The sequence below is a fragment of the Pseudomonas corrugata genome, assembly GCF_001269905.1.
Taxonomy (GTDB): domain Bacteria; phylum Pseudomonadota; class Gammaproteobacteria; order Pseudomonadales; family Pseudomonadaceae; genus Aquipseudomonas; species Aquipseudomonas corrugata.
The window spans coordinates 684,965-798,024 of the sequence record NZ_LHVK01000003.1 but is presented as its reverse complement, the minus strand read 5'-3'; the positions used below and the strand labels follow the sequence as shown (position 1 = coordinate 798,024).

Sequence of the window (113,060 nt, the reverse complement as noted above, 5' to 3'; positions counted from 1 at the left end):
CGAATTGGCCGGCAGCCGCGATCTGCAAACCGCAAGCAAGCTGATGCACTACGGTTCACCGCGCTCACGGTCATAGGTTCATGGTTGCTGATCGGGGTGATCTTCAGCGTTCATTACGCACGGTTGTATTACACCTGGGACGGCAAGGAGCCGGCCCTGCGGTTTGCCGAAGGGCTGACCACGCCCAATTACTGGGACTTCCTGTATTTCTCGTTCACCATCGGCGTGGCCGTCCAGACGTCGGACGTGGGCGTTGCCACCCGGCAGTTACGCAAGATCGTGCTGGCGCAGTCGTTGATCGGGTTTGTGTTCAACACGGCGATTCTCGGATTCTCGATCAATATTGCGGCGGGGTTGTTTGGGTGATGAAGGGGGGGCCGCTTTGCGGCCCAGCGGGGCGGTGCGACGTTTCGCTAAATCCCCTCGCCACAGATAAACCTCCTCGCCACAGGAAACTGCAGGTTATGGCTGGGGCGTTGGCAGCCACAACCTGAAGCGTGCACCGCCCAGCGGTGAGACGTCAGCCGTCAAGGTGCCCCCCTGGGCTTCCAGGGCGCGGCGACTGATGGCCAGGCCCAGGCCGAAACCGCCCGTGGCGCGGTCGCGGCTGCGGTCCAGGCGGTAGAACGGCTCGAACACCCGCTCGCGCTCGCCGTCGGGAATGCCGATACCGTCGTCGTCGACCCAGATCTCGCAGCCCTCAGCGCCCACCCGCACACCGACCTGGATCCGCCTCTCGCAATAACGCATGGCATTGCGCAACAGGTTCTGCAGTGCCCGGGCCGTCAGCCGCGGGTCCAGCACAAAACGCTCCAACGTCCCATGCAAGAGCACGTCGATCACCACGTCCGGCGCCGCCAGGTCCTCATCGACGCTGCCCAGGATGCTGTCGATGAACTCGTCCAGCGGCACTTCGACCTGCTCTGGCAGGCGCTCGGGATTCTGCAACCGACTGTAGGAGAGCAATTCCAGCACCAGCTCGTCCAGTTCGCGGATGTGCGCCACCAACCCCTGCAGACGCTCGCGACTGGCCGGCGGCAAGTCATCGGACAGCGCCAGGGCCAGGCCGAAGTCGAGCCGAGTAAGTGGGGTGCGCAGTTCATGAGAGACCGCGTTGAGCAAGTCCCGCTGCTGGTTGAGCAGGTTCTCGATGTCGCTGGCCATGGTGTCGAATACATGGGCCAGGCTACCAATGTTCGAACTGGAAGCAATGTGCGTGCGCTCGCTCAAGTGCCCCTTGCCGAAGCGCTCGGCGGTGCTCCTGAGGCGTTCAAGATCACGCCAGTGCGGCCGTAGCCACAGCAACAGGCACGCCAGCATCGTCGCGCCGATCAACACGTTGATGCTCCAGTACAACCAATTGACGTCGGTCGGGTCAGGGGGAACGATCATCTTGACCACCGTGCGCTCGTCCAGCGGCGCCACCGCCAGGGTGCGCCAGGCCCAGTCACCGAGGCGCACCACGTTCTCGCCACGCTTGAGACGCGCCTGCTCATCCGCGCTGAAATCCGCGTCATCAATGGCAGCCAACTCGATGCGCAGCGGTTCGAATTCCTTGTCCATCTGCGCCGCCAGCGCCGGCCATTGCTCACTCGGCACGGCATGGAACTGCTTGCTCATCAGGGTTTGCAGGCCACGGGAGTAGTCGAGGTTGTAGCTCATGAACCGCTCATGGAACAGGCGGATCACCAATTCCGGCATCAGGTAGATCGCTGCGCTGTAGGACACGATCGTGACCAGATAAAGACGGATCAACAGCTTCCACATCGACTCAGCACTCCCACTCGGAGCGGCTGAACAAATACCCCTTGCCCCACACCGTCTTGATCTTGCGCGCTTCGCCAGCGTTGTCGTCGAACTTGCGCCGCAGCTTGGAAATTGCCACGTCCACCGAACGATCGGTGCCGTTGAATTCGATGCCGCGCAAGCGTTGCAGGATCTGGTCGCGGCTCAACACTTCGCCGGAATGACGGGCCAGCACCACCAGCAGGTTGTACTCGCCACTGGACAACTCCACCGCTTGCCCGCGCCAGGTCACGGTACGTTCGGATAAATCGATGCAGAGGTTGCCCATGAGGATGCGGTCGTTGGCCGTCTGCGGCTCGCTGAGGCTGCTGCGCCGCAGCAAAGTGCGCACCCGCGCCAGCAACACCCGCGGCTCGCACGGCTTGGTGACGTAGTCGTCGGCGCCCATCTCCAGGCCCAGCACCTGGTCGTGACTGTCGTCCCGGGCGGTCAGCATCAGGATCGGCAGGGTCGCCGAATCAGCCCGCAGCAAGCGGCACACCTGCAAACCGTCCAGCCCCGGCAGCATCAGGTCGAGGATCACCAGGTCCGGCGGATCGACCCGCGCCCGTTCGCGCACATGATCGCCCCGGCTGAGCACGCTGACCTGATAGCCGTTGCGTTCCAGGTAACTGGCGATCAGTTCGCTGAGGGCGGTGTCGTCTTCCACCAGGAGGATGTTGGGCATGGGGGTTTCCAGAAAGTGCTGTGGCACCTGGCAGGGCCCCATCGCGAGCAGGCTCGCTCCCACAGGGTTTTGCGTGAACCTTGTGGGAGCGAGCCTGCTCGCGATGGGGCCCTGCCAGGCGCAGAAAATCTCAAGCTGCCAAGGATATACGTCCTCACCCGCTCGCGAGCAAACCCCTTACACAATTTCACACACCCCCTACAAAGCTTTACCGCTGTCCCCAATCGCCCCCCGTAGCATGGCGATGTTCATCATTGGGGAAGCACCATGCCAAAGAACTCTTTCGCCACCCTGGGCCTGCTGCTCGGGGTACTGTCGTTGAGCGCCTGCGACAAGGCCTCGCCGCCCACGGACGAAGCGCCGCGCCCCACCGTTGCCATCGAAACCGTCGAAGCCCGGCCGCTGTCCATCAGCAGCGAGTTGAGCGGGCGTATCGCCGCGCCGCGCATCGCCGAAGTCCGCGCACGGGTGCCCGGCGTGGTCTTGCAGCGGGTCTACCGCGAAGGCAGCGACGTGAAAAAGGGTGACGTGCTGTTCCGCATCGACCCAGCGCCGTTCAAGGCCGACCTGGACAGCGCCGAGGCGGCGTTGCGCAAGGCCGAGGCCAACGCGTTCCAGGCGCGCTTGCAGGAGCAGCGCTACGCCCGGTTGATCGAGGACAACGCCATCAGCGCCCAGGACTACGACAACGCCCGCGCCGCCGCGCGCCAGACCGCCGCCGATGTCGCCGCCAACAAGGCCGCCGTCGAGCGGGCCCGGTTGAACCTGGGTTATGCCACGGTCACCGCGCCGATTGCCGGACGCATTGGCCGGGCACTGGTAACCGAGGGGGCGCTGGTGGGGCAGAACGAAACCACGCCGCTGGCCCTCATCCAGCAACTGAACCCGATCCACGCCGACCTCACGCAATCGACCCGCGAACTCAACGAGTTGCGCCGGGCCTTGCGTTCCGGTCAGTTGCAGCAGGTTGGCCAGGACCAGGCCAAGGCCACGCTGATCCAGGACGACGGCAGCCTCTATCCGCTACCGGGCAAGTTGTTGTTCACCGACATCAGCGTCGACCCGGGCACCGGCCAGATCACCCTGCGCAGTGAGTTTCCCAACCCCGACCTCGACCTGTTGCCCGGCAGCTTCGTGCGCGTGCGCCTGGAGCAGGCCTTCGACCGTCAGGGCATCAGCGTGCCGCAACGGGCCATCCAGCGTGACAGCGCAGGCACAGCCCAGGTGTTGCTGGTCGATGCCGAGCAGCAAGTCAGCGTGCAACCGGTGGAACTGGGTGGGGTGCAGAACGACCGCTGGATCGTCACCCATGGCCTGAAGCCGGGCGACCGTATCGTCGTCGAAGGCCTGCAACATGCCCGCCCCGGTGAAAAAGTCCAGGTCGACAACTCCCCTCTTCCACTCGCCCAGGCACCTGGTCAGTAAGCAGGACGTTTCCCATGCCGCAGTTCTTTATCGACCGTCCGGTGTTTGCCTGGGTGGTCGCGTTGTTCATCCTGCTGGCCGGTGTGCTGGCGATCCCGCAATTGCCGGTGGCCCAGTACCCGGACGTCGCGCCACCACAAATCGAGATCTACGCGGTGTACCCCGGTGCCTCGGCGCAAACCGTGGACCAGAGTGTCGTCAGCCTGATCGAGGAAGAGCTCAATGGCGCCGACAACCTGCTGTACTTCGGTTCCCAGAGCAGCCTGGGCAGCGCCACCATCACCGCGACGTTCAAGCCCGGCACCAACCCGGAACTGGCCCAGGTCGACGTGCAGAACCGCCTCAAGGCGGTGGAGTCGCGCCTGCCCCAGGCGGTCACCCAGCAAGGCTTGCAAGTGGACAAGGTCTCGGCCGGTTTCCTGCTGCTGATCACCCTCACCTCCAATGACGGCAAGCTCGACGACGTCGCCCTCAGCGACTACCTGGCGCGCAACGTGATGAACGAGATCAAGCGCCTGGACGGCGTCGGCAAGGCGCAGTTGTACGGCGCCGAACGGGCGATGCGGATCTGGATCGACCCACAGAAACTGCTCGGCTTCAACCTGACTCCGGCCGACGTCAACGCCGCCGTCCTGGCGCAGAATGCCCAGGTTTCAGCGGGCAGCATTGGCGACTTGCCGAGCCGCGGCACCCAGGAAATCACCGCGACCATCCTGGTCAAGGGCCAGCTGTCGACGCCGGAAGAATTCGCCGACATCGTGCTCAAGGCCAACCCCGACGGTTCCACGGTGCGCATCGGCGATGTGGCGCGGGTGGAGGTCGGCAGCCAGGAGTATCAGTTTTCCACCCGCCTCAACGGCAAGCCCTCCACGGCCGTCGGCGTGCAGTTGTCGCCGGGGGCCAATGCCTTGAGCACGGCGACCCTGGTACGGGCGAAAATGGACGAACTGGCGCGCTACTTCCCGGCCGGCGTGGAATACAAGATCCCCTACGACACCTCGCCATTCGTCAAGGTCTCCATCACCAAGGTGATCTACACCCTGGGCGAGGCCATGCTGCTGGTGTTCGCCGTGATGTTCCTGTTCCTGCAGAACATCCGCTACACCCTGATCCCGACCCTGGTGGTGCCGGTAGCGCTGATGGGCACGTTCGCCACCATGCTCGCCCTGGGCTTCTCTATCAACGTGCTGACCATGTTCGGCATGGTGCTGGCCATCGGCATCCTGGTGGACGACGCCATCGTCGTGGTGGAGAACGTCGAACGGATCATGGCCAGCGAAGGGCTGTCGCCCAAAGACGCGACGCGCAAGGCGATGCGCCAGATCACCGGGGCCATCATCGGCATCACCCTGGTGCTGGTGGCGGTGTTCATTCCGATGGCGTTCATGCCGGGCTCGGTGGGGGTCATCTATCGACAGTTCTCGCTGTCCATGGCCACATCGATCCTGTTCTCGGCGTTCCTGGCCCTGAGCCTGACACCCGCACTGTGCGCCACCTTGCTCAAGCCCATCGGCCAGGGCGAGCATCACGCCAAGGGTGGTTTCTTCGGCTGGTTCAACCACCGCTTCGATCAATTGGGTGAGCGCTATCAAGGCTGGGTCGCCTATGCCCTCAAGCGCACCGGTCGCTACCTGCTGATCTACGGCGTGCTGCTGGTGGGCATGGGCCTGCTGTTCAGTCGTCTGCCCTCCTCGTTCCTGCCGGTGGAAGACCAGGGCTACACCATCACCGACATCCAACTACCGCCCGGCGCGAGCAAGAACCGCACGGTGCAAGTGGTTGAGCAGATCGAGGCCCATAACGCCGGCGAGCCGGGTGTGGGTGACAGCACGGTGATCCTGGGCTTCAGTTTCTCCGGTAGCGGGCAGAACGCGGCGTTGGCGTTCACCACCCTCAAGGACTGGTCGGAACGTGGCAGCGACGACTCGGCCAGTGCCATAGCCGAGCGTGCCAATCAGGCCTTCGGCGGGATCAAGGACGCCATGGCCTTCGCCGTGCTGCCGCCACCGGTGGATGGCCTGGGCACGTCCAGCGGCTTCGAGTTCCGCCTGCAGGATCGCGGCGGCCTCGGCCATGCCACGCTGATGCAGGCCCGCGACGCATTGCTCGCCGCCGCTGAAAAAAGCCCGGTGCTGATCAACGTGCGCGAAAGCGCCCTGGCCGAAGCGCCACAAGTGCAACTGGAAGTCGACCGCAAGCAGGCCAATGCCCTGGGAGTGTCTTTCGCCGATGTCGGCAACGTGCTGGCGACCGCTGTGGGTTCGAGCTACATCAATGACTTCCCCAACCAGGGGCGCATGCAGCGGGTGGTGGTCCAGGCCGAAGGCGACCAGCGCAGCCAAGTGGCCGATCTGCTGAAGATCCATGTGCGCAACGATGCCGGGAAAATGGTGCCGTTGTCGGCCTTCGTCCAGGCCAAGTGGACCCAGGGCCCGACGCAACTGACCCGCTACAACGGCTACCCGGCCATCAGTATTTCCGGCGAACCGGCACCGGGCTACAGCACCGGCCAGGCCATGGCGGAAATCGAACGACTGGTGGGCCAAGGCCCGGCAGGCCTGGGCCAGGAATGGACCGGTCTGTCGTTGCAGGAACGCCTGTCCGGCAGCCAGGCGCCAATCTTGCTGGGTCTGTCGCTGCTGGTGGTGTTCCTGTGCCTGGCGGCGCTGTACGAGAGCTGGTCGATTCCCGCCTCGGTGTTGCTGGTGGTACCGCTGGGGGTACTCGGCGCGGTGCTGGCGGTGTCGTTGCGCGGCATGCCCAACGACGTGTTCTTCAAGGTCGGCCTGGTGACCATCATCGGCTTGTCAGCGAAGAATGCGATCCTGATCATCGAGTTCGCCAAAAGCCTGTACGACGAAGGCCATGACCTGATCGACGCCACCCTCCAGGCCGCACGCTTGCGCCTGCGGCCGATCATCATGACCTCCCTGGCGTTCATTCTCGGCGTGGTGCCCCTGGCAATCGCCACGGGGGCCAGTTCGGCGAGCCAGCAGGCCATCGGGACCGGCGTGATTGGCGGGATGATCAGCGCGACATTGGCGGTGGTGTTTGTGCCGGTGTTTTTCGTGGGGGTGATGAGGTTGGTGCGCAAGCACCGGAGAGATCTATGACCATCCGTCAGGATTTACATGACGGTTATGGATAGCAACCACAAAAAGACTGCGCTGTATAGTTGTCATGTCTGACAGTATACAGAGGAAAAAGATGGGGCTTAGATAGACACTCCAATGCAGAGGACATCACAGGATGCTCGCTGGATCTCCCGTCGAATATTACGGAGCTTATACTCATGAGCAGCGCTACCACCAAACCCGCTCAAGACGCCCTCGGATCCGAAGTAAATTTCACCGCCAATCTTGAGGATGCGTCAAATTTCAGCGCCGTCATGACCACATTAAAAAGTTCTACCACCCCTAAACGGGGTGAAGTGTGGATCGTGGTGGCGACTGAATGGAAGATCGACCGGCCAAGGACTTTTACCATCGTTTTCTCCAAAGAATTCAAGGAAGCAACTGCCGCCGTTATCACGGCCAATGACGAGCATGTCGACTTGATCTACAACAACTATGAGGATCCTGATGTTCCGACATTACAGAGGGCACGGTCAGGTACCATTACCTACAAGGTCGGCCCGGATATGGGCTTCACTGGATCATTCGAAGCGCAGATTGATAAAGCTGACGGAGGTGGTAGCTACCTGTGTACCGGCCAATTTGACACGGTGCTCAGTTGGTAGAGATGAATTAATAAAAAGCCCTGACTTTTCAGCCAGGGCTTTTTTCCAGTTGTCCTGGCTAATTCATGCATTCGCATCAAACGCTAGCCAGGCAGCCGCCTTGCGCGTTTCACCACTTGAATTGCACGCCGATTGTGCCACCCATTGGCATTTCAATACCCTTGCCATTCATGTACTCAACTTCCGCATGTGCCTGCCAGCGCTCTGAGAGATTAACGGCAATACCTGCGCCCAACTCGGCACGTGACCCTGAAAGATCATTATTGAATACGTTGTTGTTGACCTTCACTTCGTTATTCTTGGCGAACTCGTGGGCCAATGCCGCACGCACATAAGGTTGTACCGTCGCCCCATTGTCCAGCTGCATATCGCGCCCCACCGTCACACCGGCCTTGCCGAGCAACGAATAGGTACGATCACCCTCGGCCCGAAGGCCATTGTCCAGATGGTAATCTTTACCCTGGATAGCCACGGCGGACCACTGGGTAAACGGCTCGATGAAGTAACCGTCGTTCAGCTTGATGTTGCGACCGACTTCAACCGAACCGCCGAGACCACTATTGTCGTAATCACCCTTGGAACGTTTGCCATCGCTCATGCCGACCTTGGCGTCATTCTGGAAGCGGTTGAGTTTGAGCACGCTGTCGACGTAGTAACCACTGACGTCGTCCATCCAGGTCAGGTAAGTACCGACGTAGTAACTCTTGATCGTGCCGGAGGTGCCACCGTGCAAATCCAGGTCAGAAGTGCTGTGACCCGCCATTACCCCCAGCAACCACTGCCCGTCGCCCACTGGCAAAGGCGCGTCGGCACCGAGCGTGAAGCCTTGCTGGGCCTGGCGGTAGCCCGCGCCGTAACCGTCAGACACGTTGTATTTGTTGCCATACACCCTCATCCAGGCACCGGATTTCTGCGAATTGAAGCGCAGTTCTCCCACTCGGCTGCGCAACGACATGAGCTCGCCATACCACACCGTCTGCGCGGTATTGAATAACGCCATGACTGCGCGAGTGGAAGGGCTGACTGTGCGGGCCGTAGGATCCAAGAACCAATCATTGCCGGTGTCGCTCTGCTTCAAACCATAGGAGTATGCCCCCAGGTCGACCTCGCCACCGGCATTGGCCAGGGAGAATGACGCATCCCCCCCTCCGGTATGGACCACCTGGATGGGTTGACCACTGGCGGGGTCAATGCCGCTACTGGCGATCATGAGCTGATGATTGCCCGTAGCGGTGCCCGTGACGTTGAGGAAGTCGGTCTGGTTCGTCGAAAAATCAGTGCCTATTTCAAACAGGCCATTGCCGGACAATGTACCCAGGTTCAATTGATAGAACGCGTCATCGGCACCAAACCGCACCGTACCGCCGTTGAGGCTCAAATCACCGACCTGGCTGTTGCCGGTCATGTTCCAGCTCGATTGTTCATCGATACTCGCTGTGGCGACGTTATCCATGACGCCGGTCATGCGCGAACCTTGCTGCAAGGCCACTGTTGCGGTGCCGCCCGCCTCGGCCCGTACGTCGCCAGTCAACGACGCTTGGGTGAAGGTCAGAGCGGCAGTGCCGTCGGCGGCAACCTGGACATTACCCGTCAGGTCGCTGAGCCCGACGTTCATCGCCGCATTGCCTGCTCCCTTCACCTCAAGAATCGTCCCATTGCTACCGGTCAGTGTCGAACCATTAAGGATATCGATCCGGGAAGCCGGCGCGGAGACGCCCGCGTAATCCACAACAATGGCGGAGCCGTTCTTGCCCTCGACGCTGGATTGGTCGAGCGTCAGTTGACTGGCCTCCAGGACGCCGCTTTCAAGCCTCATCGTCACACCATTCTGGCCGCCGATAATGCGCGTGCCGTTGCTTGCAGCAGCCGACCCGCTAAGCAGCGAAAGACCAAAACTGGTAGCACCAGTCCCCTCGATCACCGAATTTGAAAACGATAGGGTACTGAAGGCCGAAGCCTGTGCCCCGCCCCTCACACCTGTAAAGCTGCTGTCGGTGGCGGTTACCGTCGAGCCGGCAGGACTGCCTACCTGTACTTCACGCACCGCCAATAAGCCGAATTGGTCGCTGCTGATGTTACTGCCGCTGATCGTGGCAGTGCTGTTCAAGAGTTCCAATCCGGCACGGGCGCTCCCGCCGCTGACGGTCGTGTTGACTAGGTTAATCGTCGAACCGTTGCGGGCGGAAATGGCTTGGGTGGTGGCCCCGGTGGCATTCAACGTGGATTCCGAAGTCCGGATATTAAGCGTTTCCGCTCCATTGACATTTAATGTGGCATCTTGGGAGAGCTGCCATTGCTCCACGGCATCGCCGTTGTTAACGGTCTGACTGCCACCAATCAGCGTTCCTCCGAATGCGAACTCAGGCAGCAGCAACGAAAAACACAGCGATGAACCGCTGAGCCAGAGTAACGGCCTGGGTCGCGCCCCATCATCTTTAATTGACCACATGTAGTATTACCTCTCATTTGTCCAGCCGATGGCATAACGAAGCTCATGAACGAACGAAAGCCCCGCACCCGAAACGGCCGGTAAACTACAGATCTATGCAACAGTGGTATGTAGGAGTAATCCGATGGGCTGGGAGGACTTTTCCTCATTGGATCAATTTCGGTATAGGGAGAGATAAAACCCTCCCCATACCGAACAACAAAGATTAAAGCGTGGGGTTCTCCTCGCAATAGTTATAACTGCTATTAAGTAGCGAGACTTCCTTGAACAGTTCTTCCGACGGATCCGGCACCCCGGGCACTGTGTACCAGATCTTTATCCAGCCTCTAGGAGCGCCAGTACCGTGGGCCGGTTGGATTGGCCTTATTTTGGTCATATAGGGCTGGATATCGTGCTCAAACACCCCCGCAGTCACTTCTGCATCGGTGACCCTGTGCGTATCGGTGAAGTCCGTCCCCCCAACCATTCCCGTGCCCGTACCATCTTCGTACCCCTGAGACTTCAGAGTCACCACCGTACCGGCCGGCATATAGCTAACATCGATCGGAACAGTGACCGGCAACTCCCATGTGCCTCGTGTCAATGATCTGCATGAAATCAGGGAACCGTACAGATCCACTTGAGGTGCCGGCATTGTAATCAGAACCGGATCCACCTGAACCTCGGTATCTTCCGATTTCATGACGTTACGGCCACCGAGCTCTTCGATCGTCCAATAGGCAATGACTATACCCAGCCCGTAATCCACGACGTTGGGATCCATATCGAAAGTCACCGTCGCTGGAGGCGCCCCGGCAGTCAGTTGCTCGCTATGTACTTCCGTGCCGTTGAACCATAGCCGGACAATCTCGTCCCCCACTGCTGTCCATGTACTACCGGACGCAACCAAGGTGGTACTGATGGTCGCCGTAGCATCACGGTCTGTGGAACTGAGATGATCATCGACACCAGACGCCCCTACGACTTTGACCTTCACCATCGCCGGATTCGTTCGATCGGGAAAATCGGGATTGTCTGGGCCGCGATAACTAAAGTCGATACTGGAAGGTATCGTGGTGGAACCAATGGGAGTACTTGTCCCCCTTACAAGCTCATATCGAACCGTGACAGGTACCTCTACCGTGGAGCTCCCCCAAAGATCCATCAGCCTGGAGGAGGTAATAGGAAATTCAAGCTGGGAGCTCGTCCCCAACGGCTGGTTTCCCAGGTTAATCGGGGGAATTACTCCATTGCTGATAACAGGACGAATCCTGTCGTCATCCTGGCCGTTGATTGCACGAGGAACAACCAGAAAAACCCCGGACTCCCGGTCTTCCAGATCAATGGCATCTGGACTCATCCCCTGAGGAATATAACAATCGATGAGCGAAGGAGGCGGTAGACGAACAACATTGAAGCGGGCGGCATCAGACAACTCGCTTTCATTTCCCACTATATCGATCAACTTATACCAAAGATAATATGCCCCATCCAATACCGGAAGATTATCCTTTGGAATAGAGATACTATTTGACGCAAGCGAACCCGAGTATATGGGTGTTCCGGGCACACCATAGCTAGTATCCGCATAAATCTCAATCGTGTCATCCGGCCGGTAAAACATATAAGCAATATTAACTGTGAGATTCAGTGAAGTATTATTAGCCAGCCACGCTTCATCAATGGTTGAGCCGGGCGATAGATTCGTAAACCTGGCGAAGTCCGGCTTATAAAAATTACCCGTCTGCTTGTCTTGCTCAGGCGCATACCGGTCGATTGCAGCAGGAAGCCACAATGTGGCAGAGCCGTTCCCGTCCTCCCCTTTATAGACGACAAATTGATATTCATAGATGGTTGATGGCTCATTCGGATCATCATCCAGCAGTACGCTGGTGTCCACAGGAATTTCTGTCTCTGCCGGACGCCCTACCGCTTGACCAAACACATCCTGAGCAATTTCAGTTCCCGCCCCCGTGTCTCCTCCTTTACGCTGATACAGCTCCCATTCATCACCATCGTGAGGCACAGGAATTTTGCTGTTATCGAAGCGAACAATCATTTGCGACGAATCCAATACGCTCTTGGGAATCAGGTTATCGACAAGTTGATCATCAATGCTGGCACCTTCCTGCGGCGGAGCAGTCAAGGGATTACTGAGGGCACGCGCCGCCAACCGGGAGCGCTTGGCAACTTCCTGGCGCGTCAGTTGTTCACCATTAAGATCAATGAGTTTGCTTTGAACAGTCATCAGGCTTTCTCCATGACAAATAAAATGGGGTCAGTCCACCCGAGCAAACAACGTCAACACTAGCATTAGCGCTTTCGGAAAGTTATAAGAGACTGACAACAACATTCGACATTTACGCTTATCAGGCAAATCCTCCGCATGGTTCGTCCTGCCCGGGAATTATCCGATCAATCTTGACAACTTCTGCCTTGGATTTAGCAATAGGTACATTGTTTCGAATAATTGTGTATTGAGCCCGGCCCGAATCGTTATTCATCATGGGTTTTACATAGGGATCGAAAGGAATTTCCATAATGAACCCATTGAGCGCCTCATCCCGGGTCAGAATTTTTCGAAACTCATAGAGCGGTGTCAACGCCGGAGGCGCGCCATTCAGTGTCCCAAAGCCCTGCCATTCAAGGACGCATTCATCGAGCTCTTCGAATACCGACTCGGGCCCAATCTGCACCCTGATTTTTTCCCAAATGGGGGGCGACGACGAGCAGTTCAGGTATCCATATAGATTTCTATCTGGAAAATCTGGTTCTTCAAGGGTTGGCACCAGTGTGTGATCAATGATCAGGGTACGTCTTGGTGAGTTGTCCGGATTATCGGCCAGCCATTCATAATAAATAATTGCCTGACCATCAACACTCATCTGTTGAGGTGTTATCGGAAATGGAAACTCTGGCTGACTATCTGCAGACGTATAGGTTCTCTGAAAAATCTCCGTTTTATTAGGTTGCTCCCAATAAACCGTCAACTTTATGTCTTCGCCAGGTTGCGTGGGAAAACCCAGCGGGCGCGGTACTCTTCCCGTTGTTCCGTTAAACAGCACGTCCCGTGGTACCCGGGCAGGTTCCGTGTTGGCTATCCCATCTATCAGCAATGGTGCAGCCTTAGTCTGCTCGTTGAACTGTGGCATGGATATATGCTCTCCGAAGAAGTGCGCCTGAAGCGCGCTTCATCTGGCCCGGTCGTTGAAATCCATTAAGCGCCGGGCATCCAGAGCTGCCAACTGTCATATCTGACAGGGTAAAATACCGCTGGTCGGAATATCCCCTGATGTCGATTCCTTACGGGCGGACGGAAAATCAACGCAATTGCTCAGACCCGCCATGCCGGTAACATTCGCCGCGTGCAAGGCAATCCGCCGACACGCTTCCGCCAACTGCACCCGGTCAACCACCAACCCAATCCGAATATGCCCCGCCGCACTCGGCCCGAACGCCTCCCCCGCCAGCACCGACACGCCATACCCGTCCAACAGTCGCTCGGCAAAGGCCTGGGCACTGAGGCCGGTCTGGCGCACATCAACCATCACGAACATGCCGCCATCGGGCCATACGGGCTTCAGGCCGGGGCAACCCTCTAATGCAGCACACACCAAGTCCCGGCGCAGGCGGTACTCTGCGTGCATGTGAGCCACTTCAGGTAGATCCGTTTCCAACGCAACCAGGGCCGCCCGCTGCACGAATTCCGGCAGGCCGAACAGCATGCACAACGAAAGATTCGCCAAGTGTGAGGCCAGGGGTTCGGGGCCGATGACCCAGCCGATGCGCCAACCGGTCATGGCGTGGGATTTGGACAGGCTGTTGATGGTTGCGGTGCGTTCGGCCATGCCCGGCAGGCTGGCCGGGCTGATGTGCTCACCTTCGTACAACAGGTCGCTGTAGACCTCGTCACTGATCAGCCACAGGTCATGCTCGATGCACAGTTGCGCCAGCGCCTGCCAGGTGGGCAAGCGCAGGCTGGCCCCGGAGGGATTGTTGGGGCTGTTGAGCAGCAGCGCCCGAGTCCGAGGGGTGATCAGGCGGGCCACATCGGCCGGTTCGACCCGGAACGCATTCTCCGGACATACCGCCACCGGTATCACTTTCGCACCGCAGGCGCCGAACACCGCTTCGTAGGTGACGTACATCGGCTCGGCCAGGATAACTTCGTCGCCGGGGTCGAGCAGGCATTGCGCGACCGCATACACCGCGCATTGCGCGCCCGGCAGCACCGTGACGTGCTCAGCCCCGACCGACTGGCCGCTACGCCGACGATGACGACCCGCGATGCTAGCGCGCAGACCGTGGAGGCCGCGCACGTCGCAATAGTGAGTGTCCCCGGCCCGCAGGCTGTCCACGGCGGCGTCGACGATGGCCCGCGGCGTGTCGAAATCCGGATCGCCCACTGATAGCAACAACACGTCCCTGCCCTGCTCACGCATGGCCAGCGCCCGGTCGTGGATCTGCCACGCGGCGGCACCCTCGCCGGTGATGCGTTGGGTCAAGGCTGAATAGCGCATGTACTGCTCCTGATTGATGCAATGTCCAGCCTCAACCCTATCTCAAATCACGAACCGCGCCACCATCGCATTCAAGCCCACCGTAAGGCGCGACAGTTCGTGGGGCGCGTCGCCAGGTTGCGGTCCACCTCAAGCTGGTCCTGGCGGGATAGCTCAAGAGCATCTCCTGGGCCTTCAGATATTTTTCAAGGGTCACAGATCTCGGGATGGCGAGGGCGGGGGCTCCCTGGTCACAGTCGAGTCACCGGGCTGCGACCAGCCAGAGCCGGGCAATGTCTCGGGCTCGTTCGCGCAGCAGGCATGGTGCGTCGGCACAGGCCTGCTGCAGCGTCATCGGCCCGCTGACCAGTGCGAAGGCTGCATCAATGCCATGTTGATACAGCGCCTGATAACCCTCCCCCAGGGTGCCGGCTATGACCACCACGGGTACGCCGTGACGGCGCGCAACGCGGGCCACGCCAAAGGGCGTCTTGCCGCGCAGGGTCTGGGCGTCGAAGCGGCCTTCTCCGGTAATCACCAGGTCAGCGCCCTCGATCGCATCGGCCAGGCCCGTCAGTTGGGCGACAACGTCCACGCCGGTGCGAAACTGCGCCCCCAGAAATGCCTTGGCCGCGAACCCCAGGCCACCGGCGGCGCCACTGCCCGGTTCGTCGCGTACATCGCGGCGCAACGCTTGGGCGCAGTGTCCGGCGAAGTGCGCCAGGGCCTGATCAAGTTGCTGCACCTGCTGTGCGGATGCGCCCTTCTGAGGACCGAAAATCACTGAAGCGCCATGGGGCCCGCACAGGGGATTGTCGACATCGGCGGCAATCTCGACACTCACCCCGACCAGGCGCGGGTCCAGGCCACCCAGGTCGATGCGCGACAGCTTTGCCAGGGCCAGCCCGCCGGGAGGCAGAGGTTGCCCCTGCTCATCCAGCAACGCCACGCCCAGCGCTTGCATGGCCCCCGCGCCGGCATCGTTGGTGGCGCTGCCGCCGATCGCCAGAATCACCCGCCCGGCTCCTTCATTCAGGGCCGCGCGAATCAACTCTCCGGTGCCATAGGTGCTGCTGGAACAGGCATCGCGTTGTCCTGGCGGCACCAGTTGCAAGCCACTGGCCTCGGCCATTTCGATGATCGCCGTGCGGCTGTCGGGCAACCAGCCCCAACGCGCTTCGACCGCAGCACCCAGGGGCCCCAGGACGCGGGTATGGCGCCATTCGCCGTTGCACGCGGCCAGCACCGACTCCACCGTCCCCTCGCCGCCATCGGCCATCGGGCATTTGATCAGTTGCGCATCCGGCCAGACCTCGCCGAGTCCGGCGGCGATGGCATCGGCTACGCCCTGGGCGCTGAGGCTGTCCTTGAACGAGTCGGGGGCGATGATTATTTTCATTTGGGTCTCCGGTTCCGATACGGCGTTATACCTGCTGGTGGCGGTGATTGTCCGCACCAGTGTGCCGGCGTTGCGCGTTCTCCCCACATTGAAAGCCTGACACCCTGAGCCCTGCTCGCTCCCACGGGGGTTCACGGGTGTTTGATAAATGTGTTTGATCCATACAGTCGTTCTGGGGTTTGATTGAGCCTTTCCCATCGATAAAAAGGAACTTGTCATGAGCTACCGCACACTGGGCCACTCCGGGTTACAAGTCTCGACATTGACCCTGGGCACCATGATGTTCGGCGAACAGACCAGCACCGAGGATTCGCTGCGGATCATCGACAAGGCCTGGGACCAGGGCATCAACTTCATCGACACGGCGGACGTCTACACCAACGGACGCTCCGAAGAAATCGTCGGCGAGGCGATTGCCAATCGACGCCAGGAGTGGGTGCTCGCCACCAAGGTCGGCTTCGGCCCGGCGGACGGCGTGCCCAACCGCAGCGGCCTGAGCCGCAAGCACCTGTTCAATGGCATCGAGGCCAGCCTCACCCGTCTGGGCACCGATTACCTGGACATCTACTACCTGCACCGCGAAGACCACAACACACCGCTGCACGTCACCGTGTCGGCCATCGGCGACCTGATCCGCCAAGGCAAAATCCGCTATTGGGGCCTGTCGAACTACCGTGGCTGGCGCATCGCCGAAGTGATCCGCATCGCCGACAGCCTGGGCATCGACCGTCCGGTGATCAGCCAGCCGCTGTACAACATCGTCAACCGCCAGGCAGAAACCGAGCAGATCACCGCCGCGCAGAACTATGGCCTTGGCGTGGTGCCCTTCAGCCCTCTCGCCCGGGGCGTGCTCAGCGGCAAATATGCGCCGGACGTAGCGCCGGACGCCAACAGCCGCGCCGGCCGCCAGGACAAACGCATCCTGGAAACCGAATGGCGGGTCGAGTCCCTGCGCATTGCCCAGCAGATCCAGCAGTACACCCGGGAACGGGGCGTGGGTATCGTCGAGTTCGCCATCGCCTGGGTGCTGAACAACCGCGCCGTCACCTCAGCCATCGTCGGGCCGCGCACCGAGGAACAGTGGGATGGCTACACCAAGGCGCAAGCCGTGACGATCACCGCCGAGGACGAAGCCTTCATCGATTCGCTGGTGACGCCGGGGCATGCGTCGACACCGGGGTTCAACGACGTGGGGCATTTCGTGCCGGGGCGCGTGCCGCGGACGTCATAAAACCACTGCGTACAGCGAACCTCATTGTGGTGTGCCGGGCTGTGGGAGCAAGGCTTGCCCGCGACGAAGGCGCCTCGGTTCCCAGGTGCCTTCGTCGCGGGCAAGCCTTGCTCCCACAGCGTTGTGCTCATTGTTCAGGTGCTGTTTCATTTCCCAGAGAATTATCGTGTCCAAAGGCATCGTCCTATCGGTTTCGGCCTCCGCGCTGTTCGCCGTCATGTACTACTACACCTCGCTGCTCTCTCCACTGAGCGGCCTGGAAATCTTTGGCTGGCGCATGCTGCTGACAATGCCTTGTATGACAGTGTTCATGCTGATGGCAAAGGAATGGACACGGGTCACAGAGCTGGTCCGGCGTCTGATCGCCGCGCCACGCCTGTTGCTTGGAGCGATGGTTTCTTCTGCGTTGATGGGATTGCAACTATGGCTGTTCATGTGGGCGCCGCTCAACGGCTACAGCCTGGATGTGTCGCTGGGGTATTTCCTGTTGCCGCTGTCGATGGTCCTGACCGGGCGCTTGTTCTTTGGCGAACGCTTGTCCTACTTCCAGAAAATCGCCGTCTTCCTCGCCTCCCTCGGCGTGCTCAACGAACTGGTCCAGGCCGGCGGTTTTTCCTGGGCGACCCTGCTGGTGGTGGTGGGCTACCCAATTTATTTCATCCTGCGCAAACGCCTTCGAACCGACCACCTGGGCGGTCTCTGGCTGGACATGGCCCTGATCGTGCCGGTGGCCTTGTGGTTCGTGCAAAGCGGTGAACAGGGTTTCGCCGTTTTCGATCAACATCCGTGGTTATCGCTGCTGATCCCCGTGCTCGGCGTGATCAGCACCTCAGCGCTGGTAACCTACATCGTCGCCAGCCGGTTGTTGCCATTCAGCCTGTTCGGATTGTTGAGCTACGTCGAACCGGTCTTGCTGTTGTGCGTTGCGCTGCTGTTGGGAGAAAGCATCAAGGCCAACGAGTGGCTGACCTATATTCCCATCTGGCTGGCGGTGGCGGTGTTGGTGTTCGAAGGTTTCAAGCATCTGACGCGGCAACGGCGCCGGACCTGAGGCTTACCCCAAACCCATGTGGGAGCGAGCCTGCTCGCGATGGTGGCCGGTCAGTCAACGCATGGATGACTGACACACCGCCATCGCGAGCAGGCTCGCTCCAACAGGGTTACAGGGCTTCAGGTATTACTCGGTCGCCAACACCCCACGCCGCACCTGGTCACGCTCGATGGACTCGAACAGCGCCTTGAAGTTGCCTTCGCCGAAGCCATCGTCGCCCTTGCGCTGGATGAATTCGAAGAACACCGGTCCCATCAGGGTTTCCGAGAATATCTGCAGCAGCAGGCGCTTGTCGTCCGGGTTGGAAGAGCCGTCCAGCAGAATGCCCCGCGATTGCAGTTCGTCCACCGGCTCGCCGTGGTTCGGCAAACGGCCTTCGAGCATTTCGTAGTAGGTGTCCGGCGGCGCGGTCATGAAGCGCATGCCGATCTTTTTCAGCGCGTCCCAGGTCTTGACCAGGTCGTCGGTGAGGAACGCCACATGCTGGATGCCTTCGCCGTTGAATTGCATCAGGAATTCTTCGATCTGTCCGGCGCCTTTGGATGATTCTTCGTTCAAAGGGATACGGATCATGCCGTCCGGGGCGGTCATGGCCTTGGATGTCAGGCCGGTGTATTCGCCCTTGATGTCGAAGTAGCGGATCTCGCGGAAATTGAACAGCTTCTCGTAGAAACCGGCCCAGTAGGCCATGCGGCCGCGATACACGTTATGGGTCAGGTGATCGATGATCTTCAGGCCCGCGCCCACCGGATGGCGGTCGACGCCTTCGAGGAACACGAAGTCGATGTCATAGATCGAGCTGCCTTCGCCAAAACGGTCGATCAGGTACAGCGGCGCGCCACCAATGCCCTTGATCGCCGGCAGGTTCAGTTCCATCGGTCCGGTTTCGATGTGGATCGGCTGGGCACCGAGTTCCAGGGCACGCCTGTAGGCCAACTGAGAATCCTTGACCCGGAACGCCATGCCACAGACAGAAGGACCGTGCTCGGCCGCAAAGTACGAGGCCACGCTGTGGGGTTCGTTATTGAGGATCAGGTTGATCGCGCCCTGGCGATACAGGTGCACGTCCTTGGAACGGTGCGTGGCGACTTTGGTGAAGCCCATGATCTCGAAGATCGGCTCCAGGGTATTGGGTGTAGGGGATGCGAATTCGATAAATTCAAAGCCCATCAGGCCCATCGGGTTTTCGTATAGATCTGCCATGTCGGCGCCTCATCATGCTTGTCAATTAACGGAACGTCAGTTGCTGGCCATGCTGAGGGCATACGGTGGCGCGCAGGAGATACCGCGAACGCTGCGGGCGAGGAAATCGCCATAGATCAGTTGTAACCCAAGTATCTTCATTGTCGACCCAAGGCTTTTGCGGGCGAGGCTTCTGCTGCCAGAAGTCATTATTCTTGTATGCGTAAATCGATTCTACACAGCGTAACCCGATTTGTCCGCCTCCTCTATCAAATCGTCTTTTTCGCCGGCCGCGCAAGGGGTCTGTTACACAGTAAAATGCCCGCCAGGATCAACCCGCCGCCCACGCACATCAGGGCCGTGAGCCGTTCGTCCAATAGCAGCGCCCCCAGCAGTACCGCCGTCAGCGGGTTGAGCGCAATGAATACACCGGAACGGGTTGCGCCGATCCGGCGAATACCGTCGTACCAGGCGATGTAGGCCAGCGCCGAACCCAGCACGCCAAGATAAAGCAAGCTCAGCCATTGCCTGCCGTCCAACCCACGCAGGGCTTCGAAGCGAACCTCACCGCCGACCGCACAGGTCAGCCACAGCATCAGCGTGCCCAGCAGAATCGACCAGGTGACGGTCTGCAACGGGCCGAGACTTTCATTCAGGCTGCGCGAAAACAACGAATAGACGCCCCATCCCAGCACGCAGCCGAAAATCAGCAGGTCGCCGATCCAGCCCTGCGCGGACGCCTGCAGCAAGGAAGGATCGCGACTGACAATGACCAGCCCTGCGCCGCCGATGCATAACACAATCCCGCCGACCTTCGACCGGCTCAACCGCTCCTTGAACAACCACCAGGAGGCCAGGCCGATCACCGCCGGGTTCAAGGCCACGATCAGCGAAGCCCGCGACGCGTTGATGTAGTGCAGGCCATAGAAGAAACACAGGTTGTAGAAAAGGATCCCGAAAAAACCCAGCACCGCCAACTGCATGCCCTGCTTCACGGTCGGCCTCGCCAGCGGGATCCTTGCCAGGCCGAGGAACAGCAGCAGCGCCACACTGGCCAGCAAGAAGCGCAGGCTGGCGGCCAGCAGGGGCGCCAGGGCATCGGACAGAATCCTGCCGGCCACAAAGGTACCGCCCCAGATCATGGTGACCATGGACAGCTTCAGGTAGACCGACAGGTCCGACGGGGTCGAAAAGGTGTGTTCGAGGGTTTTCATGTTCACCACAGACAAATGAAACGAGGTACACCACCTTGTGGCGAGGGGATTTATCCCCGCTGGGCAGCGTCGCGGCCCCAGAAATCTTGCGATACAGCAGATCATTCAAAGGGACCGCTGCGCGCTCCAGCGGGGATTTATCCCCTCGCCACAAGGTGGTGCCTATACGGTTCGAATCGGATGCCCCATTATCAAGCTCATATTAAGTCATCGTAAAATGAGCAATCACTCATGACCCTTACCCAGCTCGAAATCTTCTCCCTGGTGGCCGAACTGCATGGTTTCACCGCTGCGGCGACGCGCTTGGGCATCAGTCAGTCTGCGGTGTCCCATGCCATCAAATCGCTGGAACAGGAACTGGGGGTCGAACTGCTCAGGCGTCACCAGTCCGTGGTGGAGCTCAGCGACATCGGCCAGCAATTGCTCCTGCGCGCCCGCGCCATGCTCGGGCTGGCCAACACCCTGCGCCAGGAAGCCGCCGACGCCCGGGGCATGCGCCGTGGCACTTTGCGCATTGGCTCGTTCGGCCCGACCTCATCGATGAAGCTGTTGCCCGCCATCCTGCAGCGCTATCGCGCCTTGCATCCAGGGATTGAGGTGCACATCGACGAAGGGCCGGACCGGCAAGTCATCCAATGGTTGGATGAGCGACGGATCGATGTCGGTTTCGTGGTGCTGCCTGAGGACCGTTTCGATACGTTTCCCCTGATGGAGGACCAGATGGTCGCCCTCCTGCCCACCACCCACCCCCTCGCCGCCCGGTCCAACCTCAGCCTCAGCGACCTGTGCGACACCCCCTTCGTACTCACCGAGGCCGGATCGTCAGAGTTGGTCACACGCTTGTTCAATGCCGCCCGACTCACGCCAAACGTGCGCTATCGCTGTTCACAGCTGCTCAGCACGTTGAGCACCGTCAGCCGGGGTGAGGCCGTGACCATAGTCTCCGAAGGCTCGCTGCCGGAGGGGGATCATCCAGGCTTCGTCGTACGCCCGCTCTCACCCCCGGTTCCGCGCCGGATCGGCCTGGCGGTGCTGGACAGTCGCCAAGCCTCGCCCGCCACCCGGGCGTTTATCGAACTGGCCTCGTCTATTGAATGAAGAAAGGCAGGGTTCTACTGAATGATATCGCAATGCCACCTATCGACAATCGAAGCACAACTTTCAATCCGATCATCCATTTGAATCTATACTTGGTATACACACCGGCCCGGCGCAGACAGCGATGCAACTTGAGGAACACGCTTACTCTCTTGTTACATGACGAAAAAGATACGATTTACACTGTCCGGTTTAACTACTACAATTTTTCTGACTGTGCTGGATAGCAGGAGAGTCATCTATCACCGAGGCGCTTCAAAGCGCTTGGCTTATAGCTTTGTCTGCGGTTGGTCTCAGCCAAATATTTGATTGGAGTAACGATAAATTGTCCAGACTCGTTGAATTTCGTAAAGCCGAAAAGGCCCTTCAGGATCAGCTCAAACAGTTGGAATTGCTGAAGAATGATGCCGGGCTCAAGAAAGAAATCGAATTCGAAGAAAAGCTCCAGGGACTGATGAAGACCTATGGCAAGGGCCTGCGCGACATCATCGCAATTCTTGACCCGAACCCGTCAAAAGCGGGGGCTTCATCGGCCAAGGGGCCTAAAACCCGCCGTGCGCGAGTGGTCAAGGTCTATCAGAACCCGCACACTGGCGAACTGATCGAAACCAAGGGCGGCAATCACCGCGGCCTGAAAGCCTGGAAAGAACAATACGGCGCGAGCACTGTCGATTCCTGGCTACGTACCTGATATTCAGGCTGAATAAAAGCCCTGAACATTGCAGGGCTTTTTTATGGACTCGAACTTCTGGAGTAACCCCGGCGTATTAGGTTGATAGCCTTATAGTTTCAGACTATTTCGTACCGCCTGTATTTCATCCTGGCTCTCAACAAACACCTGCGCTTGTCCCGCATAGGACAGTACATAAGCCCGGCCTTCATTAAGTGCTGCGACCAGTGTCTGAGACAACACATGTCGGCCGTTCTGCGTGATCGTACAGGTAGTTTCCAGGGCAGTTACCCCGCCCAATAGGGATGCATGAATCTTATTGCATACACTTTGATAACCACCCTGAAAAAAATCCTTCTGGATTGACTTGCGCATTTCCAGGAGCACGCCTTGCAAGTTGACTTGATGATCGGGCTTGATGGAGGTTGCGGTCAGCTCCATGACCATGACGGCATTGCCTGCCGAGTCATTCTTGGTCGCCCGTTGACGAGAGGTTCCCGGTGCCACCGGCGTGGCAGATGCATCGGAAGGCAGCGGCTCGATGAACCAGCCCTGGGGCCAGGTGACCTGCGGTTCGGCGGCCTGGACGCCAACACTCGCAACAACGGCAAAAAACAGGACGAACGACGAAAGGAACGGTCGAATCATTGCGCTGCACTCAAGGACGAATCGCGAAGTCTGAAGCTCACCGCGGCACCAGGCAATAGCCGCACACGGTTTGGCGATGCTGCGCCCCCTGCGTATCATGTTTGACGCAAGCCACAGAACCGTCGCGCCAAGCCCTGCGACGTCGTTTGCCCCACTTATTTTCCGGAGGGCCCATGAGCCTGCACGAACTCGACACTTTCCCGGGCGTCACCGCCCAACCCGATGCCGCCACGGCCAAATTCGTCTTCAACCACACCATGCTGCGGGTCAAGGACATTACCAAGTCCCTGGATTTCTATACCCGCGTCCTGGGTTTCTCGCTGGTGGAAAAACGTGACTTCCCTGAGGCCGAATTCAGCCTGTATTTCCTCGCGCTGGTGGACAAGCGCCAGATTCCGGCGGACGCTGCGGCACGCACCGAGTGGATGAAATCGATCCCCGGCATCCTGGAACTGACCCACAACCATGGCACCGAAAGCGACCCGGCATTCGCTTATCACAATGGCAACACCGATCCACGCGGGTTCGGTCACATCTGCATCTCGGTACCGGACGTAGTCGCAGCCTGCGAACGCTTCGAAGCGTTGGGTTGTGACTTCCAGAAGCGCCTGAGCGACGGCCGCATGAAAAGCCTGGCGTTCATCAAGGACCCGGATGGCTACTGGGTCGAGATTATCCAGCCTGCTCCACTCTAAGACCCACCGAGAAACCTACCTGTGGGAGCAAAGCTTGCTCCCACAGGGCTCGGCGGTGGATATGAAAGCTCAATAAAAAACCCCATGGGCCAGGCCCATGGGGTTTTGTTTTTCCAGTGCCTGGCTGTTTATGCTGGCGCGGAAGTCCGGATCAGATGATCGAAGGCGCTCAACGAAGCCTTGGCGCCCTCGCCTACGGCGATCACGATCTGCTTATACGGCACGGTGGTCACATCGCCGGCGGCGAATACGCCAGGGATAGAGGTTTCACCCCGGGCGTCGACGATGATCTCGCCACGCGGTGACAGCTCTACAGTACCTTTGAGCCAATCGGTATTGGGCAACAGGCCGATCTGCACAAATATCCCTTCCAGCGTCACGTCCAGCACTTCACCGCTTGGACGATCCTTGTAGCGCAGCCCGTTGACCTTCTGACCGTCGCCTGTCACCTCGGTGGTCTGGGCGTTGGTAATCACCGTCACATTCGGCAAGCTGTGCAGTTTGCGCTGCAACACCGCATCGGCGCGCAACTGCACATCGAACTCCAGCAAGGTGACATGGGCCACGATACCGGCCAGGTCGATGGCCGCTTCGACGCCGGAGTTACCCCCGCCGATCACCGCCACGCGCTTGCCCTTGAACAGCGGACCGTCACAGTGTGGGCAGTATGCTACGCCCTTGTTGCGGTATTGCTGCTCGCCCGGCACGTTCATTTCACGCCAGCGGGCACCGGTCGCCAGGATCACGGTCTTGGCCTTGAGGCGCGCACCGCTGGCGAACCGGACTTCATGCAACATGCCGTCCGTGCCAGGCACCAGCCCATCGGCACGTTGCAGGTTCATGATGTCCACGTCGTATTGCTTGACGTGCTCTTCCAAGGCTACGGCCAGTTTCGGCCCTTCGGTTTCCTGGACCGAGATAAAGTTCTCGATGGCCATGGTATCGAGTACCTGTCCGCCGAAGCGTTCAGCCGCCACACCAGTGCGGATGCCTTTGCGGGCCGCATAGATCGCAGCCGAAGCACCGGCCGGGCCACCGCCAACCACCAACACATCGAAGGCGTCCTTGGCGCTGATTTTTTCGGCCTGGCGCTCGATACCGCTGGTATCGATCTTGGCGAGAATCTCTTCCAGGCCCATGCGGCCCTGACCGAAGTTCTCGCCATTCAGGTAGATACTCGGCACGGCCATGATCTGACGCTCATCGACCTCAGCCTGGAACAGCGCACCGTCGATAGCGACGTGGCGGATGTTCGGGTTCAGCACCGCCATCAGGTTCAGCGCCTGGACCACGTCCGGGCAGTTCTGGCACGACAGCGAGAAATAGGTCTCGAAGTTGAACTCGCCTTCAAGGGCGCGGATCTGTTCAATGACTTCGACACTGGCCTTCGAAGGGTGGCCGCCGACTTGCAGCAAGGCCAACACCAGCGAAGTGAATTCGTGGCCCATGGGAATACCGGCGAAACGCAGGCTGATATCGGCTCCCGGGCGGTTCAACGAGAACGATGGCTTGCGCGCATCGGTGCCGTTGTCGAGCAAGATGATCTGGGTGGAGAGACTGGCAATGTCTTTGAGCAACGCCAGCATTTCCTGGGATTTCGCACCGTCGTCGAGGGATGCAACGATCTCGATCGGTTGGGTGACCCGTTCCAGATATGACTTCAACTGAGCTTTAAGATTGGCGTCCAACATACGGGCGATTTCCATTTTTTGAATTTCAGAAAAAACAACGCCCGAGCGAATCTCGCCCGGGCGTTTTTGGGGGCGAAGCGGCTTACTTGATCAAGAGCTGATCGCCCTCGGATGACTCATGGAGTTAGATCTTGCCGACCAGGTCCAGAGACGGAGCCAGAGTGGCCTCGCCTTCTTTCCACTTGGCTGGGCAGACTTCGCCAGGGTGAGCAGCGACGTACTGGGCGGCCTTGATCTTGCGCAGCAGCTCGGAAGCGTCACGGCCTACACCGCCGTCGTTGATTTCGACGATCTTGATCTGACCTTCAGGGTTGATCACGAAAGTACCGCGGTCAGCCAGGCCAGCTTCTTCGATCAGCACGTCGAAGTTGCGGGAGATGGTCAGGGTCGGGTCGCCGATCATGGTGTACTGGATCTTGCCGATGGCTGGCGAAGTGTTGTGCCAGGCAGCGTGGGCAAAGTGAGTGTCGGTGGACACGCTGTAGATCTCGACGCCCAGTTTCTGGAATTCGGCGTAGTTGTCGGCCAGGTCTTCCAGTTCGGTTGGGCAAACGAAGGTGAAGTCAGCCGGGTAGAAGAACACGACAGACCACTTGCCTTTCAGGTCGGCGTCCGACACTTCGACGAAAGCGCCGTTTTTGAATGCGGTAGCTTTGAACGGTTTAACTTGGCTGTTGATGATAGGCATCGGTGTTTCTCCATCAGGGTTGAAAAGTTGATGGAGAGAAGCTTACCCACTCATTCCCATGCTGGCTCATTGGCAAAGCTGATGCGAATAATTGGTTTTGGCTATCAGGGAACGGTATAGATAGAAAAAATCTCTGTAGGAGCTGGCGAAGCCTGCGATCTTTTGATTTTGCTTTCGTTCAGGACTCAATTTCCCGGGGAAAGATCGCAGCCTCGCTGTGCTCGACAAGTCCTACATGGCTCCTACATGAAACAGCTCAGGCCGCGGGAGTGCGCATCGTGACGAACTCTTCGGCGGCAGTCGGGTGCACGCCAATGGTTTCGTCAAAATCGCGCTTGCTGGCGCCGGCCTTGAGGGCGATAGCCAGGCCCTGGACGATTTCCCCGGCATCCGGGCCGACCATATGGCAACCCAGGACCTTGTCGGTGCGGGCATCCACCACCAGCTTCATCAGCGTGCGTTCCTGGCAGTCGGTCAGACTCAGCTTCATCGGCCGGAAACGGCTTTCGAAAATCTGCACCTCATGCCCCTCTTCCCGGGCCTGTTCCTCGGTCAGGCCGACCGTGCCGATGTTCGGCAGGCTGAACACCGCCGTGGGGATCATCCGGTAATCCACCAGCCGGTACTGTTCAGGCTTGAACAGGCGCCGCGCCACCGCCATGCCCTCGGCCAAGGCAACGGGTGTCAGCTGTACGCGCCCGATCACGTCGCCAATGGCAAGGATCGACGGCTCGGTGGTCTCGTATTTTTCATTGACCTGGACAAAGCCCTTCTCATCCAGCGTGACAGCGGTGTTCTCCAGGCCGAGGTTATCGAGCATCGGCCGCCGGCCGGTGGCGTAGAACACGCAATCGGTCAATAGCGTACGGCCGTCCTTGAGGGTCACCTCCAGGCTGCCATCGGCCTGCTTGTCGATGCGCTGGATATCGGCATTGAACTGCAGATCCAGGCCTCGGCGCGTCAGCTCTTCGGCCAGATGCTTGCGTACTGCGCCGTCAAAACCGCGCAGGAACAACTCACCGCGATACAGCAGGGACGTCTGCGCGCCCATGCCGTGGAAAATCCCCGCGAACTCCACTGCAATGTAGCCCCCCCCCACTACCAGCACGCGCTTGGGCAGTTCCTTGAGAAAAAAAGCCTCATTGGAGCTGATGGCATGCTCGCGGCCCGGAATCTGCGGGATGACCGGCCAACCACCGGTGGCGACCAGGATGTGCTCGGCGCTATGGCGCTGGCCATTGATCTCGACCTCATGGGGACCGGTGATCTTCGCATGGCCCTCATGCAACGCCACGCCGCTGTTGACCAACAGGTTGCGATAGATGTCGTTGAGGCGGTTGATCTCCCGGTCCTTGTTGGCAATCAGCGTAGCCCAGTCGAAACTCGCCTCACCCGCCGTCCAGCCATAGGCCGAAGCCTGCTCGAAGTCTTCGGCATAATGCGCACCATAGACCAGCAGCTTTTTCGGCACGCAACCGACGTTCACGCAGGTACCGCCCAGGTAGCGGCTTTCCGCCACGGCCACCCTGGCGCCAAAACCGGCGGCGAACCGCGCAGCCCGCACACCACCGGAACCGGCGCCAATCACATACAGGTCAAAATCGTAGGCCATTACTGTCTCCTTAGGCAGGCCATCAGCATACCCGCTGTTTCCAGACGGGTCAGCGTTGCGTTGGTTATGGGGGCGGAAAATTAAAAAGCCAGGGTGAGCGTCATCAAGCCGAGCGCGGCTCCTGTGGCGAGGGGATTTATCCCCGCTGGGCTGCATAGCAGCCCCAAACCAACCAACTCAATCTGCCTGGCACACCAAGTCGCCTGGCTTTAGGGCTGCTTCACAGCCCAGCGGGGATAAATCCCCTCGCTACAGATAACTCCCCTCGCCACAGGATTCTATGCCAGACACGGCAATACATTGCCCCAAAAAAAACGCCCCGAACCAGTCGGGGCGTTTTTCAGTCGCGGCGTGGGCTATCAGTAAGCCTTGCCGGTCTTGTAGAAGTTTTCGAAGCAGAAGTTGGTCGCGTCGATGTAGCCTTCGGCGCCACCGCAGTCGAAACGCTTGCCCTTGAACTTGTAGGCCATGACGCAGCCGTTCTGGGCCTGTTTCATCAGGGCGTCGGTAATCTGGATCTCACCGCCCTTGCCTGGTTCGGTCTGTTCGATCAGGTCGAAGATGTCCGGCGTCAGGATGTAACGACCGATGATCGCCAGGTTCGACGGAGCGTCTTCAGGCTTCGGTTTTTCAACCATGCTGTGCACGCGATAGATGTCATCGCGGATCATTTCGCCGGCGATCACGCCGTACTTGTTGGTTTCCTGCGGATCAACTTCCTGGATCGCCACGATGGAGCAGCGGAACTGTTTGTAGAGCTTGACCATCTGGGTCAGCACGCCGTCACCTTCCAGGTTGACGCACAGGTCATCCGCCAGCACCACGGCGAAGGGTTCGTCGCCGATCAAAGGACGGCCAGTCAGGATCGCGTGGCCCAGGCCTTTCATTTCGGTCTGGCGGGTGTAGGAGAACGAACACTCATCCAGCAGTTTGCGGATACCGACCAGATACTTTTCCTTGTCGGTGCCTTTGATCTGGTTTTCCAGCTCGTAGCTGATATCGAAATGATCTTCCAGCGCGCGCTTGCCACGGCCGGTCACGATGGAGATTTCCGTCAGGCCCGCATCAAGGGCTTCTTCTACACCGTACTGGATCAGTGGCTTGTTCACCACCGGCAGCATTTCTTTGGGCATGGCCTTAGTCGCTGGCAGGAAGCGAGTACCGTAACCGGCTGCAGGGAACAAGCATTTCTTGATCATATGAATCCTTTAAAAGGCGGTGTGTACGACGAGTTTCGGCGCAGTCTAATCAGGCCGCAGGCACCTTACAATGCCTGCACTGGCCAACCGATGCCATCATAGAGAAATAAACCGGCGGATAGTTCAATCGCCTTTCGTTTCGGGGGTTCAACGGTCCGGTTGCACGCCTGCAGGCCCCGTTTTCGTGCATTTGGCGTATCATGGCGCCCTTGATCCCGCCAATGAGGCAGTTAGATGTCGGCAACACGAAACGCAAACGGTTATTCGGTCAGTCAGGACAAGGACGGCCAGTGGTGGATTATCAATTACCATGGCGAGCAGGTTGCCGGTCCCTTGCCCACCAAGACCATGGCGGTGGAAGTGGCCGCGGTCTTCCAGGATGAACGCGCTGCTCCTGCGGTCAAGGAACGAGAAAAAGCGCCAGCACGCACCGACCGCCGCAAGAAATAACCGGACCGGCCTGCGTCAATCGCCTTGCGGCATTGGCGCAGGCCGGTTGTTTATCTGTACCGCAATGACCATTCGCTATAACCTCGCGCTGTCCCTTCCCTTTCGATGACCACTCCATGAGAACGTTTCTGGCGCTGTTTGCGGTCCTGGCCCTGGCGGGTTGTGCCTCGACGGAAAATACCTATCTGGCCAACGGTGAGCAGGGCCTGACCATCGACTGCTCAGGCGAAGCCAATTCCTGGGCCGCCTGCTATGAAAAGGCAGATGCCTCCTGTGCCGGCACCGGCTACCGCATCGTCGGCACCGATGGCACGCCCCAGGCCAATGAAAGCGACAAGACCCTGGGCGTGGATGTCGGCAACTTCACCAGCCGCAGTGTCGTGGTGGTGTGCAAGTAAGGTCCAGGCGAACCTGACCCCCTTTCTCAGCCGGAAATGCAGGCGTTGGCCGCATCCTGCACATCACCCGGGCGCACCGGTACGTTGGACATACTTTCATGCAGCTTGATGCTGCTGCCACCGGAGCGTTCGTCAATGTCGAATACCGCTGCCGGCAGGCTCGAGAGTTTGCCGGGAACGATCAGCCGGACGCCGTTCTTGTGGGGCTCCATCTGCAACGAGCCACGGCTGTCGGCCAGCTTGTCGGCGACGCACTTGGCATATTCGTGAGGTTTCTTGCCGGAGATAACACTCATGGTGGGCGGCGTCTGGTTGATGTCCGATACCGATGCACATCCACTCACTGCCAATGCCAACACCCACGCACTACGCTTCATATGATTCCTCCGACAAAGACCCTCCGACAGCGTAGAAGCTGTTTTGCTCCAGAGCCCTGCATTTTTTTATCCGGTACTGCTGCGCCAAACCAGCAAAGCCGGGTCGAGGGCTAATGCCAGTCAATTAAGCCACAAACCTGTGGGAGCAAGCTTTGCTCCCACAGGTTTTGCGCCGTATCAGGATCGAGGGCCGGATATTTCACCCTCGGTGCTGATAAACTGCGTCCCATTATTGCAGCCCCCTACCGTATCGAGCGTGTAGAAAAAGCCCTTCTGGAGGCGCCCATGAAATTCATCCACCAACGCGAGCACCTCAACGAAGACGATATAGTCGTCATCGAATGTTCCCAAACGTGCAACATCCGCCTGATGAACGACGCGAACTTCCGCAGCTTCAAGAATGGCGGCCGGCACACTTACCATGGCGGCGCGTTCGATACGTTCCCGGCGCGGATCACCGCACCGAGCACCGGTTTCTGGAACATCACCATCGACACCGTCAGCCGTCGGGCCATCAGCGTCACGCGTAAGCCGTCCCTGACCCACAAGATCAAAATCATCCGGCGCTCCAGCTCGAAACTGAGCTGAGCCCCCTGCTCACATAGGCAAAACCGTGGCCCAGACAACCAAATACGTCATCAAGTACAAACTCAACGACGAACGCCGCTTCGAGTTCGCGCAGCTGGAAACCGGCACAGAGGAAGAAGCCCGGGCGGCGCTGGAAGCGATGCATGGAAAATCCGACGATGTGATCAGCGAGGTCAAGGTCAGTAAGGCGTTGTAAACCCGCTGTTTGTGGCGAGGAAGTTTGCTCCCTCGCCACAAGGTGCTGTTGCATAGCAAGATTCGGGGTGTCGGACAGCCCAACACTCGCCAGACTGACCAATCCTATTCCCCAGGATTGCCGCCATGCCCCCTACCCCGCCTTCGCTGATCCAATCCATCGATGCAATCGACCGGCCAGCCCTGGAACAGAGCCTTGAGCAGGATGGCAGCGGCGTGCTTCGCCACCTGTTGTCGGCGACTCAATGCCGACAGCTCAGCAGCCTGTACGCGCAATCCGGGCTGTTCCGTTCCCGGGTGATCATGGCTCGCCACGGCTTCGGACGCGGCGAATATCAGTATTTCCGCTACCCGTTGCCCGCTATCGCTCAGCAACTGCGAGAAGCGTTGTATCCGCTGTTGGTGCCCCTGGCCAATCGCTGGAACGAACGCATGGGCCTTGAGGTGAGATACCCCGACGCGCACGACGATTTCATCCGACACTGCCATGGCGCCGGACAGCAGCGTCCGACGCCTTTGCTGCTGCAATACGGCCCCCAGGATTACAACTGCCTGCACCAGGATCTGTACGGCGAGCAGGTGTTTCCATTGCAGGTGGCGATCCTGCTGTCGGAACCGGGCCAGGACTTTACCGGCGGCGAGCTCGTCCTCACCGAACAACGCCCGCGCATGCAGTCGCGCCCACAGGTCATCGGTCTGAAACAGGGCGACGCCGTGGTGTTTGCCGTGCATCAACGGCCGGTCAGAGGCGTTCGCGGTTATTATCGGGTGAACATGCGCCATGGCGTCAGCCGCGTGCACAGCGGCCAACGGCACACCCTCGGAATCATTTTTCATGATGCGCAATAACGACAGCCCGATCACCCTGGACCTGTTCGCCGACGAACCACCGGCGAAGCCCGGCCAGATCGAACGGATCGGCCAGCAGGCTTTCGTGCTGCGCGGGTTCGCCCTGCCCTGGCTGGAGCGATTGCTGCCGGCCCTGGAAACGGTCTTGCAGGTCGCGCCGTTCCGGCAGATGGTCACGCCCGGCGGCTTTACCATGTCGGTCGCCTTGAGCAGTTGCGGCGCGTTGGGCTGGACCACCGACCGCAGCGGCTATCGCTACACTGCCCATGACCCACAGACCGGCCGCCCCTGGCCGGACATGCCGGCGCTGTTCCGCGAACTGGCCCAGGCCGCCGCCCGAGCAGCGCACTTCGAGCATTTCGAGCCCGACGCCTGCCTGATCAACCGCTACGTGCCGGGAGCACGGATGTCGTTGCATCAGGACAAGAACGAACGCAGTCTCACCGCCCCCATCGTCTCGATGTCCCTGGGCCTGCCGGCGGTGTTCCAGTTCGGCGGGTTCGAGCGCAGCGACAAGTCCTTGCGCGTTCCGCTCTTCCATGGCGACATCGTGGTCTGGGGTGGTGTCGACCGGCTGCGTTACCACGGCGTGTTGCCCCTCAAGGAAGGCCGGCATCCACAGCTCGGCGCGCAGCGGATCAACATGACGTTCCGCACCGCCGGATAACCGTGCAGAATTCAACCGCAAGACCCGGAGTGTCGACCTCCCGCAGGCTGGTTACTGTAGCCAAAACGGGCCAATGGACAGAACGACCATGAACACCACTTCGAACAGCCTCGCCCCTGAACTCGACCCTCGCTGGGCCGCCGTGCTCGCCCGGGACCCACGCGCCGACGGGCAATTCGTCTACGGCGTGAAAACCACCGGTATCTACTGTCATCCCAGCAGCCTGTCGCGCCTGCCCAATCCGCGTAACGTCGAATTCTTCGACACACCGGAACAGGCCCAGGCAGCCGGTTATCGGCCCAGCAAACGGGCCGCCAGGGACCAGAGTCAGGTGGCCGCCCAACAAGCCGCCCGGGTTGCGGCGGCCTGCCGGCAGATCGAGGCAGCCGAGGAACTGCCGGGGCTCAACGAACTGGCGCAAAGCGCAGGGTTGAGTCCCTTCCACTTTCATCGGGTCTTCAAGACCGTCACCGGCCTGACCCCCAAGGGCTATGCCGCTGCCCACCGCTCGCGCAAGATGCGCGAACGCCTGGCCGACGCGGAGACCGTCACCGAAGCGTTGTACGACGCCGGCTTCAACTCCAACAGTCGCTTTTACGAAGCGGCCGATAAGGTACTGGGCATGAAACCCGCCGACTACCGCGCCGCCGGGAAGAACACCGACATCCGCTTCGCCGTCGGACAATGCTCCCTGGGAGCGATCCTGGTAGCGCAGAGCGAACGAGGCGTGTGTGCCATCCTGCTGGGGGACGACCCTGACGCGCTGGTCCGCGACCTGCAGGACAAATTCCGCCGCGCCAACCTCATCGGCGCCGACCGGGCATTCGAGCAACTGGTCGCCCAGGTGGTCGGCTTCATCGAAGCGCCCGCCCTGGGCCTGGACCTGCCCCTGGATCTGCAGGGCACGGCGTTTCAGGAGCGGGTCTGGCAGGCCCTGCGGGAGATTCCACCGGGCAGTACCGCCAGCTACGCCGAGGTCGCCCAGCGCATCGGCCTGCCCAAGGCCGTGCGTGCGGTGGCCCAGGCCTGTGGCGCCAACAGCCTGGCCGTGGCCATCCCCTGTCACCGGGTGGTGCGCAGCGACGGCAATCTCTCGGGTTATCGCTGGGGAGTGGAGCGCAAGCGTCAGTTGCTGGCGCTGGAACGCTCGTCCGGGGACTGAACGCCGATGTAGATCGCCACCGAATCGGGGCCGCTGTAGACCTCGAAGTCGGTGGCGAAGCGACGCTGGGTCTGCGGGTTGTCGGCGAAATACGCCCAGATCAGGCCCCAGGTCCGGATCACGCAGTCGGGCATCGCTCCCTTGGCCGAGAACACCAGGTAATCCCCGCCCTCGATGTCCACGGCGGGGTAGCCTGGACTTGTTGCGTCGACCTCTACGCCGGCCGTTACATCGAAGTGCCCGGTCGCATCGGACTCATAGTTGGAATAAACCCCATAGACGAACGACTCCGAGCGTCTGGCCGGAATCCGGTCGAACAGGCCCTCGGTGAAGAACTGCTCCCACATCGGGCCGATCCTTGCCGTGTCGGGTTGCTGCTCATCGGTGTTGCGGGTGCGGACCTGCAAACCCGCCACGCTAAAGGGTTCGACTGCCTTGAGTTTTACATCCATGGCTAAGGCTCCTGGGTAAGTGAAGCACGCATGGTAATCCTCTTACCCGAGGGATCAAGCGCGGGCCTTCGATTGAAAAACTCGACTGGCCCTGGCTGGGCCACTCCTGCTACAAATGGGGTTTATTGCGCTGCCGGAGCACCCTGCACATGAGCCAATGGCCAGACACCCGCATCCTCGACCTGCTCGGTATCGAGCTGCCCATCATCCAGGCGCCGATGGCCGGGGTGACCGGGCCTGCCATGGTGGTCGCTGCCTGCAACGCCGGCGGGCTTGGCTCTATGCCGGCGGCGATGCTGGACGTCGAGCAACTGCGCCAGACGCTGACGACGATCAGCGAGCAGACCGACAAGCCGTTCAACGTGAACTTTTTCTCCCATCAGCCACCGGTCTTCGACGAGCAACGGGCCGAGACCTGGAAACAGCGGCTCAAGCCCTACTATGACGAGCTTGGCGCCGATTTCGATGCGCCGACGCCAGTGTCCAACCGCACGCCGTTCGACGATGCAGCCTGCCGGGTGCTGGAGCAGATGCGGCCGAAAGTGGTCAGCTTCCATTTCGGCCTGCCGGAGAAGTCCCTGCTGGATCGGGTAAAGGCCACCGGGGCGAAGATCCTTTCTTCGGCGACCACCGTCGAGGAAGCCATCTGGCTGGAGCAGCACGGTTGCGACGCGATCATCGCCATGGGCTACGAAGCCGGCGGCCATCGCGGGATGTTCCTCAGCGACGACCTCAACACCCAGGTGGGACTGTTCGCCTTGCTGCCCCAAGTGGTGGATGCGGTAAAAGTACCGGTGATTGCCACCGGCGGCATCGGCGACGCGCGGGGGATCGTTGCAGCGTTCGCCCTTGGCGCATCGGCGGTGCAGTTGGGCAGCGCGTATCTGTTCACTCCCGAGGCCAAGATCAGCGCGTCCCATCACCGGGCGCTGTGCATCGCCAGGGAAAGCCAGACCGCCGTGACCAACCTGTTCACCGGACGGGCGGCCCGGGGCATCGTCAACCGAGTGATGCGTGAAGTCGGCCCGATGAGCCCGCTGGCACCGGCATTTCCTCTGGCAGGTGGTGCCTTGATGCCGCTACGGGCCAAGGATGAAGCCGACTTCAGCAACCTCTGGGCGGGCCAGGCGTTTCCCATGGGCCGGGAGTTGCCGACCGGCGAACTGACCCGGCGCCTGGCCGATGAAACACTGGCGCGGTTTGGCAAGGGTTCAAGTTCCTGAGAGCCTCAGCGCCGGCCAGGACGCCATCGTGAGCAGGCTCGCCCACAGGGATCTGGGTAAACACGAGCCTCTGTTCATACCGCTCCCACATGGGCCGAGGGTAAGCACAAGCCTTGCTGTCACAACGAAACCCTTGTGGGAGCGAGCCTGCTCGCGATGAGGCCGGCACATTCACCCCACTGCCGACAGCAACAGCACAAAACTCACATTCCGTTTATCGGGTTTTCGCTATATATTTCCGTATATAGCGAAACCACCCCCCTACGGAGTCTTCAATGCGCCCCACCCGCTTCGCGCCATTGCTGCTGACCACCGCCCTGATCGTTGGCGCCGCCCAGGCCGATGAAGTACAGGTGGCCGTGGCCGCCAACTTCACCGCACCGATCCAGGCCATCGCCGCCGACTTTGAAAAAGACACCGGTCACAAACTGGTGGCGGCTTACGGCGCAACGGGGCAGTTCTATACCCAGATAAAGAATGGCGCCCCCTTCGAGGTGTTTCTCGCCGCCGACGACACCACCCCGGCCAGACTGGAAAGTGAAGGTGACACCGTCAAGGGTTCGCGCTTCACCTATGCCATCGGCACGCTGGCGCTGTGGTCGGCCAAAGACGGCTATGTCGATGAGCAGGGCCAGGTACTCAAGAACAACGGCTTCCAACACCTGTCCATTGCCAATCCCAAGGCCGCGCCCTACGGCCTCGCCGCGACCCAGGTGCTGGACAAGTTGGGGTTGGCCGGTCAGGTCAAGGGCAAAATCGTCGAAGGCCAGAACATCACCCAGGCCTATCAATTCGTCTCCACCGGCAACGCCGAACTTGGTTTCGTGGCGCTGTCCCAGGTGTACAAGGACGGCAAGCTCACCGGCGGTTCGGCATGGATCGTCCCGGCCGAACTGCACGACCCGATCAAACAGGACGCGGTGATCCTCGATAAAGGCCGCGCCAACCCGGCCGCCAAGGCCCTGATGGCCTACCTCCAGGGCCCGAAAGCTGCCGCCATCATCCAAGCCTATGGTTATCAACGTTAAATGCCGCTGACCAGTGCCGATTATTCAGCGATCTGGCTGACCCTGAAGCTCGCCTCGCTGACCACGGTGATCCTGCTGCTCATCGGCACGCCCATCGCCCTTTGGCTGTCGCGCACCCGATCCTGGTTGCGCGGACCAGTGGGTGCAGTGGTAGCCCTGCCGCTGGTGCTGCCGCCCACGGTGATCGGTTTCTATCTGCTCCTGGCGTTGGGCCCCAATGGCTGGATCGGCCAGCTTACCCAGGCCCTCGGGCTGGGTACCCTCACGTTCAGTTTCACCGGACTGGTGATCGGCTCGGTGATTTACTCCATGCCGTTTGTGGTGCAGCCGCTGCAAAACGCCTTCTCGGCTATCGGCAACCGTCCCCTGGAGGTCGCCGCCACCCTGCGCGCCGGTCCATGGGACACCTTCTTCAGCGTCATCCTGCCCCTGGCTCGCCCCGGCTTCATCACCGCCGCCATCCTCGGCTTCGCCCACACCGTCGGCGAGTTCGGCGTGGTGCTGATGATCGGCGGCAATATCCCGGAAAGGACTCGGGTGGTGTCGGTGCAGATCTACGACCATGTCGAAGCCCTGGAGTACGCCCAGGCCCACTGGCTGGCGGCGGCGATGCTGGGGTTTTCTTTCGTTGTGCTGCTGGCGCTGTACACCAGCCGCAGAACCCGGGCCGGTTGGAGCTGATCGATGATTCAGGCGCGCTTGCAACTCGACCATGGCCGTTTCTCCCTGGACCTGGATGTGCAACTGCCGGGCCGGGGCGTGACGGCGTTGTACGGCCAGTCCGGCTCCGGCAAGACCACTTGCCTGCGCTGCATCGCAGGCCTGGAACGAGCACCGCGGGGCTTCGTGCGTATCAATGGCGACGTATGGCAGGACAGCGAGCGCGGCGTGTTCGTACCGCCTCATCAACGGGCGGTGGGGTATGTGTTTCAGGAGGCGAGCCTGTTCAGTCATCTGTCGGTGCGAGCCAATCTGGCATTCGGTCTCAAGCGCATCGCCCCAGGGCTACGGCGCGTGGACATGGGTCAGGCCACTGAACTGCTGGGCATCGGCCACTTGCTCGAGCGCCAGCCCCACAACCTGTCCGGCGGTGAGCGCCAGCGGGTGGGCATCGCCCGCGCCCTGCTGACCAGCCCGCGGCTGTTGTTGATGGATGAGCCGCTGGCCGCGCTCGATACCCGGCGCAAGAACGAGATCCTGCCCTACCTGCAACGGCTCCACGATGAGCTGGACATCCCGGTGCTGTATGTCAGTCATTCCCAGGACGAAGTGGCGCGCCTGGCCGACCATATTGTATTGCTCGACGGTGGCCGTGCCTTGGCCAGTGGACCGATTGGCGAAACCCTGGCGCGGCTCGACCTGCCGCTGGCCCTTGGGGATGATGCAGGCGTAGTGATCCAGGGCACGGTCAACGATTACGATCCCGCCTATCAGTTGCTCACCCTGACACTGCCCGGCAGCCTGTTGAACGTGCGGGTAGCCCATACAACGCTAGCCATCGGACAACCGCTGCGCTTCAAGGTCCAGGCCCGGGACGTCAGCCTCAGCCTGACGAACGATGCCCAGATCAGCATCCTCAATCGCTTGCCGGTCACGGTGACCGGCGAACTGGCTGCCGACAACGCCGCCCACGTGCTGATCCGACTGGAAGCCGCTGGCACGCCGCTGCTGGCACGCATCACCCGCTATTCCCGCGATCAGTTGGCACTGCATCCGGGGCAGGTGCTGTGGGCGCAGATCAAGGCGGTGGCGGTGTTGGCCTGAGCTGTAGACGCGGCCTGACAGCCGACCGGTCTTTTGAAGCGTTCGCTATTCCCTGTGGGAGCGAGCCTGCTCGCGATAGCGGTGGTTCAGTTGCATTGATGCTGAACGTACCGCCGTCATCGCGAGCAGGCTCGCTCCCACAGGGGGCTGGGTGTTCTCAGAATTTCGGCACGACCGCAACGGGCCGCGGTCAATGAATCCATAGGCCACCGGATTCGCTGCCAAGGACTTTTTCATGCCCGACACCTCGCCGCCTGAAGCATTGCCGGCCGATCTGCATTATGTCGATGACACCAGCCCCGGCATCACCCGCAAGAAGCTGCGGGGCAAGTTCTGTTATTTCGACCCTCAGGGCCAACGCATCACCGACGCGGCGCAGATCCAGCGCATCAATGCCTTGGCGGTGCCGCCGGCCTATACCGATGTGTGGATATGCACCGACCCGCGGGGACATCTCCAGGCCACCGGCCGGGATGCCCGTGGACGCAAGCAATACCGTTACCACGCGCGCTGGCGCGAGGTGCGCGATGCCGACAAGTATTCGCGAATGCTCGAATTCGGTCGCACCCTGCCCCGCTTGCGCAAACGCCTGGAGACGATCCTCGCGACACCCGGTTTCAGTCGCGACAAAGTCATGGCCACCGTCATCACCCTGCTGGACGTGACCCTGATCCGCGTCGGCAACAGCCAATATGCCCGGGAGAATCGCTCTTACGGCTTGACCACCCTGCGCAGCAAACATGTCGAGATCAACGGCAGCGCCATCGCCTTCCAGTTCCGTGGCAAGAGCGGCGTCGAGCACCAGATCACCGTGAAGGACCGGCGCCTGGCGCGGATCATCAAGCGCTGCCAGGAAATGCCGGGGCAGAATCTGTTCCAGTACCTGGACGAAAACGGTGAACGCCACGCCATCAGTTCCTCGGACATCAATGCCTACCTCAAGACCCTGACCGGCGCCGAGTTCACCGCCAAGGATTACCGCACCTGGGCCGGCAGCGCGGCGGCCCTGGCAGGTCTGCGGACGCTGCGCTGGGAAACCGAGACGGAGGCGAAAAAACACGTCGCCGAGATGGTCAGGCAGGTCGCCCGGCAGTTGGGCAACACGCCAACCGTCTGTCGCAAGTGCTACATTCATCCGGCGGTGCTGGAAGGCTTCCTGCTCGGAACGCTGAAACAGCTACCCAAGCCCAGGGCCCGCAAAGGCCTCAGCGAAGAGGAAGTCGGGCTGGCGATGTTCTTGCAGCGGGTGACACAAGCCACGCAAGCGTGCGAGTCAAAGTCAGGCGCCTGATACGACCACAACAACGACTCATCCATCAGGAACATCCAGCCAGCGGTGAACTCCCAACTGTACGATCCCGCAACACGTCACGCGTGAAATCGACAGGAGTCCTCGATGTCCGAACACATTGTCCATTTTCATTGCCAGATCGATCAGGGAACCACCGAACGCTTCCGCGACAACTGCCTGGAGGCGATCGAGAACGGCGCGGATTCGCTGATGCTCAATCTCTCCACGGTCGGCGGCAGCACCAACTTCGGCTTCACCCTCTACACCTTTATCAAGTCCCTCCCGGTGCCGGTGCGTGCAGTGAATGCCGGCAATATCGAGTCCATGGGCATCGTCATGTACCTGGCCGCCAGCGACCGCACCACGACCCCCCATTCGCGCTTCCTGATCCATCCCATGAACTGGTATTTCGGCCAGAAATCGGTGGATCACTCGCGTCTGCGCGAGTACCTGTCCAGCCTGGACAACGACGTCGCGCGATATGTGGAGATCTACGTCAAGGAAACCGCCGGGGCCGCCACGCAGTTGGATATCTTCAAATGCCTGTGCAATGAGGAACGGGTCATCCCGGCGGAGAACTCCCTGGCCTTCGGCATCGCCCACCGGGTTGAACAGGTGGTTTTCCCCTCCGACGCCAAGCATTGGAAAGTCAGCGGTGGCGAAGATTAGGCGTTCAGGTAGCCCAACGCCCGTCAGTCGAGCCTTACCCGACGGAAGTCACCCTCCTTTGTTTGCGATTAATAAAACCGGATACTTGCTGTTTCACTCATAAACTCATGCAACCCTTTACAACAACGAAACGAAGCGGCGATATATTCTTTTATTTATGGGAAATGACCACTCGTCGACAGCGCAACGCTTTTATTAAACTTCCCTCGCCGCTGACCTTTCACATTTAATGCGAGGCACGTTGCTCGCTTAAACCACATGAGGATTCTCGAAATGGCTAACAGCGGAAACAAAAACCCAGGCAACTTCGCAAATGATCGTGAAAAAGCATCTGAAGCCGGTAAGAAAGGCGGACAGGCGTCGGGCGGCAACAATACCAACGACCGGCAAAAAGGCTCTGGTGCCGGCAGCAAAGGCAGCGAACGCGGCCAAAGCGGCGGTGGCCGGAAGTCATAACCCCTGAGACCCGCTGGGGCGCAGCCCTGCTGCGCCCTGGTGCCGGATGAGTCGAGGTGAAGCATGAGCAACCAGGAGCGGTTCATCGTCAGCTTTATCGCCGACGGTCAACCTTACAGCCGCGTGATGGAGGCCGACAGCGAGACATTGAGTGTCAGCGAAGCCGAAGCGCTGTTGAGAGTTTCTTTCAGCGAACTCAAAAGCGCTCGTTTGAGTGATGTGCAAGTTCAGAAAAGAACACGACCCACTGAACAGGAACATGGTGTGCCGGGACACTTTGAACAGCCATAATCGACAATGTTTAACTGTTTATAACCTTATCTGAGGCTATGACAGTCTCTTGGTCGTTCAACGTTGGGTATCAGTACTTTTCAGCGCATCGATCCACGCCGGATCCAGGTACGACTGCCCGATATCCAGGCCCTGCTCCTGCATTCTCTCCACATGTTCATCGGCTTCTCGCGCCAACGTCCCTTGGTCACTGGAGTTGGCGTCCAACTGATGCATCTGGTCCAGGCCCAAATGATAGAACCGCAGCAGCCTCATGGCGACCGGGTCCCGGGCCTGCACACCCGCCTTGACCTGATGCATGACGTTGGTGACGCGCATCAGGCTGCGCTTGAGCTGCCAGCCGTACACCGCCGCGGCCATCCAGGGTTGCGTCCAGAGATACAGGCGCATCAGCGCGACCATCACCAGCACCGCTACAATCACCCCGCCCAGGTTAAAGCGAAAGTTATCGGCTCCGGGCGTGCCGAACAGCATCACAGCCAGGCTGGACAGCAACATGGCCAAGGCCAGGAACACCACGGCGATGATCAGCGTGCTGCGGCGGGTCTGCTGTCGATAGAGGTCGGCGTCCCAGGGTTTTAACTCGAACATCGCGGTGCAATTTCCTTGTACGGCACGAAAAGAGACGAGCATTATCGCCTGCCCGGCCGATTTAGCTATGCTGGGGCTCATTTTGTATGGCAACCGACCCGAAGGATCCGGATCAAAGTCCATGGCGATACCGCAAGGATCGTGCGATCTTTCTGTGTGGACGTATTTTTCAAGATGCCGTCGTTGTGTGTACGGCGTCGTTTTCAAGGAAAGCTGAATGACTCAAAGACATGTAATCAACGCTTCGGTGAGCCCGAAAGGCAGCCTGGAAACCCTGTCCCAGCGCGAAGTCCAGCAACTGAGCGAAGCCGGTTCCGGCAGCATCTATACCCTTTTCCGCCAGTGCGCCCTGGCTATCCTCAATACCGGCGCCCATGTCGATAACGCCAAGACCATCCTGGAAGCCTACAAGGATTTCGAGATCCGCATTCATCAACAGGACCGCGGCGTGCGCCTGGAACTGTTGAACGCGCCGGCCGACGCCTTCGTCGACGGCGAGATGATCGCCAGCACCCGGGAGATGCTGTTCAGCGCCCTGCGCGACATCGTCTACACCGAGAACGAACTGGACAGCCAGCGCATCGACCTGAGCTCGTCCCAGGGCATCAGCGACTACGTGTTCCACCTGCTGCGCAACGCCCGCACCTTGCGCCCCGGCGTGGAGCCGAAGATCGTCGTGTGCTGGGGCGGTCACTCGATCAATACCGAAGAATACAAGTACACCAAGAAAGTCGGCCACGAACTGGGCCTGCGCAGCCTGGACATCTGCACCGGCTGTGGTCCGGGCGTGATGAAAGGCCCGATGAAGGGCGCCACCATTGCCCACGCCAAGCAACGCATCCATGGCGGCCGTTACCTGGGCCTGACCGAGCCGGGCATCATCGCCGCCGAAGCGCCGAACCCGATCGTCAATGAGCTGGTGATCCTGCCGGATATCGAGAAACGCCTGGAAGCCTTCGTGCGTGTCGGTCACGGCATCATCATCTTCCCGGGCGGTGCCGGTACCGCCGAGGAGTTCCTGTACCTGCTGGGCATCTTGATGCACCCGGCCAACCAGGACCTGCCCTTCCCGGTCGTCCTCACCGGGCCGAAAAGCGCCGCGCCATACTTCGATCAGTTGCATGCCTTTGTCGGTGCGACCCTCGGCGAAGCGGCTCAGAAGCATTACCAGATCATCATCGACGATCCGGCCGAAGTGGCGCGGCAGATGACCCAGGGGCTCAAGGAAGTGAAGCAGTTCCGCCGCGAGCGCAACGACGCCTTCCACTTCAACTGGCTGCTGAAAATCGACGAAGGCTTCCAGCGTCCGTTCGATCCGACCCACGCCAACATGGCCAGCCTGGGCTTGAGCCTCGACCTGCCATCCCATGAACTGGCCGCCAACCTGCGCCGTGCGTTCTCAGGAATCGTGGCCGGTAACGTCAAGGACAAGGGTATCCGCCTGATCGAAGAACACGGCCCTTACGAAATCCACGGCGATCCCGCCATCATGGAACCCCTCGACCGCCTGCTCCAGGCCTTCGTCGCCCAGCACCGCATGAAACTGCCGGGCGGCGCGGCTTATGTGCCGTGCTATCGCGTAGTGACCTGACCCTCCGGAACACCTTGCCCTTGTGGGAGCGAGCCTGCTCGCGATAGCGGTGGTTCAGTTGCATTGATGCTGAATGTACCGCCGTCATCGCGAGCAGGCTCGCTCCCACACAGGGGTCTGCTGCGGCTACAGAATTGTGTTCAGCTGCATCAATCCCGATGCATCCAATCCAACGCCAAGCCCAAGGTAATCCTTGATCGACGGATGGACAGTGTCCACCGGATGCACGTGCGTCGCCGTCACCACCATCACATCCGCTCCCGCCGCCTCGCCAGCCCGAATACCGGCGTCAGCATCCTCAAACACCAGACAATCCTCCGATGCCACTCGCAACCGCTCGGCAACCAGGCGATAGCAGGCTGGGTTGGGTTTGCCGTCGCTGACATCTTCGGCGGTGACCATCACGGCGGGACGTGGAATGCCGGCGGCCTCCATCCGACGCAAAGCCAGTGCCATAGGGGCCGAGGTGACGATCGCCCAGCGCTCGGATGGCAGGTCATTCAAGAACGCCACGGCACCAGGCACGGGCACCACGCCTTCGACATCTTCGATTTCCTCCCGGGTAATCTGCTCGGCCTCGGCCTGGGCATCCACACCCGGCAGACGCTGGCGAGCGATGGTGTCGATGGCTCGTACACCATGGATGGTGGGCAGGAATGTCGCCACGTCCACGCCGTGGCGTAGCGCCCAACGGGTCCAGATCCGCTCGGCGGCGGCGATGGAGTTCAACAGGGTGCCATCCATGTCGAAGAGGAAGGCGTGGTAGGCCTTGGATGAGTGTTTTACGGACATCGGATTCTCACAGTCAAAACATTGGTCCCCTGTGGGAGCGAGCCTGCTCGCGAAGGCGTCGGCACCGTCGATTGGAGGTCGCCTGACACACCGCTATCGCGAGCAGGCTCGCACACAGGGGGCTATGGTGTCTGGGGTATTTATATCAACCGCTCGATCGACTGATGTTGCCAGACCCGTTTGTAATACAGCACCTGCAGCAACAGCATGCTCAGGTACGCCACGGGAAACGCCATCCATACCCCTTCCAGGCCGAAGTGGGCGTCGAGCAGGTAAGCCGCCGGCACCTGCACGCCAATGATGCAGAAAATCGAAATCGCCACCGTCGGCAGCACCGTGCCGCTGGCGCGCATGATGCCGCTGACGATGGCCTGGAAACCGAACACCAGCAGGCTCCAGAGCATGATGTGCAGCAGGTGTTCAGCCTGGCCCCGTGCCGCCGGGTCGGTGATGAACAACCCCAGCAGCCAATGGGACAACAGGTACCCCAGCAGCACCAGTCCCCCCGTCAGGTAGACGTTGATCTGCAGCCCCGTGCGCAGGATCGGCCCCAGGCGCTCCAGACGTCCGGCACCAATGGCCTGGGCGCCGAGGATCGAGGCGCTGATGGCAATCGACAACGCCGGAAACTGCACGTAGTTGACGATCTGCGTCACCGCGCCGTAGGCCGCCGTGGCCTGGGAGCCGTGGCGATTGACCAGCGCCAGGATCACCAGCTCCGACAGCGAGATCACCACCATCTGCAACCCCGTCGGCAGGCCGATGCGCAGCACCTTCACGAGGATCTCCCGGTCCAGGCGCATCGCCGCGAACAACGCCCGGTCCGGTGCCAAGGCATGCACGAGACGGTTCAATCGCCAAGCCAGCAACATCATCGCCGCCGCCGTGCCCACCAGCCCCGCCAGTGCCGCGCTCTGGATGCCCATCTGCGGCAGTCCCAGCCAGCCACGAATCAGCGCCGGCGTGAGCAGCATCCCGACCCCGGTGGACACCAGCAATGCCAACATAGGCGTCAGCGTATCGCTGACCCCGCGCAACAGTTGAGTGAACAGGACGAACACCAGCAGTATCGGCAGAATCCACATCATGACCCGGGCATAGGCAACGGCGTCTTCCAGCACATCGGCAGGCGTGCCCAGGCCTTGCAGGGCCTGACGCGTAAAGACACTGCCAAGCACCGCCGCCACCAGTCCGATGATCACCCCCAGCAGCAGCGTCGAACCGGCAATCGCCTTCACCGTACCGGATTCCCGCGCACCGTAGGCCTGCCCGATCAACACCCCCGCTCCTGCGCCCAAGCCGATTACCAGCGCGATGAAGAAGAACAGGATCGGAAACATGCCCGATACCGCCGCCAGCGCCTGGGTGCCGAGCATCTGGCCGATGTAGATGCTGTTGAGGGTACCGGACATGGACTGCAGGAAATTGGACAGGACCATGGGGATGAGGAACAGGAGATAGGTTTTCCAGAGCGGCGGGGTCGGCATGGGGGCTCTTGATGGCAGGTTCGACAATTCAGGTGTCGGTAATTTAGCGCAATCCTGAGCAAACTGTGGGAGCAAAGCTTGCCCTAATGCCAGTCAGTCAAGGATCAAACGGCGCAAAAACTGTGGGAGCTAAGCTTGCTCGCGATAGCGGCAGACCAGCCAAAATGGTTGCTGGCAGACTTACGGCAATCGCGAGCAAGCTTTGCTCCCACAGGTTCGTGGCTTGACTGGGATCAGGGCAAGCCTTGCTCCCACAGGTTTCATCCTGTCAGCCCGATTCGACATTTCAAAGACTGTGGCTAATCTGAAGTAGCACAGTGCCACGCCCTGAGTAGGTCTTTGCCTACAGAAGTCGGAAATCGGACGACTGGTCTTCAAGTCAAATCCGAGCTCGCAGATAACCAGTTATTCGCCAATAACCAGTTAGCAACACTGTTCAAGGACCGAACCATGACTTCGTACCCACACGGTCACTCCTTCTCTGCAACACAGCCTCGCCTACTCTGGAGCCCCGTGCTCGTGGCCGTTGCCGCCGCTGTCGGCGTGCTGGTCCTCAACGAGACGAATGCCCAGAACATCGGTTTTAGCGCGGCGCTTGTGGTCCTTGGCCTTGGTGCAGGCTCATGGGGCGCGCGGGCGCGCCGTCGGCAGTTCGACGAAGCGCTCGCCGCCGGCGCCCGGCAAGACCTGCAAGCCGCCGAGCACGCCACCCACAAAGCCAGTGAGCAACTCAACGAAGTCATCCTCGGTGCCATGCCGATCTGGGCCAAGCAGGTGGAAAGCTCCCGGCAGCAGACCGAAACTGCGATCGTCTCGCTGACGAGCCGCTTCACCGGCATTTCGTCCCGCCTGGAAGAAACCGTGCAAGCCTCGCAACTGGCCGCTGGTGAGCTGGCCGGGAAAAGCAGTGGCGGCGCCGTGCAGGTGCTGGCCCAGAGCGAGAATGAACTGGTGCGGGTGATCGACTCCCTCAAAGCCACCCAAGCCAGCCGCGACGAAACCCTGGCCCAGGTGCGTAACCTCACGGCTTACACTGGCGAGCTGCGGACCATGGCCGCCGACGTCGCTGCGATTGCCGCGCAAACCAACCTGCTGGCCCTCAACGCCGCCATCGAAGCCGCCCGGGCCGGTGAAGCCGGGCGCGGTTTTGCAGTGGTAGCCGACGCCGTGCGCAGCCTGTCGAGCAAATCCAGCGAGACCGGCCAGCAAATGTCAGCCAAGGTCGACATCATCAATACCGCCATCACTCAACTGGTCCAGGCTGCCTCCAGCGGCGCGGATCAGGACAGCCACTCGGTGTCCAGCTCCGAGGACAGTATCCAGCGTGTACTGGAGCGTTTCAAAAGTGTAACCGGGCAACTCGCCGAGTCGGCGGACCTGCTGCAACAAGAAAGCTTCGGCATCCGCGACGAACTCACCGAGGTGCTGGTCAGCCTGCAATTCCAGGATCGGGTCAGCCAGATCCTCAGCCACGTGCGCGACAACATCGAGGACCTGCATGTGCACATGCAGCAGGCTCACCAGTCGCCCGATCAGGCCGTGTCCATCGATGCCCGCCAATGGCTGGCCCGCATGGAAACCACCTATGCCACCGACGAGCAACGCCGCAACCACCACGGCGACTCGGGCGTGCAACAAGCTTCACAGGAAATAACCTTCTTCTAGGAGAGCCGTTCATGGCTAAAAGTGTATTGGTTGTCGACGACTCTGCGAGCGTTCGGCAAGTCGTCGGCATTGCGTTGAAAAGTGCCGGCTACGACGTGATCGAGGCCAGCGATGGCAAGGATGCGCTGGGCAAGCTCAATGGGCAGAAAGTGCACCTGATCATCAGTGACGTGAACATGCCGAACATGGACGGCATCACCTTCGTCAAGGAGGTCAAGAAGCTGGCCAGCTACAAGTTCACGCCGATCATCATGCTCACCACCGAATCCCAGGAATCGAAAAAACAGGAAGGCCAGGCGGCAGGCGCCAAGGCCTGGGTGGTCAAGCCGTTCCAGCCGGCGCAGATGCTGGCGGCGGTGTCCAAATTGATTCTGCCTTAGCTGGCCGGAGGCCGTGATGCCGCTGCTGTACGAAACACAAGGTGACACCGCGCATGCGCAGATCGACGGCGAGCTGACGATCTACACCGCCGCCGACCTCGCTGCGCAACTGCTGCCATGTCTGGGCAATACGCGGCGCATGGAGCTGGACCTGTCACAGGTAACCGAAATGGACGGTGCCGGGCTGCAATTGCTGCTGATAGCCCTGCGCGAAGCGCCGAAGGCCGGTACCCAGCTGGCCTTGACCGCGCGCAGCAAGACCGTCAGCGAAACACTCGAGCTGTGCAACTTGCCGGCCTGAGCGCAGCCGTCACCGCCCGACACGACAAAGGATATGAGCGTGAGCATCAATCTCGACCAGGCACAACAAACGTTCATCGTCGAGGCACGGGAGCAGTTGCAGGCGATGGAAGAATCCCTGCTGCAACTGGAAAACGACCCGGGCGACGATGACGCCATCGGCGCGATCTTCCGCGCGGCCCACACCATCAAGGGCTCGGCCGGGCTGTTCGGCCTGGAGCCTATCGTCAGCTTCACCCACATCGTCGAAGATGTGCTCGATCGCCTGCGCAATGGCAGCGTCGAGGTAGACACCGGCCTGATCGCGGTGCTGCTCAAGTCCAGCGACCACATGCTGGAACTGATCAACGTGGTTGCCAACCAGGGTGGGACGTTGACGCCGCCGGCCCTGAAGCGGGAAATGGAACTGTGCCAGGTGCTGCAGGAGTACCAGGCCCCGCCGCCTGGCGACGCCCCGGCACCGGCGACTGAAACCACAGCACAAGAGCCGTCCGGAACGCGCCTCTGGCACATTTCCCTGCGTTTCGGCCAAGACGTATTTCGCAACGGCATGGACCCACTGTCATTCCTGCGCTATCTGCAGACCCTGGGTGAAATCATCCACCTCGACACGCTGACAGAGGCGTTGCCCGGCGTCGAAGCCTTTGATGCCGAATCCTGCTACCTGGGGTTCGATATCGATTTCAGCTCAGCCGCCAGCCACGGGGCAATCAACGAAGTCTTCGATTTCGTCCGGGAAGATTGCCTGATCGAGATCGTGGCCGTGGATGAGCGTGTGAACACCAGGCTGGTTGCCACCGCTCAGGAACCGAACGACGAAAGCACAGCGTTGGTCACCACCGGCGACCTGCTGCCGGACCAGCGCAAGGCTGCGCGAACGTCTGGCCAACTCCCGGCCGACAGACCATCGGCCAGCAGTGAAAACAAGGCCAAGGACGGCGCTTATGTGCGGGTCAACGCCGACAAACTCGATGAGCTGATCAACCTGGTGGGTGAACTGGTCATCGCCAGTGCCGGCACCAGCCTGCTGGCCCGCAACTGCCACGACGACTCGTTGCAGGAGGCCACCTCGACGGTGTCCGGGCTGGTGGAAGAGATCCTCGACGGCGCCCTGCGCCTGCGCATGATCCCCATCGGTGAAACCTTCAACCGGTTCCGCCGGGTGGTGCGCGATGTCAGCCAGGAACTGGGCAAGGACATCGACCTGATCATCAGCGGCGCGGAAACCGAGCTGGACAAGACCGTGGTGGAGAAAATCGGCGACCCGCTCATGCACCTGCTGCGCAACGCCATGGACCACGGCATCGAGACCGCTCAAGCGCGACTGGCCGCCGGCAAGCCGGCCAAAGGGCATCTACACCTCAATGCTTACCACGACTCGGGCAGCATCGTGCTGGAAATCGCTGACGACGGCGCCGGCCTGAACCGTGACCGGATCCTGGAAAAGGCCCAGGAACGCGGCCTGGTCGCCCCTGGTGCCAGCCCGACTGACCAGGAGATCTACAACCTGATTTTCGAACCCGGTTTTTCCACCGCCCAGGCCGTCACCAGCCTGTCGGGCCGGGGCGTAGGCATGGATGTGGTCAAGCGCAACATCACCCTGCTGCGCGGCACCGTGGACCTGGACAGCCAACCGGGCCGGGGCACCGTGGTGCGCATCCGTTTGCCGCTGACCCTGGCGATCATCAATGGCTTCCTGGTGGGCATCGACCAGTCTACCTATGTCATTCCGCTGGACATGGTCCAGGAATGCATCGAGCTGAGCGAAGACGATGGCACCGCCAGCCGCGAACAGGGTTACCTGGACCTGCGCGGCGAAGTGCTGCCCCTGGTGTACCTGCGCGATCACTTCAACCACGAAGGCCGGGCTTCGCGCCGGCAGAACGTGGTGGTGGTGCGCTATGCCGAACTCAAGGCCGGACTGGTGGTGGATGACCTGCTGGGTGAATTCCAGACCGTCATCAAGCCCTTGGGCAAGTTGTTCGGTGCACTGCGCGGCATCAGCGGTTCGACCATCCTGGGCAGCGGCGCCGTGGCCTTGATTCTCGACGTGCCGGCACTGCTCACCCAGATCGCCCAGATAGAAAACCGCTACACACCCACCCAATTCTCACAAGCCAACGCTCGCTGACGCTTTAGCAACTCCATGGAGAGGTATTTCCCAATGAAATGGTTCTACGATCTTAGAATCGCCACCAAACTGATCACCTCATTTCTTGTGGTGCTGGCCCTGACCGCCGTCATGGGGGGGTTCTCGATCATCCAACTGGGCGAAGTGAACGGCACCACCACCGAGATTCGTGAAAACTGGATGCCGTCCATGCGCGCGGCCTCCGGCATGCGTTTCTACGGCGCGAACTATCGCCTCAAGGAAAACCGTCACATCACCGCTGATTCCGAGCAGGAGCGCACCACGGTCGAACAGGAAGCGGAAGAATCCAGGAATGGTTTCGAGTCCCGTCTGGCGACCTATGAAAAACTGCTTTCCACCGCCGAGGACCGCCAGCTGTTCGAGACAACCCGCAATGACTGGACCGCCTATCTCGCGGTCAGTAAAGACCTGTTGGCACTGTCCCGGCAGAACCTGACCGACCAGGCCCACGCGTTGCTCAAGGGCGAGTCCAGGCGCCGATTCGAACTGGTAACCGCCGACCTGCAGAAACTGGTGGAGCTCAATGACGCCGGTGCCAACGCGGCCAGTGAACGCGGCACGGCGCTGTTTGAAAAATCGCGCCTGTCGATCATTGCCGTGCTGGTTGCCGCGCTGCTGATCGGCCTGGGCCTGGCGCTGTTCATCTCCCGGGTCATTTCCCGCCCCTTGAAACAAGCCGCATCGGTGGCCGAACAGCTCGCCGAAGGCAATCTGAATGCGAAAATCGAGGGCGGCTCCAAGGACGAAACCGGCATGGTCCTCAACGCCATGCAGAACATGGTGGGCAAGCTGTCCCATATCATCGGTGAAGTGCGCAATGCGGCGGACAACCTGGCCAGCGCCTCCGAGCAAGTCAGCGCCACCGCACAGTCCATGAGCCAGGCCACCAGCGAACAGGCGGCCAGCGTCGAGGAAACCAGCGCCTCCATCGAACAGATGAGCGCCAGCATCAACCAGAATACCGAGAACGCCAAGGTCACCGACGGCATGGCCAGCAAGGCCGCCAAGGAAGCCACCGACGGTGGCGACTCGGTGCAGCAGACCGTGGTGGCGATGAAGAAAATCGCCCAGCGTATCAGCATCATCGACGACATCGCCTACCAGACCAACCTGCTGGCGCTCAACGCCGCCATCGAAGCCGCCCGCGCCGGCGAGCATGGCAAAGGCTTCGCCGTCGTCGCCGCCGAAGTGCGCAAACTGGCCGAACGCAGCCAGGTTGCCGCCCAGGAAATCGGCGAACTGTCCTCCAGCAGCGTCGACATGGCCGAGAAAGCCGGCAACCTGCTCGATGAGATGGTGCCATCGATCAACAAGACCTCGGACCTGGTGCAGGAAATCAGCGCTGCCTCCGAAGAGCAGGCCGCCGGCGTGGCACAGATCAACACCGCCATGACCCAGCTCAACCAGGTGACCCAGCAGAACGCCTCCAGCAGCGAAGAGCTCGCCGCCACCGCCGAGGAAATGAGCAGCCAGGCCGAACAACTGCAACAGGCCATGAGTTTCTTCACCCTCGACACGCCGCCCAAGTCGGTCAGCCTGCCGGTGAAGGTCGACCACACACCCGGGCCATCCAGCCGCAAGCCGGCCCGGGCCTCGGTGACCGCGTTACCCAAGGCGTTTGCCTACAACATGGCCAGCGCGCCGGACGAATCCGAATTCACCCGATTCTGACGGTCCGCTTCCACAGGCTCGCTTAAAGGAGAAAAGCCATGGGCGCCATCGCTACCACCCGTCAAACCGCCATCGCGGTCGAGGAAGAAGCGCAATACCTGACATTCATGCTGGGTACAGAGATGTTTGCCATCGGCATCCTCTGCATCAAGGAAATCATCGAATACGGCAACCTGACTGTGGTGCCGATGATGCCGGCCTTCGTTCGTGGGGTCATCAACCTGCGCGGTGCAGTGGTGCCGGTGGTGGACCTGTCGGCCCGTTTCGGTCGGCAGAACTCCTCGATCACCCGGCGTTCCTGCGTGGTGATCATCGAGGCCAACACCGAAGACGGCCACGCCCAGGACATCGGCCTGCTGGTGGACACGGTATCGGCGGTACTGGAAATCCCGGCCTCGCAGATCGAACCGCCTCCGAGTTTCGGGGCGAAGATCCGTGCCGACTTCATCAGCGGCATGGCCAAGGTCGACGGCAAGTTCGTGATTGTGCTGGAGGTGGGCCGTGTACTGTCTATCGACGAAATGTCCCAACTGGCCGAAGCCAGCCCGACTGCGCTGGAGTTTGAAAGCCCGTGAACACCGACACCTGCAAGGAACGCACTGTGAACTCACTGACCCTCAGTGATCGTGAGTTCAGCCAGTTTCAATCCTGGCTGTACAAGGCGGCCGGGATCAACTTGTCCGACGCCAAGAAAGCCCTGGTGGCCGGGCGTTTGTCCAAGCGCCTCAAGCACTATGAGCTGGGCAGCTATGGCGATTACTTCAAACTGATCATGAGCGGCCAGCGCAGCGATGAGTTGCAGGTGGCGCTGGACCTGCTCACCACCAACGAAACCTACTTCTTCCGCGAACCCAAGCACTTCGATTTCCTGCGCCAGCACGTGCTGCCCCAGGCTGTACCGGGCAAGACCTTTCGCCTCTGGAGCGCAGCCAGCTCATCTGGAGAGGAACCCTACAGCCTGGCGATGACCCTGGCCGAAGGGCTGGGTACCACACCTTGGGAAGTCATCGGTTCGGACATCAGCACCCAGGTGCTGGCCAAGGCGCGCGCCGGGCATTACCCGATGGAGCGTGCCCGCACCCTGCCCCAGCCACTGCTGGTGAAGTACTGCCTCAAGGGCACCGGCAGCCAGCAAGGCACGTTCCTGATCGACAGAGCGTTGCGCAACCGCGTCAACTTCGTCCAGGTCAACCTCAACGACACCCTGCCGGAGCTGGGAGAGTTCGATGTGATTTTCCTGCGCAACGTCATGATCTATTTCGACCAACCCACCAAAAGCAAAGTGGTTGCCCGATTGATCCCCCGGCTCAAGTCCGGCGGGTATTTCATCGTGAGCCATTCGGAAAGCCTCAACGGGGTTTCCGATGCATTGAAAATGGTGATGCCATCGATTTACCGCAAGCCATGAGCGCCGTCATGCAACCCGCAACGAGGAACGTCGCCGAGGTCTACCTGGCACCGGGTGAATTTCGCTTTGCCACGTGCCCGACTCGGCTGCGCACCATCCTCGGCTCCTGCGTGGCGATTACCTTGTGGCATCCCGAACACAGGATCGGCGGCATGTGCCACTTCATGCTGCCCAGCCGCATACGCTGCTCCACGGCCCTCAACGGCATGTACGCCGACGAAGCGATCGAACTGTTCATCCGCGAGGCGCGGGCCCATCACACCGAACCCGAGGAATACCAGCTCAAGCTGTTCGGCGGCGGCGAGATGTTCCCCGAGCTGCAACGGCAAGTCCCCTTCGGTGACGTCGCGCGGCTGAACGTCAATGCGGCGCTGGAAATGGCCGCCCTCTATCGCCTGGACCTGATTGCCCAGGACATGGGCAGCACCGGCTATCGCAACATCATTTTCGACCTGTGCAGCGGCGACGTGTGGGTCAGGCACCAACCGATAAGGACCCGGCATTAACCATGTCAAAAAAGATCAATGTATTGCTGGTGGATGACTCTGCCGTGGTTCGCCAGGTACTGCTGGCGATTCTCAGTGACACCCCGGACATTCACGTCATGGGCGCGGCCTCCGATCCGATCTTTGCCATGGACAAGCTGGCCCGGGAGTGGCCGGACGTGATCGTGCTGGACGTGGAAATGCCACGCATGGACGGCATCACCTTCCTGAAGAAAATCATGAGCGAGCGCCCGACGCCGGTGGTGATCTGCTCATCACTGACCCCCAGGGGCGCGGAAACCACCTTGCAGGCGATGGCCGCCGGGGCGGTGGAAATCATCACCAAGCCCACCAGCGGCTTGAAGAACTTCCTGCTGGAGTCGGCGCCGGAACTGGTGGCGGCGATCCGGGGGGCCGCCCAGGTCAACGTCCGCAACCTGGGCAAGCGTCCCGCGCCACTGGTACCGGCCGTCAAGCTCAACGCCGATGCCATGCTGCCCGCCGCGAACGGCCACGCCATGGCGCAAACCACTGAACGCATCGTCGCCCTCGGTACCTCCACCGGCGGCACGCAAGCCCTGGAGGCGGTGTTGACTGCCCTGCCGCGGGTGTGTCCGGGGATCGTCATCGTCCAGCATATGCCGGAAAAATTTACCGCCTCGTTCGCCGCCCGGCTCAACAGCCTGTGTCAGATCGAAGTCCGCGAAGCCCGCAACAACGACCGCATCCACCCGGGCCTGGCCCTCATCGCCCCCGGCGGCAAACACATGATGGTGACTCGCAGCGGCGCGTTCTACCACGTGCAGGTGGTGGACGGACCGCTGGTCAATCGCCATCGCCCGTCGGTGGACGTACTGTTTCGCTCAGTGGCCAAGTTTGCCGGCCGCAACGCCACCGGCGTGATCATGACCGGCATGGGCGACGACGGTGCCCGCGGCCTGAAGGAAATGCTCGACGCCGGCAGCGCCACCGTGGCCCAGGACGAAGCCAGCTGCGTGGTCTTCGGCATGCCCAAGGAAGCCATCAAGCTCAACGCCGCCCAGCGGGTGATGGGGTTGCAGGAGATTGCACAGGTGATTTTGCATCGATAGCAATAGGAGCCTCTGTGGCGAGGGGATAAATCCCCTTGCCACAGTCGGTCTACACCGGCGAGATGGTCGCAAGCACACCAATCAGCAGGGTCAGCGCCAGGAAGCCACCCAGAAAAATCGCCATCTTCGTCATAAGCACTCCTGAAAGAAAATCGCAGCAAGCAGCCACCTCGCTCCCACAGGGTTCTGAGGTGAACCGGTTTCGATGAACACGGCCGTATTCTGGCCCGGGCATCAGGTGGCATTACAGCCGCACCTGCCAGCAAAAAAACCGGATCAGATCGAACCGCCTCACCATGATCATCGATATACCAACGTACATTTTCACGCCCTTAATCTCATTGGTCATCGCCTGGGGCATAACTCAATCTCGCCGCGCTCAAGCACCGGCGATACAAAGAGCTGCTCTATGCTGGACGCGATCAGCCTGGGCCTGAGCCGGAACAGGGAAGGTGCAAGGCGGCCTCGGTGATGGATGATGTAAACCAACACCATGACAGCCTCACCGCCATCGAGAGCTCGCTCCCACAGGGGGCTGGTGTCGGACGCAGAATGTGTGTCCACACGGGATCTGGGCAAACAGGGCCTGCAGCCATAGCCCAAACTCGTGTCACAGCACCCGTTCGACAGCCATACCGGAATCCAATTATCTTCATCTCTCCGCGCTCAAGGATCGACCGTCATGTCCTCCCTCCCGACCTTCCAAACCCAACGCCTGATCCTCACGCCATTGCAACTGTCAGATGCCCCCGCCATCCAGGCGCTGTTCCCCCATTGGGAAGTGGTTCGCTATCTCGATAGCCGAGTGCCCTGGCCCTACCCCGCCGACGGCGCACTGGGCTACGTGCGCGACCACGCCCTGCCCGCCATCGAGCGCGGCGAAGAGTGGCATTGGATGATTCGGCTGGCATCAAACCCGGCCCAGATCATCAGCAGCATTTCCCTCTTCGACCAACCAGACAACCACCGCGGCTTCTGGCTGTCACCGCAGTGGCAAGGCCACGGCTACATGCGCGAGGCCTGTGAAGTCATCAACGAGTACTGGTTCGTCACACTTGATCGCCCGATGATGGTGGTGCCCAAGGCCGTTGGAAACCAGGCCTCTCGGCGCATTTCGGAACGTGAGCGAATGCGATTGCTCAGGACAGAACGGGGGCGATTTGTCAGCGGCGAATTGGACAAGGAAGTATGGGCGTTGGACCGTGAGCAGTGGCTGGGGCGTACTGCGCAGATACGGTAATTGACTACTGCATCGGCCATATCGAACCAAAGACAAAATCGGCAGGCTCGAAGCGCTCGCTCGTGTCCATCCGGATACTCCGTAAGTGCGCAGTCTCCAGGTGCGACGCATAAAGTTGCTCCGAAAAATAGCCCATCAGGATCGAGCGACGACGTGCCCCACTCGCGTTCAGACCAGCCCCGTGGACCAGCTCGGCATCGAACACCAGGATATCGCCGGCACATCCCGAAAGCTGCACGGAGCGGGACTCGTCAGTGAAGTCGAAGGGTGGCGTTTCCCGCGCCGGGCGATGGCTGCCAGGCACGATCCGCGTCGCGCCGTTCTCGGGACCGTAGTCGTCAAAAAAAGCCAGGGCGACTGCCGTGTCGCCTGGCCGTTGGGCCGACAGGTCACGGTGCAACTGCTGGTGACCACCGCCCTTCAGGGGCTCGCGTCCTTCCACCTGCGCGAGAAAAAACCGCTCGCCGATCAACTCGCCCACTGCCGCCAGCAACGGCGGCAGACGACACACCGCCTGGATCTTCGGATCGCAGTCCAGTCGCGAATGACGCCAATCCCAGCCACGGGGGGTTGGCCATTGATCCGACGGTATTACGCCCGCATCGAATAGGCTACGGAGCTCTGCGAGCCACTCGGTTGGGATCGCTCGATGCAGGAGGACGTAGCCATCCAGGTGGAGTTGACTGCGGTTAGTCATGGCGCTGGCAATGTCCTTGTGTCCATGCGTCGAGTAATAGTAGCAATCAGAGGCGATGTGGGTCCGTTCAGCCAGTGGACGACGAAGTTCGAGGTATCTGGCGGCATCAATTCTGAATACCGCTCGCGGTGTCCAAACACGTTGCGGTCATGAGCGACAGAAAACGAACCACAACTGCCGTTGGTGGAAGGGAACTGTCGGTGATTCCCATGCACGGGTAAAGCTGATGAATTAAAAAGAGCCACGTATCGCGTGACTCTTTTCTGTTAGCAGGCTAGCAACTTAGAGCGATTGTAAAGAAATGCTGGCGTTCGTTGAGTCTTGTTGGCTGTCCGCATCCATCCAGACCCACTGCGTACCGTCCCCTTGCAAGTTATTACTAACGTTTTGAATCTGAGTCGCAACAATGGTCACTGCTCCTTTTTCCGACGCGGTAGGTCCAATATTAGTGACTTGTCCAGCCAGCAGACCATTGGACGTTTCATTGACGACAAATACAGTTGCAGCCGCTTCGCGGAACTGGCACGAAATGAACTGAGTGATCTTGCTGACAATTGTCAGATTCATCCATTTCGAAGCAGGTACCGCATAATAGCGACTATATTTATTGAACGGGTACTGTTCTCCGTTGGCCTGCAACGAGTTGTTGCTTAGTCCGCTCGTGTTTATCGGCATGCTGGTACTGCCCAACCACACCTCGATCTGTGCGTTGCCACTGTTGCTGGGTAGCGAAACTGAAATGGTTTGAGTGTCACTACCAGAAACAAAGCCCAGCGAGGCCAAGCCGGCATTCGCGGTGGTGCCAGGGACAGTAATGGTTGCAGGGGGCTGGCTATTGCTCCATACAACATTCACGGCGGCATTGTTATCATTGCCAGCAGAATTATATATGAAGATCCCGTAAATCTGACCGGGGCGCAAAGTCGTGCAGGTGGCGGTATCACCGGCACTTAAAGTAATTCGTTGGCCACCGTTCCAGTTAATTTGCGATGCCGCAATAGCAAAACTTTCCATGGGATAATCCTTTAATAGATTCATCGTAGTGGGTTCATGCGCAAAGCATCCTTACATCCGTTGCGCAGATACGAGAATAGATGCACTTAAAGAAAGCGCTATCAAACCTTTAGAGTGATTGGCGATTAAGGAGTGATAGCTAAAAGCCATTTCTCTTTTTTTCGACTTGTTTTCCGCAAAAAACTCCCAGAACGTATTTCCAGTCGGTAAACAATGCCCCTATTGGCCGGTAGCCGCTCAAGGAGATGCAGAACAATTAACCCTTTCGCACCGGACTCCATTTCCAGGCCGTTTTTTTCAACCCTTCGACCTGATTTGCGTTTATGGGATCGATTTCTGCCCTCATATTGCTGATTTATGGGCCAGCATCCGATTTTTTGCCCCAAACAGACCGAATAACTTGACCGAGGGCTGTACGGTGATCGGTGATCAGGGTGGCGTCGACAATGGTGTCTTCCTTGAACAGCAGCAGACCCTGGCTGGCCAGATGCTGGTTAATCGTTTCAAAACAGCAATCGCGTCAGCCGCCGGGTTCCGAGCAAGCGTTGAAATCGAGATAGGCTTATGCATAGATGACCTGCTGCACAATAAACCACGAGCCGTGTCGCCTGGCCGGGGCTGGCCATTGATCCGAGGGCACTACGCCCGCATCGAACAGGCTACGGAGCCCTGCTAGCCATTCGGTTGGGATAGCTCGGTGCAGCAGGACGTGGCCATCTTGTTGGAAGTAGCGCGATCAGTCATGGCGCTTTCAATTTCCGTATGTCACTCGTCTCGAAGCCGGGTTGCACAGCGCATCGATGGACAGCGTCAAAATGCAAGTATTGCAGGTCCGCGGCGCTTGCAAGTCATCCGAGCAGCAGGCTAATCTCGCATGCGCTCTGAAAAATCAGAGGCCGGGCGTTTCAAGCCCCTATGTCTGGCCTTCGGGCCTCCCGGGCAGGACTCTCATCCAGTTGAGATTCTGCGTCTGGAAGACACCTGGCTATTCAATAGAAAGCTGGGAATCGCAGTGACCTCGGCACTTTGATGCCCACGAGTCGCTTATCAGCCTGTACGTTTCCAGGGACTGGAACGCGTGCAAGCATGCTCAGAGCTCATGAGGCTCGCTGCATCGTCGCCCAGAGGGGGGCTTGCAGAGCAAAAACATCGCCCCGTCGCTCATGATCGCGAGGGCACCTGGCAGATCCAGGCCAGGTTTTTCTGGAATGAGCTCTACCTCGAGAGAGCCTCGTTACCAGCGCCTGTTACGTCTCACGGCGGACAGCCAATACGGTGCTTGCAAGACGCTTTCAACGTCGGGCAGGTGGCAGCCCCAATATCCGCACCGATAATCAAGGTGCCCAATCCGCTCAGAACGCACATAGGATTTGTGCGACTGATGCCGCTTCATGAAGCTCGACCTGAAAGCACTGGAGCTTGGGTCTCAGCGAAGCACATGACGGCAGACAGGTGCCTGGCTCATCCCATGAGTCACGCTACCGATAATGCCAAATCACATAGGCAGAAAACGCCCGCAAACATGCACTCAACTACAGAGGACCTGTAATGAGCGGATTGCGGAAGCCACCTGATTGGCTGAAAAAGATTGTCCTCGTCCTTCTCTGGAAAGCTTTGCGTGAGGTCTTTCGCAGGCTTGCCGAATGGGCCTGGGACAAAGTTCGCGAGATGGATATTTAACCTTTGGAAACGGCGGCCCACCAGATGGGCCGCCTCTGCCGAACCGGCTCCCTCAGGGAAAGGAACCCATCCGCCCCCGAAACGCCATGCGCAGGCAACCCCAGGCGATGGCTCCAATGATCAACACCTCGGCCACACCCATCAGCAAGTTGAAGGAAAAGGTCAGCGGTTGCTCGGCCCAGTAGAAAATCGTCGAGCCGATTCGAAAACCACTGGCGTGCAGCCGTCCGGTAAACACAGACGGCACCAATGCGACCAGGTTAATCAGCTCCAGCACCGCGAGGAAGGTACCCAACAGCATGAGCAAGGTACGCGCAGGCATACCAAGCTTCGCGCTCGATTCGGACGCAGTCGCGCGCCCTCCCCCTCTGCGCCGCCTGGCTTCCCTCACCGCCTTGCCGCTGGTAGTCGCTGGAGCCGGCCTGTAGGCGGCCTTCGCAGCCACCGCCGAAGCACCGACCACCTCGGTAGGCACCGCCACGTTCAGGTAGTCGGCCAGCTCACGCAGCCACATGTCGGTGCGTTGACTGCCCGGCACTATCGGAACGTTATCGGTGGTCAAGCGATGCTCGGTGCCGTCGCGCATCACCAGCCACAGCTGGGCTCCGGCTTGCTCAGCCTGCGGAAGACGACGAAGCGCAAGGTATTTGACGGCATCGATTCTGAATACCGACTGCACACGCTCGCGACGTCCAAAAAAGTTCCGGGTCAGGCGCTTGCCTTTACCGTCCACGCGCGACAACACCAAGCTCTCGCGGATACCGGTGTAAACCATCAGCATCAGGCCAAGTGCCGGAATCAGCAGCAGCCCGAGAACGATGAGCAATGAAGACAGCGGATCCAGGCCAGCCGACGGCGATACTCTGCACCCGATTGTGCGAGTGGATGCGCAGGTCATCCTGGGCGGTGCGCTCGAAGCGGTGGCCGATCAACATGCAGAACTCCCTCCCACTGTTCTACGAAATCCTGAAACGTTGGTCCGTTTCCGCGCAGAACTCTCACGATTCCTACGATGCTCTCGGAATCTCTCACCTTGTCCGGTTTGAGCGCGCAAATCTATAGTCTTTCCCGTCGCCCAAGAGGGCGATCAGGTTTGGCGACCTGCGTATCGGATAGCCCTTTAAAAATTGGAGCAATCCCATGCAGAGATACATCCCCATCACCGGCATCGACTGTACCCCCGCCTCTCTACTCATCGATACCCAAGCACCGCTTGACGTTCTGCACGCAACCGCTGATTACCGCATTCGAGTGGTGACTCAGGTATTGGAGAACATAGCGTTCCGATCCGAGATTGCCAGCGATACGGTGGTGCTTTCGGATTTTGCGCAATTATTGGTCATTCCGTTGCGCGATGGGTGTGATTTGTTGGAGGTGATTGGTCGAGGACTTCAGGCGCAGCTTGAAAGTTGATAGAACGACGGGCGCTTGAGAGTGCCCGTTTTTTCCTCCCGGAGGATTGCACAGACAGGCTCACCCGTTCGCATCCTCAAGCCTTACTACGGCATCGGTTTTATCAAACATGTCAGTGATCAGGCGTGACCGAAGACTGCCATCAACACTCACAACCCGGAAGGCTGCTTTCGGCCGATTCTGTTGAAAAAGTCGCTTTGCCGAAACGGTCTCATCGCTGATCAGTGAAAACGCCTTTTTTGCACGAACCTACGTGAAATCGGAGTCCGGATGCCTCCGCTCAAAGTAAAGATTTCAATCTCACGCGCGTACTTTTCTACCGAGGAAACCATGGCCGACTTTTTCAACAGAATCGGCCAGAAGCAGACATTCGGTCGTATCTACGAATCAGGGTCGACTCACTATCAAGGCATGCAAAAACCTGAAGGCTTGGTACTAGCTTTAAATAGATCGACAGAAATCTGATTTGATGGCCAGGCTTCAAAATGAAAACGATGTTTGGAATGAGATTTACTGGTTCTCGAAGGTGCTGCCAGCGCCTTAAGGAGATCACCGACAATGCCCACGGGAGCACTGTCGGCGTCCGGATTTTCAGGTGTGTCCGCCGCTATATAATTAGCGGTCAGATCTACCTTCATGCTTTGAGGGGAATATTTCGCATAGTCACCAGAGCGGTGGCGCAAAGGGTTTCCTTGCCTTGTTTCACGGCAAACAAATCGGCAGCGGCAACCGTAGTGTTGTTCGATGCATTGATGACACGTCCCCTGGCTAGTAGCTTTTCACCCTCTGCCGGGGCAATTAGTTTGACAGTGAAATCTGTAGTCATATTTATCCAGCCAGGTGGCAGCAAGGTTCCGGCGGCCGAACCTCCGGCAAAATCAGCCAACGCTCCGATGATACCACCTTGAAAGTAGCCGTTATGCTGAGTGAGTTCTTTGCGCGTTGGCTGTTCTATTTCACGATGACCTGGCTTCAGGTAATTGTAATGAAATCCCAGTAATTTTGCCGCTGGCATACTGAGTACCGCTCCTTGGACGTGCTTATCAAAGTCGGGATTGCTTGCAGCGAAATCTTCCATGGCATTCATCCTTATAGTCTGCATGTGTGAACGACACTAACCAAGCCATCGCTCGAGTTTTTTATCAATGTATTGAGTGCGTATTGCATTGCGCATAACCTTACCTGCGTGCTTTTCGGGTTAGCGGATCAACAATTTCTATACGTGTTCCCGGCAACGCTTTACCCGACCCCACCAATGTTTGGCAGGGTGCGGTATCCGTTGGCAGAATCTTTCCATCACGCAGCGCCTGCCTGTCAACTTTCAGTGTAATCGGGCCTTTTCCCTTGACGCCTCCTGACGCTTGTAACGTGCATTCGGCCAAGCCATAACAGGGATAAACAGCCTCTCTGCTGAAACCGAATCGCTGGAAAGCAGCCTGAAACTCACTCATGGTATCGTTACGAATTGGCTCGGCACCATTGAATGCGACTTGCCAAGTGCTCAGATCCAGTTCTATATCAGATTCTCGCTCAAGTGCCTTAGGCTCTGTACGAAAAGAGATGTCGCAAACACCGCATGGAGCATGCGAGTGAGACCATGGCGGCATAACTTTTTGCGAGTTTGTCGAAGCGTGTCACGATCCGACGGTTCTCTTTCAGCCAGCCAAACATGCGCTCGATGATGTTGCGCTGTCGGTACTTGGGCCGATCAAACAGTCTGGGTAAACCAGGCTTGGGCTTGCGCTTCATTGAGCGCAGCGGGATGACGGGCTGCATTCGCCCCCGGCCATGAGTTTCGATGAAGAGATCGGAGACCACATCCCAGGCCTCAAACGCTTTGCCATCACAGAATTCCTTTCCGCTGATGGCGGGTGACTCTACAAAATCTCAGCGTGCAAGGAGCGCCAATTGGGTTTCTCGGGATTTCGTACAGAGCCTAGTTATCCAAACAGCAAAACCGCCAAACTCGACATTAAAAATAAGGGCCGCAACCTAATTCAGGGCAGCGGCCCTTTTGCTTACTATTTTATTTTTTTGCTCGCACCCGGCTCCATCCACAACCTATTCCACTACGCCACTGACTGCCCTAGTCCTCAGAGAAGACTGAACCGATTTGGCGCCCGTGATGCGCCTGGCGTAACTCAAAAGGAACTCCCTCCGATGTCAGCCCTGTCAGCCCTGCTCAATACTCGCCATGGCGTAGGTTCAATGTCCTCGCTGATCGGTTCGAACGCTTAGTGCAAACTTATCTCGATAACCCTGCAAAAAGCTCAGACAGGTTGTCATTCTTTAAGACCTTTTGCTGAGTTTGAGCGCCTGAGTAAATCAGGCAGCGCTCTGGCTTAGGCTTTCCGTGCGGGCGACCTGACTTGGCTGGCCGAAAAAACGCATCAACAGCAGTATGCTGCAGATGGTTATAACGTAAGCCAGCACCTGAATCCCGGCGGGTTGAGCGGTGTAGCCCACCAAGGTGTGGAGCATCTTGCCGAGGATACTGTTGTCAGTCAGCAACCAGGAGCTGTCCCATACGGTATCGCCAAACGCGGGCAACCAGTCCGCCGCCACCAGAAAGCCCACACCCTGGCTGGCCATACCTGCAGCAAGCAGAATAATTAAACTATTGGTCACCTTGAACAAGTGACGCATCGCGATTCGCAACAGGCCAAAGTAGATGGTCGCCCCTGCAATGACACCGCCAGCAATCCCGATTAAGCCACCTGCGAGCATCTGCCCTGTTTGCCCTGGGTCACCCGCTGCAATGCCGTAGAGAAACAACACTGTTTCCGAACCTTCTCGCAAGACAGCTACACCGACCACGATGGCGAGGCCGGTCAGTGGTTTCTGACCGCGTGCTACGGCTTGTCCAAGGTCATTCAATTGCAGTGATAATTCACGCCCATGCCTGCCCATCCAGATGCTGTGCCAGGCCAGCATAAGGACGGCAATCAGCATTACCGAAGCATTGAATAGCTCTTGGCCCATACCTGACGCCCACTCGCTGATCTCATCGGCAAATACCGCGATCAGGCAAGCGCCGAGCACACCCGCGAAAAGCCCAGCGGAAATCCAGACCCCCCGGCGAGGTACACCTTTGGTCGCCGCCATAACAATGGAAACCACCAGTGCTGCTTCAAGGATTTCGCGAAAAACGATCAGTGCCGTCGATAACATGGGGGCTCCGTCTTGGCTACTTGACGATCAACTGGGTTTTCGAAGCCGCTTCATGGTACTCGTCGTGAAACTCGTAAGTACCTGACTTCAACGGGCCGATGAAGAAGCTGGCAGTCTTCCCGCCAGCTACCAATTTGCCGCCTTTGAAGTCATCGCTGATGAATTCAGCAGTGGTGCTGTCCAGGTTGTGCAGGGTGATCTTGACCTTGGTGTCTGCCGGGATCGTGAGCGGCGCCGGAGTGAATTTGTGCTCTCGGACTGACAGTTCAATAGCCGTGTCGTTTGCCGATTGAGCCATCGCGACAGTGGAGACGAGCATCAGCACAGCCACCGATGGAGTAATGAGAAAATTCATACGAGTAATTCCTATTTGCTTGCGATGAGTGAAATATGAACGCTTAGGTGTAAAAATTTTGTTGTGATCGCTGAGTTTCTTATCAGGCACTGGTGCCGCTACTGAGAAATTTCGCGCGCCTCAGTTCCAGCTAAGTTTCACCGCATAACCTCCACTCTGCGCCCATCGAAGCGCTGTTCTGGAGGAACAATCAACATGCAAGCGCTATCAAAAGCCAACTGGCTAAACAAAGTCCCCGAGGTCACGCTGGCCTTCTGGGTGATCAAAATCATGTCCACCACCGTGGGCGAAACCGGTGCCGATTTTCTTGCCGTCGATGTAGGTTTCGGCATCGGCTGGACCAGTGCCTGCATGGCACTCCTGCTGGGGATAGCCCTGCTCTGGCAAATGCGAGGCAAAGCCTACACCCCTTGGATTTACTGGCTGACCGTAGTGCTGGTGAGCATCGTCGGGACCCTGATCACGGACATTCTCACCGACGTACTGGACGTCAGCCTCTACACCAGTACGGCGGTGTTTTCAGTGTTTCTAGCGATCAACTTCTTTGTCTGGTATCGGGTCGAGCGAAACCTGTCCATCCGTGAAGTCGACACTCCCCGGCGAGAGTTGTTCTATTGGACAACTGTGCTCTGCACCTTTGCTCTCGGCACGGCTGCCGGTGACCTGGCCACTGAAGCACTGGGCTTAGGCTTTGCCTGGGGCACGGTTATTTTCGGCGCACTGATCGCCATCACCTTCGCAGCCTGGCGGGTGAGCGGCAATGTGGTGCTGACCTTCTGGATCGCCTACATCCTGACCCGCCCCTTCGGCGCCTCGCTCGGCGACTTGCTGACCCAGGCCAAAACCTATGGTGGCCTTGGCATGGGTGCCACGTGGACCAGCGCCATTTTCCTCTGCGTCATCGTCATGCTCGTCGCCGTCGCGCAACTCAGTGTCGGTAATCAGAAGCCAGTAACTAACTAACACGCTCAATAACCTTTCAAGGAGTCGTCATGCGTTATTTGCACAACATCATTCGGCACACGACCATCATCGCGTCGATTTTTCTACTCAGCCTCGCGGCAGGCTGCTCTAACCCCGGCGACGATCGTGTCCCGGGAGAGGCCTCAAAACTGGGTGACTTGACGGAGTTTCACAGTATCGCGGTAGACGTCGCCGGACTCGTCGAGAAAAACGATCTACCCGCTGCCAAAGCCCGAATCAAGGATCTTGAATCGGCATGGGACTCCGCCGAAGCCGGCATCAAACCTCGCGCCGCCAGTGACTGGCATGTCCTGGACAAGGATATCGATCACGCGCTCTCCGCCTTGCGCGCCAAGAGCCCTGACCAAGCCAAATGCAAGACCACCATGGATGATCTGTTGAAAGCCTTTGATTCAATGAAAGCCAAGACTTGAACCGAGGACGCAAAGCCGCACTGATGCTGAACAGGGATAAATGGCTTCGCGAACATTGGAACAAGTGATTCACTGCAGGCGCGACGCTCATTGCCGATAAGACTCTCGGCAAGGTGCCGCGCCTCATGCATTCTGGTAGCGGAGAATGATGCCGGAGCAGGAAATGCGGATATTGCTGGTCGAAGACGACCCGATGATTGGCGATGCGATTCAAGGCGTACTGCAGGATGCGAGCTACGCCGTTGACTGGGTACAGAACGGCCTAACGGCTTTGGCCGCACTGGACACCCAACACTATGACCTAGTACTGCTCGACCTTGGTCTGCCCGGCAAGGACGGCCTGACAGTGCTGAGCGGCGTCCGTGGCAAGAATAATCCTGTGCCCTTGCTCATTATTACCGCACGCGACAGCCTCGACGATCGGTTGCGCGGCCTCGATGGCGGTGCAGACGACTACCTGCTCAAACCCTTCGAAATGGCCGAATTGTTGGCCCGCATGCGCGCCGTGCTGCGCCGCAAGGGTGGCAGTGCGCTATCCATACTCGGCAACGGCGTGGTCTCGCTGGATCTGCTCACAAAAGAAGCCAGCACCGAGGAAAATTCGGGAATTTTGCTCTCCAGCCGCGAATTCGCGTTGCTGCAGGCGTTGTTGATCCGACCTGGAGCGATTCTTTCGCGCGGCGATCTCGAAGACCGCATCTATGGCTGGGGCAATGAAGTGGAAAGCAACGCCGTGGAGTTTCTGATTCATGCGTTGCGGCGCAAGCTGGGTAGCCATGTCATTAAGAACGTTAGAGGTGTGGGATGGATGGTTTCAAAAAGCGCCTGAGTGAGTCGATACAACTCAGGCTGTCCATATCCCTGTCGCTAGCCATTCTGCTTGTTGCCGTCGTGGCAGGCATTTTCGCCTTCGTTTCGGCATTCGCCGAAGCCCACAAAATGCAGGACGATACCCTGCGTCAGGTGGCCGTTCTGCTTGATCGGCAACAGATGGAATTCAAGTATCCCGAACAGCTAAGTGCCGATGAGCGCGATGAGGACTCCCGAGTCATCGTTCAGTACTTGGCCGATGGTAGCAAGGCGCAGGGTACTGATGATGCCGTGACACCGCTGCCGTTTCCGACCACGCTTGCCGACGGCCTGTCGACTGTAACTATTCACGGCGAGGTGTTTCGCGTGCTGGTCCGGACAACCACGCGGGGCGAGCGCATCGTCGTCGCCCAAGAAAATGACATTCGCGATAAGGATGCCCGCGCGAGTGCCTTGCGCAGTGTGTTGCCGTTCTTGATTCTGCTTCCCGTCCTGCTCCTGGTGGTTAGCGATCTGGTACACAAGCTGTTCCGCCCGATCGCTGAGATCAGCGGTGAAATTGATGAGCGCGCCGAGCAGGCGCTGCACCCGATTGACGAGCGCCATCTGCCGACCGAGGTCCGGCCTTTTGTCGTAGCGATCAATCGACTGCTCAAGCGCGTGGCGCTGGCCATGGAAACACAGCGCCGCTTCATCGCCGATGCAGCCCACGAACTTCGATCCCCCATGACAGCGCTTTCCTTGCAAGCCGAACGACTGGTCACCACCGAGATGCCAGATATAGCGCGAGAACGTCTGCTGCCATTACGTCAGGGCATCGAGCGCGGCAGAAAGCTGATCGATCAACTGCTCACCCTGGCCTCAGCGCAATCTCTCACAAGTTTGCCGACGTCAACGGTGTCAGTGCATGAAGTCTACCGGCGGGTGCTTGAGGATTTGCTGCCGTTGGCTGAACTCAAACACATCGACATCGGCGTTGAAGGTGCACAGGACGTACAGGTGCTCATCAATGAAATGGACCTGATCACCCTAGTCAAGAATCTGGTGGAGAACTCGATTCGTTACACACCACCAGGAGGGCGAATAGACCTGTCGGTGACCACTGAAGAGGGCGCAACACTATTGCAAGTCAAGGACTCTGGACCTGGCATTTCGGTCGAGGAGCAAGAGCGGGTGTTTGATCCGTTCTATCGCTGCCTGGGGAGCCGGGAAGTCGGCTCTGGATTGGGACTTTCCATCGTCAAGGCGATTGCGGAGCGTATTGGGGCGAGGGTTCACCTCGGGTTCACGGATAAGCTGCAGGGCCGAGGATTATGCGTCTCGGTGTGGTTGTGTGTGGAGCAGCCGTCATGGACGCAAGAGCCCAGCTAAATTTTTCAACGGATAGTTCGCAATGAATGGCCCCAGACTGGTCATCAGGCTGAGGCCTTCGTATGTCCGACCGACGTGACATTCAGTATCGGGCACCTGTAAGAAACTATGCATTGCACCTACTCCACCTGCGGAGATTCATAACCTCTGCAGGTGGCGAATTTTTTAACGCTTACTCGATGGGCATCAGCCTCTACCAGGACGCATGCCATACCAAAAACTCAACCGACTCAGAACGCATGAAACACGCCAGTCAGTGAGCACTGGTAACCCCGGAGACGAGGCTGCCAGGCAACAGCATTGACTAGGCATCCGTCAGAGCTCCCCCCTAACACGTGTACCGACAGCACTGGCGCGTCCAGTACGAAAGGCGCGGGCTCGCTCAGGTTTGATACGCAGTGGCTGACTGCCCTTGACCAGGTAGTGCGCCACGGCGGTGATGGCAATCAATCCGCCAAACAGCCAGGCCGCGTTGGTGGAGCCGATCTCCATGTTTCCTGCCACCCAGTCACCGGCGGCGGTGCCAAGGGCGAAAGTAAACAGAATCACCACCCAGTAATAGCGTTCGCGCCTCGGCGTGTTCAGGCATGGCGTTGATGGGGCGCGCCTGTGACAGAGCCACAGGCTGCAGCACAAAAGGGATGGCGGCTTAACCGTAGACTTCTTCGACGCGGCGGGCCTTGGCAGCGAAGGCCACCAGTACGACCAGCACCGCAGCCAGCACCAGCGAGGAACCGATGGTGCCAAAGTCCAGGCCACCTTTTTCATGCGACTTGGTCAGGAAATCGCCGAGGGTCGCACCGAACGGCCGGGTCAGGACAAACGCCACCCAGAACAGCAGTACGCCGGAAATCCGGGTGTAGAACTTGGCCAGCACCACGGCGGCAATCGCCGAACCGATCAGCAGCGCGCCACCGGCAAAGCCCAGGCCGGAGTCATCCGCCAGATAGTCGCCCAGCGCCGTGCCGAGGGTGTTGGATATCAGGATGGCAGTCCAGTAGAACAGCTCGCCCTTGGTGGTGTGGATGCTGTCCACCGACAGGCTTTTTTCGCTCAGGCGCCAGACGGCAAAAATCGCAATCAGCAAGCTGATCAGAATCAGCGAGCCCGAGGCATAGCCCAGGCCCAGGGTGCGATCCATAAAGTCCGACATGGTGGTGCCGGCGGTACTGGTGGAGAGAATCACGATCCAGTACAGCACCGGGTTATGGCTCTTGGAAAACAGCTGCAGACCAAGCGTGACCAGGAAGGCGCTGATCAGGATCAGCGAGCTCATGGCGTAGCCCACATTCAGGGTCATCGACAGCAGATCGCCGGCCGTTTCGCCGAGGGTGGTGGCACAGATTTTCATGACCCAGAAGGCGAGAGTGATTTCCGGCAGTTTGTTCAGACTGATATTGCTGCTCATGGGGGTGGAGATTCCTAAAGGCACAAGGAGTGTGGGCACGGCGTCTAGCCAGCCTGTCGTCAACTTTCAATCCGTACTGCCGCGCTGATTCAGGTAACGGCCGGGAGGGCAACGGGCAAGCTGTAACGCGATGTGAGTGGCGGGCGCAGGATGCGCTGGCAAAGGTCAAAAAACCGTCAAAGCCGAATAGAAATCATATTCATTTATCGGCTGCTGCGGCTGAAGAAACGTCGTCAAGGGCTTGCTGTTAATCCAGCAAGTTCTAGAGCTGTGTGGATTTCAGGATTATTTACGTATTCAAACGTGCAGCCAGCACGAGCGTAATTGGGCGGACTTGAGTACCCGGCTGCACAATTACTGACCAATTGTTTGCATTCGACTTGACCGGCGAACGCTTTAGTCTGACCGGCAGAAAATGGGCGGTTAGCGACGGTCTGACTTCGACCGTCGCTATACATGGTCAAACCTCGGTCTGTTCCGCCATTTCCAGGGCATCATCGACGTCAATCCCCAGACATCGAACGGTGCTCTCCAACTTCGTATGGCCGAGCAGCAGTTGAACCGCCCGCAGGTTCTTCGTCCTACGATAGATCAGTGATGCCTTCGTACGTCTCATTGTGTGCGTGCCATACATGGCTGGATCAAAGCCAATGGCTTTCACCCAGCCTTTGACGATACGAGCGTATTGACGAGTCGATAGAAGAGCTAGCCAGAGCAGTGGTCGCTAACCGACCAAGAGCGGACGTTTAGAGCAGAGAAATAAATCTGTTCTCTTTTCCCAATGGACATCACCGCGGCGTACGCAGGGCTATCGCGTGGTGCGCGCAAGCGCTCTCTACAAAGGCACCTGAGCACTTGGCGCCGCGCAATGAGGCGAAGCATGGACTTCGCGTACGCTAACGATATGCCTGAACCAATGCATGAGCGAACCACTCGTAGATTGCTTGTGGGTGGTATTGGGGAAAATACGCAATTAGCACGGTTGTAGTTACAAGCGCCAGCACCACCAACAGCGCGGTAAGTAGCTTTACCAACGTCGAGAGAGGTGGATTGGGCGGGCCGTATTTATTAATCGCTTTACGCCCCGGAAGCATGATGAGCGGAAGCGTTATCACAAAGCCGATAACAGGGAACACGTGGAGAATTGCCCATACCGGACTCCAGCCTAGATCTCGTGCCCTGCGTACCAGTAGAGACACGTCGAGCAGGATGGCAGGAACGACAACGGTGACACCGACTATCAGCAAAACCTCCAGTTGATGGCGCAACCCCACCATAAAGAACGCCAGCAAAATGCACGGAAGAACCAGCACCAAGGGCACACGAATCAGCCAGAAGCGCGCCAGAGAAATACGCCCGGAAAAATCAAGAATCCTGGGTTTTGAAAACGTGACAACGTCGTCGTCAATCAGTTGGGCGTCGCCCGGTTGGTATGGGTTTTCGATTTCGCTGCTGATGCCGCCGAAAACGGGTTCTATCCTTGCCATTTAGTGCTATTCCCTTGTGTTTGATTGTGCTATTCACGTCACAACGTTTACGCCTCGTATCTAATCGAAGGCCGGCATCAAACTCAAGAGAAAACGCTATCGTGTAAGGGGGGCTGTGCACCACAGCATGTGTGGGTCTGTCGCATGGTGCGCGCAGCACACCTTATGAAGTGTTTTGCCGCTAGTAACAAGGTGGGTCATGTCCCTACTCTGAACGACGGCTTCTGGCCGATTCTGTTGAAAAAGTCGGCCATGGTTTCCTCGGTAGAAAAGTACGCGCGTGAGATTGAAATCTTTACTTTGAGCGGAGGCATCCGGACTCCGATTTCACGTAGGTTCGTGCAAAAAAGGCGTTTTCACTGATCAGCGATGAGACCGTTTCGGCAAAGCAACTTTTTCAACACAATCGGCCAGAAGCAGCCTGTCCCGCTGACCGATTGTTGTTGACGAAGACGCTTACTGACGTAGTATCGCCGCCCCCAAAAACATCCGAAAAGGGTCCTACACCCAGAGGTCCGCCACTCCGATCAGTTGAAAGACCTCATCCCCCGAGGGCTCGGCGAAGATGATGTCCAGGTTCCGGTAACCGGAGTGGTCCCCTACCAAGCTCAATTCGAATCGAGCCCCATGGGCGTCGGTTTCGTAGTTCTTCAAGTACGTCAGGTTCTTGGCTTCATTGAACACCACGTCCAACGTGCCGTTGTAACCATTTCCCAGCTGCGTAAAGCCCAAGGCGGACAAATCGATCCTGTCTTCGCCCGCGGTATAGTCAATCAGCCGATCGGTGTGGTTTTCGGTGGCGGTACGGTAGCTGTCGCTCAGTGCGTCGAAGCGGAACACATCGTTGTTGCCGCCGCCCACCAACAGGTCCCAGCCCTCCCCGCCAACCAAGATGTCGTTCCCTAGCGCTCCATGAAGACGATCATCGCCCGCCAATCCCTCGATGATTTCACCTCGAGCGTTGCCTTGTAGACGATCGGCCTCTTCGGTGCCCATCAAGCTGGCCTGCTGAAACAGAAGGTTGGTTTCATTCAGCGTTTGGCCCAAGTCACCGTCGAAGACCAGTTCGAAGCGCTCCCCATTCGCGCTGGCATCGAAGCTTTTGAGGTAGGTCCGCGTCCCGCTTTCATTGACTCGTATCGCCAGCGTTCCGTCATGTCCATTGCCCAGCCCGAGGAAGCCCAGGGAGGAGAGCTCGATGGTATCGGTGCTGGGGTCGAAGTCGGTGATTCGGTCGCTATGGGCCGCCGTTGCGGTTCGGTAACTGTCTGTAATTGACTGGTAACGGAACGTATCGGTCCCGGCACCGCCCGTCAGCAGGTCACGACCTTGCTGGCCATCGAGCAGATCGTTACCGGCCCCGCCAAGGATCGCATCGTCGAACGAGGCGGTACCCAGCAAGAAGTCATCATCGTTGCCACCGTCAAGGTGGTGATAGCCGTCGTCGGGATTGCCAAAGCTGTGGTCCAGGCTGCCGTCGGCGTTCAACTGAACCAAGGCAGCCAGATAGCCGTCCGCGCCCGTACCCTGGCTTCCGCCAATCAACAGCTTGCCGTCGGCCAGCACGATCATGTCGGCGACTGAGAAAGGAGCGCTTTCCGAGCCCCAACTGACCTGCCCCTGATGACCGAAATCGGTGTCGAGCGAGCCGTCGGCGTTGAGCCGGATCACGGTCGCCACGCCACCCGAGGCGCCCGCCAGGAGGATTTTGCCGTCGTCCTGGATGACGAGGGCGTTTGCATGAACCTCCAGGGCCAAGCTGCCCCCGTTCGCAAAGCTGCTATCCAGAGTACCGTCCTGGTTGAGGCGGGTCAGGGTATCTCGCCCCGTGACCAATACCTTTCCGTCTTGCTGCAGCGAAACGTCGATCATGCTGGCGGGGTGAATGCCGACGGACGCCGGCAGGTCCAGGATCCCGCCCTCTGCGAAAGACGAGACCAAGGTCCCCGTCGCGTCGAAGCGGGCGATATGGATCTCCCCGGAGGGATACCCAGCGCTTGCGAAAAAGCTGCCGTCGGTTTGTACAGAGAACGACGCTTGTTGGCTTAGAAAGTCATTCCAGTAGAAAGGCACTGTCGCGGTGCCTCCGTTCCCGAAACTCGTATCGAGGCTGCCGTCAGCCAAGGTACGACTTATGCCCGACACCCAGGCATCGCCAACTTTCACGTAATGCGTCACCAGGTACCCGCCTCCCGGCTGCACCGCGGCATTACCGCCGTCCTCGATATCGAGCGACACAGGCAGCAGAGATTTACCGTCTCCACTGAAGCTGCGGTCCAGGCTTCCGTTAGCGTTGAACCGGACCAGGCTGCCGGTGAAGCCTGAGTCCTCTTCGCCTCCTAGTCCGAGCCGACTATAAGCACCAAGCCAGATAGCACCGTCCGGATCGACCGTGATACCTCCGATTTTGTCCAAACCCCATAAGGGCGTGACCACCATGCCTGTGTTCCGCACAGCTGAAGCGGCGGGCGAAATGCTCTGGCCCATGTCCATGCCTCCGTTAGCTATCAGTCGCCCGAAACAATAGACACGGATCAGTCTGGTTGCCACTTTACGAGACAAAGGGTCCTTTCCCGATCTGAGTGGACAGCGCATGAGAAGAAGGTCATGGCGGATCATCGCTGGTGGTCGGTCCATGAGCTGAGAACCAGCAGTGATACGGTATGGCCGGAAAACCTGGTTGAAATGCTATTGAGCGCGAATATATTCAAATCGCCTGCTTGAGCTCTTCCCTCACATTCAAATGTTGATTCATTGGGATGATGGCAACCATCACCTGATATGGAAAATCCGCTTCGAACCCTACCCGACAGAGATAATGGCGCTTGGTCGACCTTCGTCTGTCACCGTTACATTTGTCTGCCATTATGCGCAGCAATAGCAACAGTGGTAGGCGAATCAGCAAGTGGAATGAACTGGCGTGTCGCGCCATCAAGCGCATCGATGCACCCTGCCTCGATGTCGTAGACCCACCCGTGCAGATTCATCCGCCCTTGCTCGAGCGCGAGGGCCACAGATGGATGTGTACGCAGGTTCGCCAGTTGCGCTATCACGTTTTCGCGCACGAGGCCATCGAGCTTCGCTCGGGGTGTGTCGAACTCATGGGCAGAGTTGATAGCTTTCGCGGCGTCCGAGTGACGCAGCCAGCTGGCGACTGCAGGAAGATGATCCAGACACGTACAACGCGAGATCGCGCCCATCGCTCCGCAGTCCGAGTGGCCGCAGATCACAATGTCCTGTACGCCAAGCACTGCCACCGCATATTCGACCGTTGCCGAAACGCCGCCGGGTTCTGGGCCATACGACGGCACAATGTTGCCGGCGTTGCGAATCACGAACAGCTCACCCGGCTCGCGTTGCGTAAGAAGTTCGGGCACTACACGACTGTCCGAGCAGGTGACGAATAACGCCTTCGGATTCTGTGTCGTCGCGAGCTGCTTGAAAAGCTCGACGCGTTGCGGATAAACCTCGCGCTGAAAGCGCAGAAAGCCGTCAATAATGTCGCGCATAAAGTCCTCCAAACCCTGATGCCGGATACTGGCACAAGCACTCAATATGCCATTGTGCTGTTATGATCGCCATTATCGCAGACGATGCTAACGAATGGTCGCGTCCTGCCAAAAGAGACAGTGGACACTATCCACGCCAGAGCGCTAGCGTCAGCTCCTTCAATTCGAGGGCCACACCATGGATGCTATCGCCGACAACTCAAATGAACACCATCGCCGAAGCGTCGTGGAACTCTGGGAAACCGTATTCGGTTATGAAACCGCGCATAACACCCCCAGCCTTGCTATCGACAAAAAACTGACCGCAGCGGATGGCTTTTTCTTTGTGGCCCTGTCAGGAAATGAAGTTTGAATATCACAGGCTCCGAGTCATCTCAGAGGCAAGCACCAGTCGCTCAAGCCCGATACCGAACCCGGCACCTTCGCGATAAGCTCCGCCGCCGACAACTTGCTGCTGCGCCCCCAGCACAGGGCAACGCACCTCAAAACCATTCCCCTCAAGGTAATAACTCAAGCCACGCTTCACTGCGAGATTGAGTTCATATTCAAGTCCCAGCAAGTCAAGAAAGCCAGAGCAAATTGCTTGGCTACGCTGCAATGCCTGCGCGGGTGTGGAGCTGAGAATTTCGAGTCCCAGTTGAGTGAATTCGCGATACCGACCGGCTTGAGGTCGCTCATACCGGTAACATCGCGCCACGTAGAAAAACATCGCTTCATCTCGTGACCCGAGAAGTACGTTGTTGCGCTCCTGAAAAAGCGCGGTTGCTTCTGGGATGAGACAACAAGGACGTCCGGCCTTGTCGTCAAAGGCCCACATTTGTCCAATTATTTCACTTCCACCGGCTTTCTCAATAAACGTGTCTTGGCCCCACAATGCAGGAACTATGGCCTCCTCAGCCCCGGCATCGATGAAGGTAGCTCCGAAATCTGCCTTCTATCTCCCGCATGGCTGCAGCTTCTTTTCCTGTCACTATTCGAGTTCCGCGAAGCATGGTCATTTAGATCTCCATTTTACAGGCAATAAAAAAGGCGCCATTGGCGCCTTGGTTTGGTTCATTGATTGGTCAGAATGGATGTTTAAAATTCTGAGCATTCGATGAGCATGAGCAACCGCGGCACCCTGAGTGAGGTCCGTGATGATGACGGCGATTGCATGGAATGAATTGAGTCATAACTGATCCTCGCACAATTCTGGAAGCGTTCACAAGCTGCTTTATATTTTTATCCATCGCAGACCAATAACGCGTGCCGCTGATCACGTTTTCACACAGCCTGGAGCCATAGCAGCCGTCCGAGGCATCTACGAAACCAAGGGCGATTTAGCCATTTCACCTAACAGGGCACCGTGATCGGCCTTGCCAGGCAATTGGAGGGCTCGCATTTGAATTCAGCTTGAGCCACCGCCTGGCTTGACGCTCATGTGTATGACATGTCGTGCCAATTCAGGGGCCAGCCTCTCCAGCTCGTTATGAATGTCATCGATGTACGTACCGCCTTCAGGAGAAAACCATGCGCTTCGAATTCCACTCGGATCAATTTTTTCGCCGTGCAATGCCATGTAGTTCGCTTCACATTCCCTTGCCCATTCACCAACCGTTATTTTGGCAGAGTCCATATCTAGATCTAGAGCCTCTACCAAAGCCAGGGAGTAAATGAACATCAGGTAAAGCATCCTGATAGGAGGGTGAGGATGAGAGCTGCCGTTCTGCAAATCCCGCTCCCAGTGCAGATGCTCGAACATCCGTAACGGCAAATACATGCCCATAAACGAATACTTCGCTGCGGACGGACCATCGGCATAAAGGATTTCAAGGGCCCGGAGCGCAGCGGGGTCGGCGTTCTTGAAATGCCCGATGGAGAAGGCGTGCTGAACACTAAATAAATAATTAAAGCTTTCTTCGATAGCTCCGCCATCCGCATCGAACTCTAGCGCTTGCTTGGTTAGGGCAGCCAAGTGCCCTGGCATATCGTCACCTTCCGACCAGTTGAGTCCCCCCAGGCTTTGAATCAGGCCAAGGTGACCACGGACTAAATGGCTGACCTCGTGCATGAAGACACTCTCGACAAAGCGAACAGTCAGAAAGGCGGCGAATGCTTTTCGAATTGGGCAGGCAGGCTGGGCTGGATGAAATGGAGAATCTGCCATGCTGCTTGGCATGTGGGAGATCGGATTGGGCTGGGGCTCTTTTTCAGGTGAGCCCACCTCTTTCAACATGTCACTGCGCGATAGCATCATGGTCGCGAAACAAGCTGCGTTGAACACAAATCCGTAGCTGATTCCGATAAAAGCCACCTTGTCCGGCTGAACCTGAGAAGAAAGTGCAGCAAATGCTCGGGCCTCGGACTCATTGTAAATGCCACAGTGCAGCTTCACACCAATGCCGTCGAAGTACAGTTGTTCGATTCGCTTTCGATACTGCTCAAGCCCGCTTGCGACCTGAGATATCAGATGTCGGGTCCATGCATCAGGGTGCGATGGCAGCTCTAGGCCGCCCTTCGCATCCAGCGTCGCTTGCAAGTCACTGGGAAGGTGCATTTCAAATTTTACTCATGATTGGGGTGAATGGCCGCTCAAGAATGCTATCAAATGCACTTGTGTTAATGGTGATTCGGGCACGGCCAGTGCGCTGGCCAAGTGTGTTTGCCTGTTCCAGGCCGGCCGATGAATACCACGCCTTGATCGTGTCCCGGGAAGTGGTGTAACTGAACCAGCCAACTCCGATCGACTCTGGCCCATCCCGACCGGCAGTAGTCGACCATCACTGCCACTCACTAAAGGCAACTTTTGGTCCATTACCGTCCGAACGACCAGAGTCCCCATCCCTAGGCACTCAGTCACCCTGAAAACCTGATTTCAATGGCGTGTACCAATCAACTAAAGAGTCGGCATACACGTGTTTCTGCTTCCCAGGCACGAAGGGCGTATCCAGAGAACCCAACGCTATCGATACCCAATCAGCAAACTGACCCTCGGCTCGCGACCAGAACAAGCTCGAACCACACTCCGCGCAGAACTCGCGTACTACCGTCTTCGAGGAAGCAAATGCCTTGATCCTGGCAGCGCCTTCAAGTATCCGTAGCGCGTCACGCGGAACGCTGCCATATGAGGCAAATGCGGCCCCATGGCCTTTGCGGCACTGAGTGCAATGACAATGACTCACTGCCTTTGGCGACGTAAGTAGTTCGTACTTAACTGCTGAGCACAAGCAGCTTCCCTGAAATCTCTCGTCCATGTTGTCAATCACGCATGTGAAGAGGCCCGATCCTATCATCTCGATGTAACGCCAAGTTCACATCCGAGTTGCATTCATGCGGTGAGGACCGACAAGCCCCCTCAGCGGTCACGATGCAGCTCTCTTCCACCGTGTCAGGCGCTCCTGCGACAAATCGTCTTCAGAGACCCAGCAGCACTTCCAACCCTTGATAGCGTAATGCCATCCACCGATAATCCCCCCTTCCAAAAAAGCACATAAGGATTTGCTGTGAAGAAGCTCTACCTGGCTCTACCGTTCTGCGCCCTCCTGCTCCAAGGCTGCGGCGTCACCATGGCTCGCTATGAACCCAATTTCCAGAACGTCCAGCAGCTCAAGCAACATGAGCCGATGCAGCCTCTGCGTGAAGCCCAGGTGAATGCCGATTCCGACCAAGGGTCGCTGATGGTGCGCATGAACCCGATCTCTTCGCCCGCAGGTAGCGTTCCACTGCACATCCAGGCGGCGATCAACGATGAGCTGCGCCAGGCGGGTCTGCTGGACCCACGTGCTGACCGGCAATTGCAGGTTCAACTGATCAAGAACCAGCTCACTGCCGGCATGGGCAGCGGTCATGGCGAGCTGTCTGCGCGCTTCACGCTGCGCAAGGGTGACCAGGTTCTCTACGAAACCACCAAGGACGTGCAGCGTGAGTGGGACAGCAGTTTCTTCGGCCCGATCGCTATTCCGGCGGCGGCGAACAACTACAACCCGATGGTGCAGGACCTGCTCAAGAATTTGTACAGCGATCCACAATTCACTCAAGCATTGAAGTAAGCACAAAAAAAGAGCCGCAATCGCAGCTAATGCCAGTCAGTTAAGCCACACACCTGTGGGAGCAAAGCTTGCTCGCGATTGCGGTAAGTCAGTCAGCAGTAATGTTGACTGGTCTGTCGTTATCGCGAGCAAGCTTTGCTCCCACAGGCTTTGCTGACGGGTATTACGCAATCGCAGCTCTTTTCTTCTCGGCTGTCAGCCCCGCGGAATGCGAGTGTCTACAGCTGAGTATTTCATGCGGTTGTTGTCGACCCAGTTTTTCAACAGCGCATTGACCTGGCGGTTGAAGGTGTCTGTGACGGCCGCCTTGGGCGTGTTGCCTGCCAGTGGCAGGAACCAGATGCCGATCCAGGTGTTGATCGCGTCGTGGTTGCTGCTCTTGGCCAACGATTGACCACGCTCGTCCACGGTTTCCAGGCTCATGGTGTACTGGTCTGTTCCCAGTGCAGGAATAACCCCGAGCGAAAAACCACTGATGAACGCCAGGACCATCTGACCGCCGCCCGGGGCGTGGTTATAGACCTTCAAGCGCAAGCTGTAGTCGCCGGGTTGCTTCTGGAATTCGTCGAAAACCACGCGGCCAAACAGACCTGATTCATCGAAGGTCCGTTTCAACTCGGGCTTGAGCATGTCCCGGGCTTGCGGCATCTCGGTGGCCTTGGCGCTGTCGGGTTCGCCCTGGTAGAAATCGAAGTCGACATAGACGTTCGGCTTGTTCGAGTAGCTGGCCATCGAAGGCAGGTTCACGGGGGCGACTTCATCTTTGGTGAAGCTGGCGCAGCCAGTGAGGCTCAAGGCCAGGGCGAGGCCCATGGCTTTTCCAAATTGCATATCATCTTCCTTGCGTAATTTTCTATATGCCGCTCACGGAGAGGGGGGCGGATTTTAGCGGGATTCCGCTGAAATCAAAAGGCCATCACTTGGATGGCCTGAGTACTCGCCCACTGCGCCGTGCAAACGCTGCTCACAGATCCAGGCTGCCCCTGATCAAGGCGTTGAGCACGCCTTCGACATCGGCGTCCTGTTCGTTCAACAGGCACAGCGGAATGCCTTGCAAGGCGGCTTGCGAGCGGCCCAGCCCCGCGCCTATCAGGGCCAATGGAGATGCGATGTCCATCTGCAACGAACGAAGACGCTTGGCGAGGATCGGGTTCACCGGCGCCTGTAGCGCAATCACCAGCGCTGCCGGCTGGATAGCCGCGCACACAAGGGGAAGCTCTTCCAATGGCTGCCCGCAGCCGAGCACCTCGATGCGCTGTTGCTGGCCGCCCAGCAGCACCCCGGCGCTTAGCAATTGCAGCTCGGCGTGCCCTTCGGTGCCCGCCAACAGCACCCGCGGCGCATCCGCCTGGTCCATCTGCAGGCGCAACAGCAGACGGCCGCGCAGGAACGTATCGAGGAACAGCCATTGGCTGCACTCACCCGGCGCAATGCCCGAAGCCAGGTCATGCCAGACTGGCATCAGGACCTTGCGCAGCACCACAGCCTTGGGCAAAAGCATGAACAGCTGGCGATAGAGTGCTTCCAGCGCCTGAGCATCGAAGGCTCTCGTGGCGTCCACAACGGCCGCGCGCCAATCTTCAAGCTCGCTGTCCTGGGGCGGGACCGCCTCGCGCTGGCCTTCAAGCATCTCGCCGACCTTGCTGATGGATAGACCTCCGGCCGTCCAGCGCAGGATGTCGCGTATGCGCTGCACGTCATTGGCCGTATACAACCGATGGCCACCCTCGGTGCGCTGCGGGCGGATCAGCCCATGGCGCCGCTCCCAGGCACGCAGTGTTACCGGATTGATGCCGGTCAGGCTGACCACATCACGCATGGGCAGCAAATCGGGTGAAGTGGCTTCAGTCATACGAGGGATTTATCCGAGAGGTGGCACATTCTAAACCCATACAGTCTTTCTGCGGCGAGCATCCGTAGGTCATCATGTGGCAAACCGCGCCGGTGCTTCGCACAGGTGCGCTACACAGAACGCTGCATAATTTCGTGGGTGGGCCAAATGATCGACGCAAAACTGCTGCAATTGATGGTCGAGAACTCCAACGATGGCATCGTCGTCGCCGAGCGGGAGGGCGATGACAGTATCCTCATCTACACCAATCCCGCCTTCGAGCGCCTCACCGGCTATAGCGGCGACGACATCCTCTACCAGGACTGCCGCTTTCTCCAGCGCCAGGATCATGACCAGGCGGGCATCGCCGCCATCCGCGAGGCAATCAGCCAAGGGCGACCCTGCCGCCAGGTCCTGCGTAACTACCGCAAGGACGGCAGCCTGTTCTGGAACGAATTGTCCATCACACCCGTGTACAACGAAGCGGACCAACTGACGTACTACATCGGCATCCAGCGCGACGTCACGGCGCAAATAGCCGCCGAGGAGCAAGTTCGCGCTCTGGAAGCAGAGGTTGCGCAACTGCGCCAGCAACTTGCCGAGACCAACAGCTAAACAAAAAACTGTACAAGGGATTGACTTGTACAAATTTAGCCGTACGCTTCAGACATATCTGTACAACATTTCATTTTTGTACAGGATTATCTGGAGTGCCGCATGTCAGCCTACCTACAGAAATTCGCCGAGGACTTCGCCACCCTGACAGGCGACAACCTCGACGCACTGGAAAAGCTGTACAGCGAAGACATCATCTTCCGCGATCCCCTGCATCAGATTCGGGGCCTGACGGACCTGCGTGCCTACTTCTTCGAGCTATATGCCAACGCCGACGATATCCGCTATGCCTTCGCCAGCGCCGACGAAGTCCGGCCTGGAGAGGGTTACCTGCGCTGGACCCTGCAATTCCGCCATCCACGCCTGGCCCGCGGCCAGCACATCACTTTGCAAGGCTGCAGCCACTTGCAGTGGCGCGACCGGGTTCATTTTCATCAGGATTATTTCGACGCAGGCGCCCTGCTGTATGAACACATTCCGGTCATGGGCGGCGCGATCCGCTGGCTCAAGGGCAGGTTGGCATGAGCCGCTGCTGGTTGACCGGTGCCAGCAGCGGTATCGGTACCGCGCTCGCGCAGAGCCTGCTGGAGCAAGGCCACCAAGTGGCTTTGGGCGGTCGCCGCGCGGATAGCCTTGCGCCTCTGGCGGAACGTTTTCCCGGCCAGGTACTTTTGGCCATTGGTGATCTCGACGACCCGGAGCAGGTGGCCGCGATCGCAGCCCGGATCCAGCAGGCCTGGGGAGCGCTGGACATGGCGATCCTCAACGCCGGCACCTGCGAATACCTGGAGCCGGGCCATTTCGACCCGGCCGTGATCGAGCGAGTGATCCGTACCAATCTCATGGGGGTCAGCCATTGCCTGGCGGGCGCCCTGCCCTTGCTGCGTGCTGGCCAACGTCCCCACCTGGTGGTGATGGGCAGTTCGGTGACCTGGCTGGCTTTGCCCCGCGCCGGTGCCTACGGTGCATCCAAGGCGGCCGTGCGCTACCTGGTGGAGTCGCTGCGTATCGACCTGGTCCGCGAGGGCATCGACGTCACCCTGGTCAGCCCAGGCTTCGTCGACACGCCACTGACGCGCCGCAACGATTTCCCCATGCCGCAACTGTGGTCCGCGCAACGCGCCGCCCGGCACCTCGCCAAGCGTCTGCCCCGGCGCCCGTTGGAGATCAATTTCCCCGGCATTTTCACCCTGGCGTTGCGCCTGCTCGGGGCCATGCCCCCGCGCCTGCGCCTGATACTGGGCCAACGTCTGGCCCGTCATGAACAGGACTGATGAGCGATGCGTATAGCAATCATTGGCAGCGGCATCGCAGGCCTGACCTGCGCCCACCTGCTGTCACGCAAACACGAAGTGACGGTTTTCGAGGCGGACGAATGGATCGGTGGCCATACCCATACCGTCGATGTGGACTGGCGCGGCGAACAGCATGCGATCGACACCGGCTTCATCGTCTTCAACGACTGGACCTATCCGAACTTCATCCGCTTGCTCGATCAGCTCAAGGTCGCCTCACGGCCGACCGAGATGAGTTTCTCCGTGCATGACCCTCTCACTGGCCTGGAATACAACGGTCACGACCTGAACACACTGTTCGCCCAGCGCAGCAATCTGGTGTCGCCGGGGTTCTGGGGAATGTTGCGCGACATCCTGCGCTTCAACCGCCAGTCACTCGCAGACCTGAACGAGCGGCGTATCGACGCCAACACCACGCTGGGCAGTTACCTCCGGGCGCAGGGCTACGGTCATCGCTTCATCAAGCACTACATCGTGCCCATGGGGTCGGCGATCTGGTCGATGTCTCCCGCGGACATGCTCGATTTTCCCCTGCAGTTCTTCGTGCGCTTCTGTCGCAATCACGGCTTGCTGTCGGTGAATCAGCGTCCGCAATGGCGGGTCATCGAAGGCGGCTCGCGCAGTTATGTCGCGCCGCTGTGCCAACCGTTCGCTGAACGTATTCGCCTCAATTGCAAGGTCCGCCGGGTCAGCCGCGACGAAGGCGGTGTAACGCTTACCAGTACCGCCGGCCCCGAACGTTTCGACAATGTGGTGTTCGCCTGCCACAGCGATCAGGCCCTGGCGCTGCTGGAGGCGCCCAGCCTGAAAGAGCGCGCCGTGCTGGGCGCTATTCACTACGCCAACAATGACGTCGTGTTGCACACCGACAGCCGCGTGCTGCCGCGCCGCAGGAGGGCCTGGGCCAGCTGGAACTATCGCCTCGGCGGCAGCGGCCAGGCCCCAGCGGCAGTGACCTACAACATGAACATCCTGCAAGGTATCCAGGCGTCGCAGACCTTCTGTGTGAGCCTCAACCAGACGGCGCTGGTGGACCCGGCGAAGATCATCGCCCGCTTCCAATACGCCCATCCGCAATACAGCCTCGCCGCATCCGCCGCGCAAGCGGACCAGGCGCAACTGCAGGGCCAGCAATTCAGCTACTACTGCGGCGCCTACTGGGGCAACGGCTTTCACGAGGACGGGGTGGTCAGCGCGCTGAAGGTGGCTGAGCATTTCGGAGAGACATTGTGAACAGCAGCCTTTGCCTGGGCTGGATCAGCCACCGTCGCTTGTCGCCGCGACGCCATGTCTTCCGCTACCGGATCGGCCTGTTCTACCTGGACCTGGACGAGCAAACCTGGCTACTCGGCCTGTCGCGCTGGCTGGGTCGCTGGCGTCTGGCGCCGTTGAGCTGGCGCGAGACCGACTATCTTCCCGCGCTGACCCGCCAAGGCGAGTCATTGGCCCAGGCCGCCCGTTTTCTGGTCGGACAGGCCACGGGGCAAACGCCCGAAGGCCCGGTCCGCCTGCTCGCGCAACTGCGTTGCTGGGGCCTGTCGTTCAACCCGGTGAGCTTCTATTTCTGCCACGACCGCGACGGGCACCTGGCGGCGATCCTGCTTGAGGTGCGCAACACCCCGTGGCGTGAACGTTTCCATTATGTGCTGCCGGTGCAAGGCAACCTCGCGAAACCGTTCGCCGTGGCCAAAGCCTTCCATGTGTCGCCGTTCATGCCAATGGATATGGACTATCACCTGCGATTCTTCCTGGACGAGCAACAGGTGCGCATCCACATGGAGAACTGGCGAGGCGCCGACAAGGTTTTCGAGGCTGACCTGGCATTGCGCCGCCAGCCGCTGGATCGAAAGGCGCTGCACCGATACATCCTGGCTTTCCCATGGATGAGCCTGCGCACTGTCTCGGCCATTTATTGGCAAGCCCTGCGCCTGTTGTTCAAGCGCACTCCTATCCATGACCACACGACCCGCCAGGGCGACCTGGCGCTCGGCCAACCTTGCGAGAACCCCGATCATGTCCAATTCCACTCTGAGCGTTAGCAAGTCCACGGGCCTGGCGCCTTTGCTCGGCGGGCTGGCGCGCACCGCCGTGCTCGCTCAACTGGGCAAACTGCGCCACGGGCATCTGCGGCTGCTCTGTCATGGGCGCCAGTGGAGCTTCGGTGATGCCGCCAGCCCGTTACAGGCCGAAGTGGAAATCCTCGATGACACCACCTGGAGCATGATTGCCGGTAATGGCTCGATCGGCGCAGGCGAGGCTTACATCCACGGCTTCTGGCGCAGCCCGGACCTGGCGCTGGTGACCCGCCTGTTCGTCGCCAACCTGGACGTGCTCGACGCCCTTGAGGGCGGTCTGGCGCGCTTGGGTCGCCCGGCCCTGCGGTTGTTGCATCGGTTGAACCACAACAGCCGGCGCGGTTCCCGACGCAATATCCTGGCCCATTACGACCTGGGCAATGCCTTGTTCGAGCGGCTGCTGGACCCGACCATGATGTATTCCGCCGCCCAGTTCGAGCACCCCGAACAAACGCTGGAGCAAGCCCAGTTGCACAAGCTGGAAAGCATCTGCCAGAAGCTGGAACTGCACCCCGGCGATCATCTGCTGGAGATCGGTTGCGGCTGGGGCAGCCTGGCGATCCACGCAGCCACCCGGCATGGTTGCCGGGTCACTACTACCACGCTTTCCGAGGCGCAATACGCCCATACCCTGCAACGCGTCCATGCCTTGGGGCTGGAGCAGCGCGTGACGGTGCTGCGTGAGGACTACCGTGACCTCAAGGGCACATTCGACAAGCTCGTCTCGATCGAAATGATCGAAGCCGTCGGCCACCGTTACCTGCCGGTGTACTTCCGCCAGTGTGCGGCGCTGCTCAAATCCGATGGTCTCATGCTGTTGCAGGCGATCACCATCCGCGACCAGCGTTATGCCCAGGCACGGCGCTCGGTGGACTTCATCCAACGCTACATCTTCCCGGGCGGCGCCCTGCCCTCGTTGAGCGTGATGCTGGACACCGCCAGCCGTCACACCGGGCTCAACCTCGTGCACCTGGAGGATTTCGGCGTGGATTATGCCCGCACCCTGGAGCACTGGCGTGACAACTTGCGCCAGGCGCGCACCGAACTGACGACACTGGGCTACGACGATACGTTCCAGCGCCTGTGGGAGTTTTACTTGTGTTATTGCCAGGGCGGTTTCCAGGAGCGCGCCATTGGCGTGGCGCAACTGCTTTGGGCCGCGCCCCAGGCACGGCGTGCGGCCTTGCCCGGGCAGGCTTGATGCCGGGAAGATGGCTGGTCGTCAATGCCCTCTGGTTGCAGTTCGGCTGGTGGATCTGCGTGCTGGGGGCCCAACGCCCCTGGCTATTGCCGCTGGTAGCCGTCGGCTTGGCCCTGCACCTGTGCCTGTGCCCGGACTTCAAGGGCGAGGTAAAGGCCCTGCTACGCACCGCCCTGGCCGGTTGCGCGCTGGACAGCCTGCTAGGATCACTTGAGGTGTTTCGATTCGATACCTGGCCGCTCCCCCTGTGGCTGGCGCTGTTATGGCTGGTCCTGGCCAGCGGCTTGCGCCACAGCCTGGCCTGGGCCGGCCGGCCCTTTTGGCGCGGGGCGTTGCTGGGGGCCGTGGGAGGCCCGCTGGCTTACATAGGCGGTGCCAGGGTGGCGGATGTCGCCATGCCGCTGGGCGCTATGGAAACGGGCCTGCTGTTGGGCGCGGTCTGGACGATGGCCTTCCCCCTGCTCCTGCGCATCGCGGCGTGGCGCTGACCCTCGGCATCCCTACCACTGGCTAGCCAGCGTCAACGGCAGCCGCAACGGCGCGACGGGACCGTCCCGCTGTCCGCACATTTCATCATGCACTACGTGCTGCACCAGCGTGCACGGCACCGGTGGCAGGTCGATCAGCAACTGGCGAAGCTCGGTGGATGAACGCAATCGAACAGGCTGCCCTTGCGCATCGCTCAGTGTGACCGGACCGGCAGCGGTAATGGCGCGCAGGATGTAGAAGCCGCCTTCCAGCGATAGCAGTTCAAGCGCTTCGACTTCTCCGGCCATGACTCGCTCGGTGAGGTGATTCAAATTCATGGCGCGCCCTCCGGCAGGCGACGGAAGAACAAGGTGATCTGGCCAATCTCCACCCCCAGTTTGCTCATGCTCGAACGGTTGATCAGGGTGTCGTCATCCATCAGGTACATCCAGTCGTCCAGGTCCACTTCCCAGTGCCGCCCTTCGACAGGCAGGTCCAGCCGGTAACGCCAACGCAGCGCGTTACCGGCCACTTCGCCCCGGGCCTCACCGATCACGTCCCCTGCCGTTCCGCGCCAGCGACCCGGGCCGTCCGGCACAATTGTCCAGGTGCGCTGTTGCCGCGTGCCGTCGCTGTAGAGGAAATGCTCGTCGAGGATCAGCCGCTCTCCTTCCCGGCGACTGTCGATGCGAACGTGGAAGCGCTTGACCACCTCCCCGGATCGCTTCTGGAACATCCCCCAAGCCTGTACCGGTCGCGAGAAAAATGCCGCCAGGTCCAAATACGGACGCTCCCCGGCGTAGCGGTCGACACCGACGTTGCCACAACTGCCGAGAAACAGGCAGGCAACCAGTAAAAGCGCTTTGTACATGTTCAGGTCCCTCGGTCGTTGTCGGCCAGGCCAAGCAGGCGCTGGCGCAATTGTGGGTCGCGGGCTCGCGGATCCAGCCAGATGGCGAAGAACGCCCGGGCAAACACCGGGTCGGCAATTTCATGACTGAGCTTGCCGTCCACATAGAAGCGGCAACCCTTGCCCGGCAGATACAGGCCGGTGATGCGCATGCCGGGGCGCACGTCCACGAATGCGGCCTCCATCGCCTGGGGCCAGGCCGCAAGGGATTGGGGTGTCACGCCGTCGGCGCCAAGCCGCCGCATTTCCTCGAGGCTGGCCTGAACCAGTGTCTCCCGGGAGATTGATCGGTGGTAAAGCAGCTCCAGGGCGAAGGGCTGGTTCCAGTCCTGAACCGGGCCGACGGTCCACAACCGGGCGGTGTACAGGCGCAGGCCGAACCAGGTGAATTCACCCTCACCCAGCCGTTGCGCGGTTGGCAGCGTTTTTCGCCAGTCCGCGGCGACCGACGACATCACCGTCAGCATCAGGCAGAGGCAGGCCCAACGAACAGGATGCGCCATGAGAAACCTGTAGAATGATAAATATCTGTACAAGATTAGTTTCTTGTACAGATAAATTCAAAGCATGTATAGATTTATGCGCTACACGGCCCCCCTGAAAGGAGTTTTCATGCTGTACGTAGTCATGCTCGGTGGCCGTCATCCCCGCGCCAGCATCGAGGTACACGACGTCGTGTTCACGCAGGCGGACTCACTGGAACACGCATACCCTCAACTGCGCCAGGCCTGGTTCGGTAGCCAAGCGGGTTTGCACATCGACTCCTGGTGGGAAGTCGACGGCATCGATACCTACCGGGTGGAACTCAGCCCGATGGCCCCGGCGCCCCATGAACCAAGGTTGTTTTTCATCAACCTTGGTGGCTACGAGCGCGACGTGTTTGGCGAGGCACACCGCTACCTGCTGGTGGTGGCTCGGGACAAGGCCCAGGCCAGGCAATTGGGCAAGCGACGCATGCCGGCGGAATGGCTCAAGTCACACACCGATACAGTGCTTGAGGTGGATGATTGCCTGCCGGTTGACTGGGTGAACGGTCATTACGTCCATCTGGTCGCAGGTACTCACAAGGGTATCCGCCAATGCAGTGATTACATCCGGATCTGAAGACTGGGCTTGCTTGAAGCGCTTGACCCTATCGCTATGAAATACTGACGTAACCCAGAGCGACGATGAGGTCGACGTCCACTGGTGGTGTATCGGAGAGCCTGCCTGATGGTCAAGAAATCGCTCAGGGAATGATTTTTTCTCTGATGATGGCGGCACATCCAGCATCCCGGTGACTGCACTACCGCTATCGCGAGCAGGTTCGCTCCCACAGCGAATCTGCGAGATGCATGTCTCTGCGTACAGCGCCGGACCTGTGGGAGCTGGGCTTGCCCGCGATGGCGGCGGCACATTCAGTATTTCAGCGGCTGATGTACCGCTATCGCGAGCAAGCTTCCACAGAGGGACATCAGCCAAATGAAGCAGTCCCGCTTTCAGACGCCTTTGGTCGAAGGCAGCAGAATGGTCAACACACCCAGCAACGGCAGGTAGGAGCACAGCGTGTAGACATATTCGATACCGTGGATATCAGCGAGATACCCCAGCAAGGCAGCACCGATCCCGCCGAAACCAAACATCAGGCCAAAGAACACGCCGGCGATCATGCCGACATTGCCCGGCACCAGTTCCTGGGCAAAGACGACGATGGCAGAGAACGCCGAGGCGAGGACGAAGCCGATGATCATGCTGAGCACACCGGTCCAGAACAGGTCCACATAAGGCAGCGCCAGGGTGAACGGTGCCACGCCCAGTATCGAGAACCAGATGACCTTCTTGCGGCCTATCTTGTCGCCGATGGGACCACCGAAGAAGGTGCCGGCGGCCACCGATCCCAGGAACAGGAACAGGTACAGCTGGGAACTGGTCACCGACAGCTGGAATTTTTCGATCAGGTAGAACGTGAAGTAGCTGGTGAAACTCGCCATGTAGAAATACTTGGAGAACACCAGCAACGCCAGGACCACCAGGGCAGCGGTCACTCGCTGCCTGGACAGGCCGTGGGTCGCCTTGCCGCCCTGCTTGAGCTTGAACAGGTTGAGGTGATTGCGATACCAGCGGCTCAGGCCGTATTGCACGAGGATTGCGAAGGCCGCAAACAGGCCGAACCAGGCAACGTGGCCCTGCCCATAAGGGATCACGATGGCTGCGGCCAGCAACGGACCGAAGGCGCTGCCGGCATTACCGCCGACCTGAAACGTTGACTGCGCCAACCCATAGCGACCACCTGAAGCGAGCCGTGCCACGCGCGAGGTTTCCGGGTGGAACGTCGACGAGCCGATACCCACCAGCGCGGAGGCCAGGAGGATGGCGCCGAAGCTGCCGACGAACGCCAGCATCAGGATGCCGATGAGGGTGCAGACCATCCCGGCAGGCAACAGCCAGGGTTTGGGATGACGGTCGGTGTGATAGCCCACCCACGGTTGCAATAGCGAGGCGGTCAACTGGAAAGTCAGTGTGATCAATCCCACCTGGGTAAAAGTCAGGCCGTAGTTGGCCTTCAGCATCGGATAGATGGAAGGCAGCACGGCCTGGATGAGGTCATTGATCAGGTGCGCGAGGGCACAGGCACCGATGACCCGCATGACAAGCGGGCTCGTTTGGTTGACGACGGAGGCCGTGGTCGAGGCTGTGGCGGTGGTGGACATGACAAAAGCTTCCAGGCGATAGGTCTGAAAAAAACGGGCAGAAGGTGGCAGCACTTTCTGACAGGCGCGTCATAATCCTAGAATCCACGAAAATGTCTGTCTCACTGGACAAGGGAATCAACCGTCGCAAAAAGGACATCATGATCAAACCGTTGAATGAAGCGTTGCTCGAGATTGATGAGGGTGCCTGGACGATGATCGGGAGGGCGACCGATTACCCCGATAATTGGCTGATCGCATCGCACTCCCACGAAAAGCACCAACTGATCTACGCCGTCGAAGGCGTGATGGTGGTGCATACGGCATCAAGCCAGTGGACGGTCCCATCGAACCGGGGGCTGTGGATGCCACGCGGGCAGGTACATTCCGTGCGGTGCGTGGGGCACGTCAAAATGCGCAGCGTATTCGTCCGGCCTGATGCAGTGGCAGACCTTCCGACCGAAACGAAGGCCGTCAGCATTTCCGCCCTGTTGAGTGAGTTGATCAAGGTCGCCGTGCACCTGCCGCTCCCCCATGCCCCGAACACCCGCGCGGCCAGGGTGATGGCGTTGATTCTAGATGAGCTCGCCCTCCTCCCCACCCTACCACTGCACCTTCCGCAACCCACGGACCCACGGATCAAGAAGATCTGCGTCACGCTGCAAGGCGACCCTGCCGATGGCTCGACACTGTCGGACTGGAGCGCCCGCCTCGGCCTTGATGGGAAGACGATCCAGCGGCTGTTTCGCAAGGAAACCGGGATTACTTTCGGACAATGGAGACAGCAGGCTCGCCTGCTGCAAGCGGTTGAGCGAATGGCAGTGGGAGAAAAAATCATCGATGTCGCGCTAGCGCTGGGGTACGACAGTCCGAGTGCGTTTACGAACATGTTCAGGAAGCAGTTTGGCAAGACGCCGAGCAAGTTCTTTACCTGAAAGGAGCGTTTCCAGATTTGCCAGTGGCGGCTGACTGATATTCCGCTATCGCGAGCAGGCTCGCTCCCACAGGGGATTGGCGGGACATGCAACATCTGTGTGCGACGACGTGCCCGCTCCCACAGTCTTGTGACCTACTAACTGACTTCGCTCAAGCCTCAGAGGTAATGATCGAGTCTTCACTGGACTCAGCAGCCAGTTTCAATCGATCCGCTTTACTGATGTACTTGGGCTTGTTTTTCGGCGCCAACTTGGCACTCGCCTTTTTAGCGTGGGCCTTTAGTAGCTGCTTGATTTTCTTCTGACGATTCATACGCTTCTGCTCAAATTCCGGCTTTCAGGATAATGACAGACATCAACCCGTGAACGCCATAATCCCCTATGATCGGACCCACATGAACCCAATCGACGCCCTGTCGTTCCAACGCATCATCACCGCCCATGGCGCGCTCGAGGGTGCGGCGTATTTCGACGCAGAAGAAGATCTTGTCCAGGAAATATTTCCCGATCGCGTCGTTTTCCAGACCAACTACCTGGATTACCGCAGTTATGAAGTCGATCTCGCCGACGACGCGATACGTGTCCTCAAGACACGGCTGGACAACTACCAGCGCGGCGACAAGGCAAAAGTGATCGAAGATGACATGGATGAGGAAGACTGGGAGGAGCTTGCCACTCTGTGGCAACGCTTGAGCCGGGACCTGGACGTTCAGGAGCCACAGCCCGATCGGGTCGAGACGTTGGCCGATCTGTTCGATTGCCTGTTCGACGAGGATCGCGCGCAAGCGCTCATTCAAGGCATTGCGCCGCCAACGGCACAGTGGGACTGGGCGTGGACTCAAGTCGCATCAGCCCTTGCCCAGGCCAATCAATTGGCCGAGTTCGAATGGAAAGAGTGGTCGTCCTGCGGGGTCATCGCCGTCAACACCCTTGCCCCGCTGAGGCAATTGAACATCGAGATCGCGACACCAGACCGTAGAACCGTCGATGCCATCAACGGCGCCAACGATTGGGAACGGGCGCTGCTCCAGTATTTCAACGCACAACTGGATGCCCATGACCTGAAACTGCTGGCCATCGGTACTCACTTCGATGAGCACCAGACCTTTGCCTGCCTGTCCATGAACGGCTTGGGCCTGGTCAATGCGTTGGAAATCATGGGTAGGCTGGGTATCGTCCACAAATTCTGAGCCCCGAGTCGACGACATGAAAATCTGTGATCAATGCAGGAGCCTCATCCTCGACGACAACGCGGCCTGCCCGCGATGCGCCGAAGAGATGAGGCTCACCGTAGAAGCGCTCGCGCCACGGTCCAAGCCGCCGGTGTTGCCGAAGATCCTGAAGTGGCTGTTCATCGGCGTGGTAGTCGCGGTGCTCGTGGCGGCGGCAGCGATCACCTGGATTCTGAATTCGCTGGGGCCGATGCCTTCTTTCGGTTGACCGTTCATTGCCCTTGCAGCCGCTCGTATCGATTCTGGATACGCCTCAACTCGCCAGATTGGCGTAGTTGTTCCAAGGCATTGGCCCATGCGGCAACCTGTTTGTCGTCACTGTCAGGACTGAAGACGATGTACAGCGATGAACGGTACAACTCGATGGGTATCTTGCGTAGGGTGCCGGGGGGGATGTTCAACTGGTGGCTGTAATACGCCACCCCTGCATCGGTGTCCCCCACGATGATATCGGTACGCCTCGCCAGCAGCATGCGATAGAGCAACTTGCTCTCGGTTGCACTTTTGTCGAGGTTCTTGAAGCCCAGCGATTTCAATTTTTCAGGCAACAGCCCGGCGTGCCGTGTGGTGATCTGCGGGGCGCCCAGCAGCTGTTCCAGAGAATTCCCCGGCGGTGTACTCGCCAGTTGATAGGGATAGATGGATTCCTCCACGATCGGTCCGACCCACTTGTACAACGGCTCACGCTCCGGCGTGCGGAACAGCGAATACATGATGGTCTTGGGCCGGGTCTTCAACACCTGAGTGGCTCGCATACTCGGCTGCAGCACCACTTCGAATTCATCCCCGGTCAGCGCCATGATGGCCCGAACGATTTCCGTGGTCATGCCGGTGAGCTGATGATTCTCCTGATAGTTGTACGGGGCCCACTCCTCGGTGACGATCTGATACTCCTCGGCCCCGACAACTGTGCCGAGCAATAGGCAAAGCAACGCCGTGGCGGGTGTCGAAGGTTTCACGTGTTCTCCCTGGAGGGTTACTGGCTTTTCATGGGTGAGCGGATCGGAAATACAACGTAAGCATAGACCCAAACACCGGTGTGTTGGACTGAACGGACGATCCACCTTCGAGGCTTCATCGCGGACAAGCTTTCACAATCGAAGCGTCCCAAGTATCTGTTTTTTCTATAGTCGCTATCGATACCAACGCCGTTCTCGTCATCGCCCCCTCTCTCTAATCTGCCCACCAACGCGATCGACAGCGGTCGCGACAATCACCCAGCCCTTATGGAGAGAGCCCCATGAACACATTCAACCGCACCCTGGCCATCGCTACCCTGGCACTCGCGACCGTTGGCGCGCACGCGGCACCAGCACAGACCAACGCCACTGTCTCTGCTGTCGGCAGCGTCGTCCAGTCCGCCAGCTACATCACCACCAAGGATGGCGTTCAGCTGTATTACAAGGACTGGGGTCCGCGCAACGGTCAGGTCGTCACGTTCAGCCACGGCTGGCCGCTGGACTCCGACAGTTGGGAAGCGCAGATGATGTTCCTCGCGTCGAAAGGCTATCGGGTAGTCGCCCACGATCGTCGCGGTCATGGTCGCTCCAGCCAGCCGTGGGACGGCAACGACATGGATCATTATGCCGACGACCTGGCGGCGGTTATTGAAGCGCTGGACCTGAAGGATGTGACCCTGGTGGGCTTCTCGACGGGGGGTGGTGAAGTGGCTCGCTATATCGGACGCCACGGTACCGCCCGAGTCAAGAAAGCAGTGCTGGTGTCCTCGGTTCCGCCACTGATGCTCAAAACCGATACCAATCCCGGTGGCCTGCCGATCGCGGTGTTCGACGGCCTGCGCAAGGCGTCCCTGGAAAACCGCTCCCAGCTTTACCTGGACATCGCCTCCGGCCCCTTCTACGGCTACAACCGCAAGGGCGCCAAGCCGTCCCAGGGCCTGATCCAGTCGTTCTGGGCCCAGGGCATGCAGGGCGGCGCCAAGAACACCTATGACTCGATCGCCGCGTTCTCGGCCACCGATTTCCGTGATGATCTGAAGAAGTTCGACGTGCCGACCCTGGTGATCCATGGCGACGCCGACCAGATCGTGCCGATAGACGCTGCCGGCCGGGCTTCGGCGGCATTGATCAAGGGCGCTCGGCTCATCGTCTACCCTGGCGCGCCGCACGGGTTGACCGAGACGCACAAGGATCGTCTGAACCAGGACCTGCTGACCTTCCTCAAGGAATAAAATCAGCCCCCTGTGGGAGCGAGCCTGCTCGCGATAGCGGAATATCAGTCAGCACCCATGCGTCTGATACACCGCCATCGCGAGCAGGCTCGCTCCCACATTTGTTCCTGGGCAGGTAAGCGGATCAGTGCCGCAGCAACTTGCGCAACGGAATCTCGTCCTTGCGTACCGGCGACTTGATGACGATGTAGCTGAAGTATTTGGAGATGCCGATGTTCTTGTCCAGCAGGCTCTCCATCACGTCCTGGTAGTCCTGGATGCTGCGGGTCATGAAGCGCACCAGATAGTCGTAGCCTCCGCTGATCAAGTGGCATTCGAGCACTTCGTCCACCAGGCGGATATTGGACTCGAATTTGGCGAAGTCTTCGCGCTTGTGGTCGCTGAGGGTGACTTCGGTGAAGACCGTCACCGAATCGGTAATCTTGGCCAGGTTCAGATGAGCCTTGTAGCTGGAGATGTACCCCAACGACTCCAGCCGCTTGACCCGTTGCAGGCACGGACTGGCGGACAGCCCCACGGCATCGGCCAGGCTGACGTTGGTCATGCGGCCGTCTTTTTGCAGCTCGACCAAAATGCTGATGTCAATACGGTCCAGTTTCGCTAAACCTTCCATCGCATACCCCTTGCGTGCCGTTTGTAGACCATCTTCTAACAAAATCAGTGACGTAGCGACAACTGGTGCTGCGCCACCAGATCCGCCATGCTGCTGATGCAGTAGTCCGCTGCGCACGGTTGGAGGGGCTGCTCGGGGGTGCGGCAGATCAGGCATACAGCCCCATTCCGGTGTGAACGGGTGCCCGGACGGGTTATCTGGAGAATAGCCGTGGTATCGAGACCGTTGGCCGCCAGCCAATCGGGATCCTGCAGGGGATCACTCGCCAGTGAAATGAAATCCTCCGGCTCGATACCCAAGCGCTCGCACAACACGCCACGGTCCTCGGCATCACGATCGCCCAGCACCAGTAGACGGTAAAACTTGCGCAGGTAAAGCATCGCACCCGGTGCATCCTCGAACAGCGTCCAACTGGCAGCCGAGCGGGCGAAGCTCATGCCCTCCTCCCAACTGACCTTGAGCTTCCAGCGCTCGGCCAACTGACGATGGGTGAAGCACAACAGACCACTGAAGCCGAGCTCGCCAAAGCGAGGATAAAGAGCCCGCAACGCCTCGTCGAATTCGCTCAGCACCTGGGTTTTGTCCGGCGGGTCGCTATGGCTCCCCAGCAACGGCTGCAACGCCGCCCAGATGCCAGAGTCCCGATCCACCAGGACCTCGTCGCAGTCGATCAACAACGCTCGATATTCAGTCAGCCTCATGGCTAAAAGCCTCCGGTGAGTCCCTAGTGCAGGTCATCCAACGCGTTGGAATGAGTGTGGAGAGAGAGCCTGAGCCTGCTCCCCGCCGCAGGCGTTCAATTCAAGACTCGCGCCAGTGCCCCTTCGAGAATCTGCAACGCTTCATCAATCTGCGCTTCGCTGGTTACCAGTGGTGCCAGGAAACGCATCACGTTGCGGTAGACGCCGCACTTGATGACCAGCAGCCCACCCACGCGGGCCTCGTCGATCAGGCGTTGGTTCAGTTCCGCATCCGGGGTGCGCGCTTCATCATTCTGGATCAGCTCCATGGCCAGCATGAAACCGCTGCCGCGCACGTCACCGATCTGCGGGTAGCGGGCTTGCAAACGCAACAGGCCCTGACGCAGGCGCTCGCCCAGGGCTTCGCCGCGAGCCAGCAGGTGTTCCTGTTCATAGGCCTCGATCACCGCCAGCGCCGCCGCGCACGACAGCGCATTGCCGCCATAGGTACCGCCCAGGCCGCCAGGCAGTGGTGCGTCCATGATCTCGGCCTTGCCGACCACACCCGACAATGGCAAGCCACCGGCCAGGCTCTTGGCAACGGTGACCAGGTCCGGCTGGATACCGGCATGCTGGAAACCGAACCACTTGCCGGTGCGCCCGAAACCGGTCTGGATTTCATCGAGGATCAACACGATGCCGTGTTTTTCGGTCAGCGCACGCAGGCCTTGAAGAAACTCTACCGGCGCCGAAAGAAAACCACCATCGCCCTGCACCGGCTCGATGATGATCGCCGCGACCCGTTCAGGCGCCACTTGGGTGGCGAGCAATTCGTCCAGTGCCCGCAGCGCCATATCGCTGGTGACACCACGATAGGCGTTCGGATAGGGCGTGTGGAAGACCTCCGGCGCGAACGGCCCGAAGTTCTGTTTGTAGGGCTGACTCATTCCCGTCAGCGTGGTGCCGAGCAATGTCCGCCCATGGAACCCGCCGCGAAAGGCGATCACCGCCGAACGGTTGGTGTGAGCGCGGGCAATCTTCACTGCGTTTTCCACCGCCTCGGCACCGGAAGTGAAGAAGGCCGCTTTATAGGCGTGCTGGCCACCGATCATCTGGCACAGGCGTTGGGCCAGGTCCAGGTAAGGCTTGTAAGCCACGACCTGAAAGCAGGCATGGGAAACTTTTTGCAGCTGCGCCTGCACCGCCGCCACCACCTTGGGATGATTGTGACCGATATTCAGCACACCGATGCCGCCCACAAAGTCCAGGTAGCGCCTGCCGTCGACATCCCACAACTCCGAACCCTGGGCCCGATCGATCACCAGAGGGTGCGCGGTCACCAGACCTCGGGGTACGAATTGATCACGCTGACGGAGCAAACTTGGGGTTTCTTCGACTTTACTGTTCATGGCATTTCCCATAGTGAGCCAGGCAACCCGGAGCGGCTGCGATGTGTTCACAGGTTAAGCGTTCGACACAATCGTCTAAGCCGAACTTGCCCGCTGAGAAATCCGGATCGACTGTTTACACCCCGGCAAACAGCAGAATCCTCTCGCTCCATTGATGCATGCTGGAGACTCCTTATTTCCTGGCGAGAAGACCCATGGCCCTGCTCTATAAAGCTGACCCGGTACGCGGTGAACAGTGGAAGCGTCTGTTCGCCGAACACGCGCCGGATATCGAATGGCGCGCCTGGCCGGAGATCGGTAACCCACGGGAAGTCCGCTACCTCGCGGCGTGGCAGGCACCGGACGACATCGAAACGGTATTGCCGAATCTTGAGGTACTGTTCGCGTTATCGGCCGGGGTGGATCAGCTCGATCTGGACCAACTGCCGACGACGCTGCCGGTGGTGCGCCTGCTCGACCCGGGCATCAGCCAGGGCATGTGCGAGTACGCCACTTTCGCGGTACTCGGCGTGCATCGAGACATGGTGCGCTATCGACAGCAACAGGCCGAACGCTGCTGGCAGGCACACCGACTGGTTCCGGCCGGGCAGCGTCGGGTCGGGATCTTGGGGTTGGGCTTGCAGGCCCGGAACATCCTCCGCGCCCTGCAGCCATTCGGCTTCGCCTTGTCGGGTTGGGCCCGCAGTGAACACCAGATCACCGGGGTGACATGCTTTGCCGGTACAGAACAACTACCTGCCTTTCTCGGCCAATGCGACATCCTGCTGTGTGTCCTGCCGCTGACCGAGCAAACCCGAGGGATTCTGAACCGCGATGTATTCGGACAACTGCCCAAAGGCGCGTCCCTGATCAACATGGGCCGCGGCGGACACCTGGTCGAAGCGGATCTGCTGGAGGCGCTTGCCGACGGCCAGCTCAGCGCAGCGGTGCTCGACGTACTGGAACAGGAACCGGCCGCCCCGGACCATCCCTTCTGGCATCACCCGCAGATTCTGCTGACCCCGCATATCGCGGCGATGACCCAACCTGAAAGTGCGTTTGGCGTCCTGCTGGAGAATATCCGTCGGCATCAACGGGGCGAATCGATGCTTGGCCAGGTAGACCGGGAACGGGCCTACTGACGTTTCGAAAACACTGTGAGTGCGGGCTGCCCTAATGTCAGTCAGTTAAGCCACAACCCCGTGGGAGCAAAGCTTGCTCGCGATTGCGGTAAGTCAGTCAGCAACAATGCTGACGGGTCCATCGCTATCGCGAGCAAGCTTTGCTCCCACAAGCGTTGCGCCGTTTGAAGGATTCGAGGTGGGCAGGATTTCTGTGTTCATCCCGGGAAACCGCCCCGATATTTACTGCTGGCCCGACACAGGATTTGAGCAAAAAATATGGTCGGCCAAGCCGTCGTCAACGGAACCTGCCGAATCCATTCCCGCCTATTGTCAAGCCCGGTGGCAGGTGAGATACAAGGCCTCTCAGCGGACGAATCCGTCCGAATCCACGCCTTCCCAACGGGGATCTGCCATGTCCATTTCGCAACGCCCTGCTTATCTTTATCGGCCCATGACCGCGGCGGATGTTCCGAGCGCCCATACGTTGTCGGTGAAACTGAAATGGCCCCATCGCCTGGAAGACTGGGCGATGCTGGAGCGTGTCTCCCAGGGCTTTGTCGTGCAAGACCAGGGTCGCCTGATCGGCACTGCGTTCACCTGCCCACAAGGCAGCCATGCCAGCATCGGCCTGGTCATCGTCGATGACGAATACCAGGGCCAGGGCATTGGCCGCAGGCTGATGGAACTGGCACTCGAGGCGTGCGGAACGTGCACGCCGATGCTCAATGCAACGCTGGCCGGTGCGCCGTTGTATGCCAGCCAGGGCTTCGTTGATTTCGGGCATATCCAACAACATCAGGGGCAGGCGATTGCGCTTGCACCTCAGCCGCTGTCCCCTGGAGAACGCTGTCGCCCGCTGACGGAAACCGATCAGGCCGAACTCATCGAACTGGCCAATGCCGGAAGCGGCCTGGATCGAAGTGCCGTGCTGAAAGACCTGTTCGATGTCGTCGAGCATGCCGTGGGTATAGAGCGGCACGGTCGCCTGTGCGGCTTCGCCCTGCTGCGCCCGTTCGGACGGGGTCGCAGCATCGGCCCGGTCGTTGCGCAAACGCCGGAGCAGGCGCGGCACATGATCGCGGTGCTGCTGACGCGGGTACCGGACGCTTTCGTGCGCATCGACATTCCTTCCGACAGTGGCCTGGCGGCCTTTCTGGAAGAGGCCGGACTCAAGCAAGTCGACACCGTCGCCCAAATGGCCCGCGGCACACCTCCCCAGGCTACCGGCGCGGTGCGGCAGTTCGCCCTGGTGACCCAGGCCATTGGCTGACCCCCTCACACATTCTCCTGAGAGTTACCTTTATGCCCGAACCTACTGCAATGCTGTTGGCCCGCGCCGACGGCAGTCCTGTCAACACGACTTTCATCCTGACCTCGCTGGGCGCCAACGACCCGTTCGACCGACTCATCGCTTACACCGGGGAGGATGGCATAGCTGCAGGTATGGTCGAGGTGAGCGGCCAGACCCGAGTCGACCACTATCCCTTCAGCGAAATGATCGTAGTGCATGCCGGTGCCGTCACCCTGCGCAGCCAGGAGCAGACGCTCCAGCTCAAACCCGGTGAAAGCGCGGTGATTGCCCGCGGTACAGCGGTGGAAATAGACGCCCAACCCGACTCGCGCTGGGCCTTCTGCGCCGACACACAACCCATTGAAGCGAGCACCCCAGGGCTCACGGCATTGCCTGCGAACACCCTGCTCTCGCCTTCCGCCGCACCCGATCCCGAGATCCTGCTGAGCCCTGCGCCGCAGTGTCGCTCGTACAACCTGTTCGTCGAACAAGCTACCGACTTGCGCATCGGCGTCTGGGACTCGACCCCCTATACCCGCAGAGCCCGACCTCACAAACTGCATGAACTGATGCACCTGACCGAAGGCAGCGTTACCTTGCAGACGGCGGACGGCAGTGACCTGATCGTCAACACCGGCGACACGGTTTTCGTTCCCCTGAATGCGCCTTGTGCCTGGAAGAGCAGCGTCTATGTGCGCAAGCTCTATGTCGTCAGGTAGTTCTGATTGAGGTAGCACCATCGCCATCGCGAGCAGGCTCGCTCCCACAGGGATCAGGGGTGGACATGTTTCTGTGCCACCCCGGAACCCTGCTGGGAGCGAGCCTGCTCGCGATGATGGCGGCACAGGCAACATCACCTCCAACTGGTCCACCGCTTTCGCGAGCAAGCCCGCTCTCAGAGGGAGGCCATCGGTGCTATCGGCCACGCAAAAAAAAGCCCGCAGTGTGAGCGGGCAAAAAGGTAATGCGTGACCATGGGTTCAAAGCGCCGCAGCGATAGCCCCGCCAACGTCCTGGGTCGAACCCTGCCCGCCCAGGTCCGGTGTGATAGGCCCTTCGGCAATCACCCGCTCGATGGCCTTGAGGATCCCGTCATGGGCCGCCCGGTAACGCTCATCCCCATTCCCCAGGAAGTCGAGCATCAAGGCGCCCGACCAGATCATCGCAATCGGGTTGGCGATGTTCTGCCCGTAGATATCAGGGGCCGAGCCATGCACCGGCTCGAACAGCGACGGGAAACGTCGTTGCGGGTCGAGGTTGGCCGAGGGCGCAATGCCGATGGTGCCGGCGCATGCCGGGCCGAGATCGGAGAGGATGTCACCGAACAGGTTCGACGCCACCACCACATCAAAACGGTCAGGCTGCAAGACGAAACGCGCGCACAAGATGTCGATGTGTTGCTTGTCCCACGTCACCTCGGGGTACTGCTCGCCCATCAGCGCCGTGCGCTCGTCCCAGTACGGCATGCTGATGGAAATCCCGTTGGATTTGGTCGCTGACGTCAGGCGCTTGCGTGGCCGGGTCTGGGCCAGGTCGAAGGCGAATTTCAGAATCCGGTCGACGCCGCGCCGGGTAAACACTGACTCCTGGAGCACGAATTCGTGCTCGGTGCCTTCGAACATCTTGCCGCCAACGGAGGAGTATTCGCCCTCGGTGTTTTCACGGATGACGACAAAGTCGATGTCTCCCGCTTCACGTCCGGCCAGCGGACACGGCACGCCGGGAAACAGTCGTACCGGACGGATATTCACGTACTGATCGAAGTCGCGACGGAACTTGAGCAACGAGCCCCAAAGGGAAATATGATCCGGCACCTTGTCCGGCCAACCCACGGCGCCGAAGTAGATCGCGTCGAAGCCCTTGAGCTGTTCGAACCAGTCAGCGGGCATCATTTGCCCATGTTCGAGGTAGTAATCGCAATGAGCCCAGTCAAGCACTTCGATACTCAGATCCAGATGCCATTTCTTCGCGGCCTGTTCCAGCACCCGTAGCCCCTCCGGCAAGACTTCCTTGCCGATGCCATCGCCGGCAATGGCGGCGATTCTGAATGGTTTACTCATCAATCCTGATCCCCTTTTGTCTGTTCAAACGATGACCGGCTCACAGCCCACCGATGTGGAAAGCCTTGACTTCGAGGTACTCATCCAAGCCGTATTTGCTACCCTCGCGGCCCAGGCCCGATTGCTTGATACCGCCGAAGGGCGCGACCTCCATGGAGATGATTCCGGTATTGAGGCCGACCATGCCGAACTCCAGCGCCTCGCCGAAACGCCATGAACGACGCAGGTCCTGAGTGAAAAAGTAAGCGCCCAGGCCATACGGCGTGGCATTGGCCATGGCCAGCGCCTCTTCCTCGGTGGTGAAGCGCATCAACGGTGCAACCGGGCCAAAGGTTTCTTCGTTGGCCAGCAACATTCCGGCATGGGCTTCACCCAGCACGGTTGGCTGCACGAACTGGCTGTCACCCTGGGGGATGCCGCCACAGAGCAGGCGAGCCCCCTGGCTCAATGCATCGTCGATATGCCGGGCAACCTTGCTGACCGCCGCCGGGTTGATCAGCGGGCCGATTGTCACATCCGCTTCCAGACCATTGCCGATCTTGAGCTTGGCGACCTCTTGCACCAGGCGTTCGGCAAAACGCTCGTAGATGCCATCCTGCACCAGGATGCGGTTGGCGCAGACGCAAGTCTGGCCGGCGTTGCGAAACTTGCTGAGCATGATGCCGGTCACGGCCTGCTCCAGGTCCGCATCGTCGAACACGATGAACGGGGCATTGCCGCCCAGTTCCAGGCTCAGGCGCTTGATCTGCTCGGCGCTCTGGCGCATCAGCAGCCGACCGACCGCCGTGGAGCCGGTGAAGGAGATCTTGCGCACCGTCGGGTTACCGGTCAGTTCTTCACCGATGCCGGCGGGCATGCCGGTGACGACGTTGAACACGCCTGCAGGAATCCCGACCCGCTCGGCCAGCACCGCCAGGGCCAGCGCCGACAGCGGCGTGAGGTCCGAGGGTTTGACAATGACCGGGCAGCCCGCGGCCAGGGCCGGGGCGCACTTGCGGGTGATCATTGCATTGGGGAAATTCCAAGGGGTGATGGCCGCGCAGACACCCACCGGTTGCTTGAGGGTGAGCAGGCGACGGTCGCCACTGGGTGCCGGAATGGTTTCGCCGTAGACCCGGCGGGCCTCTTCGGCAAACCATTTGGCGAAACCGGCGCCGTAACGGATTTCGCCCTTGGCCTCGTTCAGCGGCTTGCCCTGTTCACAGGTCATGATCAGCGCCAGATCATCGAGGTTATCGATCATGGCCTGGTACCAACGCTCCAGCAGCGCTGCACGCTCCACCGCCGGACGCGCGCGCCAGGCCGGCCAGGCACGTTCGGCGGCCTCGATGGCACGGCGGGTTTCCACACCCTGCAGGGCCGGCACACGGGCGAGCAACTCGCCGCTGGCCGGGTTGATGACGTCAAGGGTGGCGGCATCGTCGGCAGCGGTCCATTGACCGTCGATATAGGCGAGTTCCGCCAGCAGGCTTGGGTCTTTCAATAGAGTCTTGAGCATGGTGATGTCCTGTTCCGAGGTATTTCCAGTCTAGGGAGATGCCGCGGCGCAGGATGCTGAAAGCGGGGTTTGGGCAGTGTGGGATGCTGAAGTTCCGGGGTGGGACGGCAGGCTCTACCGGGATATGAAAGTCGCCACCGCCCCCTTATGGGAGCGAGCCTGCTCGCTCCCATAAGGGGGCGGTGTTGGTGTGAGAGGTGCTTACAATTTCAAGGACCCCAGCACCCCTTCCAGAAACCGTTCGCCCGCGTCCATCTGGCTGACCTCGATGAACTCATCGGGCTTGTGCGCCTGTTCGATGGAGCCTGGGCCACAGACCACCACGGGTACATCCAGGCGTTGTTTGAACAGGCCGCCTTCGGTGCCGAAGGACACCTTGGCGGTGCCCGTGTCCGGGGTGGCGAAGTTTTTCAGGAAACGCACGGCTTCCACGCTCGGATGGGTGTCCAGGCCCGGGTAGACGTTCAAGGTGTCGATCTCGATGTCCGCCACACTGGAGAGTTTCCTGGCTTCGCCGACGATCATTTCGGCGCGCTCGCGCAGTTGCTCCAGGAACTCATCCAGGTTGTCAGCCGGCAAGTTACGTACTTCGAAATCCAGGGTGCACAGGTTCGGCACGATGTTCAGGGCCTTGCCACCGACGATCTGTCCGACATGCACGGTGCTGTAGGGCACGTCGTAATCCGCATCCTGGGCGCCCTGCTCCTGCAGTTGTTGCTGACTCTGGCGCAGCGCCGCGATGAAATCGCAGGCCACGTGAATTGCGTTGACCGAGCGCGGCGCCAACGACGAGTGCGCTTCCAGGCCCCGGCAGTGGGCGCGGTAGGAGCCCTTGCCCTTGTGCCCGAGTACGAACTGCATGTTGGTTGGCTCGCCGATCACACAGAGGAACGGCCGGACCGGCGCCAGGTGAAGCACGTCAAGCAGACGACGCACGCCAACGCAACCGATCTCTTCGTCATGGGACAACGCCAGTTGCAACGGCCGGCTCAACGAGAAATCGGCAGCATCGAGCATGGCGTCGATGGCCAGGGCTATGAACCCTTTCATGTCGCAGCTGCCACGACCGTAGACCCGACCGTCGCGCAGCGTCGCCTGGAACGCCGGAACAGTCCACGCCTGTCCCGCCGCCGGCACCACGTCGGTGTGGCCGGAGAGCAGGATCCCCGGCTGCTCACGGGGGCCGGTGCTGGCGAAAAGGTTGGCCTTCCTGCCACTCTCGTCCTTGACGATCAGCGACTCGATACCCTTGCTCGCCAGCAGCTCGCGGACATACTCGATCAAGGCCAGATTGGACTCCGAAGAGACCGTTTCAAATGCCAGCAGGCGTTCGAGAATCGCCAGTACCCTTGGTTTCATGACGCCTTGCTCCGTTGCTCGACAGATGAGGCGAACCGGCAAATGGAGAACGGCTCGATTGAAGTGCTGGTGCTGCCGGTGCTGATCAGCTCGGCCATGACATCACCGACACCCGGGCCGAGCTGGAAGCCGTGACCGCTGAACCCGAACGCGTAATACAGGCCGTCTACCTTGCCGCTTGGGCCCATCACCGGCAGGGAGTCGGACAAATAGCCTTCGATACCGCTCCACACGCGGATGATGTTCAGGTTGCCGACACCAGGCACCAGACGACGCATCTGCTCCAGCTGGTTGAGAATACTGCGCGGCTCGACATGGGCACGACGGTTGAGCATGTCCGGCTTGCTGCGATAGCCACCGCCAATGATGATGTTGCCCCGTGGGATCTGGCGGAAGTAGATCACCTCTTCGGGAATCCTGGTGTAGACCCCGATCACCGTCGGCAAGGCATACGGCACCGGCTCGGTGACCGCCATTTGCGGGCCATTGGTCTCCAGCGGCACCGGTTCACCGAACTGCTCCGAGAGCTTCTGGCCCCAGGCCCCTGCCGTGATCAATAGCCGGCCGGCGCTGAACCGGCGACCGTCGGTGGTGGTGATGCTGAACTCATCGGCGTTGACCTTCTGCACGTCGGCCACTTCAGTCCGTTCTTCGATGCGCGCCCCCAGCCGCCGGGCCGCCCGCGCAAACGCAGGCGCCGCCAGACGCGGGTTGGCGTGGCCGTCGTGAGGCGCATAAGAGCCGCCCTTCACGTCTTTGCCAAGGAACGGAAAACGTTCATGCAGTTCGGCGCCACGGTAGATCTTCAAATCCAGCTGCACCGCTTCAGGGGCTGCGGCGTAAGCCTCAAGCTCAGCAATCTCGTCTTCGCGATAGCACACGCGCATATGCCCGCTGGCGATGAATTCCAGGTCATCGTCGATCAATTCCGGCAAGCGTTTCCACAGGGCAAAGGAGCGGTTCGCCAGCTCCAGTTGCCCGAGGTAACGCCCCTGACGCCGAACGTTGCCGAAGTTGACGCCGCTGGCGTACTGACCGACCAGGTCGCGTTCCAGCAGAATCACCGACTGCCCTCGCTGGCGCAGGAAAAATGCTGATGCCGCGCCCATCACACCACCGCCGACAATCACCACATCGGCCTTGTTCCGGGTCATGGCGTCACCTCCCGGGTGAGCATCGAAAGCGGTTTGACTGGCGCCTGGCCACGCTGGCGGCCGACCAACTGGACGTCGACACCGGCCGCCGCGGCTATTACTTCGGCCCCGGCCTGGGCGCAATAGCGGCCCTGGCAGCGGCCCATGCCGACCCGACTGAAGGCCTTGGCCCGATTGACTTCGCAGGCGCCTTTTTCACTGACGGTGCGCCGCAGCTCGCCGGCAGTGATCATTTCACAACGGCAGACGATGGCCTCGTCCGGCAACGCCTTGGCTTGCGCCGCCGGCCAGGGAAACGCCCGGGCCAGACCGAGGCGAAACTCATCCATCACTTTGAGCGCCTGACGCTGTTCAGCGACCTGGGCCGCATCTACCGGCCGCTGCAAGTCACTCAACACCGCCATGGCGACCAGGCGACCGGCGCATTCGGCAGCATCGGCGCCACGGATCCTGGAACCGTCACCGGCGGCATAGACACCGCTGACCGAGGTCCGCCCTTCTTCATCAGTAGCGAGCAGCCATTGGCTGGATACCTCGTCGAAACGCAAAAGACAGCCAGCCAGATCGGCCAGCTGGGTTTCCGGACGCAAGTGATAGCCCAGCGCGACGGCGTCGCAGTCTACCGTCAGCGCGTCGCCGCGCGCGGTACGCACACGCACGCCGCTGACGCCACTGTCCGCCTCGCCCAGTATTTGCAACGGCGAAATACCCAGGTGCACCGGGACTTTTGCCTGACGCAATTGCGCCAACAACTTCATGCCGGAGAACAGCAGACGGGGGCGCGCCATGAGTTTGGGCAAGGCCAGGATACGCTTGCCCAACGGCGAGGTGTCGAGCACCGCAGCCACATTGGCGCCGGCCTTGAGGTATTGGCTGGCAACGAGATAGAGCAACGGCCCGCTGCCCATGAACACCACCTGGTGGCCAATGGAAACCGCCTGGGCCTTCAACGCGATCTGCGCCCCGCCGAGGCTGTAGGTGCCGCCCAACTGCCAGCCCTCGATGGGCATCAGGCGGTCGGTGGCGCCGGTGCAAAGCACCAGCGCGTCGTAATCCACCGTCGAATGTTCGCCCTGGCTGACGCAACACAGTTGCCCCGGTGTCAGGTTCCACACCAGGGTGTCCGGACGGTAGTCGATCTGCGGGCGCAAACGGTCGAAACTGTCGTGCAGGTCCCGGGCCTTCTCGGCCTCGGTGCCGTACAGCGTGGTGTAAGTACGGGTGAATCCTTCGGGCTGGCGGCGGTAGATCTGTCCGCCGTCGCGCCGGTTTTCGTCGATCAGGATCGGCCTGAAGCCCGCCGCGACCAGCGTCTGGGCACAGCGAATGCCCGCCGGCCCGGCACCGACTATCGCTATCCGCGCAGTGGCCATACCGCCTCCGGTTGTCGAGTGATGATGTCCAAGCCCTCGCGGACTTCATTGGAACAGGCACGCAGGCGCTCGCCGCTGCGGGTCCAGACCCAGCAGTCCTGGCAGGCGCCCATCAGGCAGAAACCGGCACGACTGCCCGGATCGAACTCGGACTGGCGCAACGCCGGGCCGTGGGTCAGCAACGCGACCATCAACGTGTCGCCCTGCAACGCCTCGACGGGGACGCCATCCACGGTCAGTTTGACGATGGGCCGGCCCTGTTCGGCCAGCCTCACGAAACGGGCGCTCATGCGTAGGCTCCCACAATCATGCTGTTTGAATCCTGCTGCGTCTTGAGCAACTCACCACCGTCGTGGTGACAGAGCACCTCGCTGCCTCCCTCGATGACGCGCCGGGGTGGCGCGGTGCGGTTGCACAGGCCATCGACTCGTACCGGGCAGCGGTTGAGGAACGTACACAGCGTCGACGCATCGGCCTTTTCACCCAATGCGGGGAGCGTGGCGCAAGTAGTCGTGCCACAACTTTCCAGCCAGCCCTGACGCAGCTCCGGCACCGAATGGATCAGCAGATCGGTATAGGGATGGAACGGTGCCTGGGCGAACGATTGCCGGGTGCCCTCCTGAACCTTGTGGCCGCTGTACATCACGACAATGTCGTCGCACAGCGCCCGCACCGTGGAAATGTCGTGGCTGATGAACAGGTAGGAAACCCCCAGTTGCTGGCGCAGGTCGCGCAGCAGTTCGAGAATCGCCGCGCCCACCACGGTATCGAGGGCCGAGGTCACTTCATCGCAGAGGATCAGGTCCGGCTTGGCCGCCAATGCACGCGCCAGGTTGACCCGCTGCTTCTGCCCGCCGGACAGCTCGCCCGGACGACGCTCGGCCAGGGTCCGCGGCAAGCGCACCAGGTCCAGCAACTCACCGATGCGCTCGCGCAGCACCGCACCCTTGAGGCCGAAGTACATTTTCAGTGGCCGGCTCAGGATGGTGCTGATGCTGTGCATCGGATTGAGTGCGGTGTCAGCGTTCTGAAACACCATCTGGATACGCCGGAACTGTTCATCGGTACGCTCGGACAGATTGCCGCCCAAGGGCTGACCATCGAACGTCAGACTGCCAAGGGCCGGTGGCAACAACCCGGCCACCACCCGCGCCAGGGTGGATTTGCCCGAGCCCGACTCTCCGATCACGCCGATGGCCTGGCCCCGGCGCACGGTCAAGTCGATGTCTTCAAGTACGCGGATCATCGGCATGCCGTGACGATCCATGTTGCCATAGCCGGCAGTCAGGCCCTGGATGGTCAGCAGCGGCGTGTCCGCAGCTACGCCGCAAGGTGGGCGAATCGTTGTGTCCGGCCGTGCCGCCGCCAGCAGGCTGCGGGTATATTCGTGCGCTGGACCCTTGAGCAGCGGCCCGGTGGCGCTCTGCTCGAAGATCTGCCCGCCGTTGAGTACGACGATCTGGTCGGCCATCTGCGCGACGACCGCCAGGTCGTGAGACACGTAGACCGCCGTCGCACCACGCTCGCGAACGACCCGTTTGAAAGCACGCAGCACGTCGATCTGGGTCGTGACGTCGAGGGCCGTGGTCGGCTCATCGAGCACCACCAGCAACGGATCGCTGATCAGCGCCATGGCGGCCATCACCCGTTGCAGTTGCCCGCCGGAAACCTGATGGGGATAGCGCTGACCGATGCGTTCGGGGTTCGGCAGGGCCAGGTCCCGGAACAGTCCGATGGCCTTGGCTTCGAGCGTGGCCCGATCGCCCAGGCCATGGATCAGCGCACCTTCGACCACCTGGTCGATGAGCCTCTTGGCCGGGTTGAAGGCCGCAGCGGCGCTTTGGGCAATATACGAGACACGGTTGCCGCGCAGGCCTTGCAGTTCGCTTTCACCGAGTGCCAGCATGTCATGCTCGCCGATGCGCACGCTGCCGCCGGCCAGGCGACAACCGCGCCGGGCGTAACCGAGCAGTGCCAGGGCAATGGTGGTCTTGCCGGAACCGGACTCGCCGATCAGCGCCAGCACTTCGCCTTTCTCCAGGGAGAAACTCACGCCCTTGACGATCTCGATTTCGCCGCGCTCGTCGCCGGCGACTATCCGCAGGTTTTCGACTCGGATCAATTCGCTCATATCAATGGCCTCCCGAACGTCGATTGCGCCGCGAAGACAGGCGGTCGATAAACAGGTTCACGCCGATGGTCAGGGTGCCGATGGCCAGGGCCGGAATCACGATGGCCGGCGCGCCCTGGTTGAGGCCGCCAATGTTCTCGCGCACCAGGGAGCCGAGGTCGGCGTCCGGCGGTTGCACGCCCAGGCCGAGGAAGCTCATACCGCTGAGCAACAGCACGATGAAGCCGAAGCGCAGGCCCAGGTCCGCCAGCACCGGGTTGAGCATATTGGGCAGGATTTCCACGCAGGCGATGTACAGTCGGCGCTCGCCACGGGTGCGGGCCACTTGCACGTACTCCAGGGCCTCGATGTTCACCGCCATGCTGCGGGCAATACGGAACGCCCCCGGGGTATAGCTCAGTACCGCCGTGCACACCAGCAAGGTCACCGACGAACCGAACGCTGAAACCATGATCAACGCCAGCATCTTGCTCGGGATCGAAATGAACGCGTCCATCAGGCGGCTGATCAGTTCGTCCAGCCACTTCGCTGAAACCACCGAGAGTAACGCGCAAGTCGTCCCCAGCCCGCTCGCCAGTACCGCGGCGACCAACGCCAGGCCCACGGTGAACTGCGCGCCGACCAGGACCCGGCTGAGCATGTCGCGGCCCAGGTAGTCGGTGCCCAGCGGGTAAGCGGCACTGAGGCCGTCGAAGATATTCTCGGACACCACTTCCCCTACCGGGTGGGGTGCCAGCCAAGGGCCGAAGATCGCCACCAGCAACCAGATGGCACACATCGCGGCGCCGATCAGCCCAAGCCAGGACGAACCGTGAGCATCTTTGCCCAATGCCAGTGCAACCGCCGCAGTCGGGGATTTCACAATGGGATTGTTCATTGGTTTCTCAGCCTCGGATTGGAAAGAATCGCGCACAGGTCGGCAATCAACACCAGCGACAGGTACGCGGTACAAAACAGCATGGTGCAGGCCTGGACCAACGCCATGTCGCGGTTGGTCACCGCATCGACCATCAGACTGGCGATGCCGGGATAGTTGAAAATCGTCTCGACGATGACCACGCCGCCCAACAGGTACGACAGGCTCAGGGCGATGGCATTGGCAATGGGCCCGATGGCGTTGGGTAGCGCATGACGCAGCACCACCCGCACCGGACTCACGCCTTTGAGACGGGCCATCTCCACGTAAGGACTGTCGAGTTGATCGATCACTGCCGCCCGGGTCATACGTGCCATCTGCGCGACGATCACGCAGCACAGCGTCATGACCGGCAAGGCGTAGGTCCGCATGAATTGCAACGGCGAAGTGACTTCACTGGAATACGACAGCGCCGAAAGCCAGCCCAGGTTCACCGCGAAAATCAATACCGCCAGGGTGGCCACCAGGAATTCCGGCACAGCCACCATCATCAGCGTAAAGAAGCTCACGAAGCCGTCGATGCGACTGCCGCGCCCCATGGCCGACCCGATGCCCAGGAGCAGCGCCAGCGGTACCGACACCAGTGCCGTCGCGGCCGCCAGCATCAGGGTGTTGGGCACCCGTCCTGCCATCAGTTCCGTAACCGACGTGGCATTGGAAACCGACACCCCGAGGTCACCGCTGAGCAGGTTCATCAACCAGTGCAGGTAGCGCAACACACCCGGCTGGTCCAGCCCCATTTTCACGCGCAGCGCTGCGACCTGCTCAGGCGTGGCGAATTGTCCGAGGGCCTGCTGTGCCGCGTCTCCCGGCAACACCGCCGTGATGGCGAACACCACCATCGATACAATCAGCAGGGTCACGATCGCGGCGCCGAAGCGCCGGCCGATCAACCAAAGTGTGTTGCTATTCATCACCCTATCCTCGTGCACTGTCACCCAGCGGAAAACCGGCGCTCATCAAGCGTCCAGCCAGACCTGCTCAGCGAACATGTAGCCCATGAAGCCGCCCAGCGGGTTGGTGCCATAGCCCTTCACGCGTTGGTCGACGCCATCGATGTTGCTGATGAACACGGGGATGCCGATACCGCAGTGATCATGCACCAGGGTCTGCATGTCGGCGTACATCTTGCCGCGTTTGACCTCGTCGGTTTCGCCCCGTGCCTGTATCAACAGCTGATCGAACTGGGCATTTTTCCAACCGGACTCATTCCACGGTGCCGTCGACTGGAAGAACTGCGAGAACAGCATGTCGGCGTTGGGCCGTGGGTTGATGTTGCCGAAGCTCAACGGATGCTTGGCCCAGTGGTTGGACCAGTAGCCGTCGCTCGGCAGACGATTGACGTTGAGCTTGAGCCCGGCCTCCTTGGCCGATTGCTGCAGCAACACGGCAACGTCCACCGAACCGGTGGCGGCCGGCGAGCACATGACGGGCATGCTGATGCTTTCCATACCGGCCTTCTTCAGCAGGAAGCGCGCCTTCTCCGGATCGTAGGTCCGTTGCGGCAGGTCGGCATTGTAGAAACGCGAACCAGGGGCAATCGGATGGTCATTGCCGACCCGGGCAAACCCGCGGAAGATTGCTGACTTGACCTGCTCCCGGTCCAGCAGCAGCTTCATGGCTTCGGTGAATTCCGGACGCTGGCCTGGCATCTGGTCCTGGCGAATGATCAAGTCAGTGTAGTTACCCGATGGCGAGTCCACGACTCGGTGGGTGGTGCTGTCCTTGATGCGCGTCGTCGACCGTGGGTTGACTTCGTTGATGATCTGCACGTCGCCCGAGAGCAGCGCATTGACCCTGGACGGTTCGTCGGCGATGCCGATGAACTCGATCTCGTCCAGATACGGCAAGCCGGGTTTCCAATAGTTTGTGTTGCGTGCACCGATGGAGCGCACGCCCGGCTTGAACTCCTTGACCTTGAACGGACCTGTACCCACGCCTTGGCTGAAGTCGCTGGTACCTTCGGGCACGATCAGCATATGGGAGACAGCAAGGATCGACGGCAGCTCGGCATTCGGGCCACTCAAGCGGATCTGCACTTCATGGGTGCCGTTGGCCTTGACCTCGGCAAACTGCTCGGCCAGGGGCAGGACCTTGGATCCGGTGATCGGATCCTTGTGTCGCAACAGGGAGTAGACCACGTCAGCGGCAGTCAGGCCCTTGCCGTTGTGAAACGTTACTTCTTTGCGCAGGGTAATCACCCAGAGCGTGGCGTCGGTGGTATCGATACGTTCGGCCAGTTCCAGTTGCGGCACCATGTGGCTGTCGAAGCGGGTCAGTCCGTTATAGAACATGTAATGGCGCACGTAGTCCGTGGAGGACGAACCCTTGGCCGGATCCAGCGTATCGGAGGTGGAGCTGGAAATACCGGCAACGCGAATGCGCCCGCCCGGTTTGCCTTTGCCCGGAGTCGCGGCGTCATCGGCAAGCAGTTTTCCGGCGGCGCCGAACAGGCTGCCGGCGCCCGCCGCAGCCACCCCGGCCAACCCCAGCATCTGCAATGCATGGCGGCGCGACATGCCCCGATTGAGCCCTTCAAAAACACGCAGACTGTCTGTACCGGTAATCAACTGGCTATCGGTGCTGCTCTTATTGTCAGTCATGTCAGTTCTACCTTTCGCTAATGATGAGGGCTCGGTTGCGCACGGTTGACGCAACGTGGTTGAAACGTAAAAACAACGTCACAGGGATCAGTGCAGGTAGTCCTGCAGGCGGTAATACGCGCCTACCAGCGGCAGGAACCAGGGCTTGCCGAAATGCCCGGGAATGGCCGGCCAATCGAGCTCGCGCCAGGGATTGGCCTCAACCTTGCCGGCCATGACCTCGGCCATGACCTGCCCCATGTGCACCGACATCTGCACGCCATGGCCGCTATAGCCCATGGAGTGATACACCCCGCCATGCTGGCCGGCCCGAGGCAGCCGATCGGACGTCATGTCCACCAGTCCGCCCCAGCAGTAGTCGATCCTGACGTTGGCCAGTTGCGGGAACATCTGCACCATCGCCGCTTGCAGCACCTTGCCGCTCTTGGCATCGGAAACACTGTCGGACATCGCAAACCGCGCACGACCACCGAACAGCAGGCGGTTGTCCGGGGTCAGGCGGAAGTAGTTGCCGATCATGCGACTGGTGACATAGGAGCGGCGCGCCGGCAGCAAGTTGTCGATCAGCGCCTGGGGCAGCACTTCGGTGGCGATCACGAAACTGCCCACCGGGACGATTCGCCGCCGGTACCAGCCCAGACCGCCATGCTGACTGGCGCCAGTCGCCAGCAAAACCTGCGAGGCATGCAGCGCCCCCTTGCTGGTATTGACCTGATAACCACCGGCACTGGCCTTCCAGTCCTTGACGGCCACGCCCTGGAAAATCAACGCGCCGTGACGTGCGGCGGCCTCGGCCAAGCCAACGCCAAAGCGCCCGATATGCATCTGCACACCATTGCGCTGTAGCAGGCCGCCGTGAAACTGGTCGGACTTGACCTCCGCCCGGGTCTCTTCGGCAGACAGCAGTTCGACCTCGGCATCGACTTCCTTGCGGATCAGCTCACAGGTGCGTGCCAACCCTTCGTAGTGCATCGGCTTGGCGGCCAGCTTGAGCTTGCCGTTACGCTTGAGGTCGCAGGCAATCCCCTCCTGCTCCACCAGGGCGACGACACTCTGCACGGCGCTTTCGTAAGCCTGGTAATAGGCCCGCGCTTTATCGGCGCCGAGACTGGCGGTGAGTGCTGCGTAGTCCTGAGCTACGCCGGTACTGCAATGCCCGCCGTTACGCCCCGATGCCTCGCCAATCACCCGTCCCGCCTCCAGCACCGCCACGCTGGCCCCCTTCAAGGCCAGGGCACGGGCCGCGGCCAGCCCGGTGAAACCGCCACCGACGACCGCGACATCGACCTGCCCCGGCAACCCGCCGAGCTGGGCCCCTGTAAAGGCCGGTGCGGTATCGAGCCAATAGGACTCACTGCCCATGTCTAACCCCTTTCACCTTGAAGAGTGCGCGCGTGTCTCAGAGACCGACCAGGCCAGCCAGACCGCCGATATCGGGAATCTGGTGGTAGCC

The 113,060-nt window shown here is 59.9% G+C and carries 111 protein-coding genes and 6 pseudogenes (2 of these 117 running past the window's edge); 57 read left to right on the top strand and 60 right to left on the bottom strand.

Features of this window, described 5'->3' with window-relative positions; translation table 11 throughout:
- Positions 1-366: pseudogene (locus AD665_RS03990) on the top strand (DUF1345 domain-containing protein); it begins 275 nt to the left of the window's first position.
- 96 nt (positions 367-462) lie between these two features.
- Here the strand turns inward: AD665_RS03990 and AD665_RS03985 are convergent.
- Both AD665_RS03985 and AD665_RS03980 read right to left on the bottom strand, forming a co-directional pair.
- A complete protein-coding gene (locus AD665_RS03985) occupies positions 463-1,767 on the bottom strand; it encodes an ATP-binding protein (protein WP_024777368.1) in 1,305 nt (434 codons plus the stop codon).
- Between the two features lie 4 nt (positions 1,768-1,771).
- Positions 1,772-2,473, bottom strand: a complete 702-nt coding sequence (locus AD665_RS03980) for a response regulator (protein WP_024777367.1) — start codon at positions 2,471-2,473, stop codon at positions 1,772-1,774.
- A 267-nt stretch (positions 2,474-2,740) separates the two neighbouring features.
- On the opposite strand from AD665_RS03980, the gene AD665_RS03975 reads away from it, so the two are divergent.
- From AD665_RS03975 to AD665_RS03965, 3 genes are all read left to right on the top strand, one after another.
- Entirely contained in the window at positions 2,741-3,898 is a 1,158-nt protein-coding gene (locus AD665_RS03975) for an efflux RND transporter periplasmic adaptor subunit (RefSeq protein WP_053191047.1), read from the top strand.
- Positions 3,899-3,912: 14 nt separating this feature from the next.
- Positions 3,913-7,011 (top strand): efflux RND transporter permease subunit, encoded by a 3,099-nt coding sequence (locus tag AD665_RS03970; protein ID WP_053191045.1) that lies wholly within the window; start codon positions 3,913-3,915, stop codon positions 7,009-7,011.
- Between the two features lie 179 nt (positions 7,012-7,190).
- Positions 7,191-7,637, top strand: a complete 447-nt coding sequence (locus AD665_RS03965) for a hypothetical protein (RefSeq protein WP_024777364.1) — start codon at positions 7,191-7,193, stop codon at positions 7,635-7,637.
- 109 nt (positions 7,638-7,746) lie between these two features.
- Here AD665_RS03965 and AD665_RS03960 read toward each other — a convergent pair whose 3' ends face one another.
- The 5 genes and pseudogenes from AD665_RS03960 to AD665_RS03940 form a co-directional block, all read right to left on the bottom strand.
- The gene (locus AD665_RS03960) at positions 7,747-10,086 is read right to left on the bottom strand and encodes an autotransporter outer membrane beta-barrel domain-containing protein (protein ID WP_080996557.1); all 2,340 of its coding nucleotides are present in this window, start codon (positions 10,084-10,086) and stop codon (positions 7,747-7,749) included.
- 205 nt (positions 10,087-10,291) lie between these two features.
- A complete protein-coding gene (locus tag AD665_RS03955; protein WP_053191043.1) occupies positions 10,292-12,313 on the bottom strand; it encodes a hypothetical protein in 2,022 nt (673 codons plus the stop codon).
- Positions 12,314-12,434: 121 nt separating this feature from the next.
- Positions 12,435-13,217, bottom strand: a complete 783-nt coding sequence (locus AD665_RS03950; RefSeq protein ID WP_050593802.1) for a hypothetical protein — start codon at positions 13,215-13,217, stop codon at positions 12,435-12,437.
- A 201-nt stretch (positions 13,218-13,418) separates the two neighbouring features.
- Positions 13,419-14,585 (bottom strand): annotated as a pseudogene (locus AD665_RS03945) (pyridoxal phosphate-dependent aminotransferase); the annotation flags it as partial.
- Between the two features lie 241 nt (positions 14,586-14,826).
- Positions 14,827-15,963: a glycerate kinase gene (locus tag AD665_RS03940; protein ID WP_053191040.1), complete on the bottom strand. Its 1,137-nt coding sequence runs from the start codon at positions 15,961-15,963 to the stop codon at positions 14,827-14,829.
- Positions 15,964-16,180: 217 nt separating this feature from the next.
- Between AD665_RS03940 and AD665_RS03935 the strand changes: the two genes are divergently transcribed.
- Positions 16,181-17,194 carry an aldo/keto reductase gene (locus tag AD665_RS03935; protein WP_024777358.1) on the top strand — a complete coding sequence of 338 codons (1,014 nt, stop codon included), beginning with the start codon at positions 16,181-16,183 and terminating at the stop codon, positions 17,192-17,194.
- Between the two features lie 166 nt (positions 17,195-17,360).
- Positions 17,361-18,245 carry an EamA family transporter RarD gene (gene rarD, locus AD665_RS03930; RefSeq protein ID WP_024777357.1) on the top strand — a complete coding sequence of 295 codons (885 nt, stop codon included), beginning with the start codon at positions 17,361-17,363 and terminating at the stop codon, positions 18,243-18,245.
- A gap of 126 nt (positions 18,246-18,371) precedes the next feature.
- Here rarD and hppD read toward each other — a convergent pair whose 3' ends face one another.
- Together hppD and AD665_RS03920 are read right to left on the bottom strand one after the other, a co-directional pair.
- The gene (gene hppD / locus AD665_RS03925) at positions 18,372-19,448 is read right to left on the bottom strand and encodes a 4-hydroxyphenylpyruvate dioxygenase (RefSeq protein WP_053191038.1); all 1,077 of its coding nucleotides are present in this window, start codon (positions 19,446-19,448) and stop codon (positions 18,372-18,374) included.
- A 248-nt stretch (positions 19,449-19,696) separates the two neighbouring features.
- On the bottom strand, positions 19,697-20,641 hold the full coding sequence (locus AD665_RS03920; protein ID WP_024777355.1) for a DMT family transporter: 945 nt from the start codon (positions 20,639-20,641) through the stop codon (positions 19,697-19,699).
- A 231-nt stretch (positions 20,642-20,872) separates the two neighbouring features.
- Here AD665_RS03920 and AD665_RS03915 point away from each other — a divergent pair, with 231 nt between their 5' ends.
- Complete coding sequence (locus AD665_RS03915) at positions 20,873-21,739, top strand: LysR family transcriptional regulator (RefSeq protein WP_053191035.1); 867 nt, start codon at positions 20,873-20,875, stop codon at positions 21,737-21,739.
- 325 nt (positions 21,740-22,064) lie between these two features.
- Positions 22,065-22,430 carry a histone-like nucleoid-structuring protein, MvaT/MvaU family gene (locus AD665_RS03910; RefSeq protein ID WP_024777353.1) on the top strand — a complete coding sequence of 122 codons (366 nt, stop codon included), beginning with the start codon at positions 22,065-22,067 and terminating at the stop codon, positions 22,428-22,430.
- A gap of 90 nt (positions 22,431-22,520) precedes the next feature.
- On the opposite strand, the gene AD665_RS03905 is transcribed toward AD665_RS03910, so the two are convergent.
- Positions 22,521-23,057 carry a DUF4946 domain-containing protein gene (locus tag AD665_RS03905; RefSeq protein WP_024777352.1) on the bottom strand — a complete coding sequence of 179 codons (537 nt, stop codon included), beginning with the start codon at positions 23,055-23,057 and terminating at the stop codon, positions 22,521-22,523.
- Between the two features lie 173 nt (positions 23,058-23,230).
- Between AD665_RS03905 and gloA the strand changes: the two genes are divergently transcribed.
- Positions 23,231-23,752, top strand: coding sequence for a lactoylglutathione lyase (gene gloA, locus AD665_RS03900; protein WP_024777351.1), 522 nt, complete (start codon positions 23,231-23,233; stop codon positions 23,750-23,752).
- Positions 23,753-23,880: 128 nt separating this feature from the next.
- Here gloA and ahpF read toward each other — a convergent pair whose 3' ends face one another.
- From ahpF to galU, 4 genes are all read right to left on the bottom strand, one after another.
- Entirely contained in the window at positions 23,881-25,443 is a 1,563-nt protein-coding gene (gene ahpF / locus AD665_RS03895; RefSeq protein ID WP_024777350.1) for an alkyl hydroperoxide reductase subunit F, read from the bottom strand.
- Between the two features lie 124 nt (positions 25,444-25,567).
- Positions 25,568-26,131 carry an alkyl hydroperoxide reductase subunit C gene (ahpC, locus tag AD665_RS03890; RefSeq protein WP_020294651.1) on the bottom strand — a complete coding sequence of 188 codons (564 nt, stop codon included), beginning with the start codon at positions 26,129-26,131 and terminating at the stop codon, positions 25,568-25,570.
- A 256-nt stretch (positions 26,132-26,387) separates the two neighbouring features.
- The gene (gene gorA / locus AD665_RS03885) at positions 26,388-27,743 is read right to left on the bottom strand and encodes a glutathione-disulfide reductase (RefSeq protein WP_024777349.1); all 1,356 of its coding nucleotides are present in this window, start codon (positions 27,741-27,743) and stop codon (positions 26,388-26,390) included.
- 359 nt (positions 27,744-28,102) lie between these two features.
- Positions 28,103-28,942 (bottom strand): UTP--glucose-1-phosphate uridylyltransferase GalU, encoded by an 840-nt coding sequence (gene galU / locus AD665_RS03880; protein ID WP_003182953.1) that lies wholly within the window; start codon positions 28,940-28,942, stop codon positions 28,103-28,105.
- A gap of 234 nt (positions 28,943-29,176) precedes the next feature.
- Here galU and AD665_RS03875 point away from each other — a divergent pair, with 234 nt between their 5' ends.
- Positions 29,177-29,392 (top strand): hypothetical protein, encoded by a 216-nt coding sequence (locus AD665_RS03875; RefSeq protein ID WP_024777348.1) that lies wholly within the window; start codon positions 29,177-29,179, stop codon positions 29,390-29,392.
- A gap of 116 nt (positions 29,393-29,508) precedes the next feature.
- The gene (locus AD665_RS03870) at positions 29,509-29,790 is read left to right on the top strand and encodes a hypothetical protein (protein ID WP_053191033.1); all 282 of its coding nucleotides are present in this window, start codon (positions 29,509-29,511) and stop codon (positions 29,788-29,790) included.
- A gap of 26 nt (positions 29,791-29,816) precedes the next feature.
- Here the strand turns inward: AD665_RS03870 and AD665_RS03865 are convergent, their stop codons facing one another.
- Positions 29,817-30,167 (bottom strand): hypothetical protein, encoded by a 351-nt coding sequence (locus AD665_RS03865; RefSeq protein ID WP_024777346.1) that lies wholly within the window; start codon positions 30,165-30,167, stop codon positions 29,817-29,819.
- Positions 30,168-30,452: 285 nt separating this feature from the next.
- On the opposite strand from AD665_RS03865, the gene AD665_RS03860 reads away from it, so the two are divergent.
- From AD665_RS03860 to ada, 5 genes are all read left to right on the top strand, one after another.
- Entirely contained in the window at positions 30,453-30,755 is a 303-nt protein-coding gene (locus AD665_RS03860; protein WP_024777345.1) for a DUF1883 domain-containing protein, read from the top strand.
- Between the two features lie 25 nt (positions 30,756-30,780).
- Complete coding sequence (locus AD665_RS27555; protein WP_167355716.1) at positions 30,781-30,951, top strand: hypothetical protein; 171 nt, start codon at positions 30,781-30,783, stop codon at positions 30,949-30,951.
- A gap of 125 nt (positions 30,952-31,076) precedes the next feature.
- Positions 31,077-31,799: a 2OG-Fe(II) oxygenase gene (locus tag AD665_RS03855; protein WP_053191031.1), complete on the top strand. Its 723-nt coding sequence runs from the start codon at positions 31,077-31,079 to the stop codon at positions 31,797-31,799.
- Positions 31,786-32,466, top strand: a complete 681-nt coding sequence (gene alkB / locus AD665_RS03850) for a DNA oxidative demethylase AlkB (protein ID WP_053191029.1) — start codon at positions 31,786-31,788, stop codon at positions 32,464-32,466. Before AD665_RS03855 ends, alkB begins: the two co-directional genes overlap by 14 nt.
- 88 nt (positions 32,467-32,554) lie before the next feature.
- Positions 32,555-33,628 carry a bifunctional DNA-binding transcriptional regulator/O6-methylguanine-DNA methyltransferase Ada gene (gene ada / locus AD665_RS03845; protein ID WP_024777342.1) on the top strand — a complete coding sequence of 358 codons (1,074 nt, stop codon included), beginning with the start codon at positions 32,555-32,557 and terminating at the stop codon, positions 33,626-33,628.
- Here ada and AD665_RS03840 read toward each other — a convergent pair.
- On the bottom strand, positions 33,592-34,080 hold the full coding sequence (locus AD665_RS03840; protein ID WP_024777341.1) for a GyrI-like domain-containing protein: 489 nt from the start codon (positions 34,078-34,080) through the stop codon (positions 33,592-33,594). The two genes, ada and AD665_RS03840, sit on opposite strands and share 37 nt — an antisense overlap.
- A gap of 149 nt (positions 34,081-34,229) precedes the next feature.
- On the opposite strand from AD665_RS03840, the gene AD665_RS03835 reads away from it, so the two are divergent.
- From AD665_RS03835 to AD665_RS03800, 8 genes are all read left to right on the top strand, one after another.
- A complete protein-coding gene (locus AD665_RS03835; protein WP_053191026.1) occupies positions 34,230-35,303 on the top strand; it encodes an NAD(P)H-dependent flavin oxidoreductase in 1,074 nt (357 codons plus the stop codon).
- Positions 35,304-35,578: 275 nt separating this feature from the next.
- Positions 35,579-36,331 (top strand): molybdate ABC transporter substrate-binding protein, encoded by a 753-nt coding sequence (gene modA, locus AD665_RS03830; protein WP_053191024.1) that lies wholly within the window; start codon positions 35,579-35,581, stop codon positions 36,329-36,331.
- Positions 36,332-37,012, top strand: a complete 681-nt coding sequence (gene modB / locus AD665_RS03825) for a molybdate ABC transporter permease subunit (protein WP_024777338.1) — start codon at positions 36,332-36,334, stop codon at positions 37,010-37,012.
- A 3-nt stretch (positions 37,013-37,015) separates the two neighbouring features.
- Positions 37,016-38,095, top strand: coding sequence for a molybdenum ABC transporter ATP-binding protein (modC, locus tag AD665_RS03820; RefSeq protein WP_053191022.1), 1,080 nt, complete (start codon positions 37,016-37,018; stop codon positions 38,093-38,095).
- 235 nt (positions 38,096-38,330) lie between these two features.
- The gene (locus tag AD665_RS03815; RefSeq protein ID WP_053191020.1) at positions 38,331-39,386 is read left to right on the top strand and encodes a DNA topoisomerase IB; all 1,056 of its coding nucleotides are present in this window, start codon (positions 38,331-38,333) and stop codon (positions 39,384-39,386) included.
- 105 nt (positions 39,387-39,491) lie between these two features.
- Complete coding sequence (locus AD665_RS03810; protein WP_024777335.1) at positions 39,492-40,055, top strand: ATP-dependent Clp protease proteolytic subunit; 564 nt, start codon at positions 39,492-39,494, stop codon at positions 40,053-40,055.
- A gap of 273 nt (positions 40,056-40,328) precedes the next feature.
- Complete coding sequence (locus AD665_RS03805; protein ID WP_024777334.1) at positions 40,329-40,511, top strand: con-10 family general stress protein; 183 nt, start codon at positions 40,329-40,331, stop codon at positions 40,509-40,511.
- Between the two features lie 63 nt (positions 40,512-40,574).
- The gene (locus tag AD665_RS03800) at positions 40,575-40,802 is read left to right on the top strand and encodes a hypothetical protein (RefSeq protein ID WP_053191018.1); all 228 of its coding nucleotides are present in this window, start codon (positions 40,575-40,577) and stop codon (positions 40,800-40,802) included.
- Positions 40,803-40,859: 57 nt separating this feature from the next.
- Here AD665_RS03800 and AD665_RS03795 read toward each other — a convergent pair whose 3' ends face one another.
- Entirely contained in the window at positions 40,860-41,393 is a 534-nt protein-coding gene (locus AD665_RS03795; protein WP_024777332.1) for a DUF3087 family protein, read from the bottom strand.
- A 217-nt stretch (positions 41,394-41,610) separates the two neighbouring features.
- Here AD665_RS03795 and ppnN point away from each other — a divergent pair, with 217 nt between their 5' ends.
- Positions 41,611-42,984 carry a nucleotide 5'-monophosphate nucleosidase PpnN gene (gene ppnN, locus AD665_RS03790; protein ID WP_024777331.1) on the top strand — a complete coding sequence of 458 codons (1,374 nt, stop codon included), beginning with the start codon at positions 41,611-41,613 and terminating at the stop codon, positions 42,982-42,984.
- A gap of 126 nt (positions 42,985-43,110) precedes the next feature.
- On the opposite strand, the gene AD665_RS03785 is transcribed toward ppnN, so the two are convergent.
- Positions 43,111-43,776, bottom strand: coding sequence for an HAD-IA family hydrolase (locus AD665_RS03785; protein ID WP_053191016.1), 666 nt, complete (start codon positions 43,774-43,776; stop codon positions 43,111-43,113).
- A 140-nt stretch (positions 43,777-43,916) separates the two neighbouring features.
- Complete coding sequence (locus AD665_RS03780) at positions 43,917-45,263, bottom strand: MATE family efflux transporter (protein WP_053191014.1); 1,347 nt, start codon at positions 45,261-45,263, stop codon at positions 43,917-43,919.
- A 450-nt stretch (positions 45,264-45,713) separates the two neighbouring features.
- Here AD665_RS03780 and AD665_RS03775 point away from each other — a divergent pair, with 450 nt between their 5' ends.
- The 10 genes from AD665_RS03775 to AD665_RS03730 all read left to right on the top strand — a co-directional run bounded on the left by AD665_RS03775 (position 45,714) and on the right by AD665_RS03730 (position 55,655).
- Complete coding sequence (locus AD665_RS03775) at positions 45,714-46,928, top strand: methyl-accepting chemotaxis protein (protein WP_053191012.1); 1,215 nt, start codon at positions 45,714-45,716, stop codon at positions 46,926-46,928.
- Positions 46,929-46,939: 11 nt separating this feature from the next.
- The gene (locus tag AD665_RS03770) at positions 46,940-47,308 is read left to right on the top strand and encodes a response regulator (protein WP_003203044.1); all 369 of its coding nucleotides are present in this window, start codon (positions 46,940-46,942) and stop codon (positions 47,306-47,308) included.
- 16 nt (positions 47,309-47,324) lie between these two features.
- On the top strand, positions 47,325-47,609 hold the full coding sequence (locus AD665_RS03765; protein WP_053191009.1) for an STAS domain-containing protein: 285 nt from the start codon (positions 47,325-47,327) through the stop codon (positions 47,607-47,609).
- A 39-nt stretch (positions 47,610-47,648) separates the two neighbouring features.
- A complete protein-coding gene (locus AD665_RS03760) occupies positions 47,649-49,739 on the top strand; it encodes a chemotaxis protein CheA (protein ID WP_053191303.1) in 2,091 nt (696 codons plus the stop codon).
- A 33-nt stretch (positions 49,740-49,772) separates the two neighbouring features.
- The gene (locus tag AD665_RS03755) at positions 49,773-51,431 is read left to right on the top strand and encodes a methyl-accepting chemotaxis protein (RefSeq protein WP_024778564.1); all 1,659 of its coding nucleotides are present in this window, start codon (positions 49,773-49,775) and stop codon (positions 51,429-51,431) included.
- A 38-nt stretch (positions 51,432-51,469) separates the two neighbouring features.
- Positions 51,470-52,006, top strand: coding sequence for a chemotaxis protein CheW (locus tag AD665_RS03750; protein WP_053191007.1), 537 nt, complete (start codon positions 51,470-51,472; stop codon positions 52,004-52,006).
- The gene (locus tag AD665_RS03745; protein WP_053191005.1) at positions 52,003-52,839 is read left to right on the top strand and encodes a CheR family methyltransferase; all 837 of its coding nucleotides are present in this window, start codon (positions 52,003-52,005) and stop codon (positions 52,837-52,839) included. Before AD665_RS03750 ends, AD665_RS03745 begins: the two co-directional genes overlap by 4 nt.
- A gap of 8 nt (positions 52,840-52,847) precedes the next feature.
- The gene (gene cheD, locus AD665_RS03740) at positions 52,848-53,345 is read left to right on the top strand and encodes a chemoreceptor glutamine deamidase CheD (protein ID WP_024778567.1); all 498 of its coding nucleotides are present in this window, start codon (positions 52,848-52,850) and stop codon (positions 53,343-53,345) included.
- A 2-nt stretch (positions 53,346-53,347) separates the two neighbouring features.
- The gene (locus AD665_RS03735; RefSeq protein WP_024778568.1) at positions 53,348-54,415 is read left to right on the top strand and encodes a protein-glutamate methylesterase/protein-glutamine glutaminase; all 1,068 of its coding nucleotides are present in this window, start codon (positions 53,348-53,350) and stop codon (positions 54,413-54,415) included.
- Positions 54,416-55,097: 682 nt separating this feature from the next.
- Positions 55,098-55,655, top strand: a complete 558-nt coding sequence (locus AD665_RS03730) for a GNAT family N-acetyltransferase (RefSeq protein WP_053191002.1) — start codon at positions 55,098-55,100, stop codon at positions 55,653-55,655.
- Between the two features lie 4 nt (positions 55,656-55,659).
- Here AD665_RS03730 and AD665_RS03725 read toward each other — a convergent pair whose 3' ends face one another.
- The 4 genes and pseudogenes from AD665_RS03725 to AD665_RS03710 all read right to left on the bottom strand — a co-directional run bounded on the left by AD665_RS03725 (position 55,660) and on the right by AD665_RS03710 (position 59,981).
- Positions 55,660-56,352, bottom strand: coding sequence for a phytanoyl-CoA dioxygenase family protein (locus tag AD665_RS03725; protein ID WP_053191000.1), 693 nt, complete (start codon positions 56,350-56,352; stop codon positions 55,660-55,662).
- Positions 56,353-56,634: 282 nt separating this feature from the next.
- Positions 56,635-57,366: a hypothetical protein gene (locus AD665_RS03720; RefSeq protein ID WP_024778571.1), complete on the bottom strand. Its 732-nt coding sequence runs from the start codon at positions 57,364-57,366 to the stop codon at positions 56,635-56,637.
- Positions 57,367-57,793: 427 nt separating this feature from the next.
- A pseudogene (locus AD665_RS27310) lies at positions 57,794-57,929 on the bottom strand (IS5/IS1182 family transposase); the annotation flags it as partial.
- 1,169 nt (positions 57,930-59,098) lie between these two features.
- Positions 59,099-59,981, bottom strand: a pseudogene (locus tag AD665_RS03710) (hypothetical protein).
- A 205-nt stretch (positions 59,982-60,186) separates the two neighbouring features.
- On the opposite strand from AD665_RS03710, the gene AD665_RS03705 reads away from it, so the two are divergent.
- Positions 60,187-60,459: a hypothetical protein gene (locus AD665_RS03705; RefSeq protein ID WP_024778573.1), complete on the top strand. Its 273-nt coding sequence runs from the start codon at positions 60,187-60,189 to the stop codon at positions 60,457-60,459.
- Between the two features lie 634 nt (positions 60,460-61,093).
- Here the strand turns inward: AD665_RS03705 and AD665_RS03700 are convergent.
- The 5 genes and pseudogenes from AD665_RS03700 to AD665_RS03685 form a co-directional block, all read right to left on the bottom strand.
- Positions 61,094-61,537, bottom strand: coding sequence for a PaaI family thioesterase (locus AD665_RS03700; protein ID WP_024778574.1), 444 nt, complete (start codon positions 61,535-61,537; stop codon positions 61,094-61,096).
- A gap of 100 nt (positions 61,538-61,637) precedes the next feature.
- Complete coding sequence (locus AD665_RS28100; RefSeq protein ID WP_122319448.1) at positions 61,638-62,066, bottom strand: AMP-binding protein; 429 nt, start codon at positions 62,064-62,066, stop codon at positions 61,638-61,640.
- Positions 61,999-62,244: pseudogene (locus tag AD665_RS03695) on the bottom strand (IS5/IS1182 family transposase); the annotation flags it as partial. The gene AD665_RS28100 and the pseudogene AD665_RS03695, both read right to left, overlap by 68 nt.
- A 540-nt stretch (positions 62,245-62,784) precedes the next feature.
- Entirely contained in the window at positions 62,785-63,630 is an 846-nt protein-coding gene (locus tag AD665_RS03690; RefSeq protein ID WP_053190992.1) for an FTR1 family iron permease, read from the bottom strand.
- A gap of 16 nt (positions 63,631-63,646) precedes the next feature.
- Positions 63,647-63,985 carry a cupredoxin domain-containing protein gene (locus AD665_RS03685; RefSeq protein WP_024778577.1) on the bottom strand — a complete coding sequence of 113 codons (339 nt, stop codon included), beginning with the start codon at positions 63,983-63,985 and terminating at the stop codon, positions 63,647-63,649.
- Between the two features lie 195 nt (positions 63,986-64,180).
- On the opposite strand from AD665_RS03685, the gene AD665_RS03680 reads away from it, so the two are divergent.
- The 4 genes from AD665_RS03680 (at position 64,181) to AD665_RS03665 (ending at position 67,563) form a co-directional block, all read left to right on the top strand.
- Positions 64,181-64,948 (top strand): COG4705 family protein, encoded by a 768-nt coding sequence (locus tag AD665_RS03680; protein WP_024778578.1) that lies wholly within the window; start codon positions 64,181-64,183, stop codon positions 64,946-64,948.
- Between the two features lie 29 nt (positions 64,949-64,977).
- A complete protein-coding gene (locus tag AD665_RS03675) occupies positions 64,978-65,382 on the top strand; it encodes a hypothetical protein (protein WP_053190989.1) in 405 nt (134 codons plus the stop codon).
- Positions 65,383-65,545: 163 nt separating this feature from the next.
- Positions 65,546-66,211 (top strand): response regulator, encoded by a 666-nt coding sequence (locus AD665_RS03670; RefSeq protein ID WP_024778580.1) that lies wholly within the window; start codon positions 65,546-65,548, stop codon positions 66,209-66,211.
- A complete protein-coding gene (locus AD665_RS03665) occupies positions 66,187-67,563 on the top strand; it encodes an ATP-binding protein (protein ID WP_053190987.1) in 1,377 nt (458 codons plus the stop codon). The genes AD665_RS03670 and AD665_RS03665 overlap by 25 nt, the downstream gene beginning before the upstream one ends.
- 315 nt (positions 67,564-67,878) lie before the next feature.
- Here the strand turns inward: AD665_RS03665 and AD665_RS27670 are convergent, their stop codons facing one another.
- The 6 genes and pseudogenes from AD665_RS27670 to AD665_RS03640 all read right to left on the bottom strand — a co-directional run bounded on the left by AD665_RS27670 (position 67,879) and on the right by AD665_RS03640 (position 73,967).
- Positions 67,879-68,112 (bottom strand): hypothetical protein, encoded by a 234-nt coding sequence (locus AD665_RS27670; RefSeq protein WP_197677813.1) that lies wholly within the window; start codon positions 68,110-68,112, stop codon positions 67,879-67,881.
- 100 nt (positions 68,113-68,212) lie between these two features.
- Entirely contained in the window at positions 68,213-68,953 is a 741-nt protein-coding gene (locus tag AD665_RS03660; RefSeq protein ID WP_024778583.1) for a COG4705 family protein, read from the bottom strand.
- A gap of 478 nt (positions 68,954-69,431) precedes the next feature.
- Positions 69,432-69,671: pseudogene (locus tag AD665_RS03655) on the bottom strand (tyrosine-type recombinase/integrase); the annotation flags it as partial.
- Positions 69,672-69,867: 196 nt separating this feature from the next.
- A complete protein-coding gene (locus AD665_RS03650) occupies positions 69,868-70,458 on the bottom strand; it encodes a DUF805 domain-containing protein (protein WP_053190984.1) in 591 nt (196 codons plus the stop codon).
- A gap of 501 nt (positions 70,459-70,959) precedes the next feature.
- Complete coding sequence (locus tag AD665_RS03645; protein ID WP_053190981.1) at positions 70,960-72,945, bottom strand: M10 family metallopeptidase C-terminal domain-containing protein; 1,986 nt, start codon at positions 72,943-72,945, stop codon at positions 70,960-70,962.
- 362 nt (positions 72,946-73,307) lie between these two features.
- The gene (locus AD665_RS03640; RefSeq protein ID WP_024778586.1) at positions 73,308-73,967 is read right to left on the bottom strand and encodes a carbonic anhydrase; all 660 of its coding nucleotides are present in this window, start codon (positions 73,965-73,967) and stop codon (positions 73,308-73,310) included.
- Between the two features lie 178 nt (positions 73,968-74,145).
- Between AD665_RS03640 and AD665_RS03635 the strand changes: the two genes are divergently transcribed.
- Positions 74,146-74,319 (top strand): GNAT family N-acetyltransferase, encoded by a 174-nt coding sequence (locus AD665_RS03635; RefSeq protein ID WP_231995023.1) that lies wholly within the window; start codon positions 74,146-74,148, stop codon positions 74,317-74,319.
- Between the two features lie 3 nt (positions 74,320-74,322).
- Here the strand turns inward: AD665_RS03635 and AD665_RS03630 are convergent, their stop codons facing one another.
- The 3 genes from AD665_RS03630 to AD665_RS26690 all read right to left on the bottom strand — a co-directional run bounded on the left by AD665_RS03630 (position 74,323) and on the right by AD665_RS26690 (position 77,200).
- Positions 74,323-74,877 (bottom strand): HisS family protein, encoded by a 555-nt coding sequence (locus tag AD665_RS03630; protein WP_053190979.1) that lies wholly within the window; start codon positions 74,875-74,877, stop codon positions 74,323-74,325.
- A 477-nt stretch (positions 74,878-75,354) separates the two neighbouring features.
- Complete coding sequence (locus AD665_RS03625) at positions 75,355-76,503, bottom strand: hypothetical protein (protein WP_053190977.1); 1,149 nt, start codon at positions 76,501-76,503, stop codon at positions 75,355-75,357.
- Between the two features lie 295 nt (positions 76,504-76,798).
- A complete protein-coding gene (locus AD665_RS26690; protein ID WP_080996561.1) occupies positions 76,799-77,200 on the bottom strand; it encodes a GFA family protein in 402 nt (133 codons plus the stop codon).
- 249 nt (positions 77,201-77,449) lie between these two features.
- Between AD665_RS26690 and AD665_RS03620 the strand changes: the two genes are divergently transcribed.
- A complete protein-coding gene (locus AD665_RS03620; RefSeq protein ID WP_053190975.1) occupies positions 77,450-77,995 on the top strand; it encodes a hypothetical protein in 546 nt (181 codons plus the stop codon).
- Positions 77,996-78,190: 195 nt separating this feature from the next.
- On the opposite strand, the gene AD665_RS03615 is transcribed toward AD665_RS03620, so the two are convergent.
- Positions 78,191-78,826 carry a hypothetical protein gene (locus tag AD665_RS03615; protein WP_053190972.1) on the bottom strand — a complete coding sequence of 212 codons (636 nt, stop codon included), beginning with the start codon at positions 78,824-78,826 and terminating at the stop codon, positions 78,191-78,193.
- 133 nt (positions 78,827-78,959) lie between these two features.
- The gene (locus AD665_RS03610) at positions 78,960-79,847 is read right to left on the bottom strand and encodes a MerR family transcriptional regulator (RefSeq protein WP_053190970.1); all 888 of its coding nucleotides are present in this window, start codon (positions 79,845-79,847) and stop codon (positions 78,960-78,962) included.
- Between the two features lie 147 nt (positions 79,848-79,994).
- Between AD665_RS03610 and AD665_RS03605 the strand changes: the two genes are divergently transcribed.
- From AD665_RS03605 to AD665_RS03575, 7 genes are all read left to right on the top strand, one after another.
- Entirely contained in the window at positions 79,995-80,441 is a 447-nt protein-coding gene (locus AD665_RS03605; protein ID WP_053190968.1) for a PAS domain-containing protein, read from the top strand.
- A gap of 102 nt (positions 80,442-80,543) precedes the next feature.
- The gene (locus tag AD665_RS03600) at positions 80,544-80,966 is read left to right on the top strand and encodes a nuclear transport factor 2 family protein (protein ID WP_024778591.1); all 423 of its coding nucleotides are present in this window, start codon (positions 80,544-80,546) and stop codon (positions 80,964-80,966) included.
- Positions 80,963-81,715 carry an SDR family NAD(P)-dependent oxidoreductase gene (locus AD665_RS03595; RefSeq protein WP_024778592.1) on the top strand — a complete coding sequence of 251 codons (753 nt, stop codon included), beginning with the start codon at positions 80,963-80,965 and terminating at the stop codon, positions 81,713-81,715. Before AD665_RS03600 ends, AD665_RS03595 begins: the two co-directional genes overlap by 4 nt.
- Positions 81,716-81,721: 6 nt before the next feature.
- Positions 81,722-82,969, top strand: a complete 1,248-nt coding sequence (locus AD665_RS03590) for an NAD(P)/FAD-dependent oxidoreductase (RefSeq protein ID WP_053190966.1) — start codon at positions 81,722-81,724, stop codon at positions 82,967-82,969.
- A complete protein-coding gene (locus AD665_RS03585; protein WP_053190964.1) occupies positions 82,966-83,775 on the top strand; it encodes a DUF1365 domain-containing protein in 810 nt (269 codons plus the stop codon). Before AD665_RS03590 ends, AD665_RS03585 begins: the two co-directional genes overlap by 4 nt.
- Positions 83,750-85,012 carry an SAM-dependent methyltransferase gene (locus tag AD665_RS03580; RefSeq protein WP_024778595.1) on the top strand — a complete coding sequence of 421 codons (1,263 nt, stop codon included), beginning with the start codon at positions 83,750-83,752 and terminating at the stop codon, positions 85,010-85,012. Before AD665_RS03585 ends, AD665_RS03580 begins: the two co-directional genes overlap by 26 nt.
- On the top strand, positions 85,012-85,500 hold the full coding sequence (locus AD665_RS03575) for a DUF2878 domain-containing protein (protein ID WP_053190962.1): 489 nt from the start codon (positions 85,012-85,014) through the stop codon (positions 85,498-85,500). The genes AD665_RS03580 and AD665_RS03575 overlap by 1 nt, the downstream gene beginning before the upstream one ends.
- Positions 85,501-85,512: 12 nt before the next feature.
- Here the strand turns inward: AD665_RS03575 and AD665_RS03570 are convergent, their stop codons facing one another.
- From AD665_RS03570 to AD665_RS03560, 3 genes are read right to left on the bottom strand one after another with little or no spacing between them, the layout of a single operon-like run.
- Positions 85,513-85,818, bottom strand: coding sequence for a DUF6482 family protein (locus AD665_RS03570; RefSeq protein WP_024778597.1), 306 nt, complete (start codon positions 85,816-85,818; stop codon positions 85,513-85,515).
- A complete protein-coding gene (locus AD665_RS03565) occupies positions 85,815-86,351 on the bottom strand; it encodes a DUF3833 domain-containing protein (RefSeq protein ID WP_053190959.1) in 537 nt (178 codons plus the stop codon). Before AD665_RS03565 ends, AD665_RS03570 begins: the two co-directional genes overlap by 4 nt.
- 2 nt (positions 86,352-86,353) lie before the next feature.
- Complete coding sequence (locus tag AD665_RS03560; RefSeq protein WP_053190957.1) at positions 86,354-86,893, bottom strand: chalcone isomerase family protein; 540 nt, start codon at positions 86,891-86,893, stop codon at positions 86,354-86,356.
- Positions 86,894-87,002: 109 nt separating this feature from the next.
- Between AD665_RS03560 and AD665_RS03555 the strand changes: the two genes are divergently transcribed.
- Positions 87,003-87,494 carry a DUF1543 domain-containing protein gene (locus AD665_RS03555; RefSeq protein WP_024778600.1) on the top strand — a complete coding sequence of 164 codons (492 nt, stop codon included), beginning with the start codon at positions 87,003-87,005 and terminating at the stop codon, positions 87,492-87,494.
- Between the two features lie 374 nt (positions 87,495-87,868).
- On the opposite strand, the gene AD665_RS03550 is transcribed toward AD665_RS03555, so the two are convergent.
- Positions 87,869-89,080: an MFS transporter gene (locus AD665_RS03550; RefSeq protein ID WP_053190955.1), complete on the bottom strand. Its 1,212-nt coding sequence runs from the start codon at positions 89,078-89,080 to the stop codon at positions 87,869-87,871.
- 92 nt (positions 89,081-89,172) lie between these two features.
- Between AD665_RS03550 and AD665_RS03545 the strand changes: the two genes are divergently transcribed.
- A complete protein-coding gene (locus tag AD665_RS03545) occupies positions 89,173-89,994 on the top strand; it encodes an AraC family transcriptional regulator (protein WP_024778602.1) in 822 nt (273 codons plus the stop codon).
- Positions 89,995-90,145: 151 nt separating this feature from the next.
- On the opposite strand, the gene AD665_RS26685 is transcribed toward AD665_RS03545, so the two are convergent.
- Positions 90,146-90,307 carry a DUF2986 domain-containing protein gene (locus AD665_RS26685; protein WP_069018280.1) on the bottom strand — a complete coding sequence of 54 codons (162 nt, stop codon included), beginning with the start codon at positions 90,305-90,307 and terminating at the stop codon, positions 90,146-90,148.
- 82 nt (positions 90,308-90,389) lie between these two features.
- On the opposite strand from AD665_RS26685, the gene AD665_RS03540 reads away from it, so the two are divergent.
- Both AD665_RS03540 and AD665_RS03535 read left to right on the top strand, forming a co-directional pair.
- Positions 90,390-91,184, top strand: coding sequence for a hypothetical protein (locus AD665_RS03540; RefSeq protein WP_053190952.1), 795 nt, complete (start codon positions 90,390-90,392; stop codon positions 91,182-91,184).
- A 16-nt stretch (positions 91,185-91,200) separates the two neighbouring features.
- Complete coding sequence (locus AD665_RS03535) at positions 91,201-91,434, top strand: hypothetical protein (protein ID WP_053190949.1); 234 nt, start codon at positions 91,201-91,203, stop codon at positions 91,432-91,434.
- 4 nt (positions 91,435-91,438) lie between these two features.
- On the opposite strand, the gene AD665_RS03530 is transcribed toward AD665_RS03535, so the two are convergent.
- Positions 91,439-92,185: a substrate-binding periplasmic protein gene (locus AD665_RS03530; protein WP_053190945.1), complete on the bottom strand. Its 747-nt coding sequence runs from the start codon at positions 92,183-92,185 to the stop codon at positions 91,439-91,441.
- A gap of 281 nt (positions 92,186-92,466) precedes the next feature.
- Here AD665_RS03530 and AD665_RS03525 point away from each other — a divergent pair, with 281 nt between their 5' ends.
- Entirely contained in the window at positions 92,467-93,417 is a 951-nt protein-coding gene (locus tag AD665_RS03525; RefSeq protein WP_024778606.1) for an alpha/beta fold hydrolase, read from the top strand.
- A 124-nt stretch (positions 93,418-93,541) separates the two neighbouring features.
- Here the strand turns inward: AD665_RS03525 and AD665_RS03520 are convergent, their stop codons facing one another.
- From AD665_RS03520 to gabT, 3 genes are all read right to left on the bottom strand, one after another.
- The gene (locus AD665_RS03520; protein ID WP_003203167.1) at positions 93,542-94,030 is read right to left on the bottom strand and encodes an Lrp/AsnC family transcriptional regulator; all 489 of its coding nucleotides are present in this window, start codon (positions 94,028-94,030) and stop codon (positions 93,542-93,544) included.
- Between the two features lie 44 nt (positions 94,031-94,074).
- A complete protein-coding gene (locus AD665_RS03515; RefSeq protein WP_024778607.1) occupies positions 94,075-94,731 on the bottom strand; it encodes an HAD family hydrolase in 657 nt (218 codons plus the stop codon).
- Positions 94,732-94,826: 95 nt separating this feature from the next.
- Positions 94,827-96,119: a 4-aminobutyrate--2-oxoglutarate transaminase gene (gene gabT, locus AD665_RS03510; protein ID WP_024778608.1), complete on the bottom strand. Its 1,293-nt coding sequence runs from the start codon at positions 96,117-96,119 to the stop codon at positions 94,827-94,829.
- 194 nt (positions 96,120-96,313) lie between these two features.
- Between gabT and AD665_RS03505 the strand changes: the two genes are divergently transcribed.
- The 3 genes from AD665_RS03505 (at position 96,314) to AD665_RS03495 (ending at position 99,232) form a co-directional block, all read left to right on the top strand.
- A complete protein-coding gene (locus AD665_RS03505) occupies positions 96,314-97,240 on the top strand; it encodes a 2-hydroxyacid dehydrogenase (protein ID WP_053190943.1) in 927 nt (308 codons plus the stop codon).
- 394 nt (positions 97,241-97,634) lie between these two features.
- On the top strand, positions 97,635-98,492 hold the full coding sequence (locus tag AD665_RS03500) for a GNAT family N-acetyltransferase (RefSeq protein ID WP_053190942.1): 858 nt from the start codon (positions 97,635-97,637) through the stop codon (positions 98,490-98,492).
- A 32-nt stretch (positions 98,493-98,524) separates the two neighbouring features.
- Entirely contained in the window at positions 98,525-99,232 is a 708-nt protein-coding gene (locus tag AD665_RS03495; protein ID WP_024778611.1) for a cupin domain-containing protein, read from the top strand.
- 261 nt (positions 99,233-99,493) lie between these two features.
- Here AD665_RS03495 and AD665_RS03490 read toward each other — a convergent pair whose 3' ends face one another.
- From AD665_RS03490 to AD665_RS03435, 12 genes are all read right to left on the bottom strand, one after another.
- Positions 99,494-100,573, bottom strand: coding sequence for a tartrate dehydrogenase (locus tag AD665_RS03490; RefSeq protein WP_024779233.1), 1,080 nt, complete (start codon positions 100,571-100,573; stop codon positions 99,494-99,496).
- A 40-nt stretch (positions 100,574-100,613) separates the two neighbouring features.
- On the bottom strand, positions 100,614-102,071 hold the full coding sequence (locus tag AD665_RS03485) for an NAD-dependent succinate-semialdehyde dehydrogenase (protein WP_053190940.1): 1,458 nt from the start codon (positions 102,069-102,071) through the stop codon (positions 100,614-100,616).
- A gap of 201 nt (positions 102,072-102,272) precedes the next feature.
- The gene (gene argE, locus AD665_RS03480; RefSeq protein ID WP_024779235.1) at positions 102,273-103,430 is read right to left on the bottom strand and encodes an acetylornithine deacetylase; all 1,158 of its coding nucleotides are present in this window, start codon (positions 103,428-103,430) and stop codon (positions 102,273-102,275) included.
- Positions 103,427-104,584, bottom strand: a complete 1,158-nt coding sequence (locus tag AD665_RS03475; RefSeq protein WP_053190937.1) for an NAD(P)/FAD-dependent oxidoreductase — start codon at positions 104,582-104,584, stop codon at positions 103,427-103,429. Before AD665_RS03475 ends, argE begins: the two co-directional genes overlap by 4 nt.
- Entirely contained in the window at positions 104,581-105,957 is a 1,377-nt protein-coding gene (locus AD665_RS03470; protein ID WP_053190934.1) for an FAD/NAD(P)-dependent oxidoreductase, read from the bottom strand. The genes AD665_RS03475 and AD665_RS03470 overlap by 4 nt, the downstream gene beginning before the upstream one ends.
- Positions 105,939-106,247 carry a (2Fe-2S)-binding protein gene (locus AD665_RS03465; protein ID WP_053190932.1) on the bottom strand — a complete coding sequence of 103 codons (309 nt, stop codon included), beginning with the start codon at positions 106,245-106,247 and terminating at the stop codon, positions 105,939-105,941. The genes AD665_RS03470 and AD665_RS03465 overlap by 19 nt, the downstream gene beginning before the upstream one ends.
- The gene (locus tag AD665_RS03460; RefSeq protein ID WP_053190929.1) at positions 106,244-108,088 is read right to left on the bottom strand and encodes an ABC transporter ATP-binding protein; all 1,845 of its coding nucleotides are present in this window, start codon (positions 108,086-108,088) and stop codon (positions 106,244-106,246) included. Before AD665_RS03460 ends, AD665_RS03465 begins: the two co-directional genes overlap by 4 nt.
- Position 108,089: 1 nt before the next feature.
- Entirely contained in the window at positions 108,090-108,965 is an 876-nt protein-coding gene (locus AD665_RS03455) for an ABC transporter permease (protein ID WP_053190925.1), read from the bottom strand.
- Positions 108,962-109,918, bottom strand: coding sequence for an ABC transporter permease (locus AD665_RS03450; protein ID WP_024779241.1), 957 nt, complete (start codon positions 109,916-109,918; stop codon positions 108,962-108,964). The genes AD665_RS03455 and AD665_RS03450 overlap by 4 nt, the downstream gene beginning before the upstream one ends.
- 45 nt (positions 109,919-109,963) lie before the next feature.
- Positions 109,964-111,607 (bottom strand): ABC transporter substrate-binding protein, encoded by a 1,644-nt coding sequence (locus tag AD665_RS03445; protein WP_024779242.1) that lies wholly within the window; start codon positions 111,605-111,607, stop codon positions 109,964-109,966.
- Positions 111,608-111,694: 87 nt separating this feature from the next.
- A complete protein-coding gene (locus tag AD665_RS03440; RefSeq protein ID WP_053190922.1) occupies positions 111,695-112,969 on the bottom strand; it encodes an NAD(P)/FAD-dependent oxidoreductase in 1,275 nt (424 codons plus the stop codon).
- Between the two features lie 37 nt (positions 112,970-113,006).
- Positions 113,007-113,060, bottom strand: partial view of a haloacid dehalogenase type II gene (locus tag AD665_RS03435; protein WP_024779244.1) — the final stretch only. The gene runs 615 nt beyond the window's last position; only the last 54 of its 669 coding nucleotides appear in the window; its start codon lies off the right edge, out of view; its stop codon occupies positions 113,007-113,009.

What these genes read in the sequence shown, in the direction of transcription:
- AD665_RS03985 (WP_024777368.1), bottom strand. Translation starts at nt 1,767, where the DNA reads ATGTGGAAGCTGTTGATCCGTCTTTATCTGGTCACGATCGTGTCCTAC.
- AD665_RS03980 (WP_024777367.1), bottom strand. Translation starts at nt 2,473, where the DNA reads ATGCCCAACATCCTCCTGGTGGAAGACGACACCGCCCTCAGCGAACTG.
- AD665_RS03975 (WP_053191047.1), top strand. Translation starts at nt 2,741, where the DNA reads ATGCCAAAGAACTCTTTCGCCACCCTGGGCCTGCTGCTCGGGGTACTG.
- AD665_RS03970 (WP_053191045.1), top strand. Translation starts at nt 3,913, where the DNA reads ATGCCGCAGTTCTTTATCGACCGTCCGGTGTTTGCCTGGGTGGTCGCG.
- AD665_RS03965 (WP_024777364.1), top strand. Translation starts at nt 7,191, where the DNA reads ATGAGCAGCGCTACCACCAAACCCGCTCAAGACGCCCTCGGATCCGAA.
- AD665_RS03960 (WP_080996557.1), bottom strand. Translation starts at nt 10,086, where the DNA reads ATGTGGTCAATTAAAGATGATGGGGCGCGACCCAGGCCGTTACTCTGG.
- AD665_RS03955 (WP_053191043.1), bottom strand. Translation starts at nt 12,313, where the DNA reads ATGACTGTTCAAAGCAAACTCATTGATCTTAATGGTGAACAACTGACG.
- AD665_RS03950 (WP_050593802.1), bottom strand. Translation starts at nt 13,217, where the DNA reads ATGCCACAGTTCAACGAGCAGACTAAGGCTGCACCATTGCTGATAGAT.
- AD665_RS03940 (WP_053191040.1), bottom strand. Translation starts at nt 15,963, where the DNA reads ATGAAAATAATCATCGCCCCCGACTCGTTCAAGGACAGCCTCAGCGCC.
- AD665_RS03935 (WP_024777358.1), top strand. Translation starts at nt 16,181, where the DNA reads ATGAGCTACCGCACACTGGGCCACTCCGGGTTACAAGTCTCGACATTG.
- hppD (WP_053191038.1), bottom strand. Translation starts at nt 19,448, where the DNA reads ATGGCAGATCTATACGAAAACCCGATGGGCCTGATGGGCTTTGAATTT.
- AD665_RS03920 (WP_024777355.1), bottom strand. Translation starts at nt 20,641, where the DNA reads ATGAAAACCCTCGAACACACCTTTTCGACCCCGTCGGACCTGTCGGTC.
- AD665_RS03915 (WP_053191035.1), top strand. Translation starts at nt 20,873, where the DNA reads ATGACCCTTACCCAGCTCGAAATCTTCTCCCTGGTGGCCGAACTGCAT.
- AD665_RS03905 (WP_024777352.1), bottom strand. Translation starts at nt 23,057, where the DNA reads ATGATTCGACCGTTCCTTTCGTCGTTCGTCCTGTTTTTTGCCGTTGTT.
- gloA (WP_024777351.1), top strand. Translation starts at nt 23,231, where the DNA reads ATGAGCCTGCACGAACTCGACACTTTCCCGGGCGTCACCGCCCAACCC.
- ahpF (WP_024777350.1), bottom strand. Translation starts at nt 25,443, where the DNA reads ATGTTGGACGCCAATCTTAAAGCTCAGTTGAAGTCATATCTGGAACGG.
- ahpC (WP_020294651.1), bottom strand. Translation starts at nt 26,131, where the DNA reads ATGCCTATCATCAACAGCCAAGTTAAACCGTTCAAAGCTACCGCATTC.
- gorA (WP_024777349.1), bottom strand. Translation starts at nt 27,743, where the DNA reads ATGGCCTACGATTTTGACCTGTATGTGATTGGCGCCGGTTCCGGTGGT.
- galU (WP_003182953.1), bottom strand. Translation starts at nt 28,942, where the DNA reads ATGATCAAGAAATGCTTGTTCCCTGCAGCCGGTTACGGTACTCGCTTC.
- AD665_RS03875 (WP_024777348.1), top strand. Translation starts at nt 29,177, where the DNA reads ATGTCGGCAACACGAAACGCAAACGGTTATTCGGTCAGTCAGGACAAG.
- AD665_RS03870 (WP_053191033.1), top strand. Translation starts at nt 29,509, where the DNA reads ATGAGAACGTTTCTGGCGCTGTTTGCGGTCCTGGCCCTGGCGGGTTGT.
- AD665_RS03865 (WP_024777346.1), bottom strand. Translation starts at nt 30,167, where the DNA reads ATGAAGCGTAGTGCGTGGGTGTTGGCATTGGCAGTGAGTGGATGTGCA.
- AD665_RS03860 (WP_024777345.1), top strand. Translation starts at nt 30,453, where the DNA reads ATGAAATTCATCCACCAACGCGAGCACCTCAACGAAGACGATATAGTC.
- AD665_RS03855 (WP_053191031.1), top strand. Translation starts at nt 31,077, where the DNA reads ATGCCCCCTACCCCGCCTTCGCTGATCCAATCCATCGATGCAATCGAC.
- alkB (WP_053191029.1), top strand. Translation starts at nt 31,786, where the DNA reads ATGATGCGCAATAACGACAGCCCGATCACCCTGGACCTGTTCGCCGAC.
- ada (WP_024777342.1), top strand. Translation starts at nt 32,555, where the DNA reads ATGAACACCACTTCGAACAGCCTCGCCCCTGAACTCGACCCTCGCTGG.
- AD665_RS03840 (WP_024777341.1), bottom strand. Translation starts at nt 34,080, where the DNA reads ATGGATGTAAAACTCAAGGCAGTCGAACCCTTTAGCGTGGCGGGTTTG.
- AD665_RS03835 (WP_053191026.1), top strand. Translation starts at nt 34,230, where the DNA reads ATGAGCCAATGGCCAGACACCCGCATCCTCGACCTGCTCGGTATCGAG.
- modA (WP_053191024.1), top strand. Translation starts at nt 35,579, where the DNA reads ATGCGCCCCACCCGCTTCGCGCCATTGCTGCTGACCACCGCCCTGATC.
- modB (WP_024777338.1), top strand. Translation starts at nt 36,332, where the DNA reads ATGCCGCTGACCAGTGCCGATTATTCAGCGATCTGGCTGACCCTGAAG.
- modC (WP_053191022.1), top strand. Translation starts at nt 37,016, where the DNA reads ATGATTCAGGCGCGCTTGCAACTCGACCATGGCCGTTTCTCCCTGGAC.
- AD665_RS03815 (WP_053191020.1), top strand. Translation starts at nt 38,331, where the DNA reads ATGCCCGACACCTCGCCGCCTGAAGCATTGCCGGCCGATCTGCATTAT.
- AD665_RS03810 (WP_024777335.1), top strand. Translation starts at nt 39,492, where the DNA reads ATGTCCGAACACATTGTCCATTTTCATTGCCAGATCGATCAGGGAACC.
- AD665_RS03805 (WP_024777334.1), top strand. Translation starts at nt 40,329, where the DNA reads ATGGCTAACAGCGGAAACAAAAACCCAGGCAACTTCGCAAATGATCGT.
- AD665_RS03800 (WP_053191018.1), top strand. Translation starts at nt 40,575, where the DNA reads ATGAGCAACCAGGAGCGGTTCATCGTCAGCTTTATCGCCGACGGTCAA.
- AD665_RS03795 (WP_024777332.1), bottom strand. Translation starts at nt 41,393, where the DNA reads ATGTTCGAGTTAAAACCCTGGGACGCCGACCTCTATCGACAGCAGACC.
- ppnN (WP_024777331.1), top strand. Translation starts at nt 41,611, where the DNA reads ATGACTCAAAGACATGTAATCAACGCTTCGGTGAGCCCGAAAGGCAGC.
- AD665_RS03785 (WP_053191016.1), bottom strand. Translation starts at nt 43,776, where the DNA reads ATGTCCGTAAAACACTCATCCAAGGCCTACCACGCCTTCCTCTTCGAC.
- AD665_RS03780 (WP_053191014.1), bottom strand. Translation starts at nt 45,263, where the DNA reads ATGCCGACCCCGCCGCTCTGGAAAACCTATCTCCTGTTCCTCATCCCC.
- AD665_RS03775 (WP_053191012.1), top strand. Translation starts at nt 45,714, where the DNA reads ATGACTTCGTACCCACACGGTCACTCCTTCTCTGCAACACAGCCTCGC.
- AD665_RS03770 (WP_003203044.1), top strand. Translation starts at nt 46,940, where the DNA reads ATGGCTAAAAGTGTATTGGTTGTCGACGACTCTGCGAGCGTTCGGCAA.
- AD665_RS03765 (WP_053191009.1), top strand. Translation starts at nt 47,325, where the DNA reads ATGCCGCTGCTGTACGAAACACAAGGTGACACCGCGCATGCGCAGATC.
- AD665_RS03755 (WP_024778564.1), top strand. Translation starts at nt 49,773, where the DNA reads ATGAAATGGTTCTACGATCTTAGAATCGCCACCAAACTGATCACCTCA.
- AD665_RS03750 (WP_053191007.1), top strand. Translation starts at nt 51,470, where the DNA reads ATGGGCGCCATCGCTACCACCCGTCAAACCGCCATCGCGGTCGAGGAA.
- cheD (WP_024778567.1), top strand. Translation starts at nt 52,848, where the DNA reads ATGCAACCCGCAACGAGGAACGTCGCCGAGGTCTACCTGGCACCGGGT.
- AD665_RS03735 (WP_024778568.1), top strand. Translation starts at nt 53,348, where the DNA reads ATGTCAAAAAAGATCAATGTATTGCTGGTGGATGACTCTGCCGTGGTT.
- AD665_RS03730 (WP_053191002.1), top strand. Translation starts at nt 55,098, where the DNA reads ATGTCCTCCCTCCCGACCTTCCAAACCCAACGCCTGATCCTCACGCCA.
- AD665_RS03725 (WP_053191000.1), bottom strand. Translation starts at nt 56,352, where the DNA reads ATGACTAACCGCAGTCAACTCCACCTGGATGGCTACGTCCTCCTGCAT.
- AD665_RS03720 (WP_024778571.1), bottom strand. Translation starts at nt 57,366, where the DNA reads ATGGAAAGTTTTGCTATTGCGGCATCGCAAATTAACTGGAACGGTGGC.
- AD665_RS03705 (WP_024778573.1), top strand. Translation starts at nt 60,187, where the DNA reads ATGCAGAGATACATCCCCATCACCGGCATCGACTGTACCCCCGCCTCT.
- AD665_RS03700 (WP_024778574.1), bottom strand. Translation starts at nt 61,537, where the DNA reads ATGGAAGATTTCGCTGCAAGCAATCCCGACTTTGATAAGCACGTCCAA.
- AD665_RS28100 (WP_122319448.1), bottom strand. Translation starts at nt 62,066, where the DNA reads ATGCCGCCATGGTCTCACTCGCATGCTCCATGCGGTGTTTGCGACATC.
- AD665_RS03690 (WP_053190992.1), bottom strand. Translation starts at nt 63,630, where the DNA reads ATGTTATCGACGGCACTGATCGTTTTTCGCGAAATCCTTGAAGCAGCA.
- AD665_RS03685 (WP_024778577.1), bottom strand. Translation starts at nt 63,985, where the DNA reads ATGAATTTTCTCATTACTCCATCGGTGGCTGTGCTGATGCTCGTCTCC.
- AD665_RS03680 (WP_024778578.1), top strand. Translation starts at nt 64,181, where the DNA reads ATGCAAGCGCTATCAAAAGCCAACTGGCTAAACAAAGTCCCCGAGGTC.
- AD665_RS03675 (WP_053190989.1), top strand. Translation starts at nt 64,978, where the DNA reads ATGCGTTATTTGCACAACATCATTCGGCACACGACCATCATCGCGTCG.
- AD665_RS03670 (WP_024778580.1), top strand. Translation starts at nt 65,546, where the DNA reads ATGCGGATATTGCTGGTCGAAGACGACCCGATGATTGGCGATGCGATT.
- AD665_RS03665 (WP_053190987.1), top strand. Translation starts at nt 66,187, where the DNA reads ATGGATGGTTTCAAAAAGCGCCTGAGTGAGTCGATACAACTCAGGCTG.
- AD665_RS03650 (WP_053190984.1), bottom strand. Translation starts at nt 70,458, where the DNA reads ATGGCAAGGATAGAACCCGTTTTCGGCGGCATCAGCAGCGAAATCGAA.
- AD665_RS03645 (WP_053190981.1), bottom strand. Translation starts at nt 72,945, where the DNA reads ATGGGCCAGAGCATTTCGCCCGCCGCTTCAGCTGTGCGGAACACAGGC.
- AD665_RS03640 (WP_024778586.1), bottom strand. Translation starts at nt 73,967, where the DNA reads ATGCGCGACATTATTGACGGCTTTCTGCGCTTTCAGCGCGAGGTTTAT.
- AD665_RS03635 (WP_231995023.1), top strand. Translation starts at nt 74,146, where the DNA reads ATGGATGCTATCGCCGACAACTCAAATGAACACCATCGCCGAAGCGTC.
- AD665_RS03625 (WP_053190977.1), bottom strand. Translation starts at nt 76,503, where the DNA reads ATGCACCTTCCCAGTGACTTGCAAGCGACGCTGGATGCGAAGGGCGGC.
- AD665_RS26690 (WP_080996561.1), bottom strand. Translation starts at nt 77,200, where the DNA reads ATGGACGAGAGATTTCAGGGAAGCTGCTTGTGCTCAGCAGTTAAGTAC.
- AD665_RS03615 (WP_053190972.1), bottom strand. Translation starts at nt 78,826, where the DNA reads ATGCAATTTGGAAAAGCCATGGGCCTCGCCCTGGCCTTGAGCCTCACT.
- AD665_RS03610 (WP_053190970.1), bottom strand. Translation starts at nt 79,847, where the DNA reads ATGACTGAAGCCACTTCACCCGATTTGCTGCCCATGCGTGATGTGGTC.
- AD665_RS03605 (WP_053190968.1), top strand. Translation starts at nt 79,995, where the DNA reads ATGATCGACGCAAAACTGCTGCAATTGATGGTCGAGAACTCCAACGAT.
- AD665_RS03600 (WP_024778591.1), top strand. Translation starts at nt 80,544, where the DNA reads ATGTCAGCCTACCTACAGAAATTCGCCGAGGACTTCGCCACCCTGACA.
- AD665_RS03595 (WP_024778592.1), top strand. Translation starts at nt 80,963, where the DNA reads ATGAGCCGCTGCTGGTTGACCGGTGCCAGCAGCGGTATCGGTACCGCG.
- AD665_RS03590 (WP_053190966.1), top strand. Translation starts at nt 81,722, where the DNA reads ATGCGTATAGCAATCATTGGCAGCGGCATCGCAGGCCTGACCTGCGCC.
- AD665_RS03580 (WP_024778595.1), top strand. Translation starts at nt 83,750, where the DNA reads ATGTCCAATTCCACTCTGAGCGTTAGCAAGTCCACGGGCCTGGCGCCT.
- AD665_RS03575 (WP_053190962.1), top strand. Translation starts at nt 85,012, where the DNA reads ATGCCGGGAAGATGGCTGGTCGTCAATGCCCTCTGGTTGCAGTTCGGC.
- AD665_RS03570 (WP_024778597.1), bottom strand. Translation starts at nt 85,818, where the DNA reads ATGAATTTGAATCACCTCACCGAGCGAGTCATGGCCGGAGAAGTCGAA.
- AD665_RS03565 (WP_053190959.1), bottom strand. Translation starts at nt 86,351, where the DNA reads ATGTACAAAGCGCTTTTACTGGTTGCCTGCCTGTTTCTCGGCAGTTGT.
- AD665_RS03560 (WP_053190957.1), bottom strand. Translation starts at nt 86,893, where the DNA reads ATGGCGCATCCTGTTCGTTGGGCCTGCCTCTGCCTGATGCTGACGGTG.
- AD665_RS03555 (WP_024778600.1), top strand. Translation starts at nt 87,003, where the DNA reads ATGCTGTACGTAGTCATGCTCGGTGGCCGTCATCCCCGCGCCAGCATC.
- AD665_RS03550 (WP_053190955.1), bottom strand. Translation starts at nt 89,080, where the DNA reads ATGTCCACCACCGCCACAGCCTCGACCACGGCCTCCGTCGTCAACCAA.
- AD665_RS03545 (WP_024778602.1), top strand. Translation starts at nt 89,173, where the DNA reads ATGTCTGTCTCACTGGACAAGGGAATCAACCGTCGCAAAAAGGACATC.
- AD665_RS26685 (WP_069018280.1), bottom strand. Translation starts at nt 90,307, where the DNA reads ATGAATCGTCAGAAGAAAATCAAGCAGCTACTAAAGGCCCACGCTAAA.
- AD665_RS03540 (WP_053190952.1), top strand. Translation starts at nt 90,390, where the DNA reads ATGAACCCAATCGACGCCCTGTCGTTCCAACGCATCATCACCGCCCAT.
- AD665_RS03535 (WP_053190949.1), top strand. Translation starts at nt 91,201, where the DNA reads ATGAAAATCTGTGATCAATGCAGGAGCCTCATCCTCGACGACAACGCG.
- AD665_RS03525 (WP_024778606.1), top strand. Translation starts at nt 92,467, where the DNA reads ATGAACACATTCAACCGCACCCTGGCCATCGCTACCCTGGCACTCGCG.
- AD665_RS03520 (WP_003203167.1), bottom strand. Translation starts at nt 94,030, where the DNA reads ATGGAAGGTTTAGCGAAACTGGACCGTATTGACATCAGCATTTTGGTC.
- AD665_RS03515 (WP_024778607.1), bottom strand. Translation starts at nt 94,731, where the DNA reads ATGAGGCTGACTGAATATCGAGCGTTGTTGATCGACTGCGACGAGGTC.
- gabT (WP_024778608.1), bottom strand. Translation starts at nt 96,119, where the DNA reads ATGAACAGTAAAGTCGAAGAAACCCCAAGTTTGCTCCGTCAGCGTGAT.
- AD665_RS03505 (WP_053190943.1), top strand. Translation starts at nt 96,314, where the DNA reads ATGGCCCTGCTCTATAAAGCTGACCCGGTACGCGGTGAACAGTGGAAG.
- AD665_RS03500 (WP_053190942.1), top strand. Translation starts at nt 97,635, where the DNA reads ATGTCCATTTCGCAACGCCCTGCTTATCTTTATCGGCCCATGACCGCG.
- AD665_RS03495 (WP_024778611.1), top strand. Translation starts at nt 98,525, where the DNA reads ATGCCCGAACCTACTGCAATGCTGTTGGCCCGCGCCGACGGCAGTCCT.
- AD665_RS03490 (WP_024779233.1), bottom strand. Translation starts at nt 100,573, where the DNA reads ATGAGTAAACCATTCAGAATCGCCGCCATTGCCGGCGATGGCATCGGC.
- AD665_RS03485 (WP_053190940.1), bottom strand. Translation starts at nt 102,071, where the DNA reads ATGCTCAAGACTCTATTGAAAGACCCAAGCCTGCTGGCGGAACTCGCC.
- argE (WP_024779235.1), bottom strand. Translation starts at nt 103,430, where the DNA reads ATGAAACCAAGGGTACTGGCGATTCTCGAACGCCTGCTGGCATTTGAA.
- AD665_RS03475 (WP_053190937.1), bottom strand. Translation starts at nt 104,584, where the DNA reads ATGACCCGGAACAAGGCCGATGTGGTGATTGTCGGCGGTGGTGTGATG.
- AD665_RS03470 (WP_053190934.1), bottom strand. Translation starts at nt 105,957, where the DNA reads ATGGCCACTGCGCGGATAGCGATAGTCGGTGCCGGGCCGGCGGGCATT.
- AD665_RS03465 (WP_053190932.1), bottom strand. Translation starts at nt 106,247, where the DNA reads ATGAGCGCCCGTTTCGTGAGGCTGGCCGAACAGGGCCGGCCCATCGTC.
- AD665_RS03460 (WP_053190929.1), bottom strand. Translation starts at nt 108,088, where the DNA reads ATGAGCGAATTGATCCGAGTCGAAAACCTGCGGATAGTCGCCGGCGAC.
- AD665_RS03455 (WP_053190925.1), bottom strand. Translation starts at nt 108,965, where the DNA reads ATGAACAATCCCATTGTGAAATCCCCGACTGCGGCGGTTGCACTGGCA.
- AD665_RS03450 (WP_024779241.1), bottom strand. Translation starts at nt 109,918, where the DNA reads ATGAATAGCAACACACTTTGGTTGATCGGCCGGCGCTTCGGCGCCGCG.
- AD665_RS03445 (WP_024779242.1), bottom strand. Translation starts at nt 111,607, where the DNA reads ATGACTGACAATAAGAGCAGCACCGATAGCCAGTTGATTACCGGTACA.
- AD665_RS03440 (WP_053190922.1), bottom strand. Translation starts at nt 112,969, where the DNA reads ATGGGCAGTGAGTCCTATTGGCTCGATACCGCACCGGCCTTTACAGGG.